The 112,665-nt window shown below is 73.8% G+C and carries 95 protein-coding genes and 4 pseudogenes (1 of these 99 only partly in view); 50 read left to right on the top strand and 49 right to left on the bottom strand.

The features are described from left to right. Window positions 1-270: the 3' portion of a pyridoxamine 5'-phosphate oxidase family protein gene (locus tag ACFVTF_RS22710; protein ID WP_387815967.1), read on the top strand. 108 nt of this gene lie to the left of the window's left edge; the window shows 270 of its 378 coding nt (coding positions 109-378); its start codon lies off the left edge, out of view; the stop codon is at window positions 268-270. Here ACFVTF_RS22710 and ACFVTF_RS22705 read toward each other — a convergent pair. Further along, a complete protein-coding gene (locus tag ACFVTF_RS22705; protein ID WP_387815965.1) occupies window positions 267-1,538 on the bottom strand; it encodes a hypothetical protein in 1,272 nt (423 codons plus the stop codon). The two genes, ACFVTF_RS22710 and ACFVTF_RS22705, sit on opposite strands and share 4 nt — an antisense overlap. A gap of 195 nt (window positions 1,539-1,733) precedes the next feature. Here ACFVTF_RS22705 and paaI point away from each other — a divergent pair, with 195 nt between their 5' ends. Next, window positions 1,734-2,144, top strand: a complete 411-nt coding sequence (paaI, locus tag ACFVTF_RS22700) for a hydroxyphenylacetyl-CoA thioesterase PaaI (RefSeq protein WP_371515760.1) — start codon at window positions 1,734-1,736, stop codon at window positions 2,142-2,144. A gap of 64 nt (window positions 2,145-2,208) precedes the next feature. Here the strand turns inward: paaI and ACFVTF_RS22695 are convergent, their stop codons facing one another. The 11 genes from ACFVTF_RS22695 to ACFVTF_RS22645 all read right to left on the bottom strand — a co-directional run bounded on the left by ACFVTF_RS22695 (window position 2,209) and on the right by ACFVTF_RS22645 (window position 16,677). Then, complete coding sequence (locus tag ACFVTF_RS22695; RefSeq protein ID WP_387815964.1) at window positions 2,209-3,468, bottom strand: phenylacetate--CoA ligase family protein; 1,260 nt, start codon at window positions 3,466-3,468, stop codon at window positions 2,209-2,211. A gap of 18 nt (window positions 3,469-3,486) precedes the next feature. Beyond that, window positions 3,487-4,509: an SDR family NAD(P)-dependent oxidoreductase gene (locus ACFVTF_RS22690; RefSeq protein WP_387815962.1), complete on the bottom strand. Its 1,023-nt coding sequence runs from the start codon at window positions 4,507-4,509 to the stop codon at window positions 3,487-3,489. After that, entirely contained in the window at window positions 4,506-5,900 is a 1,395-nt protein-coding gene (locus tag ACFVTF_RS22685; RefSeq protein ID WP_387815960.1) for an MFS transporter, read from the bottom strand. Before ACFVTF_RS22685 ends, ACFVTF_RS22690 begins: the two co-directional genes overlap by 4 nt. Then, entirely contained in the window at window positions 5,897-7,126 is a 1,230-nt protein-coding gene (locus ACFVTF_RS22680) for a phenylacetate--CoA ligase family protein (protein ID WP_387815958.1), read from the bottom strand. The genes ACFVTF_RS22685 and ACFVTF_RS22680 overlap by 4 nt, the downstream gene beginning before the upstream one ends. Then, entirely contained in the window at window positions 7,123-8,256 is a 1,134-nt protein-coding gene (locus ACFVTF_RS22675; protein WP_387815956.1) for a RimK family alpha-L-glutamate ligase, read from the bottom strand. Before ACFVTF_RS22675 ends, ACFVTF_RS22680 begins: the two co-directional genes overlap by 4 nt. Then, complete coding sequence (locus ACFVTF_RS22670) at window positions 8,253-9,638, bottom strand: KamA family radical SAM protein (RefSeq protein ID WP_387815954.1); 1,386 nt, start codon at window positions 9,636-9,638, stop codon at window positions 8,253-8,255. The genes ACFVTF_RS22675 and ACFVTF_RS22670 overlap by 4 nt, the downstream gene beginning before the upstream one ends. Window positions 9,639-9,644: 6 nt before the next feature. Then, a complete protein-coding gene (locus ACFVTF_RS22665; protein ID WP_387815952.1) occupies window positions 9,645-11,435 on the bottom strand; it encodes a class I adenylate-forming enzyme family protein in 1,791 nt (596 codons plus the stop codon). Between the two features lie 101 nt (window positions 11,436-11,536). Then, window positions 11,537-12,970, bottom strand: a complete 1,434-nt coding sequence (locus ACFVTF_RS22660; protein WP_387815949.1) for a flavin monoamine oxidase family protein — start codon at window positions 12,968-12,970, stop codon at window positions 11,537-11,539. Beyond that, entirely contained in the window at window positions 12,967-13,209 is a 243-nt protein-coding gene (locus ACFVTF_RS22655) for a phosphopantetheine-binding protein (RefSeq protein ID WP_063346173.1), read from the bottom strand. Before ACFVTF_RS22655 ends, ACFVTF_RS22660 begins: the two co-directional genes overlap by 4 nt. Next, a complete protein-coding gene (locus ACFVTF_RS22650) occupies window positions 13,199-14,767 on the bottom strand; it encodes an amino acid adenylation domain-containing protein (RefSeq protein WP_387815947.1) in 1,569 nt (522 codons plus the stop codon). Before ACFVTF_RS22650 ends, ACFVTF_RS22655 begins: the two co-directional genes overlap by 11 nt. Window positions 14,768-14,979: 212 nt before the next feature. After that, window positions 14,980-16,677: a GAF domain-containing protein gene (locus tag ACFVTF_RS22645; protein WP_371522544.1), complete on the bottom strand. Its 1,698-nt coding sequence runs from the start codon at window positions 16,675-16,677 to the stop codon at window positions 14,980-14,982. Window positions 16,678-17,016: 339 nt separating this feature from the next. Here ACFVTF_RS22645 and ACFVTF_RS22640 point away from each other — a divergent pair, with 339 nt between their 5' ends. Then, window positions 17,017-17,883 (top strand): universal stress protein, encoded by an 867-nt coding sequence (locus tag ACFVTF_RS22640; RefSeq protein ID WP_387815945.1) that lies wholly within the window; start codon window positions 17,017-17,019, stop codon window positions 17,881-17,883. A 301-nt stretch (window positions 17,884-18,184) separates the two neighbouring features. Here ACFVTF_RS22640 and ACFVTF_RS22635 read toward each other — a convergent pair whose 3' ends face one another. Continuing rightward, window positions 18,185-19,528, bottom strand: a complete 1,344-nt coding sequence (locus ACFVTF_RS22635; protein WP_387815943.1) for a tetratricopeptide repeat protein — start codon at window positions 19,526-19,528, stop codon at window positions 18,185-18,187. 216 nt (window positions 19,529-19,744) lie between these two features. Here ACFVTF_RS22635 and ACFVTF_RS22630 point away from each other — a divergent pair, with 216 nt between their 5' ends. From ACFVTF_RS22630 to ACFVTF_RS22620, 3 genes are read left to right on the top strand one after another with little or no spacing between them, the layout of a single operon-like run. Continuing rightward, window positions 19,745-20,281: an ATP-binding protein gene (locus ACFVTF_RS22630; RefSeq protein WP_387815941.1), complete on the top strand. Its 537-nt coding sequence runs from the start codon at window positions 19,745-19,747 to the stop codon at window positions 20,279-20,281. 53 nt (window positions 20,282-20,334) lie between these two features. After that, the gene (locus tag ACFVTF_RS22625; RefSeq protein ID WP_387815939.1) at window positions 20,335-21,018 is read left to right on the top strand and encodes a phytanoyl-CoA dioxygenase family protein; all 684 of its coding nucleotides are present in this window, start codon (window positions 20,335-20,337) and stop codon (window positions 21,016-21,018) included. A gap of 45 nt (window positions 21,019-21,063) precedes the next feature. Then, on the top strand, window positions 21,064-21,495 hold the full coding sequence (locus ACFVTF_RS22620) for a hypothetical protein (protein ID WP_387815937.1): 432 nt from the start codon (window positions 21,064-21,066) through the stop codon (window positions 21,493-21,495). A 61-nt stretch (window positions 21,496-21,556) separates the two neighbouring features. Here the strand turns inward: ACFVTF_RS22620 and ACFVTF_RS22615 are convergent, their stop codons facing one another. Beyond that, window positions 21,557-22,768: an MFS transporter gene (locus ACFVTF_RS22615; protein ID WP_387815935.1), complete on the bottom strand. Its 1,212-nt coding sequence runs from the start codon at window positions 22,766-22,768 to the stop codon at window positions 21,557-21,559. Between the two features lie 425 nt (window positions 22,769-23,193). On the opposite strand from ACFVTF_RS22615, the gene ACFVTF_RS22610 reads away from it, so the two are divergent. The 3 genes and pseudogenes from ACFVTF_RS22610 to ACFVTF_RS22600 all read left to right on the top strand — a co-directional run bounded on the left by ACFVTF_RS22610 (window position 23,194) and on the right by ACFVTF_RS22600 (window position 25,229). Then, the gene (locus ACFVTF_RS22610) at window positions 23,194-24,066 is read left to right on the top strand and encodes a DUF4231 domain-containing protein (RefSeq protein WP_387815933.1); all 873 of its coding nucleotides are present in this window, start codon (window positions 23,194-23,196) and stop codon (window positions 24,064-24,066) included. Window positions 24,067-24,674: 608 nt separating this feature from the next. Next, a complete protein-coding gene (locus ACFVTF_RS22605; protein WP_380491238.1) occupies window positions 24,675-24,833 on the top strand; it encodes a type II toxin-antitoxin system VapB family antitoxin in 159 nt (52 codons plus the stop codon). Continuing rightward, window positions 24,830-25,229: pseudogene (locus ACFVTF_RS22600) on the top strand (PIN domain nuclease). Before ACFVTF_RS22605 ends, ACFVTF_RS22600 begins: the two are co-directional and overlap by 4 nt. Before the next feature lie 153 nt (window positions 25,230-25,382). On the opposite strand, the gene ACFVTF_RS22595 reads toward ACFVTF_RS22600, so the two are convergent. Genes ACFVTF_RS22595 through ACFVTF_RS22585 form a run of 3 tightly spaced genes read right to left on the bottom strand, consistent with a single transcriptional unit; the run spans window position 25,383 to window position 28,362 of the window. Further along, a complete protein-coding gene (locus tag ACFVTF_RS22595) occupies window positions 25,383-25,889 on the bottom strand; it encodes a copper chaperone PCu(A)C (protein WP_387815931.1) in 507 nt (168 codons plus the stop codon). Beyond that, window positions 25,886-28,201, bottom strand: coding sequence for a heavy metal translocating P-type ATPase (locus ACFVTF_RS22590; protein WP_387815929.1), 2,316 nt, complete (start codon window positions 28,199-28,201; stop codon window positions 25,886-25,888). Before ACFVTF_RS22590 ends, ACFVTF_RS22595 begins: the two co-directional genes overlap by 4 nt. Beyond that, window positions 28,198-28,362, bottom strand: coding sequence for a hypothetical protein (locus ACFVTF_RS22585; protein ID WP_350879799.1), 165 nt, complete (start codon window positions 28,360-28,362; stop codon window positions 28,198-28,200). Before ACFVTF_RS22585 ends, ACFVTF_RS22590 begins: the two co-directional genes overlap by 4 nt. A gap of 498 nt (window positions 28,363-28,860) precedes the next feature. Here ACFVTF_RS22585 and ACFVTF_RS22580 point away from each other — a divergent pair, with 498 nt between their 5' ends. Continuing rightward, window positions 28,861-29,298 (top strand): hypothetical protein, encoded by a 438-nt coding sequence (locus ACFVTF_RS22580; protein WP_387815927.1) that lies wholly within the window; start codon window positions 28,861-28,863, stop codon window positions 29,296-29,298. A 93-nt stretch (window positions 29,299-29,391) separates the two neighbouring features. Here the strand turns inward: ACFVTF_RS22580 and ACFVTF_RS22575 are convergent, their stop codons facing one another. The 3 genes from ACFVTF_RS22575 to ACFVTF_RS22565 form a co-directional block, all read right to left on the bottom strand. Then, window positions 29,392-29,805, bottom strand: coding sequence for an NTP pyrophosphohydrolase (locus ACFVTF_RS22575; RefSeq protein WP_387815925.1), 414 nt, complete (start codon window positions 29,803-29,805; stop codon window positions 29,392-29,394). Between the two features lie 89 nt (window positions 29,806-29,894). Next, window positions 29,895-30,305: a PPOX class F420-dependent oxidoreductase gene (locus ACFVTF_RS22570; RefSeq protein ID WP_387815923.1), complete on the bottom strand. Its 411-nt coding sequence runs from the start codon at window positions 30,303-30,305 to the stop codon at window positions 29,895-29,897. Then, window positions 30,302-31,588, bottom strand: a complete 1,287-nt coding sequence (locus tag ACFVTF_RS22565; RefSeq protein ID WP_387816092.1) for a D-alanyl-D-alanine carboxypeptidase family protein — start codon at window positions 31,586-31,588, stop codon at window positions 30,302-30,304. Before ACFVTF_RS22565 ends, ACFVTF_RS22570 begins: the two co-directional genes overlap by 4 nt. A 215-nt stretch (window positions 31,589-31,803) precedes the next feature. Here ACFVTF_RS22565 and ACFVTF_RS22560 point away from each other — a divergent pair, with 215 nt between their 5' ends. Then, complete coding sequence (locus ACFVTF_RS22560; RefSeq protein WP_363373336.1) at window positions 31,804-32,001, top strand: hypothetical protein; 198 nt, start codon at window positions 31,804-31,806, stop codon at window positions 31,999-32,001. Window positions 32,002-32,009: 8 nt separating this feature from the next. Here the strand turns inward: ACFVTF_RS22560 and ACFVTF_RS22555 are convergent, their stop codons facing one another. Next, window positions 32,010-32,855 (bottom strand): TetR/AcrR family transcriptional regulator, encoded by an 846-nt coding sequence (locus ACFVTF_RS22555; protein ID WP_387815921.1) that lies wholly within the window; start codon window positions 32,853-32,855, stop codon window positions 32,010-32,012. Between the two features lie 82 nt (window positions 32,856-32,937). Here ACFVTF_RS22555 and ACFVTF_RS22550 point away from each other — a divergent pair. From ACFVTF_RS22550 to ACFVTF_RS22535, 4 genes and pseudogenes are all read left to right on the top strand, one after another. Further along, a pseudogene (locus ACFVTF_RS22550) lies at window positions 32,938-33,263 on the top strand (siderophore-interacting protein); the annotation flags it as partial. Window positions 33,264-33,305: 42 nt separating this feature from the next. After that, window positions 33,306-33,788 carry a siderophore-interacting protein gene (locus tag ACFVTF_RS22545; RefSeq protein WP_387816090.1) on the top strand — a complete coding sequence of 161 codons (483 nt, stop codon included), beginning with the start codon at window positions 33,306-33,308 and terminating at the stop codon, window positions 33,786-33,788. 495 nt (window positions 33,789-34,283) lie between these two features. Next, window positions 34,284-37,727 (top strand): S8 family serine peptidase, encoded by a 3,444-nt coding sequence (locus ACFVTF_RS22540; RefSeq protein WP_387815919.1) that lies wholly within the window; start codon window positions 34,284-34,286, stop codon window positions 37,725-37,727. Window positions 37,728-37,885: 158 nt separating this feature from the next. After that, window positions 37,886-38,854, top strand: coding sequence for an alpha/beta fold hydrolase (locus tag ACFVTF_RS22535; RefSeq protein ID WP_371515735.1), 969 nt, complete (start codon window positions 37,886-37,888; stop codon window positions 38,852-38,854). A gap of 63 nt (window positions 38,855-38,917) precedes the next feature. Here the strand turns inward: ACFVTF_RS22535 and ACFVTF_RS22530 are convergent, their stop codons facing one another. The 4 genes from ACFVTF_RS22530 to ACFVTF_RS22515 form a co-directional block, all read right to left on the bottom strand. Beyond that, on the bottom strand, window positions 38,918-39,118 hold the full coding sequence (locus ACFVTF_RS22530) for a hypothetical protein (protein WP_063346158.1): 201 nt from the start codon (window positions 39,116-39,118) through the stop codon (window positions 38,918-38,920). A gap of 118 nt (window positions 39,119-39,236) precedes the next feature. Next, entirely contained in the window at window positions 39,237-39,818 is a 582-nt protein-coding gene (locus ACFVTF_RS22525; RefSeq protein WP_387815914.1) for a TetR/AcrR family transcriptional regulator, read from the bottom strand. A 131-nt stretch (window positions 39,819-39,949) separates the two neighbouring features. After that, window positions 39,950-41,341, bottom strand: a complete 1,392-nt coding sequence (locus ACFVTF_RS22520; protein WP_387815912.1) for an amidase — start codon at window positions 41,339-41,341, stop codon at window positions 39,950-39,952. Further along, window positions 41,328-41,582 carry a hypothetical protein gene (locus ACFVTF_RS22515; RefSeq protein ID WP_387815909.1) on the bottom strand — a complete coding sequence of 85 codons (255 nt, stop codon included), beginning with the start codon at window positions 41,580-41,582 and terminating at the stop codon, window positions 41,328-41,330. Before ACFVTF_RS22515 ends, ACFVTF_RS22520 begins: the two co-directional genes overlap by 14 nt. Window positions 41,583-41,710: 128 nt before the next feature. Between ACFVTF_RS22515 and ACFVTF_RS22510 the strand changes: the two genes are divergently transcribed. Together ACFVTF_RS22510 and ACFVTF_RS22505 are read left to right on the top strand one after the other, a co-directional pair. Further along, window positions 41,711-42,619 carry an MBL fold metallo-hydrolase gene (locus tag ACFVTF_RS22510; protein WP_387815907.1) on the top strand — a complete coding sequence of 303 codons (909 nt, stop codon included), beginning with the start codon at window positions 41,711-41,713 and terminating at the stop codon, window positions 42,617-42,619. 309 nt (window positions 42,620-42,928) lie between these two features. Further along, window positions 42,929-43,741, top strand: a complete 813-nt coding sequence (locus ACFVTF_RS22505; RefSeq protein ID WP_387815905.1) for a DUF4328 domain-containing protein — start codon at window positions 42,929-42,931, stop codon at window positions 43,739-43,741. Window positions 43,742-43,770: 29 nt separating this feature from the next. On the opposite strand, the gene ACFVTF_RS22500 is transcribed toward ACFVTF_RS22505, so the two are convergent. The 3 genes from ACFVTF_RS22500 to ACFVTF_RS22490 all read right to left on the bottom strand — a co-directional run bounded on the left by ACFVTF_RS22500 (window position 43,771) and on the right by ACFVTF_RS22490 (window position 47,035). Then, window positions 43,771-45,201, bottom strand: a complete 1,431-nt coding sequence (locus ACFVTF_RS22500) for a VWA domain-containing protein (protein ID WP_387815903.1) — start codon at window positions 45,199-45,201, stop codon at window positions 43,771-43,773. Further along, entirely contained in the window at window positions 45,198-46,076 is an 879-nt protein-coding gene (locus ACFVTF_RS22495) for an AAA family ATPase (protein WP_387815901.1), read from the bottom strand. The genes ACFVTF_RS22500 and ACFVTF_RS22495 overlap by 4 nt, the downstream gene beginning before the upstream one ends. Before the next feature lie 287 nt (window positions 46,077-46,363). After that, on the bottom strand, window positions 46,364-47,035 hold the full coding sequence (locus ACFVTF_RS22490; RefSeq protein WP_371515727.1) for a Tat pathway signal sequence domain protein: 672 nt from the start codon (window positions 47,033-47,035) through the stop codon (window positions 46,364-46,366). Window positions 47,036-47,423: 388 nt separating this feature from the next. On the opposite strand from ACFVTF_RS22490, the gene ACFVTF_RS22485 reads away from it, so the two are divergent. The 3 genes from ACFVTF_RS22485 (at window position 47,424) to ACFVTF_RS22475 (ending at window position 49,508) form a co-directional block, all read left to right on the top strand. After that, window positions 47,424-48,176, top strand: a complete 753-nt coding sequence (locus tag ACFVTF_RS22485; RefSeq protein ID WP_371515726.1) for a TetR/AcrR family transcriptional regulator — start codon at window positions 47,424-47,426, stop codon at window positions 48,174-48,176. A 142-nt stretch (window positions 48,177-48,318) separates the two neighbouring features. Next, window positions 48,319-48,975, top strand: a complete 657-nt coding sequence (locus ACFVTF_RS22480) for a DUF6230 family protein (protein WP_387815899.1) — start codon at window positions 48,319-48,321, stop codon at window positions 48,973-48,975. A gap of 2 nt (window positions 48,976-48,977) precedes the next feature. Next, a complete protein-coding gene (locus ACFVTF_RS22475; protein ID WP_387815897.1) occupies window positions 48,978-49,508 on the top strand; it encodes a DUF6114 domain-containing protein in 531 nt (176 codons plus the stop codon). 132 nt (window positions 49,509-49,640) lie between these two features. Here the strand turns inward: ACFVTF_RS22475 and ACFVTF_RS22470 are convergent, their stop codons facing one another. Beyond that, on the bottom strand, window positions 49,641-50,735 hold the full coding sequence (locus tag ACFVTF_RS22470) for an NAD(P)-dependent alcohol dehydrogenase (RefSeq protein ID WP_387815895.1): 1,095 nt from the start codon (window positions 50,733-50,735) through the stop codon (window positions 49,641-49,643). Window positions 50,736-50,892: 157 nt separating this feature from the next. Here ACFVTF_RS22470 and ACFVTF_RS22465 point away from each other — a divergent pair, with 157 nt between their 5' ends. Next, window positions 50,893-51,780 carry a helix-turn-helix domain-containing protein gene (locus tag ACFVTF_RS22465; protein WP_387815894.1) on the top strand — a complete coding sequence of 296 codons (888 nt, stop codon included), beginning with the start codon at window positions 50,893-50,895 and terminating at the stop codon, window positions 51,778-51,780. 178 nt (window positions 51,781-51,958) lie between these two features. Further along, a complete protein-coding gene (locus ACFVTF_RS22460; RefSeq protein WP_387815892.1) occupies window positions 51,959-53,230 on the top strand; it encodes a globin domain-containing protein in 1,272 nt (423 codons plus the stop codon). 116 nt (window positions 53,231-53,346) lie between these two features. On the opposite strand, the gene ACFVTF_RS22455 is transcribed toward ACFVTF_RS22460, so the two are convergent. Next, complete coding sequence (locus tag ACFVTF_RS22455; RefSeq protein ID WP_387815890.1) at window positions 53,347-54,753, bottom strand: selenium-binding protein SBP56-related protein; 1,407 nt, start codon at window positions 54,751-54,753, stop codon at window positions 53,347-53,349. Between the two features lie 247 nt (window positions 54,754-55,000). Between ACFVTF_RS22455 and ACFVTF_RS22450 the strand changes: the two genes are divergently transcribed. From ACFVTF_RS22450 to ACFVTF_RS22425, 6 genes are all read left to right on the top strand, one after another. Next, on the top strand, window positions 55,001-56,002 hold the full coding sequence (locus tag ACFVTF_RS22450) for an alpha/beta hydrolase (protein WP_387815888.1): 1,002 nt from the start codon (window positions 55,001-55,003) through the stop codon (window positions 56,000-56,002). 98 nt (window positions 56,003-56,100) lie between these two features. Continuing rightward, window positions 56,101-56,895, top strand: a complete 795-nt coding sequence (locus tag ACFVTF_RS22445) for a spermidine synthase (protein ID WP_387816088.1) — start codon at window positions 56,101-56,103, stop codon at window positions 56,893-56,895. Between the two features lie 170 nt (window positions 56,896-57,065). Continuing rightward, window positions 57,066-57,878: a class I SAM-dependent methyltransferase gene (locus ACFVTF_RS22440; RefSeq protein ID WP_387815886.1), complete on the top strand. Its 813-nt coding sequence runs from the start codon at window positions 57,066-57,068 to the stop codon at window positions 57,876-57,878. Between the two features lie 202 nt (window positions 57,879-58,080). Further along, complete coding sequence (locus tag ACFVTF_RS22435; RefSeq protein ID WP_363373283.1) at window positions 58,081-58,746, top strand: DedA family protein; 666 nt, start codon at window positions 58,081-58,083, stop codon at window positions 58,744-58,746. A 104-nt stretch (window positions 58,747-58,850) separates the two neighbouring features. After that, window positions 58,851-59,519, top strand: a complete 669-nt coding sequence (locus tag ACFVTF_RS22430) for an O-methyltransferase (RefSeq protein WP_387815884.1) — start codon at window positions 58,851-58,853, stop codon at window positions 59,517-59,519. Between the two features lie 48 nt (window positions 59,520-59,567). Then, the gene (locus tag ACFVTF_RS22425; protein ID WP_387815882.1) at window positions 59,568-60,467 is read left to right on the top strand and encodes a Gfo/Idh/MocA family protein; all 900 of its coding nucleotides are present in this window, start codon (window positions 59,568-59,570) and stop codon (window positions 60,465-60,467) included. 16 nt (window positions 60,468-60,483) lie between these two features. Here ACFVTF_RS22425 and ACFVTF_RS22420 read toward each other — a convergent pair whose 3' ends face one another. From ACFVTF_RS22420 to ACFVTF_RS22410, 3 genes are all read right to left on the bottom strand, one after another. Further along, the gene (locus ACFVTF_RS22420) at window positions 60,484-61,593 is read right to left on the bottom strand and encodes a hypothetical protein (RefSeq protein WP_387815880.1); all 1,110 of its coding nucleotides are present in this window, start codon (window positions 61,591-61,593) and stop codon (window positions 60,484-60,486) included. A gap of 233 nt (window positions 61,594-61,826) precedes the next feature. Further along, window positions 61,827-63,425 carry an FG-GAP-like repeat-containing protein gene (locus ACFVTF_RS22415; RefSeq protein WP_387815878.1) on the bottom strand — a complete coding sequence of 533 codons (1,599 nt, stop codon included), beginning with the start codon at window positions 63,423-63,425 and terminating at the stop codon, window positions 61,827-61,829. 181 nt (window positions 63,426-63,606) lie between these two features. Next, on the bottom strand, window positions 63,607-65,571 hold the full coding sequence (locus tag ACFVTF_RS22410) for an FG-GAP-like repeat-containing protein (RefSeq protein WP_387815876.1): 1,965 nt from the start codon (window positions 65,569-65,571) through the stop codon (window positions 63,607-63,609). Window positions 65,572-66,011: 440 nt separating this feature from the next. On the opposite strand from ACFVTF_RS22410, the gene ACFVTF_RS22405 reads away from it, so the two are divergent. From ACFVTF_RS22405 to ACFVTF_RS22385, 5 genes are all read left to right on the top strand, one after another. Beyond that, complete coding sequence (locus tag ACFVTF_RS22405; RefSeq protein ID WP_387815874.1) at window positions 66,012-69,539, top strand: chemotaxis protein; 3,528 nt, start codon at window positions 66,012-66,014, stop codon at window positions 69,537-69,539. Window positions 69,540-69,817: 278 nt separating this feature from the next. Next, window positions 69,818-70,426 (top strand): hypothetical protein, encoded by a 609-nt coding sequence (locus ACFVTF_RS22400; RefSeq protein WP_387815871.1) that lies wholly within the window; start codon window positions 69,818-69,820, stop codon window positions 70,424-70,426. A 231-nt stretch (window positions 70,427-70,657) separates the two neighbouring features. Then, complete coding sequence (locus ACFVTF_RS22395) at window positions 70,658-71,686, top strand: phosphotransferase family protein (RefSeq protein ID WP_387815868.1); 1,029 nt, start codon at window positions 70,658-70,660, stop codon at window positions 71,684-71,686. 3 nt (window positions 71,687-71,689) lie between these two features. Then, window positions 71,690-72,901: an acyl-CoA dehydrogenase family protein gene (locus ACFVTF_RS22390; protein WP_387815866.1), complete on the top strand. Its 1,212-nt coding sequence runs from the start codon at window positions 71,690-71,692 to the stop codon at window positions 72,899-72,901. 160 nt (window positions 72,902-73,061) lie between these two features. Beyond that, window positions 73,062-74,351, top strand: coding sequence for an alpha/beta hydrolase family protein (locus ACFVTF_RS22385; RefSeq protein WP_387815865.1), 1,290 nt, complete (start codon window positions 73,062-73,064; stop codon window positions 74,349-74,351). Between the two features lie 46 nt (window positions 74,352-74,397). Here ACFVTF_RS22385 and ACFVTF_RS22380 read toward each other — a convergent pair whose 3' ends face one another. The 3 genes from ACFVTF_RS22380 to ACFVTF_RS22370 form a co-directional block, all read right to left on the bottom strand. Next, the gene (locus ACFVTF_RS22380; protein ID WP_387815863.1) at window positions 74,398-75,369 is read right to left on the bottom strand and encodes an NADPH:quinone oxidoreductase family protein; all 972 of its coding nucleotides are present in this window, start codon (window positions 75,367-75,369) and stop codon (window positions 74,398-74,400) included. After that, entirely contained in the window at window positions 75,366-76,124 is a 759-nt protein-coding gene (locus tag ACFVTF_RS22375; RefSeq protein ID WP_387816086.1) for an SDR family oxidoreductase, read from the bottom strand. The genes ACFVTF_RS22380 and ACFVTF_RS22375 overlap by 4 nt, the downstream gene beginning before the upstream one ends. A gap of 110 nt (window positions 76,125-76,234) precedes the next feature. Beyond that, complete coding sequence (locus tag ACFVTF_RS22370; RefSeq protein WP_387815861.1) at window positions 76,235-76,993, bottom strand: SDR family oxidoreductase; 759 nt, start codon at window positions 76,991-76,993, stop codon at window positions 76,235-76,237. A 207-nt stretch (window positions 76,994-77,200) separates the two neighbouring features. Here ACFVTF_RS22370 and ACFVTF_RS22365 point away from each other — a divergent pair, with 207 nt between their 5' ends. The 4 genes from ACFVTF_RS22365 to ACFVTF_RS22350 all read left to right on the top strand — a co-directional run bounded on the left by ACFVTF_RS22365 (window position 77,201) and on the right by ACFVTF_RS22350 (window position 83,032). Further along, a complete protein-coding gene (locus ACFVTF_RS22365) occupies window positions 77,201-77,830 on the top strand; it encodes a TetR/AcrR family transcriptional regulator (protein WP_387815858.1) in 630 nt (209 codons plus the stop codon). Window positions 77,831-78,141: 311 nt separating this feature from the next. Then, the gene (locus tag ACFVTF_RS22360) at window positions 78,142-78,732 is read left to right on the top strand and encodes a GNAT family N-acetyltransferase (protein ID WP_387815856.1); all 591 of its coding nucleotides are present in this window, start codon (window positions 78,142-78,144) and stop codon (window positions 78,730-78,732) included. Between the two features lie 199 nt (window positions 78,733-78,931). Next, window positions 78,932-80,659 carry a glycosyltransferase family 2 protein gene (locus tag ACFVTF_RS22355; RefSeq protein ID WP_371515701.1) on the top strand — a complete coding sequence of 576 codons (1,728 nt, stop codon included), beginning with the start codon at window positions 78,932-78,934 and terminating at the stop codon, window positions 80,657-80,659. A 225-nt stretch (window positions 80,660-80,884) separates the two neighbouring features. Next, on the top strand, window positions 80,885-83,032 hold the full coding sequence (locus ACFVTF_RS22350; protein ID WP_387815854.1) for an acyltransferase family protein: 2,148 nt from the start codon (window positions 80,885-80,887) through the stop codon (window positions 83,030-83,032). Between the two features lie 100 nt (window positions 83,033-83,132). On the opposite strand, the gene ACFVTF_RS22345 is transcribed toward ACFVTF_RS22350, so the two are convergent. Then, complete coding sequence (locus ACFVTF_RS22345; RefSeq protein ID WP_387815852.1) at window positions 83,133-83,627, bottom strand: hypothetical protein; 495 nt, start codon at window positions 83,625-83,627, stop codon at window positions 83,133-83,135. 271 nt (window positions 83,628-83,898) lie between these two features. On the opposite strand from ACFVTF_RS22345, the gene ACFVTF_RS22340 reads away from it, so the two are divergent. From ACFVTF_RS22340 to ACFVTF_RS22330, 3 genes are read left to right on the top strand one after another with little or no spacing between them, the layout of a single operon-like run. Then, on the top strand, window positions 83,899-84,129 hold the full coding sequence (locus ACFVTF_RS22340) for a hypothetical protein (protein WP_371515698.1): 231 nt from the start codon (window positions 83,899-83,901) through the stop codon (window positions 84,127-84,129). 25 nt (window positions 84,130-84,154) lie between these two features. Continuing rightward, a complete protein-coding gene (locus ACFVTF_RS22335; RefSeq protein WP_387815850.1) occupies window positions 84,155-84,661 on the top strand; it encodes a hypothetical protein in 507 nt (168 codons plus the stop codon). Then, window positions 84,658-85,308, top strand: a complete 651-nt coding sequence (locus tag ACFVTF_RS22330) for a class I SAM-dependent methyltransferase (protein WP_387815848.1) — start codon at window positions 84,658-84,660, stop codon at window positions 85,306-85,308. The genes ACFVTF_RS22335 and ACFVTF_RS22330 overlap by 4 nt, the downstream gene beginning before the upstream one ends. A gap of 61 nt (window positions 85,309-85,369) precedes the next feature. Here the strand turns inward: ACFVTF_RS22330 and ACFVTF_RS22325 are convergent, their stop codons facing one another. After that, a complete protein-coding gene (locus tag ACFVTF_RS22325; RefSeq protein WP_387815846.1) occupies window positions 85,370-85,843 on the bottom strand; it encodes a MarR family winged helix-turn-helix transcriptional regulator in 474 nt (157 codons plus the stop codon). Window positions 85,844-85,900: 57 nt separating this feature from the next. Here ACFVTF_RS22325 and ACFVTF_RS22320 point away from each other — a divergent pair, with 57 nt between their 5' ends. Further along, complete coding sequence (locus tag ACFVTF_RS22320) at window positions 85,901-86,731, top strand: alpha/beta fold hydrolase (protein ID WP_387815844.1); 831 nt, start codon at window positions 85,901-85,903, stop codon at window positions 86,729-86,731. An 82-nt stretch (window positions 86,732-86,813) separates the two neighbouring features. On the opposite strand, the gene ACFVTF_RS22315 is transcribed toward ACFVTF_RS22320, so the two are convergent. The 4 genes and pseudogenes from ACFVTF_RS22315 to ACFVTF_RS22300 all read right to left on the bottom strand — a co-directional run bounded on the left by ACFVTF_RS22315 (window position 86,814) and on the right by ACFVTF_RS22300 (window position 90,263). Then, a complete protein-coding gene (locus ACFVTF_RS22315) occupies window positions 86,814-87,926 on the bottom strand; it encodes an SDR family oxidoreductase (RefSeq protein WP_387815842.1) in 1,113 nt (370 codons plus the stop codon). 164 nt (window positions 87,927-88,090) lie between these two features. Further along, window positions 88,091-88,684, bottom strand: a complete 594-nt coding sequence (locus tag ACFVTF_RS22310; RefSeq protein WP_371515692.1) for a TetR/AcrR family transcriptional regulator — start codon at window positions 88,682-88,684, stop codon at window positions 88,091-88,093. Between the two features lie 83 nt (window positions 88,685-88,767). Further along, window positions 88,768-89,205: pseudogene (locus ACFVTF_RS22305) on the bottom strand (histidine phosphatase family protein); the annotation flags it as partial. Window positions 89,206-89,309: 104 nt separating this feature from the next. Next, the gene (locus ACFVTF_RS22300; protein ID WP_387815840.1) at window positions 89,310-90,263 is read right to left on the bottom strand and encodes an aldo/keto reductase; all 954 of its coding nucleotides are present in this window, start codon (window positions 90,261-90,263) and stop codon (window positions 89,310-89,312) included. 225 nt (window positions 90,264-90,488) lie between these two features. Between ACFVTF_RS22300 and ACFVTF_RS22295 the strand changes: the two genes are divergently transcribed. Then, on the top strand, window positions 90,489-91,211 hold the full coding sequence (locus ACFVTF_RS22295; RefSeq protein WP_387815838.1) for a rhomboid family intramembrane serine protease: 723 nt from the start codon (window positions 90,489-90,491) through the stop codon (window positions 91,209-91,211). Between the two features lie 82 nt (window positions 91,212-91,293). Further along, the gene (locus tag ACFVTF_RS22290) at window positions 91,294-92,262 is read left to right on the top strand and encodes a D-2-hydroxyacid dehydrogenase family protein (RefSeq protein WP_371515688.1); all 969 of its coding nucleotides are present in this window, start codon (window positions 91,294-91,296) and stop codon (window positions 92,260-92,262) included. Window positions 92,263-92,375: 113 nt separating this feature from the next. Here the strand turns inward: ACFVTF_RS22290 and ACFVTF_RS22285 are convergent, their stop codons facing one another. Then, window positions 92,376-93,971, bottom strand: a complete 1,596-nt coding sequence (locus tag ACFVTF_RS22285) for an L-lactate permease (protein WP_387815836.1) — start codon at window positions 93,969-93,971, stop codon at window positions 92,376-92,378. A 234-nt stretch (window positions 93,972-94,205) separates the two neighbouring features. Next, entirely contained in the window at window positions 94,206-94,952 is a 747-nt protein-coding gene (locus ACFVTF_RS22280) for an IclR family transcriptional regulator (protein ID WP_387815834.1), read from the bottom strand. Window positions 94,953-95,050: 98 nt separating this feature from the next. On the opposite strand from ACFVTF_RS22280, the gene ACFVTF_RS22275 reads away from it, so the two are divergent. Then, on the top strand, window positions 95,051-96,217 hold the full coding sequence (locus ACFVTF_RS22275; RefSeq protein ID WP_387815832.1) for a pyridoxal-phosphate-dependent aminotransferase family protein: 1,167 nt from the start codon (window positions 95,051-95,053) through the stop codon (window positions 96,215-96,217). Window positions 96,218-96,324: 107 nt separating this feature from the next. After that, window positions 96,325-99,393, top strand: coding sequence for an FAD-binding and (Fe-S)-binding domain-containing protein (locus tag ACFVTF_RS22270; RefSeq protein WP_387815830.1), 3,069 nt, complete (start codon window positions 96,325-96,327; stop codon window positions 99,391-99,393). 52 nt (window positions 99,394-99,445) lie between these two features. On the opposite strand, the gene ACFVTF_RS22265 is transcribed toward ACFVTF_RS22270, so the two are convergent. Further along, on the bottom strand, window positions 99,446-101,041 hold the full coding sequence (locus ACFVTF_RS22265; RefSeq protein WP_387815828.1) for a M4 family metallopeptidase: 1,596 nt from the start codon (window positions 101,039-101,041) through the stop codon (window positions 99,446-99,448). A gap of 209 nt (window positions 101,042-101,250) precedes the next feature. Between ACFVTF_RS22265 and ACFVTF_RS22260 the strand changes: the two genes are divergently transcribed. Continuing rightward, complete coding sequence (locus ACFVTF_RS22260) at window positions 101,251-102,579, top strand: hypothetical protein (protein ID WP_387815826.1); 1,329 nt, start codon at window positions 101,251-101,253, stop codon at window positions 102,577-102,579. 36 nt (window positions 102,580-102,615) lie between these two features. Here the strand turns inward: ACFVTF_RS22260 and ACFVTF_RS22255 are convergent, their stop codons facing one another. After that, window positions 102,616-104,757, bottom strand: coding sequence for an amino acid adenylation domain-containing protein (locus ACFVTF_RS22255; protein ID WP_387815824.1), 2,142 nt, complete (start codon window positions 104,755-104,757; stop codon window positions 102,616-102,618). A gap of 206 nt (window positions 104,758-104,963) precedes the next feature. Between ACFVTF_RS22255 and ACFVTF_RS22250 the strand changes: the two genes are divergently transcribed. The 4 genes from ACFVTF_RS22250 (at window position 104,964) to efeU (ending at window position 109,462) form a co-directional block, all read left to right on the top strand. Beyond that, window positions 104,964-105,788, top strand: coding sequence for an ATP-binding cassette domain-containing protein (locus tag ACFVTF_RS22250; protein WP_363589514.1), 825 nt, complete (start codon window positions 104,964-104,966; stop codon window positions 105,786-105,788). A 209-nt stretch (window positions 105,789-105,997) separates the two neighbouring features. Continuing rightward, a complete protein-coding gene (gene efeO, locus ACFVTF_RS22245; RefSeq protein ID WP_387815822.1) occupies window positions 105,998-107,146 on the top strand; it encodes an iron uptake system protein EfeO in 1,149 nt (382 codons plus the stop codon). A 106-nt stretch (window positions 107,147-107,252) separates the two neighbouring features. Next, a complete protein-coding gene (gene efeB / locus ACFVTF_RS22240; RefSeq protein ID WP_387815820.1) occupies window positions 107,253-108,593 on the top strand; it encodes an iron uptake transporter deferrochelatase/peroxidase subunit in 1,341 nt (446 codons plus the stop codon). A gap of 35 nt (window positions 108,594-108,628) precedes the next feature. Continuing rightward, the gene (efeU, locus tag ACFVTF_RS22235) at window positions 108,629-109,462 is read left to right on the top strand and encodes an iron uptake transporter permease EfeU (protein ID WP_363589520.1); all 834 of its coding nucleotides are present in this window, start codon (window positions 108,629-108,631) and stop codon (window positions 109,460-109,462) included. A 68-nt stretch (window positions 109,463-109,530) separates the two neighbouring features. Here the strand turns inward: efeU and ACFVTF_RS22230 are convergent, their stop codons facing one another. From ACFVTF_RS22230 to ACFVTF_RS22220, 3 genes and pseudogenes are all read right to left on the bottom strand, one after another. Then, window positions 109,531-109,803: a hypothetical protein gene (locus ACFVTF_RS22230; protein ID WP_387815817.1), complete on the bottom strand. Its 273-nt coding sequence runs from the start codon at window positions 109,801-109,803 to the stop codon at window positions 109,531-109,533. Window positions 109,804-109,948: 145 nt separating this feature from the next. Next, window positions 109,949-112,513: an ABC transporter permease gene (locus ACFVTF_RS22225; RefSeq protein ID WP_387815815.1), complete on the bottom strand. Its 2,565-nt coding sequence runs from the start codon at window positions 112,511-112,513 to the stop codon at window positions 109,949-109,951. A gap of 60 nt (window positions 112,514-112,573) precedes the next feature. Further along, window positions 112,574-112,665 (bottom strand): annotated as a pseudogene (locus ACFVTF_RS22220) (ABC transporter ATP-binding protein); the annotation flags it as partial.

The raw sequence follows: 112,665 nt of genomic DNA, 5'->3' as shown, positions 1-112,665 counted from the left end.
GTGCTGCCGGTGTCCTTCCGGCTCGACCTGTCGGACGGCGGCGGAGTGCTGCTCTCGGCCCCGGCCGGCTCCGAACTCGCCCGGGCCGTGGACGACGCCGTGATCGCCTTCGAGGCCGACGAGGTGGACGGCGTGGACGGCTCCGGCTGGTACGTGACCGTCCTCGGCCGCGCCCAGGTCGGCCCCGCCGCCGGCCGCGCCCCCGGGGCCGTACGGATCCGCATCCGCCCGGAACTCGTCGTCGGCCGGCGGCTGCCCCCCAGGACCTAGTGCGGATCGCCCTCGATGCGGCCCGCCAAGGCGCGGACGGTGGGCGGGAGTTGGCGCAGGCGCAGGGCGAGGACCGGGACGGCCAGGGCGAGGTAGACCCAGCTGAGCGCGACCCGGGCGGACTCGCCGGGAAGAGCGAACTGGACGGCGAACAGGGCGAACAGCAGCCCGGCCTTCCAGGGCAGGAACCGCAGGTCGAGCAGGAGCACCACGGCCAGGACGGTCTGCGCGGCGGTCAGCAGCACCTCGTCCACCTGGCGCTCGACCAGCGGGAGGGAGGCCGCGCCGCCGCCGGCCAGGTAGGCGAACGGGAGGCAGCCGATCAGCAGCGTCCACTGGTTGACCTTGCTGGAGAGCAGCGCGCCGAGGCCGTCGTCCCCGCGCAGCCGCCAGGCGAAGACGACCGCGACGATCAGCTCGGGCGCCTCGGAGGCGAGCGGGGCCAGCCACTGCACCAACAGGAAGCGGTCGATGCCGAGCGAGGCGCCGGCGTCGACCAGCGAGGTGGCGAAGGGCTCGGCGCAGGCGAAGATCACCCCGGCCGCGACCGCGAACACCAGGACGGTGGTCGCCCGGCGGCGCTGCCGCGGGAGGGCGGCCAACCGGGCCGGGACGCCGATGAGTTCCTCCTCGTCCTCCTCGCCGCAGCGGCTGACCCGGAAGAGGTAGTAGCCGTACCAGGCGATCAGGACGACCGCGAGCACCCAGGAGATCTGCCGGGTCAGCGGCATCACGAAGGCCACCAGGGCGGCGGCGCCGAGGAAGGCGGTGTCGATCCGGCGGTGCTCCCGCAGGGTGATCCCGGGGGCGGCGCCGCGCCGCCGGGCGGCGAAGTAGGAGGCGAGGGCGACCAGCGGCCAGCCGACGCCGACCAGCAGCCGGTTGGCGCCGGTCATGTTGGCGGCCGCGTAGGCGGCGTACTCGGGCCGGGTGCCGGCCGCGTACGCGAAGTAGAGGTCGACGGCGTACTCGGGCAGGACGGCGATGAACGCCAGCAGGGCCAGGGCGAGCGGGCCGGAGATGTCGGCCCGGGCGGTCTCCGCGGCCCACATCAGCAGGAGCGCCGCCGCCAGGACGCCGAGGCCGAAGACCACCATGCCCGGCACGGGCGCCAGGTGCACCCCGGCCAGCCGCAGCACCACGGAGGGCAGCGCGCCGGCCACGGCGGCCCCGATCCGCAGGGCCGTCACGGATCCGCTGGGCGGCTGCGCCGACGGGATCTCGGCGGGGCCCGGTGGGGTGGCGGTCGCGGGTGACTTCTGGGCCATCAGCCGTCCTTGCGCTCGGGGAACCTGAGCAGGCCAGGGCCTGTCCGGCGGATCTTGCCGGACAGACCCTAGGGTCGGCGGGCGGCGGGCTGGGCCGAACGGCGGGGCGGCGCGGCCGAGTTCCCCCGGACGGCGGCCGGGCGCCGTGCTCTAGGCTGGCCCGGGACGCCGTCGACGGAGGGAAATCAGGACGCCATGCTCGACCCCGGGACCGCCGCCCTCTACGCGCGGGACGAGACCTGCCGGCTGCTGGGCATCGCGCTGGACGAGGTGTCCGCCGGTCGCGCGGTGACGCGGATGACGGTGGCCGCGACGATGGTCAACGGCCACGGGACGGCGCACGGCGGCTTCCTGTTCCTGCTCGCCGACGCCGCGTTCGCGTTCGCCTGCAACAGCCACGGCCCGGTGACGGTCGCGCAGGCGGCGCAGGTCGTCTTCCTGGCCCCGGCGGCGGTCGGGGACGAACTGGTGGCGGAGGCGGTGGAGCGGTCGCGGGCCGGGCGCAGCGGGGTCTACGACGTGACGGTCCGGCGGGCGGACGGGAAGGTCATCGCCGAGTTCCGCGGGCAGAGCGTGGTGATCGGGGGCCGGCCGCAGACCGACTGAGCGCCCGGCCGCCCACCGCTGCCCGGCCCCTCAGCGCTGCCCGGCCCCCGCCGTCACCGCCCGGTCAGGACTGCGGACGCTCGTCCAGCACCTGCTGGAGCTTGCCGGTGCGCGGGTTGGTGACCAGTTCGGAGCGCGGCACCCACTCGACCGCGAGGTCGTGGATGCTGCCCAGCGCGACCTCGTCGGGGTAGAGCGGCCGGGCCGTGTACACGGCCTCGACGAGCCGGTCGGCGAGCTCGGGGGCCGGCCGCTGCCCGGTGTAGCCGAGGCGCAGGATCAGGCCGTCGCGCCCGGCCCAGCGGCGCTGCACGAGCTGCATGCCGGTGATGTGGCGCTCCGGGTCGGCGGCGAGCAGGACGGCCCGGATCTCCTCGGTGGGCATGGCGACGGTGCCGACCCGGGCGCCCTCGGTGGAGCGGCCGAGCAGGCGGAAGCGGCGGCAGCGGGCGTCGGTCCACTCGGCGCGGTCGCCGGTCGGGTAGCGCAGGATCGGCATCAGGGTGCGGAACAGGTTGGTGACGACGACCCGGCCGGGAGTGTGGGGCGTGGTGATCGTCCTGCCGGTGACGTCGTCGACGAGCTCCACCACCGTGCGGTGGGCGAAGGCCTCGTGCACCCGGACGTCGTCGCCGGGGACGGGCGAGCCGACCAGCCCGGCGTCGTTGGAGGCGTAGCCGACGGAGGCGACGGCGGCGTGGGGGAAGGCCCGGGCGAGGATCGGCCGCAGGTCGGCGAAGAGCAGGTCGCCGCCGAACAGCAGCAGTTCGACCCCGTCGGCCGTCTCCCCGCGCTGGACCAGGCACTCGGCGACGGCGCTGAGCTTCATCGGCTCGCCGGCCAGCACGTGGACGCCGAAGCCGGTGATGAGGTCGGCGATGTACGGGTCGGGGGCGGCGCCGCCGACGCCCAGGCGGACGTTGTCCACGGGGGCGTGGTGCAGGGCGCCCTCGATGTAGAGGAAGCCGCCGTAGAGTTCGCCGGCCGTGAACAGGTTGGCGACCCGGTGCCCGGGCCGCAGGCCGGCCCGGACGAGTCCGGCGCCGAAGGCGGTGACCGAGTCGGCGTGCTCGGTGCGGGTCCAGGGCGAGAACTTGGGGACGCCGGTGGTGCCGCCGGTCTTGTAGATGCCGGCGTCGCTCAGCGGGCCGGTCAGGACGCGGTTGTCGGGCCAGGTGTTGGCGGCCCAGAAGGCGGCCTGGTCGATGACGGGGAGCTGGTCGAGGCGGTCGGCGGCGGGGGGCAGGTCGCGGTACAGCTCGGCGTAGAACGGCGAGTTGGCGCGGGCGAAGGCGATCAGCTCGGCCAGGGGCTTGGCGGGCATGGTGGTCGGGTCCCTTGCTCAGGAGGAGGGTGCGGCGGGGAGTGCTTCGGTGGGTGCTTCGGGGGGTGCTTCGACTCGCGCGTCGGCGGGTGCTTCGGCTCGCGCTTCGAGGCGCGCTTCGGGCTGCCCGAGCCAGGACCGGGCGAGGGACTGGACGGCGGAGCCGTCCGGGTCGGCGAGCTTGGCGGCCAGGTAGTCGGCGGCCCACTGGTTGGCGGGCACCCGGAAGGGCGGCCGGTCGGCGAGCAGGGTCCGCACGACGACCTCGGCGACCTCCCGGGCGGGCTGGCCGGCCGACTCCCAGCCCTGGCCGCCGATCCAGTCCAGGTAGCCGGCGAAGGTGGGCGCGTACGGGCCGGAGGCGGCCTGGATGGTGCCGCGGTCGATGTCCGGGAAGACCCCGAACCGGGTGTCCGGGACGTAGCCGGGCACGACCACCGAGACCTGGACGCCGTGCGCCGCCGCGACCGGGGCGAGCGCCTCCAGGAACCCCTCGACGGCGAACTTGGCGGCGCAGTAGGCCTCGTTGAACGGCTGGCCGACCACGCCGTGCACGCTGCCGACGGCGACCAGGCGGCCTGCGGCGGCCCGCAGCAGCGGCAGCGCGGCCCGGCTGACCGCGGCCACCCCGAAGAAGTTGACCTCCAGGTTGGCCCGCAGCGCCGCGTCGGTGGACATCTCCAGGGTCGGGTCGGAGTTGGAGACGCCCGCGTTGTTGACCACGGCGTCCAGCCGCCCGTACGTCCGGGCCACGCCGTCCAGGCAGGCGGCGATCGAGCCGGGGTCGGTGACGTCGAGGCGGCGGACGTCCACGGTGACGCCGGCGGCCTCGGCGGCCCGCCGGAGCTCCCCGGCGCGGCCGGGTTCGCGCAGGGTGGCGACCGTGCGGTACCCGGCCCGGGCCGCCGCGACGGCGGTGGCGAGGCCGATGCCGGAGGACGTCCCGGTGATCAGCAGGACCTTGCCGTCGGCGCTCCCGGTCTTCGCGCCGCTCCCGCCACTCCCGCCACTCACGTCGCTCCCGGCCTTCGCGCCGCTCATGACGCGCTCTCCGCGAGTTCCCCGGGAGTGGCGGCCTCGCGCCCGGCGGCGTCCAGCAGCGGCTGGAGGCCGAGGGCGGGGAGGAAGGAGCAGGCGGCCAGCAGGGTGCCGCCCGCCATCACCGCCCGGGCCGCGTCCAGGATGCCCAGCGGGCCGGTGAGCAGGGTGACGGCCAGGCCGCCGACCAGCGCGGCGAGCGGGATCACGCCCCAGGTGACGGTCCGGAAGGCGGCGTGCATGACGCCCTGGTTGCGGGCGGTCATCCGGGCCTGCCGGGTGGGCGCGCTGCACACGTTGATGCACGACATGAAGAACCCGTAGCAGCCCATGGTCACCGCGATCACCGGTCCGGGCGGCAACGCGGGCGCGGCGAGCAGGCCGAGGCCGGCCAGGCAGTGCAGCAGCAGCGACCAGGCCATCGTCCGCCCCAGGCCGAACCGCCGGCTGAGCCGGGGGGCGACCAGGGCGCCGATCAGCGCGCCGAGCGCGGCCACCGACATGGCCGCGCCGAAGGCGCCGACCGTCACGCCCAGGCCCCGGTAGGCGAGGACGGGCAGGACGGTGACGAAGACCGGCCCGCCGCAGTTGAGCGTGACGGCTGCCAGCACCACCCGGCGCAGCACCGGGTCCGCCCAGTTGAGCCGGAAGCCGAGGGTCAGCCGCTCCCGGATCGAGCCGGGCTCGACCGTCCGCTCACCCCACGGGCTCATGTACCGGAAGCAGACGGCCGAGACCAGGTAGCTGGCCGCGTCGACCAGCAGGGCGGCCACCCCGAGCGCGCTGTACAGGGCGGCGGCGATGGAGGGGCCGGCGACCTCGGCGACCGAGCCGCTGCCCTCCAGCCGGGAGTACGCGCGGACCATGCCGTCCTCGGGCACCACGGCGGGGACGGCGACCAGGTAGCCGACGTTGAAGAAGATCGTCGCGCCGCTGATCACCGCCACGCAGCCGAACAGCAGCGGGGTGGACAGCACGTCGAGCCAGTACGCGAGCGGGATCGCCGCCACCGCCGCCAGCCGGACGAGGTCGCAGCCGAGCATGGTGCGGCGCTTGTCCCAGCGGTCGACCAGCACCCCGGCGACCGGCCCGAGCAGCGGGATGCCGAGGTACTGGGCCATCGCCACCACGCCGACCTGGAGGGCGGAGGCGTGCAGGACGAAGATCATCAGGGTAGGGACGACGAACACGGTGACCTTGTCGCCGACCAGGCTGACGGTCTGCCCGGCCCAGAACAGGTCGAAGCCCCGGCCCAGCGGCGCCGGCCGGACGGGCGCTGCCCCGTCTCCTGCTGGGTTGGAGGTCACGCCCTCGCCCTCGCCCGTCCGGTCGGAGGTCACGCCCTCGCCCGTCCGGTCGGACGCCACGTCCTCGTCCGCGCGGTCGGACTTCACGCACCCTCCCGCAGGACCAGCCCGGCGGTCTTGCCGGTGCGGCCGTTGCTGATCAGCTCCTCGACCGGCCGTACCCGGAAGGACTCCGGGTCGTGCTGGAAGGCGGTGCTGAGCGTGAAGGTGGCGGTGAACAGCTCCTTGCGCAGCCGCTCGGCGTCGGGCGCGGCGCCCGTCCCGCCGGTGAGCAGCAGGACCTCCACCCCGGTGGCCCGGCCGCGCTGTTCGGTCAGCACCACCTGCGCGCGGGCCACGCCCGGTTCGCGCTCGGCCCGGGCGATCAGCTCGGCCACGTCCAGTCCGAGGCCGCGGACCTGGACGACGCTGTCGCGCCGGCCCAGCACCCGCATCGCCGGGCCCGGGCGCCCGCACGGGCAGTCGGTCAACTCGCCCGCGTCGCCGGTGCGGTAGCGCAGCACCGGGTTGAGCATCTCGGGGTTGAGGGTGGTGAAGTCGAGCAGGCCGCCGGCGTCGGCGTGGACCAGCTGGTCGGGCAGCGGGTGGAAGGTGTCGGCCGGGCAGTCGGGGGTGTTGGTGGCCACCACCCAGGTCTCGGTGCTGCCGAACATGCCCCAGCGCCGCGCCTCGGGCGCCACCACGGCGAGGTCCTCGTCGAGTTGGGGCTGCCAGGCCTCGCCGAGCCACAACACCTTGCGCAGGGACGGGAGCCGGATGCCGGCGGCGCGGGCGTGTGCGAACCAGAGCCGCAGCACGCTGGGCGTCCCGCCGATGGCCGTCACCCGGCGCGCGGCCAGGAAGGCCAGCCAGTCGCCGTACTCCTCGGCGGCGACCGAGCCGAGCGCGATGATCCGGCAGCCGGAGAGGTCGGCGAGCGCGGCGGCGAGGAAGTGCGCGCCCCACATCCGGCCGGCGCCCCAGGCGTTGACGAAGACGTCCGTCCGGTCGAGCGGCTGCCAGTGGGCGTGCACGCCGGCCATGTAGAAGCCGGTGGGGGCGTAGCCGACCTGGGGGGCGCCGGTGCTGCCGCCGCTCTGGAACAGCCAGGTGGCGGCCTGGTCGGCGGCGGGCTCCAGGTGGGCGAGCGCGGTGTTGAGGTCGTCCTTCGCCAGGGGCGGCAGCGTGGCGAGCCGGTCGAGGGTGTGGACGTTGATGTGGCTGGCGTAGCGCGGGGCCAGGGCGGGGACGCTGCGCAGCCGCTCCAGGGTGCGCCGGGCCACGTGCAGGCGGGGCTCGGCGGCCTCGGGGGGCAGGGAGAAGGAGGCGGTCATCGGGAGTCCGTCCGGGGGTCGGGGGCTTGCCGGTGGGCGGGGTCGAGGGTGAGCGGGCGGGCGCCGTCCGCGAGCCACTTGGCGTGGCCGTCGCGGTAGGCGGCGAAGCGGGCGCGGGTGACGTCCCGTTGGAGGGTGCGGTCCGGGTCGGTGAGGTCGGGGGCGATCACGCCGTCCGGTTCCAGTTCGGAGAACCAGTACCGCTCGCCGTCGTACAGGAAGTCGACGCAGAAGAACGGGATCGGCAGCCGCTCGGCGAACCAGGCGGTGGCGGCGGCGAGTTCGGGCGGCACCGGTGGGAAATCCATGGCGCCGCCCCGGCTGGCGTTGGCGACCGGGGAGCCGGGCTCCGGGGTCCGCTTCATCACCGCGTACGGCTCGCCGTCGACGACGTACACCCGGTAGTCGATCGTGCCGTCGCCCAGGTAGGGCTGGACCACCAGCGTGGTGTCGCCGCCCTGGGCGAGGCTGGCCAGGCCCCGGACGTCCTCGGGGCCGCGGGCCAGGTTGATCCCGCCGCCGCCGCACCAGCCGGCGGGTTTGACGATCGCGGGGTAGGTCATGTTCCGCAGGCCCACCTCGTAGACGTGCTTGCTGATGTCCCGGCCGGTGCCGATCCGCACCGTCGGGATGGCCGGCACCGGGGAGCCGGCCAGGAACAGCAGGGTGGCCAGCTTGTCGTTGCCGATCAGCGAGACCTGCGGCGGGAACGGCAGGTAGAACCCGGCCTGTTCGAGCACCGCGTACAGCGCGTACTGGTTGAAGACGTCCATCGACTGGTACGGCAGCGAGTAGAGCGCGGTGATGAACAGGGTGTCCTCGGGGGTGACCGGCTCGTCGTCCACGTAGACCCGGGGGCGGCCGGGACCGGTGGCGTCCACCGTGACGGCCTCCGGGGCGTGCCTGGTCCAGCGCAGGCCGAGGTCGGCGGCGCTCTCGGCGTAGAGGTCCCAGAAGAAGCCGTGCCACATCGCGGCCATCCGGGAGGACTCCCGGTCGGGGAAGATCCAGCACAGGCGGCGCAGTTCGCCGTCCCGGGGAGGGCCGGGGCTCGGGTCGGGGCTCGGGGCTGGGCTCAGGTCGGGGCCCGGGGCTGGGCTCGGGCCGGGGCTCGGGTCGGGGGTGCTCATCGCGCTCCTCCTGCGGTGGACGGCTCGGACCACCAGCGGCGGCCGGTCTCCGGGAGGGTGTCCACCGGGTCGTAGTAGGGGTGGCGCCGGTCGAGCGGGGCGTCCTGGCCGCCGCCGCTCTCCAGGCCGGTGCGGTAGTTCTTGGTCCAGTACGAGATGCCGAGCTCGCGGTCGTAGGCCACCGCCTGGTGCACCCAGCGCTTGCCGACGTGCGGGACGTCGCAGACCAGGCGCGGGGTCGCGTAGCCGGGCAGGTAGCCCATGATCGCCTCCTGGAGGCGCTGCGCCTGGTGCAGCGGCGTCCGCCAGTGCTCGGCGCCCGGGATCACGTCGCAGAGGTAGAAGTAGTACGGCAGGATGTTCGCCTCGCCCTGGAGGGCGAAGCAGAGGTCGAGCAGGTCCTCGGGGGTGTCGTTGACGCCCCGCATCAGCACGCCCTGGTTGCGGACGTCCCGCACGCCCGCGTCCAGCAGGGCCCGGGCCGCCTCGGCGACCAGCGGGGTGATCGAGCGCACGTGGTTGGCGTGGGTGTGCACGGCCAGGTTGACCGCGCGGCGGGCGGCCAGTTCGGCGACCCGGGCCAGCCCGTCCAGCAGCCGCGGTTGCAGCCAGTGCTGGGGCAGGCCGACCACGGCCTTGCTGGCCAGCCGGATGTCCCGGACGGTGCCGAGGTCCAGCAGCCGCAGCAGGAAGGACTCCAGCCGGGGCCAGGGGACGTTGGCGAGGTCGCCGCCGGACAGCACCACGTCGCGCACGGCGGGGGTGCGCTTGAGGTAGTCGAGCATCTGCTCCTGCCGGTCGGCGGGGCGCAGCAGCAGCCGGGTCTTGGCCACCTGGGGCGTCGAGGTGCCGACCAGGTCCATCCGGGTGCACTGCCCGCAGTACTGCGGGCAGGTGGCGGTCAACTCGGCCAGCACCTTGGTGGGGTAACGGTGCGTCAGGCCCTCGACTGCCCACATGTCCGCCTCGTGCAGCGAGTCCCGCTCGGCCCGGGGGTGGCTGGGCCAGTGCGGGTGCCGGTCGGTGCGCACCGGCAGCATGTAGCGGCGCACCGGGTCGGCCAGGAACGCCTCGGTGAAGGCCTGCGGGTCGGCCGGGGCGTCCGGGGCCATGGTGTTCAGCAGCTGCGGCGGCAGCAGCATCGGCATGGTGGCGAACCCGGCCTGGTCGGCGGCGAGTTCGCGGTAGAAGTGGTCGGTGAGCCGGTCGCCGACGACGGCCCGCAGCTGCCGGGCGGTCTTCACCGAGTGGGCCCGCTGCCACTGGGCGTCGCGCCACTGCGCCTCGGTGACGCGGCGCCAGCCCGGCAGCCGCCGCCAGTCCGGCTCGACCAGTGCCGTCCGCGCGTACGTGTACGGCTGGCGGATCACGGGGTGGTCCATGGCCGGCTACTGGCCGGCAGAGGGGGCGGTGGAGGGGCCGGTGGAGGGGTCGGCTTGTGGGCCGGTTCGGAGCTCGGCCCGGGTGTCGGCTCGGGTGTCGGCGAAGAGCCCCGCGAAGCGGGTGCGCAGCTCGCGCTTGAGCACCTTGCCGGTCGGCCCGAGCGGGAAGTCCTGCGGTGTGCGGGCGATCCGGACGGCGGCGAGCGCGGCCAGCCCGGCCGCGGCCAGCGCCTTGTTCGCCGCGTCCTGCACCTCCTCGGCGCCGGCCCCGGCGGCCCCGGCCTGCAACCGGACGACGGCGACCGGCCGTTGGCCTTCGCCGGGCCCCCCGGGAACGCCGACCACCGAGCAGTCCTGCACCAGGTCGGCGCAGTCGGCGAGCAGCACCTCCTCGATCGGCAGGCTGTAGACCGGGCCGTCGGCGGTGTCGATGACGTCCACCGTGCGGTCGAGGTGGTAGAAGCGGCCGTCGGGTGAGCGGCGGGCGACGTCGCCGGTGAGCCAGTAGCCGGCCAGCTCGAAGCTCTCGGTGAGCCGCCGGTCGTGCCAGTAGCCCGGGGTCCGGGAGGGGCTGACCACGCCGAGCAACCCGACCGTGCCGTCCGGGAGTTCGGTGCCGTCCTGGTCGAGCACGGCGGCCTTCAGGACCACCTCCAGCGGCCTGCCGACGCAGCGGTCGTCGCGGGCGCTCTCCGGGGTGGTCACCTGGCCGAAGAGCGCCATGCCCATCTCGGAGGAGCCCAGGCCGTCGACGAACTGCGAACCGGGCAGCGCGGGTTGGTCGGCCCGGTCCTGCGGCAGCAGCCAGGGGCGGATCAGCCCGGCCGGCCGCTCGCCGAGCGTCACCAGACGGCGGATGTGCCCGTGGTGCGCGCTGTCGCCGGTGTTGAACCAGGAGTGCACCCGGGCCGCGCCGCGGACCGGGAGGTCGCCGGTGGCCAGCTCGACGAAGGTCCGGGGGAAGGAGGCGACCATGGTCGGCTGGAAGGCCTCCATCACCGGCTCGACGACGGCGCGCCGCCAGTCGGACATCACCACGGTGGGCAGGCCGAGCAGGGTCGCGGTGAGGAAGTAGCTGAGCCCGCCGGCGTGGGTGTGCGGCATCAGCGACATCAGCCGGTCGTACGGCTCGGCGGGGAAGCGCTCCATCCGCGGCTGCTTGCCGTCCCAGAACTGGCGGTGCGCCAGCATCGTCGACTTGGGGGTGCCGGTGGTGCCGGAGGAGTGGATCAGCGCCACCACGTCGTCCGGGGCGTGCCGGTACGGGTGGCCGGCGGGCAGTTCGACGGCGTCGGCGTCGAAGGCCTGCACCTCGGCGGCCAGGGCGAGGAAGCGCGGGCGGCGGCCCGGGTCCTCGCGGTAGGCGGCAGCGAGCCGGGTGGGGTCGTCGGCGACCACGCCGACCACGCCGACGTGGTCCAGGTAGCGGACCAGCACGTCGTGCCGCATCGCGTCGTTGACCAGCGCGGGGACGGCGCCCAGCGAGGTCAGCGCGAGGAAGTGCAGCAGCGGTTCCAGGCCCTCGCCGACCACGATGCCCACCGGCTCGCCGGGGCGCACCCCGTTGGCGTGGTACCAGGCGGCGTACCGGTCGCGCAGCGCGGCCAGGTCGAGCAGGCTGTGGCCGCGCAGCACCACCTCGCCGCGGTGGTCGGTGCGGTGGGTGAAGACGGACGGGACGGCACGGTGCGGGTTGGCCGCGAGGGCGTGGTCGAGGAAGTTGCCCGCGCCCAGGTCGGGTTCGGTCATCAGCTGCTGTCTGGCGGCGAGGGGCGCGATGGAACTGCGGTCGCTCATGGGGGTCTCCCGAAGGGGGGCCGGGCGCGGATTCTCGTGGAACCGGCACCGGTGAGGGGAAAGGCCGGGGAAGGACGGGGCGCGGGCGTCAGGCGCGGGTTTCAGACGCGGGCGAGGATGTCGGCGACGACCCGGTGGCCGGAGCGGATCGCGCCCTCCATCAGCCCGAAGTACGCGGTGCTGGTCTCGGTGCCGGCCCAGTGCACCCGGTGGTGCGGCGCGGTCAGCGCCGGGCCGAGCCGCGGCCAGTCGCCGGGCCCCAGCAGGGCGGCGTAACAGCCCTGGCTGTACGGGTCGTTGAGCCAGTCTGTGACATGGCAGGCGGTCGGCTCGGGGAGCATCGGGAAGAGCTGCGCGGCCTGCCCGACGGCCGCGGCGCGTTGCTGCTGCGGGGTGAGGGCGGCGAAGCGGTGCGCCTCGGCGCCGGTGACGAATCCGGTCAGGACGCCGATGCCGGCCTCGGCGGGGGAGTCGTCCACGGTGGAGAGCAGTGGCCCCCGGGCGTTGACCGACCAGCCGGACAGGCCGTGGTCGCGCCACAGCGGCGCCGGGTAGACCAGGTGGACCTTGACCGCGCAGCCGCGCGCGGTGCGCTCGCCGGCCCGGCGCACCGGCAGGCCGGGCCGGTAGTCGATCGCGTCGGCGAGCAGTGGCGGCAGCGCCATGACGGCGACGTCCGCGCGGTGTTCGCCGCGATCGGTGTGCACGGTGACGGCGTCGGCGTCCTGGTGGACGGTTCGGACCGGCTCGCCCAGCCGTACCCGGTCGCCCAGGCGCTCGGCCAGCCGCTCGCACACCTGGTGGGCGCCGCCGGAGATCCGGTCCTGCTGGGCACCGCCGGCGAAGGCGTTGAGGTAGCGCAGGCCGCCGCCGGAGCGCAGGTAGAAGGCGAGGTGGAGGACGGAGATGTCGGCCGGGTCGGCGGCCGTCATCTCGCCCAGGAACAGCGGGAAGAACAGCCGGGCGTCGGGGTGGGTGAGGTGCTGCTCGGCCCACTCGGCGGCGGTGAGGGCGTCCAGGCGTTCGGCGTCCGGGGTGAGCCAGGGCGCCTCCGGCCGTACGGCGGCGGTGAGTTCGGACAGCCGGTCGAACAGGTCGCCGAGCGCGACGCCGTCGAGCGGCGGGAACCGGCCGTCGCGGGTCGTGGCGCCGGCGCTGCTTTCGTTGCCGCTGCCGAGCGCGAAGCGGCTGGCGCCGGACATCGTGGTGGGGGTGGTCTTGAGCCCCAACTCATCCATCATGGAAAGGAGTTCGGTGTGCCGGTCGCCGAGGTAGGCGGCTCCGGCGTCGACCAGGACACCGGGGGCGGCCTCGATGCCGTGGGTGCGCCCGCCGACCCGGTCCCGGGCCTCCAGGACGGTCACGTCGAAGCCGTGCGCCGCCAGCCCGGTGGCGGTGGTGAGCCCGGCCAGTCCGGCGCCGACCACGACGGCGGTTCCTCCGGGCCGATGTGCGTCGAACTGCCGGCCGTCGAGCTGCCGGCCGTCGAGCTGCCGGCCGTTGAACGGGTGGTCGTTGAACGGGTGGTCGTTCATCTCGCGGCCGTGATTCTGCGCGCGAGCGCGGTGGGGGTGGGCGCGAGCAGGAACTCGTCGAAGGTGAGCTCGACGGCGTAGCCGCGCGCGACGGCGCTCAGCACCCGGGTGGCGATCAGCGAGTCGCCGCCGAGGTCGAAGAAGTCGGAGTCGGGCGCCACGTCGTCGCGTTCCAGCACGCGCCGGAAGACGGCCACCAGGTCCTGCGGGGTGGCGGGGGTGGTGAGGTCAGTGCTCAACGGAGGTCTCCTTCGACCTGTCGTGGGCGCCGTAGCGCAGGTGGCAGCCGGCCCGGTCGACCTTGCCGCTGGGGGTGTGCACGAGCCGGGGGACGACGGTGATCCGCCCGGGCACGAGGTGGCCGGGCACCCGGGCCCGCAGGTAGGACAGCAGGTCGCCGGCCAGGTCCGGCGGGGAGGTGTGCCGCCGCGCCACGACGTACGCGAGCAGCGCGGTGCGGCCGGCCAGGGCGGCGCCGGTGACGGCGGCGGCGCTCACCTCGGGGTGTCCGGTGAGGTGCGCCTCGACCTCCGCCGGGTCCACCCGGACGCCGCGCACCTTCAATTCGCCGTCCAGGCGGCCCCGGTGGGTGAGCAGGCCGTCCGGGCCGCGGCTCACCCGGTCGCCGGTGCGGAAGTACCGCTCGCCGTCGACGGTGGTGAACCGGGCCGCCGTGGCCTCGGGCAGGCCGGGGTAGCCGAGCGCGAGGCCCGGCCCGCCGATCAGCAACTCGCCCTGTTCGCCGAGGCGTTCGACGACGTGCGGCAGGGCGTGGCCGATCGGTGCGCGGGCGGCCGGTGTGCGGTCGGCGCCGGGCCCGACCGGTTCGCGGGCGAGCGGTCCGGACAGGTCGACGGCGTGGGTGATCTGGGTGGTCTCGGTGCAGCCGTAGGTGTTCAACAGCCGGATCCGCCCGGTGTCCAGCCGGGCCCAGTCGTCCAGCCGGGCCGGTTGGACGGCCTCCCCGCCGATCACCAGCAGCCTGACGCAGGGCGGCAGTTCGGCCCGGTCGTCGACCAGGTGGTGGACGAGTTCGTGCCAGAAGGCGGTCGGCAGGTCCAGGACGGTGATCCGCTCGCGCTCGACCATCCGCAGGAAGCGCGGGAACGACCCGCAGTGCGCGTCGGGGTCGAGGACGAGGGTGGCGCCCGCGGTGAGTGCCGGGAGGATCTCCTCGAAGCAGGTGTCCCAGTTGAGCGAGGCGAACTGGAGCACCCGGTCCTGGGGGGTGAGGTGGAAGAGGTCGCGCAGTGCGTGGGCCGTGGCCGCGACGGCCCGGCGGGGAGTGGCGACGGGTTTCGGCTGCCCGGTCGAACCCGACGTGAAGAGAATGTAGGCCGGATGTTCCGGGCCGCTTGCGGCGCGGTCCGCCGGAAGGGTTCCGGGCGGTTCTCCGGGGAATTCCGAGAGGTCTGGTAACTCCACTAATCGAGCGTCGAGTTGGTGGTCCGCGACGGCTTCGCCGAGTATCGCCGTGCGGCAGTTCGCGGCCGTCGCCATGGCGTGTCGACGGGCCGCCGGGAATGCCGGATCGATCGGGCAGTACACGCCCCCGGCGGTCAGCACGCCGAGAAGTGCGACCACCGTTTCGGCCGTGTGGACGGCCGGCACGCAGACCGTGCCGGGGTCCGGTCCCAGGCGCCTGGCCAGGGTGTTCGCCAGCTCTGCGAGCCGGCCGTAGTCGAGGGTGCGCCCCCGCCGGACGATCGCGGGGTGCCGGGGATTGCGGCGTGCCATTTCCGTGAACGCGTGGATCAGGTCGGGAACGACCTGGAGGGTGTCCTGATTAATTGACATGGCCGCCCCAAATGATGCTGTCGAATGCTCATCCGTGCTCGGCGAACGGCGACTCTACCGTCGAACATGCGTGGCGACAATGGATGTTGAGAGCGTTCTTCGAGGGGGGCGTGCTCGACCTGTGAACCCGCCCGAGCACGTTCGGTCGTTCGAGTAGGGACGGCGTGTGCAAGGGCGCGGAGCGGCGTGGGCGAAGGCCCGGTGACGGCACGTCAGGAGCTGAGCGGGGCCTCCCAGGAGAGCCGGGCGCCGCCGCCCTCGGCGGGCCCCACCGTGAAGGCGCCGCCCACCCGCTCGGCCCGCTCGGCGAGGTTGCGCAGCCCGCTGCGCCGGCCGCCCTCGGGCACGCCCACCCCGTCGTCGGCCACCACCAGGGCCACCCGCCCGGCGAGCGCCCGCAGCGTCACCTCCACCCGGCCCGCCCGCGCGTGCCGGGCGGCGTTGCTGAGCGCCTCGCCGAGGACGGCCACCACGTGGTCGGCCAGTTCCTGCGGCACGTCGGTGTCCAGCAGGCCCTCCATGCTCAGCCGGGGCGCGAAGCCGAGCGTCCCCTGCGCCTCGGCGACGACGCGGGTGGCCCGGGCACGCAGGCCCCGGTCGGGCTCGCTGTGGGCGCGCAGCCCGAAGATCGTCGACCGGATGATCTTGATGGTCTCGTCCAGGTCCGCCACCGCGCGGGCGACCCGGTCGGCGGCGGCCGGGCTGTCGATCAGCCGGCCCGCGCTCTGCAACGTCATCCCGGTCGCGAACAGCCGCTGGATCGCCAGGTCGTGCAGGTCCCGGGCGATCCGGTCGCGGTCCTCCAGCAGCGTCAGCTGCTCGGCGTCGCGCCGCCGCTCGGCCAGCTCCAGGGCCAGCGCCGCCTGGTCCGCGAAGCCCAGCAGCGGCCCGGTCTCGTCCGGCCCGAAGGCCGGCTGCCCGGCCGCGCGGGCCAGCAGCAGCACGCCCCGCCCGTACCCCGCCCCGGTGCCCAGCGGCACCGCGACCGCCGGGCCCAGCCCGTCGAAGCGCCCCGCCGGGCCCGCCGGATAGCGGGCGTCGCAGGCCAGGTCGTCGCTGGTCACCGGCGAACCGGAGGCGTACGCGGCGCCCGACAGCGTGCCGTCCACCGGCACCGTCACCCCCAGCCGCGCGGCCGGCGCGCCGCCCAGCGCGACCTCCACCGTCAGCTCCTCCGCCCGCTCCTGCGGACCGTCCAGCGCCACCGAGACGTCGGCCAGCTCCGCGCCGGCGATCTCCCCGGCCCGGCGGGCGATCAGCTCCACCACCTCCAGCCGGGGCGCGCCCGACAGCAGGCTGCGGCTGATCTCCGCGCTGGCCCGCAGCCAACGCTGGCGCAGCTGCGCCTCCTCGTACAGCCGGGCGTTGTCGATCGCCACCCCGGCCGCGACCGCCAGGGTGGAGATCACCGCCTCGTCGTCGGTGTCGAAGTCCAGCCCGCCGCGCTTGTCGGTGAGGTACAGGTTCCCGAACACCTCGCCGTGCACCCGCACCGGCACCCCGAGGAAGGTGTGCATCGGCGGATGGTTCGGCGGGAAGCCCGCCGAGGCCGGGTGCTCGGACAGCACCGGGCAGCGCAGCGGCTGCGGGTCGCGGATCAACTCGCCGAGGATGCCCCGGCCGGACGGCGGCGGGCCGATCTCGGCGATCTCCTCCTCGGACAGGCCCACCGTCAGGAACTGCGACAGCGAGTGCCCGTCCGGGCCGATCACTCCGAGCGCGGCGTAGCGGGCGTCCACCAGGTCGGCGGCGGCCTCGACGATCCGGTGCAGCGCCTGGGCGAGGTCCAGCTCCCGGCCGACCGCGAGCACCGCCTCCAGCAGGTTGTGCACCCGGTTCTGGGTGCCGCGCGCCGCGTCGATCCGCCACTGGAGCTCCTCCAGCAGCTCGTCCAGGCGCAGCCGGGGCATCCGCGCGCCGCCGACCGCCGCGCTGCCGTCCGCTCCGCCCACCGCTGTCCTCCTCGTACTCGCCCTGGCCCGTCCTCCACCCGCCGCCGGAGGGCGCCAGGTGCCGCCCGATCAGGGCGATTGCCGGATTCACGGTAGTGCCCGGGTGTCGGCACCCCGCACGCCGGGGTGCGCCGTACGCTCCCACGGGCGGGCCTTTCGTCCCGTCGCCGAGGGGCCTGCGGCCTCTGTCGCGAGGCCCTGGCGGACCGCCAGGGTGGGGGAGGAGCGGACGGGCCGTCAGTGCGCGCACCGTCCCCGCGCCGCCCCGCCAAGCGCCGACACAGTGGAGGAACCCTCATGACGCCATCCGTCCTGGCCGGGGTCGACGGCTCGCCGGAGAGCACCACCGCCGCCCTCTGGGCCGCCGACGAGGCGGTGCTCCGGGATGCCCCGCTGCGCCTGGTGCACGCCTGGCCGTGGCTGACCGACGGCGTGGCCACCTTCGCCGAGCCCGACGACCTGCCGGCCGCCGCGCAGCGGGTCCTGGCCTCGGCCGCCGACGCGATCCGCGAGCGCCACCCCGACCTGGTGGTGCACACCGACGCCGTCCTGGACGCGCCGGTGGACGGCCTGGTCGCCGCGGCCGAGGACGCCGCCCTCCTGGTGCTCGGCTCGCGCGGCCTCGGCGGCTTCACCGGGCTGCTGCTCGGCTCGGTCGGCATGGCCGCGGCCGCCCGCAGCACGGTGCCGGTGGTCGTGGTGCGCGAGCCGGGCTCGCCCGACGGGGCCGGCGACGACGGGCCCGAGGTGCTGGTCGGCGTCGACGCGCACGCCCCGGAGGAGGAGGTGCTCGCCTTCGCCTTCCAGGAGGCCGCCCTGCGCGGCGCCCGGGTGCGGGCCGTGCACGGCTGGGACCTCCCGCCGGTCTTCGGCTACGCCGGCGGGGCCGTGCCGCCCACCGAGATCGCCCAACTGGAGGCGCTGGAGGCCAAGCTGCTCACCCTCGCCCTGGCCGGCCAGCGCGAGCGGCACCCGGACACCGTGGTGATCGAGGACGTCCGGCTCGGCGCCGCCCGCGGCCTGGTCGAAGCCTCCGCCGGCGCCGCCCTCCTGGTCGTCGGCCGCCGCCACCGCTCCCTCGACTTCGGCCCCCGCCTCGGCCGCGTCGCCCACGCGGCCCTGCACCACGCCCAGTCCCCGGTCGCCGTCATCCCCCACCCCTGATCAACGGAACGATCGCGAAGGCGCGTACACCGTCACCGTGACTGGTTTTCACACGCGCGCCGCCTCCCGGAGGGGGCGCGCGTGCGTCCAATCGTGGGGTAAAGCGCCAACGTGCCCCGACCCGTTCCTAATCGGAGCACGTTGGCGCCTATGACGGCCCTGCCGCCCGCTGCACGCACCTGCTCTCGCTCAGGAGCGCGAGGGCAGGCACAAGCCAGGCCCTGGCGGGGACGTCACTGAGGTGTCGTGATGCCAGCTCCAACCACAGCCAGGACGACGACCGTGAGGTCTTCTTCGGGGATCAAGTCCGGTGGGGGATGATCGGTCGGGCGCGTTCGAGAAGATCGCGGACGTGGGGGTTGCGCCGGTGCGGTTGGGTTGCGGAGAGCATGGTGCGGATGCGGTCGTCGGCTCGGCCGGACTGGACGTGGGGGAAGTCGTCCAGGGCGAGGTTCCAGTTCTGGACGGCTTCCTCCAGTCGGCCGGCTCCGAGCTGCCATTCGGCGAGCATTGCGCGGTGACGGACACGGGCCCGGCGGTACACGGCGGGTCGGACCTTCTCGGAGTGCTGGAGTGCGCGGATTGCGCCTTCGCGGTCACCGAGTTCGTAGTTGACCTGGGCGACGTGGTACGAGAGGGAGGCCGGGTCGTAGGAGCCGTGGGCTTTGGCCTTGGACTCGGCCTGTTCCATGGCGACTTCGGCCGAACGGAGCATGGCGACCGCACCAGCACGGTCACCGGCCTGGGCGAGGGCGTGGGCCTGCTGTCCGGCGAGGAAGGCGCGCATCCGTGGTCCGGCCTCGGGTGATGCGGCAGCGGCGGCGTTCGCGTACCGCAACGCGGTTGCTCCGTGGCCGAGTTCGACCGCTTGGACGCTCATTCCGCGCAGGGTGGTGCAGTAGGTGAGGTGGTCACCGGCGGCGAGGGCGAGCTCCAGCGCTTTGGTGTAGTAGGCCTGGCCGAGCAGGTCGAGGCGTTCGTCCACGGCCATGTAGCCGGTCAGGTAGAGGTGGTCGGCGGCGGCGGACAGCATCGCCTTGCGGGCCTCGTCGTCGGCGGTGGCCTTGAGGTGTGGGGCGATGTTGTTGACCATGAACGCGGCGGCCATCGGGCGGGCGGTCCGGCCGCCGAACTGGTCGTCCAGCTCACTGATGCGCTCGGTCATGGCGATCACGGCCTCGACCTCGGCCATGCCGATCCGGGTGTGTGGATCCGCCTTCAGCCGCTCGAATCGCCCGATGACGTCCGGCCAGCCTGGAATGGTGAGGGCGACCGAGTACAGGCCCGCCCCGAGTACGCCCCTGCGCGATGGGTCCATGTCCATGCTCCCGAGGTCGATCAGTCCCGCCACCGTATCCCCGGACTGGGTCTGAACGTCAGGTCGATCGGCGAAGCCCGCCTCGAATGCGGTGACCGGCCGCCCCAGGCGGCGGGCCAGGGCCTCCAGGACCACTTTCTGGTACTTGGCCATGGGACGGGTGCCCGAGAGCCAGTGCGAGACGGCCGACTCGTCGTACCTCAGCTTGTAACCGGCCTCGGTTCCGGCCCGGTTGACCGCTCGGGCGAACTCGCCGTTGCTCGCCCACCGACATTCTGCGACCAGTGTCGCGAGCTTGCCGTTGGGTGTCCGTTCGCGTGCTGCCATTGCCGCCCCCGGGCCGGGTTTCAAGGGTTTCAGGCATCCGGGGTGTCTCTACCGTGTTCACGCCGAGCGCACACCTGTTGACTTATTGTCAGGCCAAGCGAGAGCCCCACGAACCGGGGCTGCTTCGGCTCCACGATCGGCGGCACCGCCCACCTGCTCGTCCATTCCCAGGTGGCCGGTACCGCTCTCCAGGCCAGTGCCGAAGGGTGCCCCACCGTGGTCGTGCACTCCCATGTCTTCTTCCTGACCAGAGATCCGGTCTCCGCGCCCGTCGCCCGTCGCAAGGTGAGGAGCCGCGTCGCCAGCTGGGGCGTCCTGCTCGACGAGGACACCCGGCTCGCGTTGGACACGGTCACCTCCGAGCTGGTGACCAACGCCGTCCGGCATTCCGACCGACCGATGCTCGCTGTCGCCGTCTACGTGAGCGTCCCGCTGCGGCGGGCCCTGGTCGAGGTCTACGACGGCTCGATCACACTTCCCCGGCGACGCCAGGCCGGCACGGACGCGGAGAGCGGCCGGGGGCTGGAACTGGTCGAGTGCCTGGCCCTGGCGCACGGCGCGGAGCGGACCGAACAGGGCAAACGCGTCTGGGCGGAGTTGGCCCTGCCCGAACAGCCGATGACCAGGCGACAGCTCCTCGCCGGGCCGCGACGAGCGGTCCAGGCAGCCTTGAACGCGCTTCCGCGTCCCGGGCGGTCCCCGATGCGGCCGCCGTTCGCGCCCGGCAGTACCCGCCCTCGCACCGCCGACTGAACCGGCCCCGTCCGCACCGCCCAGGGAAACCCGCTCCGAAGGGGTCAGATCTGATGACCAGTACAGGCGGGATCCTCGGCCCCCGGGGATTCCGCACCGGCATCGAGTGGTCCGCCCCCTCGGCCGCCCGCGCACGCGCCGCCCAGCTCGTCGCCGAACACCGCACCCGCCGCCAGGAGATCATCCGCAACCCCCATCTGGACACCGAGTGGGCCCGCGCGGCCGTCCGGGCCCCACAGCTGCTGGCCGCCGTCCGGGAAGCCATCGGCCAGGACATCGCGGTGGAGAACACGTTCCTCGTGGTGAAGTGGCCCGGCCGCGCATTCGAGATCCCCTGGCACCAGGACGGCATCGATGCCCGCCTCGAACTGGACCCCGACCGGTCCGTCTCCGCCTGGCTGGCCATCAGCGACGCCGCCCTCGACAACGGCTGCCTGCACGCCGTGGTCGGCTCGCACCAGTTCGGCTACCTGCCGTTCTCCTCCGAGGCCGAGCACGGTGCCGAACGCGGCCGTGCCGACCAGGCGACCGGCTTCACCGCCGACGCCTCGACCGTATTGCCCCTGCCTGCCGGGTCCGCCCTGCTCATGGACAGCCGCCTGCTGCACCGCTCCGGCACCAACACCAGCAACGGCGCCCGCGTCGGCCTGAACGTCCGCTACGCCGCCCCCGGCGGCATCCGCCGCCGCGACCCCCAGAGCCCCAGCCCCGACCCGATCAGCGGGACGGGCTGGTAGCCACCGCCCAAGGGAGCAACACCCCACCGAGAGGAGCACAACGCCGTGACCATCCTCGAAGAGATCGCCACCCGCGAGGACCTGGTGACCCGGGTCCGCGTCCTGACCGGGGAGGACGTCGACGCGGCCCGCCGTGCCGACAAGACCTCGATCGCCAAGTCCGACTGCACCTACTACTGCCCCGACGCGGCCACCGCCGAGCGGTGCATCCAGTCCCTGCGCGAGTCCGACGAGCGCCTGCGCAACCGCCCCGAGGAGCTCATGCTCTGGGACTGGCAGTGCACCTACTGGGAGGCCGAGCCCGGCAACCCCAACGGCGGCGGCACCGTCCTCCTCGGCGTCGCCTGGTACGACCGGGCGTTCTTCGACGACCGGCGCGACGCCTGGTTCGGCGCCATGCACCAGCGGATCTACAAGGACCTCGGCATCCCGCTGGAGGACATCACCGTCACCCACTGGCAGCTGATCACCAGCTGACCCGAGCACCACCAGCACACCGGCCGGGCCCCGCACCGCAGGGCCCGGCCCACGCCTGGACTCAGTCGCGGGCCGCCAACTCCGGCACCGGCTCGACCTCCGGCACCGGCCGACGCCCCCGTGCCAGGCCCAGCACCAGCACGGCACCCGCCACACCGACCACCACCACCGCCAGACCGCCCACCAGGAACGCGGCCCTCGGACCGCTGGCGGCAAGCCCGGGGACGAACAGCATCGAGACCGTCCCGCAGGTGCGGATCACGGTCAGGTCCACCGTCAGCAGCCGCCTGCGAGCGGCCGGAGGGAACAGCGCGAAGTGCGTCGACAACGCAATCTGCAAGAACGGCGACACCGCCCCGGAAAGCACGGACAGCGCCAGCAGCACCGGCAGCGACCCGGCCAGCCCGGTGGCCGCCAGCACCAGCCCCGACACCGCCCACACCCCGCAGTACACCGCCGTCAGTGGCGCCGGCAGCCGCACGTTCCCGGCCACCAGATTCCCGGCCAGGGCCCCGGCGCCGGTGCAGGCCAGCACCGCCGCGTAGGCTGAGGCCCCGGCGCCGAGTCGGGCTGCCAGCAGGGCGGGCATCGCCAGCGACACCGCCCCGGCGAAGATCCCGATCCCGTGCACCGCCAGCACCACCCCGGTATCCGGATGGGTCCGCACCAACGACCAGATCCCCGGCTGCACCCCGGCCGCCTGCGGCCCGGCCTGCGGGTCGGCCCCGGTCGGCCGGACGCGGCCGCCCAGCAGCACCAGGGCGAGCGCCGAGACGGCGAACGTCGCCGCGTCCACCCAGAACAGCCCGGCCAGCGGCATCACCGCCAGCAGCAGCCCAGCCGCCCCGGGACCGGCGATCCGGGCGATCCGACCGGTCAGGTCCATCAGCCCGCTGACGGCCTGGACCTCGCCCAGCCTCACCAGGTCCGGCACCATCGCGCCGAGGTTCGGATCGAACAGGGCCCCCCCGACACCCAGCAGTGCGGCCGAGGCGATCAACCCCACGGCTCCGAACTCGGCCCACGCCCAGGGCAGCGCGGCCACCAGGACCAGCCGTACGGCGTCCACCACCGCGAGCGCTCGCAGTGATGCGAACCGGTCCATCACCCGGCGGCCCACCGTGCCCAGCACGATGTACGGCAACGACTCGGCGACAGCCACCAGCCCCATCGCCCCGGCACCCGCGTGCTCCCACGCCATCCACATCACGGCCATCGCGTACAGCCGGTCACCGAACACCGACGCCGTCTGCGCCCCCCACAGCAGATGCACAGGCCCACGACGCAGCAACCGCACGTACCGCATGATCCACTCCGCCCCAGGAAGCACGAAGTCCCGGCAGCGAACCGCTACCGGGAACTCCCCACACCCTAGGGCAACTTGAGGTCCACCCGGAGCAGGCACCCCGAGCGCGGCACCCCGACACCGGCGGCCATATCCCTCGCTCGGCCCCGACTCCGGCAGGCTGTCCGGCGCACCGGCCCCGCTGATCGGGCTAGCCATGCCTAAAGAATATTTTTACCTGCCAGGGCCTCATTTAATTCACATCGAATCGAACATGTCAGCGACCCCCGCAGTTGATTTCGATATATTCTCTTGAAGTTTACCGCCCATGAATCCACTCTTGTTTGTCAATGATCCGTGCCCTATCCTTCAGTGGATCCAGTGAGGCAAGATAGGGGTCTATGGTGGCGAGTGTGGGCGCTCCCAGGGATGGGCAAGATTTGCTCGAATATCGGCCGAGTTTGACGCCAGAGCAGGAGTGTCGCGCTCAGGAGGACTACCGGAGGACGGTCAAGGAGTTCGACCAGCTAGAGGTCGATATTCGGGAGGCTCGCACCTTTCAGCGGATCTTCTGGCTGAGCATGCTCGGCGCGATGGCGTTGACCTTCCTGCTGGGCTACACCGTGATCATCGGACTCTGGAATACGCAGCTACTGTTCGTGCGATATGTGGGACTGGCGATCGTAAGCGCCCTGTGGGTCGCTATGGGCCGGCTCCTGCGGACCAACCGTCAGAAGATCGCCACCAAGTCCGGCGATCTGCGTAATGCGCTGCAGGATCGCCAGACCGCCGCAGCCCAGCTTCCACTGGATTCCCCTTCTGCCCTGCGAATCTACCGCGAAGCGTCGCTGGAGATCATCGATCAGTACCGGAAGGGCGCTAACAAGAACCGCCGGGTCCACAACTTCTTTCAGGTGATCATCATCACCGGGTCAATCGTGACGTCATCCCTCGCTGCAATGAACGACGGAAGCAGTGTCACGTTGAGGTTCGGAACTGCCTTCCTTAGCGGCTTTGTGGGAATTTCGGCAGGTGTGACCGGGTACTTCAAGTTCCGGGAGCGCGGCTACAACCTGCAGTCGACTGCTGACGAGATCGAGAAGCACTACAACGCTTCACAGTTCATGCTCGATGAATATGCCGGAAGCGACCCGAGCAACCCTCTCCCCGAGGGTGATCGACTGCGAATGTTTGCTCGATTTGTCGAGCGCCTGAAAGAGGAGCAGCGGAAACGGGAGCTGCAGCTTGAGCAATCCAGCTCCGCGAGCGAGGAGCACGCCAGCTGATGAGATCAAGGTGCACAGTGGGATGGCAGGAATTACGTCTCCTGCTCTCGCCGATCCAACACTGGCGCACCCGCCGGTTAATGAGGGCCCATGGCTCAATTTCGTACACGACTGCCTGGTGCGTGGTGGAGCTGGCTCGATCCCCCTCTGAGCTTCCGTACGTCCACGATGTCGCCGCCCGGATGAAGGCACTGGGCATGCCGACGCCAGGAATCACTCTAGAACCTTGGGGCTGCTTAGACCCGGTCGAGCAGCGCCGCCGCCTCGCGTGGTTGGAGCGTCATGGGGCGACCCCACTTGCTGCTATGGGAGTGACGCGCGGGGCAGTGGAACAGGCAAAACTTCATGTTGTGGAATGGGGCCTGCCCGCCGGACACGGAGCCGCTGCGGTCACGGCCAGCCGGAGCGCAGAGCGTGGGGACGGCGAGCGGCCGCAGAGATAAAGGAGGGGCCAAGCAGTACTGCCGAAGCCGGTTCTGAGTGCGCACTTTTCCTCTCCTCCACTGTCAAAAGCGGTACCACCCTTGTCGGACCCCCCGTAGAAATTGGAACGCCAAGTGCCCGGACGCCAGCCGAAGTCGAACAGTGTCGGCTCCGCCAGGTGCGGTATGAGCACCAGCACCAAGAAGGAGACGGTCAACACCGCTCTACGCGAGGTGCTGGAGAACAGGCGGCGAGCGCTCGCCCTCACGCGGCTGCGTGCCGCGGCCGATGCGGGGTCCTTCGATCTGGAGATCTTCGAGGACAAGAGGAACTACCGTCGGTGAACGCGGCGCAATTCCTGATCGACACCAGCGCGCTCGCGCGCTTCATGTGCGGCGACGCCGAGCAGTAGGGCTGGGAGCAGGCCGCAGCGGCGGGCTTGGTCGTAACCTGCCCCATCACCGAGCTTGAGTTCTTCTACAGCGCGCGGACAGCAGCCGACCGCAGGCAGGGGATCGAAGACATGTGGCTGGGTACCGGTCGATGACCGCGCCTGGTACGTCCAGGGCATGCTGACCAAACGAGGTCAGCACCGTAGCGCCGGAGCCGTGGACCTGGTCGTCGCGGCCACAGCGGAACTGCAAGGCCTGACCCTTCTGCACCGGGACCGCGACTTCGAGTGCATCGCGAGCGTCACCGGACAGGCCCTCCAGTGGTACGGGCCGGAGGCCGGCAAATGAATCCGGTCCGTTCCGGTCCAGGACTGGGAGCCGGAAGAGCGGCCTGATCCCGTTCGAACCGCAATCTCGTGTTCTCTGCCTCCGCCCGACGGGCCATCGGCCGGGCCGGATCACGCCTCGGCGGGGGGCGGGGCGTGATCCGGCCGGGGAGTGTCAGGGGGTCGGGGGTTCGGTTGGCTGGGGGCGGGTGCCCGGGGGGAGGACTTGGGCCTTGAGGTGGAGGTCCGGGCTGTGGCGGAAGCCGAGGGTGAAGTCCACCCACTGGCCGGCCCGTAGGGGTGGGGGGTCGGCGATCATCAGGTCGGCGTCCTCCGGGGCCATCGCCAGCTCGCCGCGGCCCGGGATCGGGAGGGCGGCCACCGGCTCCCAGCGGCCTGCGGCGCCCTGGTGGAGGTGCCGCTTGATCGTGATCCTGCCGCCGAACTCCCAGCTCGCGGACGTCAGTTCGTCCGGTACGTCCCCGGGGTTGCGGATCGTGAAGAAGGCCGCCGTGGCCGGGGCCGCGCCTGCCGTCGGCAGCAGCAGCCAGCCCGGGCCGGCCTCCACCGGCCGGGGCCGCCCGGCCCCGCCGAACGCCGTCCACCCGGTCAGCAGCACCAGCGTCAGCGCTGCCGCGCCCACCGGCGGGCCGACCACCCGCAGCCGTCCGATCGCGCTCATCGCCGAGCCCCCTTCCGGGCCGCCGAGGTGCCCCGCCCGGGCTGCCAGGTGCGCAGCCGCAGGCTGTTGCCGACCACCAGCAGCGAGCTGAGCGACATCGCCACCGCCGCCAGCATCGGGTTGAGCAGGCCGACGGCCGCCAGCGGGATCAGCACCACGTTGTAGCCGAAGGCCCACAGCAGGTTGGCCCGGATCGTGCCGAGGGTGCGTCGGGCCAGCCGGACGGCGTCCACCACGGCCTCGATGTCGCCGCGCACCAGGGTCAGTCCGGCCGCGCCGATGGCGGCGTCGCTGCCCGAGGCCAGTGCCACCCCGAGGTCGGCCGAGGCCAGTGCCACCGCGTCGTTGACGCCGTCGCCGACCACCGCGACCGTCCGCCCGGCGCCCCGCAGCTCGGCCACCACGGCGGCCTTGCCCTCCGGCGAGGCCGCGGCGTGTACCCGTTCGATGCCCAGCTCGCGCGCCACCGCCCGGGCCGCGCCCGGGCCGTCGCCGGTCAGCAGGACGGTCTCCAAGCCCAGCCCGCGCAGCCGGTGGAGCGCCCGCCAGCTGCCCGAGCGCAGCGTGTCGCCGACGGCGAGCACGGCCGCGGCCCGCCCGTCCAGCTCGACCACCACGGCCGTGCGGCCGGTGTCCGAGGCGGCGGTGACGGCGTCCGCGAGGTCGTCTGGGAGCGGCTGCGCCGTGCCGTCCGGGCGGACCACCCGTATGCTCCGGCCCTCGACCACCCCGGACACCCCGACCCCGGTGGCGGCCGCGAAGCCGTCCACCGCGGGCAGCGGACCGCAGCGCTCCCGCGCGGCCGCCGCCACGGCCCGCCCGATCGGGTGCTCCGAGTGGTGTTCCACCGCGCCGGCCAGCCGCAGCACCGCACCCTCGTCGAGCCCCTCGCCGAGACCTTCGCCGAGACCTTCGTCTGGCGTCGCGTCGAAGCCCTGGGCGACCGTCACCGCCGCCAGTTCCATCCGCCCGGTGGTCAGCGTCCCGGTCTTGTCCAGCACCACGGTGTCGACCCGGCGCAGGCTCTCCAGCACCTCCGGGCCGCGCACCAGCACGCCCAGCTCCGCGCCCCGCCCGGTCGCCGCCAGCAGCGCCGTCGGGGTGGCCAGGCCCAGGGCGCACGGGCAGGCGACCACCAGCACGGCGACCGCCGCCGTCACCGCCGCCTGCGGGGCCGCGCCCGCGCCGAGCCAGAAGCCCAGCACGCACACCGCGCCCGCCAGCACGCACGGCACGAACACCCCGGCCACCGCGTCGGCGAGGCGCTGCGCCCGGGCCTTGCCGGCCTGGGCGTCCGCCACCAGCGCGGTGATCCGGGCGAGTTGGGTGTCGGCGCCGACGGCCGTCGCCCGCACCACCAGCGCGCCGCCGACGTTGACGGTCGCCCCGGCCACCGCGTCCCCGGGGCCGACCTCCACCGGCACGCTCTCGCCGGTCAGCAGGCTCAGGTCGAGCGCCGAACCGCCCTCGACCACCACCCCGTCGGTGGCCACCCGTTCGCCCGGCCGCACCACGAACTCCTGCCCGGGCAGCAGCAGTTCGATCGGCACCAGGTGTTCCTCGCCGGTCCCGCCGTCCCGGACGCACACCTGCTTCGCGCCCAGTTCGGCCAGCGCCCGCAGCGCGGAACCGCTGCGCCGCCGCACCCGGCCCTCCAGCAGCCGCCCGGCCAGCACGAACAGCGGCACCCCGACCGCCGCCTCCAGGTAGACGTGCGCCGCGCCGCCGCCGTCCGCGGTCAGCGAGAACGGCATCCGCATGCCGACCTCCCCGGCGCCGCCGAACACCAGCGCGTACGCGGACCAGCCGAAGGACGCCACCACCCCGAGGCTGACCAGGGTGTCCATGGTGGCCGCCGCGTGCCGCAGCCCCTGCCAGGCCCGGCGGTGGAACCCGGCCGACCCCCAGGTCACCACCGGGACGGCCAGCGCGAAGCAGACCCACTGCCAGGCGGGGAACTGCAGTGACGGCACCATCGACAGCACCACCACCGGGACGGCCAGCAGCGTCGTCACCAGCAGCCGCCAGCGCTCCGCCGGCTCCTCGTCCGGCAGCCCGACGCCCGTCCCGGTGGGCGCCAACTCGGCGGTGTAGCCAGCCCGTTCGACGGCTGCCACCAGCTCTGCGACCGGCACCGCGGCCGGGTGCAGCACCCGCGCCCGACCGGTCGCCAGGTTCACCCCGGCCGTCACTCCGTCGATCCGGGCCAGCCGCTTCTCCACCCGGCCCACGCAGGCCGCGCAGGTCATGCCGCCGACCGCGAGATCGGTGCTCACCAGGGCCCCGGCGTCGGCCCCCGCGACCGGGCTCATCGCATCCCGCCCATGTCGTGCCCGCCCATCCCGGGCGCCCCGGGCGACGCGCCGCCCCCGGGCGTCAGCCCCGGGGACACCGGGCCCGCCTGCCGTCCCACCGCATACGCCACCACGAACACCACCACCAGCAGCAGGGCGAACCCCGCCAGCACACTCAAGGGCCGGACACCCGGCGACTTCGCACTCACCCCCCAGCAGTCGGACGGCGGGCGCGGTTGGTTCCCGTACGGTCCGAACCGGTGGGGGCCATGGCGCCGCGGGCCCGGCGAGACCCGTACGGCGGGCCCCGGGCCCGGATTAATTCGGATGACGCACCCGATGTGACCAGGTAGCGTCCGGGACGGCGCCTCCCGATGCGCTGGGCCCCGGCTACTACCCGTCAACTAGGTGCCGGTGCCCGTGGTCGGGTTCCGGGAGGCGCCCATACGCGTTCGGCCCCGGGGCCGCTTCAGCCCGGGGGCCGGGGGCCGGGGTTCGTGGGCCGGGGGCCTGGGGCCGGGGTTCGTGGGCCGGGGGCCTGGGGCCGGGGTCGGGCGAACCCGCCCTCTGCGGAATCTGATCGTCATAAGATCCCTTCGTGTGCCGAAGATCGGCACCCGGCCCGGCCGCGCGCGCTCGTGCGGCCGGACGGATGGTCAACGCAGCGGGGAGTAGCGATGACACGTACGGGGAAGCGGATGCTGGCCGCAAGCGCGGCCGCGCTGGCGGCGGTACTGGCGGTCGCCGGAACGGCCGCGGCGCAGCCGGGCCCGACCGCGGTCCAGAGCGGTATGGGGACGGGGGAGATCCTGCCGCACCCGGGGGAGACGGGCCTGATCTGGATCCCGGACTGGATCGGCGACGGCGGCGCGGTGACGGCCTCCGTCAACCCCTCGCAGCCCTTCACCGTCACGGTGGGCTGCCAGGGCGGCGGCTCGGTCCAGGTCCACGTCGCCGGCCTGGCGCCGGCCGATTTCACGGTCCAGTGCCCGGTCGGCGCGACCGGCATCGGCTCGGTGGAGATCCCCGCCCGGCCCGGCCGGGACCTCCTGTTCACGGTGACCGCCTCCGACCAGGCGATCCACTGGGGCATGTACGCCACCCAGGCGGACTGACCCCGCCGCGCGTCCCGGAACGGGTCCCGTTCATCCCTGCCGCGCGCGCGACAGCGCTGAACAGGACTGAACGGGACCGACGGGCCGGGCCCCCTAACGCCGCACGCTGCGCGGCCCGGTGACCGCCGCGCCCAGCGCGCCGACCCGGGCCCGCAGTTCGCGGTCGGCGGTGACGACCAGGCAGTCCCGGTCCGGCTGTTCGGCCCTGGCCGCCCGGACCAGCTCGACGATCCGGTCGTCACCGCTGCCGGCCGCCGCGACCACCCGCACCTCGGGCACTCCGTCCACACCCCGGGCCGCGCCCTCCACGACCAGCACCACCTCCAGCGGCCCGGGCCGCTCCGGCAGGCCCTGCCCGGCGACGGCGACCAGCGCGTCCCGCAGCCGCTCGGCGGCGCCCCGGCGGTCCCGCCACCACCCGTCGGGCACCGACCCGACCACATTGGCCGCGTCCACCACCAGCAGCGGCAGCCCGCCCCGGGCCCCGTCCGCGTCCCTGTTCTCCATGGCCTCTCCCACGCCCTTCCTCGTCACGCCTTTCCCCGGGCCGGCCCGGCGAATGACCGGGGCCCCGCCGGCCGGGTGGCGCGTCAGCGTCAGGTGAGGGTGATCCGGATGCCGACGGTGCCGCGCTCGCCGCGGCGCAGCCGGCTGCCGAGCAGGGTGAGCACGCCGAGCAGGCCGTACTTCTGGCGCAGCAGGGTGCGGTAGGCGGCGGTGCGTTCGGGGCCGAGGATCTCGGCGGTGGCGGGGTACTGCTCGCCGGTCGGCCGGCCCTTGACGTCGCAGGGGCCCACCAGGACGTCCGCGCGGTTGCGGATCCGCTTGACCTTCCAGGAGTCGGCGACGGTCCAGACGCCGAGCGCCTCGCCGTCGCGCACCACCCACACCGGGGTCGGCACGGTGGTGCCGTCCTTCTTGTAGGTGGTGACGAGCAGGTAGCTCCCGGAGGAGAGGCTGACGATCCGGGCGAGCCGGTCCGTAGCGGAGTGGTCGGGCGTGGTCATGGCCGGAAGTCTAGGGCGTGCCTGACCAGGGCCCGGGCCCGGCGGGCCAGCCCGCGGTGGCGCTGCCCGCCGAGGGCGGTGGCGCCCGGGTCGGGGAGCGCGGCCGGGTCGTCGGCGACTGCGGCGTGGCGGCGGGCCGCGGTGCGCCCGGCGGCCCACAGGGCGAGGACGGCGCCGAGGGCGATGGCCGTCCAGGCGGCCGGGGCGAGGCCGGGGTCGGTGCCCCGGACGGCCTGCGGGCGCGCCTGGCCGGCGGTGGCGGCGGTGGCGGCGGATGCGGTGCTGCCCCGGCCGGTGAGGCCGGCCGGGCGGGCGGCGGCGGTGTCCTCCACCAGTTGCCCGACCGGCTGGACCTTGTCGGCCGCCGCGAAGCCCCAGTCGAGCAGCGCGGACGCCTCGTCGTAGACCCGGGTCTGGGTGTCGGGGTGCATCACCGTCACCAGCAGGGTGCGGCCGCCGCGCTGGGCGGCGCCGGTGAAGGTGGCGCCCGCGTTGGTGGTGTAGCCGTTCTTGACGCCGATCAGGCCCTGGTACTTTCCGAGCAGCCGGTCGGTGTTGGCGATGTCGAAGCTGGTGCGCTGCCCGGTGAGCTTGTCGAGTCCGCCGGGGAAGTGCGCGGTGCGGGTGGAGCAGTAGGAGCGGAAGTCGGCGTTGCGCAGCCCGGCGCGGGCGAACAGGGTGAGGTCGTAGGCGGAGGAGACCTGGCCGTCCATGTCGTAGCCGTCGGGGGAGACCACCTTGGTGTCGCGGGCTTGCAGGGCCTGGGCGCGGGCCTGCATCTCGGCGACGGTCTGCTGGAGGCCGCCGTTCATGTGCGCGAGGACGTGGACGGCGTCGTTGCCGGAGCTGAGGAAGACGCCCCGCCAGAGGTCCTCGACGCGGTACGGCAGGTCCTCCTTGACGCCGACGAGGCTGCTGCCGGCGCCGACGTTGGCCAGTTCGGCCGTGGTGACCTTGTGCTCCGTCATGCGGTCGAACTTGGGCAGCACGGTGTCCGCGAAGAGCATCTTCAGGGTGCTGGCCGGGGGGAGCTGGAGGTGGGCGTTGTGGGCCGCGAGGACCTCGCCGGTGTCGGCGTCGGCGACCAGCCAGGACCGCCCGGTCAACGTGGTCGGCAGCGCGGGCGCCCCGGCCAGCGGAGCGACCTGGACGGTGGACTGGCCGAGCCGTTCGCCGCCGACCGCACCCGCGGCGTCCTGCCCGGGGGCGGTCGGGGCGCCGACGGCGAGCATCAGGGTGGACACCGCGGCGGCCGCCGCCACTCTGCTGACATGCTGTGGCATCTGCTGCACACGGCGAACGTACCCGGGGCGCCGCCGGGCCGCCGCGCCTGCTGCTCCGTCCGGATCCCGGGCGGTCCGGCGGTCCGGATCCCGGGCGGCACGGTGCCGGGGCAGCCGGGGGAAGGCCGGGGGAGGACGCCGGGACGACTTTGGTCATCCCCGGGTCGCGCCGAAAGTCGGATTCCCGGGCGCCGGGAGCTGCCTAGGCTCGGGGTATGAAGACGCTGCTCGGCTATCTCGGTTTCGTGCTGATCCTCGGCGGCGGGTCCGGCCTGGCGGCGGACTGGCTGGGGGGCTTCCGGCTGTTCGGCTTCGTCCGTTTCCTGGTCCCGGACGGCCATGAGACCGCCGGGTACGCCACCCTGCTGGTGCTCGGCATCCTGCTGGCGATCCCGGCGGCCCGCCGGGGCTGATCAGCGGCTCAGCCCGAGCCCTGATCCGCGCCCTGACCGGCCCCTCGACCGGCGCCCCGCCCGGCACTCTGATCAGCCCCCGCTCCCACCCCCGCCCCCGCCCCCGAGGCCGCCACGCCGTCGAGCAGGACGGCGAGCCCGGTGCGGAAGGCCGCCCGGTCGCGGTCCTGCGGCGTGCCGACGCCGGCGCCCTGGAGGGCGGTCAGCAGGGGGAAGCGCTCGGTGAAGTCCGGTGCCAGTTCGGCGAGTCGGGCGGACCGGGCGGTCCACCAGTCCTCGTCGGCGATGCCGGTCGCGGCGGCGGCGCCGCGCGATTCGGCGGCCACGGCGGCCGTGCCCCGGACGAACTGCCAGAGCGCCGCGACGACGCCGTGCAGCCGCGCGGGTGCGAGGGCGGCCGGTTGCAGGGCGCGCAACAGGCTTTCCATGGCGGCGAGTTCGGCCGGTCCGAGCACCGGTCGGGCCTGCGAGACCTGGAGGATCCAGGGGTGGCGCAGGTAGCAGGCGTACAGTTCCTCGGCCCAGGCGGTGACGGCGGGGCGCCAGCCGTCCAACTCCGCGACGTCCAGCCGTAGTTCGCCGAGTGCCCGGTCGTGCATCAGGTCGAGGAGTTCGGCCTTGCCCGGGACGTAGGTGTAGAGGGCCATGGCGGTGCGGCCGAGCCGTTCGCCGACGGCGCGCATAGAGAGCGCGGCCATGCCGTCCGCGTCGGCGACCGCGATGCCGGCGGAGACGATCGCGTCGACGCTGAGGCCCGGTTTGGGGCCGCTGCGCCCGGTGCGCGGTTGCGGTGGTGTGCCCCAGAGCAGGGACAGGGACCGGTGGGCGTCGCCCTGTCCGGCGTAGACGACCATGCAGCAACTCCTTATGGCGTAAATTATCTTCGGCCGCGACAACTCTTTATGCCGTAAGATTATCAACCGAAGGGGTTTTGCGATGACACTGCCCGCCACCTTCGTCGAGGTCGTCGAGGTCCGCCGGATCACGCCGCGCACCGCCCGGGTCACCTTCGAGGCCGAGGCCCTGGCGGACTCCGTGGGCGCGGAGCCCGACCAGCAGGTGAAGCTGCGCTTCCCCGTCCCGGCCAGGCGGTGCCCGAGCTGCCCGCGCAGAGCGACGACCCGATGAGCTGGTACCAGGCCTACCTGGCGATCCCCGAGGCCGGGCGTCCGCTGCTGCGCAGCTTCACCCTCCGGCGCCGGCGGCCCGGCACCCGCCTGGTCGAGATCGACTTCGTGCTGCACGGCGACACCGGGCCGGCCGCCGCCTGGGCGGAGCGCGCGGAGCCGGGGCAGCGGCTCGGGATGGTCGGACCCTCGGCGCTGTACGCCCCGCCGGTCCCGTTCGCCGAGGCCGCCGCCGCTGCCGACTGGGTGCTGCTGGCGGGGGACGAGTCGGCGCTGCCGGCGATCGCGACGCTGGTCGAGGCGCTGCCCGCCGGGGTGCGGGCCCTCGCGTTCGTCGAGGTCGCGGACGAGGCCGAGCGGCAGCCGCTGGAGAGCCGCGCCGAGTTGGCCGTGCACTGGCTGGTCCGGGGCGGGGCGGCCCCAGGGGTCGTGCTGGCCGAGGCCGTGCGGTCCGCCGCGCTGCCGGCCGGTGCGCCGTTCGCCTGGCTCGCGGGGGAGGCGGGCGCGGTGCGGGCGCTGCGCCGCCACCTGGTGGCGGAGCGCGGCGTGCCGAAGCGGTCGATCGACTTCACCGGGTACTGGCGCCACCGGCTGACCCAGGACGACGCGCCCACCGCCGAGGATCTGGCGGACGCCCAGGAGCGAATGGCCGCGGGCTGATCGGGTGCTGATCGCCCGGTGGCCGGGGGATTCCGGCCACCGGGCGCCGGTGTGGCCGCGCGCCCGTTCTGTCATGTCCGGTTTCAGAGTGGGTCCGGGGGGAAGGGTGTGTGGCGGTGCTGACGGTGTGTCCCAGGTGGCGGTGGTCCGCCACTGTCCAGAGTTCGCCACCGATTTTTTCCGACCGGGATCGGACAGATCCGACCGGGTCTGGTCAGCGAAAAGGGGCGGACATGGCCCGATTTCTGCCGTGAATTTTACTTTCTGATGGTCTTTTTTACTTTCTAATGGGGATTTCCCCCCTTGTCGTGGTCGTGTCGGATGCGCTGGAATGCGACCGCTGTCGGGACGCGCGGTCCGGAGCAACCACGCGTCCGACCTGGATTCGCGTACGCTGGGCCGCGCAACCTGACGTCTCATCAGACGAAAGGATGTCCATTGATCGGCTGGCGGAAATCCCAGCTAGCAGCTGCCGTCACGGTCACCGCCGCGTCCATGGTCCTGACCTTCGGGTCCAGCGCCAACGCGGCTCCGCTCCCGGACCCGCAGAACGCCCCCGTGGCGTCCGCGGACGGGACCCCGGTGCCGGTGATCGTGATTCTCAAGGACCAGATAGCGGACGCCCCGGCCGACAACGGCCACCTCGGCGCCCGTAAGCAGAAGGCCGCGAACGCCCAGGCGCCGCTGCTGGACAGGGTCAAGGCCAACGGCGGCACCAACATCAAGAGCTTCGTGGTCGGGAACGCGTTCTCGGCCACGGTGAGCCCCGCGCTGCGTGCCGCACTGCTGGCCGACCCGGCCGTCGCCTCGGTCGTCGCGGACGAGCAGGTCACCGTCACGCCGCCCGCCGCCGGCAAGGCCGCGGCCGCGAAGGACGCCGCGGACACCAAGGCCGGCGCCAAGTCGGCCAAGGCCGCCGCCCCGCAGGCCGTTTCGGGCAGCAACGGCCAGGGCGCCGAGCAGAACGCGACCAACACGATCTGCCCGTCCGACCCGTCCCAGCCGCTGCTGGAGCCGGAGGGCCTCTACTCGACGCACGCCGTCGGTGCCGACGGCAAGCCCGGCGCGGCCGACCTGGCCACCGGCAAGGGCGTCAAGGTCGCCTACATCGCGGACGGCCTCGACCCGAAGAACCCGGACTTCATCCGGGCCGACGGGTCGAGCGCGGTCGTCGACTACCAGGACTTCGCGGGCGACGGCGTGGACGCGCCGACCGGTGGCGCGGAGGCCTTCGGCGACGCCTCGGCGGTCATCGCCCAGGGCCGCCAGGTCTACGACGTCTCGAAGTTCGTGAACGCCTCGCGCGGTCTGCCGGCCGGCTGCAACATCCGCATCCGCGGCCTCGCCCCGGACGCCTCGCTGGTCGCCCTGCGGGCCGGCGGCGAGATCATGTCGAACTCGTCGATCCTGCAGTCCATCGACTACGCGGTCTCGGTCGCCAAGGTCGACGTGCTGAACGAGTCCTTCGGCGGCAACGTCACCCCGGACAGCGGCGCGCACGACACCATCTCGCTGTTCAACGACCAGGCCGTCAAGGCCGGTGTCACCGTCTCCGTCTCCACCGGCGACGCGGGCATCAGCGGCACCATCGGCACCCCGGCCACCGACCCGAACGTGATCGCGGTCGGTGCCTCGACGGACAACCAGAACTACCAGCAGACCGGCTACGCGGCCGCCCAGTTCTCCAACAAGACCTGGAGCAACAACCGCATCTCCGCGCTCTCCTCGGGCGGCTTCACCCAGGCCGGCCGCACGGTCGACCTGGTCGCGCCGGGCGAGTCGGACTGGGCGCTCTGCTCGCCCGACACCAGCAAGTACACCGACTGCACCGGCTACAGCGGCCAGGGTTCGCCGATCCAGTCGTTCGGCGGCACCAGCCAGGCCGCGCCGTTCGTCACCGGCGCCGCGGCCCTGGTCATCCAGGCCTACCGCGACACCCACGACGGTCAGTCGCCCGCCCCGGCGCTGGTGAAGAAGTTCATCACCGGCACCGCCCAGGACCTCGGCGTCCCGGCCGAGGAGCAGGGCGCCGGCCTGCTGAACGTCCGCGCCGCCGTCGAGGCCGCCCGCGGCTACCACGCCGGCTCCGGCGCGTCGGACAGCAAGACCGTCGTCGTCACCACCGGTCAGGTCGACATCGCCGGCAACCCCGGCTCGACCCACACCGCCGACGTGACCGTCACCAACACCAGCTCCGCCCCGCAGACGGTCAGCGGCGCGACCCGCACCTTCGTGCCGCAGTCGAGCAACCAGCAGACCGTCCAGCTGGACACGGCCTCCACCGACACCTTCAAGTACGCCACCAACGGCGCCACCTGGGTGCAGAAGCAGGTCAAGTTCACCGTCCCGGCCGGCGCCGACCGCCTCGCGGCGTCGATCGCCTGGCAGGGTGCGGCCAGCCCGGTCACCAACGGCTCCGTGGTCCGCATGACGCTGCTCGACCCGTCGGGCCGCTTCGAGACCAACACCCGTCCGCAGGGCGGCGCCACCCCGGCCGACTTCGGCCTGGTGGACGTCCCGCACCCGGCGGCCGGCGAGTGGACCGCCGTCCTGTACACCCCGGCGGGCAAGGCCGGCTACAACGGCGCCGTCCAGCTGGGCACCGCCACCCAGCGCGCGGTGCCGGCCGGCGCCGTCAGCCCGAGCGTCGCGGACCTGAAGCCGGGTGAGACCAAGACCCTCAAGGTCCAGCTCACCACCCCGGGCACCAGTGGCGACTCCAGCCAGGCGATCACCGTCGCCAGCTCCAACGGCACCGCCACCAGCGTTCCGGTCGTGCTGCGCAGCCTCGTCCCGGTCAACCAGGGCAAGGGCACCTTCACCGGCACCATCACCGGTGGCAACGGCCGCAACGCCTCGCCGACGCAGAGCTTCGCGTACGCCTTCGACGTCCCGAAGGGCCAGAAGGACCTGCGGGTCGGCGTCACCGTCGCCAAGGACCCGAAGCTGCTCATGCAGGGCGCGCTGATCAGCCCGAACGGCACCCCGATCGACATCGAGGGCAACGGCCTGCTCGACGCGCAGGGCAACCTGACCGGCACCACCGCCGGCGTCTCGGCCACCACCGTCAACCCGGCCGCCGGCCGCTGGCGGTTCGTCCTGAACGTGCTCGGCCCGGTCAGCGGCCAGGAGCTCGCGCAGGACTTCACCGGCACCGTCGCGTTCAACCAGAACGTCGCCACCGCCGCCGGCCTGCCGAACGACCCGCACGCCAAGCTGGCCGCGGGCAAGCCGGTCACCGTCCAGGTGAACTACACCAACAACACCGTCGCCACCCAGAAGATCTCGGCCGACGGCCGCCTGGACCGCCGCACCGACCTCCCGCTGGTGCCGCAGGGCGCCTCCGCGACGGTCACCCTGCCGCTGAGCCTCACCTCCGCGGTGCCGTCCTTCCTCGTCCCGCCGGGCACCGACCAGCTGAAGGCGGTGGCGGCCTCCTCGACGCCGGCCCACCTGGAGCTGTCCGGCACCACCGGCTCGCCGGACCTCTTCGGCGACCTGAAGAAGGCCCAGGACGGTTCGACCATCTCGGTCGTGACCGACAACGGCAGCGCGTCGCAGCCGGTCGTCCCCGGCGTGTGGGGCACCTTCCTGCAGCAGGTCGGCCCGTTCGGCACCGCCGGCGCCCCGGCCGGCACCGCCACCATCACCGCGACCGCGCACACCCAGGCGTTCGACCCGGCGCTGACCTCCAGCACCGGTGACCCGTACGCCCTGGCGGTCAACGCCTCGGCCCCGGCCGCCAACCCGGTGACCGTCCCGTCGGGCGGCAAGGGCTCGCTCCAGGTGACCGTCACTCCGACCGGTCCGAAGGGCAGCACCGTCCACGGCGTGCTGTACCTGGTGTCCGCCCCCAGCTCGGTGGCGACCGCCAACAACAGCCTGGGCACCACCGGTTCGGTGCTCGCGGCGATCCCGTACAGCTACACGGTGAACTGACCTTCCCTCATCAAGCCGAGGCCGTCCCGGAGTTCCGGGGCGGCCTCGGTCGTCTTCCCGGGGCCGGTGGGAATGCCCCGTGCTCCGGCGGTGTTGCGCCGGGTAGGACCGGGGGCGAAGCGGATGCCCCGGCCCTTCCACCGGACCGGGAGCGGGACTTGAACGACGCGATCAAGCACAGCCACGTCGAGGTGAACGGTGTCCGTCTGCACGTCGCGGAACAGGGCGAGGGCCCGCTGGTCCTGCTGCTGCACGGCTTCCCGGAGAGCTGGTACTCCTGGCGCCACCAGTTCGCCCCGCTCGCCGCGGCCGGCTACCGGGTCGTCGCCCCCGACCAGCGTGGCTACGCCCGCAGCGAGCAGCCCGAGCGGGTGGACGCGTACTCCCTGCTGCACCTGGTCGGCGACGTCACGGCGCTGATCCGCGCGCTCGGCGAGGAGCGGGCCGTCGTGGTCGGGCACGACTGGGGCGCGCCGGTCGCCTGGGCCACCGCCGCACTGCGGCCGGACCTGGTGCGCGGGGTCGCCGGGCTGAGCGTGCCGCCGCTGCCCGGCGGGCCGCGGCCGCTGCGGGAGGCCCGGGCGAACTTCGGCGAGGGCTTCTACCAGATCTACTTCCAGGAGCCGGGCCGCGCCGACGCCGAACTCGCGGCCGACGTGAAGTCGAGCTTCCGCCGCATCCTGGGCGGGGGCCTGCTCCGCGAGGGGAAGCCGCAGCCGTGGGTCGTCCCCGAGGGCAAGGTCCTGCTGGACACCATCCCGGAGCCGGCGCAGCTGCCGGCCTGGCTCACCGAGGCGGACATCGACGCCCTCGCGGCCGACTACGCCCTGCACGGCGAGCACGCCTTCACCGGCGGCCTCAACTGGTACCGGAACATCGACCGCAACGCCGAACTGATGGCCGCCTTCGACGGCGTGACGGTCGACGTGCCGGCGCTGTACGTGGCCGGCGAACAGGACATGGTGAACGCGCTCGTCCCGCCGGAGGTGCTGGCCCACCTGCTGAGCCGGGTGCCCAAGCTGCACCGCCACGTCCGGCTGCCGGACACCGGGCACTGGACGCAGCAGGAGCGCCCGGCGGAGGTCAACGAGGCGCTGCTCGACTTCCTCAAGCACCTGGACGCCTGACGCCCGCCCGGCTCCGGCCCGGACGCCGGGTCGGAGCCGGGGCGCGGAGGTCCGGCGGCGCGATCAGTGGTGGTGGTGGCTGCCCATGGGGTGGTCGCAGGCGCGGCACCTCCGGATGAACAGGAGGCTCAGGCCGACGGTGACCACCGCGCCGAGCGCCACCCCGGTGCCCCGCACCGTCTTGCGGGCCGCGTTGCCGCCGATCGAGCCGGTGCACCGCGAGCAGTTCTGGCATCCGGTCCGGACCGGGATCTTCTTCCCCACGACGCTTCCTCCCAGGCGAGGTCCCGACCAGCGGCCGGGCTCGTGAACGTCCCGCAGAAGCTTATAACTCGAGCTGCCCGTTCATCACTTGAGCTGCCCGTCCTCGCCCGGCGAACGATCATCCGCCCGAAGGGCCGGCCCCGTACGGGTCGAGGAGTTCGGCCACGAGCCGGCGCGCGTACGCGGGGTCGAGGCCGGCCGGGCGGAAGAGGATGCGGTACATCAGGGGGGCGACGACGCCGTCCATGACCGCCTCGACGCCGGGGGTGTCCTCCCCGCGGCCGCCCGCCCGGCCCAGCACGGCGCCGACCTGTTCGGCCGCGTAGTCCGAGCACTGGCCGGCGTTGCCGCCGTCCGGGTCGCCGAGCAGGGCGTCGCGGATGTAGGCGCGGCCCGAGGGGGAGGCCATCTCGTCGAGGAACTGTTCGGCCCAGGCCGTCAGGTCGGACCGCAGGTCGCCCAGGTCCTCCGGCGCCGTGTCGGGCCGCAGGCGCTCCACCGCGACGTCGGACAGCAGCTCCTGGAGATCGCCCCAGCGGCGGTAGACCGTCGACGGGGTGACGCCCGCGCGCTGGGCGACCAGCGGTACCGTCAGCGCGTCGCGGCCCACCTCGGCGAGGAGTTCACGCACAGCGGTGTGCACCGATGCCTGGACCCGGGCGCTGCGCCCGCCGGGGCGCACCATCTGTTTGCGACTCATGATAAACACCTTAAAGCACAATTCTTGCGTTTATGGGGTGCCGGGGTTTCGGGGTTTCGGGGTGCCCGCCTCGGAGCCGGACGGCGGGCCGGTCCGGGCCGGCGCCGTCCGGTCCGGCCCGCCCGCTGTTCTCAGACCGCCGGCGCGAGCGCCCGGGCGGGCTGCGTCCGCTCGTAGGCGTGGCCGACCCGCAGCAGCGTGCGCTCCCCGAGCGGCCGGCCGAGCAACTGCATGCCGATCGGCAGGCCCGCCGCGTCCCGGCCGACCGGGACGGACAGGGCGGGCACCCCGGTGATGTTGGCGGGGGCGGACAGGCGCACGTAGGCGTCGGGGACGCCCTCGACCGTGCCGTCGGGCCAGGTGACGGCCTCCTGGTCGGTCCGTACCGCGGTGACCGGGACGGTCGGGGCGGCGATCACGTCGACCTCCTCCAGCATCCGGGCCCACTCCTGCCGCATGAGCGTCCGGGAGCGCTGGGCGCGCAGGTAGTCCCCGGCGGTCATCAGCTCGCCCGCCTCCAGAAGGGCGCGGACGTCCGCCTGGTACAGCTCGGGCACCGCCCGCAGGGAGTGCTCGTGGTAGGCGGTGGCCTCCGGTGCCACCAGCCCCCACAGCGTCGCCTGGAGGTAGCGGGTCATCGGGATGTCGACGTCGACGAGCCGTGCGCCGAGCGCCTCCAGGTGCTCGACGGCGCGCCGGACGGCGGCCTCCACCTCCACGTCGACGCGGTCGAAGTAGTAGTTGCGCGGCACGCCGACGCGCAGCCCCGCCAGGTCCGTGTCCGCGCCCGGCCGGTGGTCGACGGCGGGGGTGGCCAGCGAGGCGGGGTCGCGCGGGTCGTGCCCGGCGAGGGCGTCCAGGACGAGGGCCGCGTCCTCGACGGTCCGGGCGATCGGGCCGACGTGGTCCAGCGACCAGGACAGGGACGCGACGCCGTGGCGGGGGACGAGGCCGTAGGTCGGCTTGAGGCCGACGACCCCGTTGAGCGCGGCGGGCACCCGGATCGAGCCACCGGTGTCGGTGCCCAGCGCGAAGGTCGCGGCGCCCGCGGCGACGGCGACGGCGGATCCGCCGCTGGAGCCGCCGGCGACCCGGCCGCGGTCCCAGGCGTTGCCGGTCTGCGGGGTGGTCAGGCCGTAGGCGAACTCGTGGGTGTGCGTCTTGCCGACCAGGATCGCGCCGGCCGCGGCGAGGCGGGCGGCGACCGTGCTGTCGGCCTGCGCGCGGTGGTCGGCGCGGACCCGGGAACTGGCCGTGGTGGCCAGCCCGGCGACGTCGATCAGGTCCTTGAGCCCCATCGGGACGCCGTGCAGCGGCCCCCGGTGCAGGCCGCGCGCCGCTTCCTGCTCGGCCTCGCGGGCCGCCCGGCGCGCCCGCTCCGCGGTGACCGCGACGTAGGCGCCGAGGTGCGGCTCGACCAGCTCGATCCGGTCGAGGACCGAGTCCACCAGTTCGACGGGGGACAGCCGCCGGGCCCGGATCTCCTCCGCGGCGGCGGCGAGGGAGAGCTCATACGGCTGCATCGTGCTGCTCCTCTTCCGTGGAGTGGGTGCTTTCCGCGCGGTAGGCGCTCGCGGGCGGGGTGTCCCCGAAGTCCAGCTCCCGCAGGACCGCGACGACGGAGAGCAACTGGTTGGCGGTGGCCGCGACCGAGTCGTGGCGGTCGGCGGGCAGGGGGAGCCCGGCCCGGGCGGCCCAGCGGGCGGCCTCGGGCGGCGTGAGGTCGGTGGTGGGCGGGCCGGTGGGCGGTTCGGCGGAGGACATGGGTGTTCTCTCCTGATCGAGGCTGGGGTGCGATGGCACTCGCACCAAAAGCTAACCGTTTGCGTTAGCCAGACTGTAAGTCCTACGATGGCTTAACGCAAACAGATTGCGTTTACGGGAGGAGCCCCATGCTCAGCGCCACGTCCGAAGCCCCCGCCCCCATCCCCGCCTGGGCGGTGGGCGACGTCACCGTCCACCGCGTCGACGAGACCCTCCTGCCGCCCGCGACCGGGCCGTGGCTGCTGCCCGAGGCCACCCCCGAGGTGGTGACCGGCCACGACTGGCTGCACCCCCACTTCGCCGACCACGAGGGCGTCCTGCACCTCGACAGCCACAGCTTCGCGTTCGCCGTGGGCGGCCTGCGCGTCCTCGTCGACACCGGCATAGGCAACGGCAAGGAGCGGGCCAACCCGGCCTGGCACCACCTGCGGACCGACTACCTGGAACGCCTCACCGCCGCCGGCTTCCCCCCGGACTCCGTCGACCTGGTGGTCCTCACCCACCTGCACGCCGACCACGTCGGCTGGAACACCCGGGAGGTGAACGGCGAGTGGGTCCCCACCTTCCCCAACGCCCGCTACCTCACCTCCCGCGCCGAGCGGGAGTTCTGGGCCGGGTACGACATGGAGGAGGCGCGCAGGCAGATGTTCCTCGACTCCGTGGTCCCGGTCGAGCGGGCCGGGTTGCTGGACCTCGTCGACGTCCCGGCCGAGGGCGTCGAGATCGCCCCGGGCCTGCGCCTGATCCCCACCCCCGGCCACACCCCCGGCCACGTCGCCGTCGAACTGACCAGCCGGGGCGAGGCGGCGCTGATCACCGGCGACTGCATCCACCACCCGGTCCAGCTCGCCCACCCCGCCATCGGCGCCTGCGTCGACATCGACCCGCGGCAGTCCGAGGCCTCGCGCCGCGAGCTCCTCGGCTCCCTCGCCGGCACGGACACCCTGCTGCTCGGCACCCACTTCGCGCCGCCCACCGCCGGCCGCGTACTCACGGACGGGGACGCCTACCGGCTGCTGCCCGTGCCCTCGGCCTGACGCCGCGTCTCGACCTCCCCGGGACGCTCGCACCCCTTCACCAGTCCTGCGCCCGAGGTCCGTCGACCGCACACCCGGATCGAGCGGGACGGGCGCGCCTGGTCGGGGTGGTGAGCCGGAGTCGACTCCCGGGGGCTCGATTCCCGCGCGATCTGTCGTTTATCTGGCGATACCGCCGCTGAGCTGCGAAATCTCGCTGGCAGCGGACGTCGATGATCCCCTAGAGTCGGCGCGCCCGCCCCGGTCGGGGCGCTGGCGGCACCGGCGTGCGAGTCCGAGCACGCGGCGATTCCAGGAGTTGACGATCTGATGGTGTGTGTGGCGTGCGGGGCGCGTCCCGCGGGGACCGAGAGCCGACGCTGCTTCGGCTGCGCGGAGGCGGCCCCGGGCTGGGCGGCGGCGCTCCGACCGGCGAACGGCCTTGCCGTCGCGGTCTACGTCCTGCTGGGGGTGAACGCGATGCTGGCGGCGGCGGCCGTCGTGGCCGGCCTCTGGTCCGATGCCCTGCTGGGCCGGTTGGCGGACGGGTCGGCTGACCTCGACGACTTCGATGCCGTGGACTCCCTGGTGGACGGGCTGAACGGGGTCTTCCTTCCGTTGGCACTGGTCACCGCCGTGGTGTTCATCATCTGGTTCTACCGCATCCGCCAGAATGCCGACCTGCTGCTGCCGCACGGGCACCGCCGCGGACGCGGCTGGACCATCGGGGCCTGGGTCACCCCGTTCGTCCTGCTCTGGTTCCCCTGGCAGCTGATGGTGGACTGCTGGCGGGCGAGCGCTCCGCTGGACGCGGAGGGACGGCGCCGCGCGGTGTCGGAGAAGGTCCTGGTCCTGTGGTGGTCCACCTGGATCGGCGCGCTGGTCGTCAACCGGATCGCCAGCTCGATGATGAAGCACGTGGACCTGACGGTGCTCGCCAGCCTGGAGGACCTGCGCGAGACCATCCGGGTGGAGACCGCCGGCTCGGCGCTGCGCCTGGTCGCGGCCGTTGCGGCGATCGTGGTGGTCCAGCGGCTGACGGCCATGCAGGCGGCGCGCCGGGCCGACATCAACCCGATCGCCGCCAGGGCCGCGCAGCTGGCGGCTGAGCAGGCCCGGGTGCAGGCGCAGGCCCAGGCTTAGGCCGCCGCGGCGGCGGACTCGGACACTTCCTAGAGCGGCAGCAGGCGGGCGATCAGTTCGCCGAGGCGGCGGGCGTTGCGGCAGGAGTGCATCTGCACGACGCCCGCGTAGTCGGCTGCGGCGGAGTCGCCGGTCGGCCAGAGGGCGGGCTGCTCGGGGTTGAGCCAGTGGACCCGCCGGGCCCGGCCGGCGATCCGGCGCAGCGCGTCCAGGTTCGGGTCGCGGTGGTTGTTGCGGGCGTCGCCGAGGATCAGCACGCTGGTGCGCGGGCCGACGGCGTCCAGGTGCCGTTCGGCGAACTCGCCCAGGGCGGAGCCGTAGTCGCTGTTGCCGTGGTGGCCCATCACCTTGGCCTCGGTGAGGATCCGGGCGGCGAGCCGGGCCGGGTCGGCGTCGCCGCGGGCCAGCAGGGCGGTGACCTCGGCGGTGCGGTTCACGAAGGCGAACACCCGTACCTTGCTGAACTGTTCGCGCATCGCCTGCACCAGCAGCATGGTGAAGTCGGCGAATCCGGCCACCGAGCCGGACACGTCGCACAGCAGCACCAGTTCCGGCCGGGCCGGGCGGCGCAGCCGGTAGGCCGGGCGCAGCGGAACCCCGCCGGTGGACAGCGAGCGGCGCAGGGTGCGGCGCAGGTCGATCCGTCCGCGTGCGGCGCGGCGGCGCCGGGCGGCCAGCCGGGTGGCCAGCTTGCGGGCCAACGGGTGGACGGTGCGGCGTAGTTCGGCGAGTTGGTCGCGGCCGGCGGCGAGGAAGTCGATCCGGTCGGCGGTGGGTGCGACGGCGCGTTCGGCGATCCGCTCGGCGCCGCGCAGTTCGGCGACCCGGCGGCGGGCCTCGGTGGCGACCAGGGCGCGGAAGTCCTGGATGCGGCGGCGGATCTCGTCGGCGAGGACGCGGTCGGACAGGTCCGGGGCGGTGGCCCGCTCGCGCAGGGCGGCGAGGATCCGGGCGAGCAGGGTCTCGGGGGCGAGCCGACCGAGCGCCTGGTGGGCCGACCAGCCGTCCGAGGCCGGTGTGGCACCGGCGCCGTACCGGCCGAAGGCCTCCACCACCTCGCCGGCCAACCGGGCCTGGGTGGCCCGGTCGTCGGCGGCCAGGGCGGCGGCGAGGCGCTCGCGCAGGTCGTCGCGCAGCGGGTCGGGCCGGCCGGGGCGCGGTGGCCGGGGGTCGTCCGGGAGTGCGGGCGGGTCGGCGCGGACGGCCTCGGGGGTGCCGACGCCGAGCGGGAAGAACAGGTCGAACGTGGCGTCGAAGACGGCCCGTTGGGTGTCCGAGCGCAGCAGCGCGGCGGCCAGGCCGGCTCGCATCTGCTCGCGGTCGGCGAGCCCGAGGACGTCGAGGACGGCGGCCGCGTCGACCGTCTCGGCGGGGCCGATCCGCAGGCCGTGCCCGCGCAGCGCGCGGACCAGGCCGGTGAGCCGGGCGGCGGTGTCGGCCGGGGGCGGGGCGGTGGTCATGCGGGGGTGAGCTTCTGCGCGGCCTTCCGGATGTCGTCCTGGTGCTTGAGGATCACCCCGAGGGTGTCCTGGACGACCGCCTCGTCGAGGGTGTCCGCGCCGAGCGCCAGCAGGGTGCGGGCCCAGTCGATGGTCTCGGCGACGGACGGCGCCTTGCGCAGGTCCATCGCGCGCAGCGCGCCGACCACCCGGACCAGTGAGGCGGCCAGCGTGTCGTCCAGGCCGGGCACCTTGAGCCGGACGATCTGCCGCTCCAACTCGGCGTCCGGGTAGTCGAGGTGGAGGAAGAGGCAGCGTCGGCGCAGCGCCTCGGACAGTTCACGGGTGGCGTTGGAGGTGAGCAGCACGAAGGGGCGGCGGCTCGCGGCGATGGTGCCGAGTTCGGGCACGGTGACCTGGAAGTCGCTGAGCACCTCCAGCAGCAGCGCCTCCACCTCGACGTCGGCCTTGTCCATCTCGTCGATCAGCAGCACGGTGGGCTCGTCGCCGCGGATGGCGGTGAGCAGCGGGCGGGTGAGCAGGAACTCCTCGCCGAAGATGTCGGTGCGGGCCTGGTCCCAGCCCTCGTCGCGGCCGGCGGTGATCCGCAGCAGCTGCTTGGCGTGGTTCCACTCGTAGAGCGCGCGGGCCTCGTCGATGCCCTCGTAGCACTGGAGCCGGACCAGCCGGGCCCGGCCGATCGCGGCCACCGCCTTGGCGAGTTCGGTCTTGCCGACCCCGGCCGGGCCCTCGACCAGCAGCGGCTTGCCGAGCCGGTCGGCGAGGAAGACGGTGGTGGCCACGGCGGTGGAGGCCAGGTAGCCGGTGGCGGCCAGCTGCTCGGCGGTGTCCGCCACCGATGCGAAGAACCCCGTGCCGTCGCCGCTGCCGCTCATCTGCCCGCCCTGTTCCTGTCGGCCGTGTCCGTGCGGCAGCACCCTACCGGCCGGTCACTTCGCTGTCTCGGGGGGTTCGGCGGGGTGACGGGGGTTGAGCCGGGCCGGGGCCGTGGCGTGCTTCTGGATCACCTGGCGGGCGTGCGGGCGCGCGGGCGGAATGCGGGCGCGCCGGAGCGGCGTACGGTGACCACGGTCGCCGTACGCCGCCCGGCTGTTCCCGCCGGCCCCGTCCGTCAGTCGACGAGGTCCGACCGGACGTCAGTCGGTGAAGGCCCCTCGGGTCGTCAGTTGACGAAGATGAGCGGGCTGCCCGCCACCGAGGTGTCGGTGACCGGGCCGTAGGTGGCGCTGAACCAGCCGGTCGAGAAGCACAGGCCCGAGCCGGAGACCAGGTTGAACGGCTGGGAGGAGAAGCCGATGGTGTTGCCGGTGTTCGAGGTGGTGCCGTTGATCCCGGTGGTGGTCTGGTAGACGCAGTTGATGCTGCCGAGGATGGTGTTGAGCACCACCGTGGTCTTCATCGCGCCGGCCGCGCCGGGGGTGAGGGCGACCGGGTTGCCGGGGCCGTCGCCGACGGTGTTGGTGAACGGCAGGTTGTTGACGGTGATGCTCTTGACGCCGGTGACGCCGAGGACGTTGGAGGAGCAGGAGCCGAAGGTCTGGGTGTTGAGCTGCTCGACCGCGCTGCCGGGGGCGGCCGGGTTGGCCGTCACGGTGGCGGAGAAGGCCGAGTTGGCACAGCTGATGCCGCTGGTTCCGCTGGCGCTGCTGTAGAAGGTGGCGGTGGTGCCCGAGACCAGACTGGCGGTGAGGACGTCGCCGACGGCGACGTCCGGGCCGCTGCTGCTGCCGGTGGTCAGCACCGCGGAGCCGTCGGCCTGGGCGGGTGCGACGGCGGCGCAGGTGAAGGCGAGGGCGGCGAGGGCCGCGGTACCGAGCGTGCGGCGAAAGCGCATGAGGGTGACCTCTCTCCGTACGGAGACGGGTGGGGGTGGCCCGCCGGTGCGGGTGTGGTGGCGTGCACGGCGGGGGAGGTGCGTGGGCGTGGCGTGCCGGGGGCTTCGCGGGGCCGTGGTGCGGCGGGCCCGGCGCCACGGGCCCGCTCGTACGGCACAGCGGTGTGAAGGTGCGGACGTGCGCTGCGAGTGCAGGAGTGCACGTCGGCGGCTGCCACCGCCGCGGGCCTGCGTCCGCTCGTGGTCCCGTGGCCCGGGCTGCTCGCCCGGGGCCGCCGGAGCCCCTGGAGGTCGTCCGGTGGTGACAGGGTCGCCCACCGGTTGGAAACCTGTCAGTGTTGTAAACCCGATGTTGCGTCAATGTCAATACGGGTAACAGGAGTTGGTGATGGAACGGAAACACCTCCGAAGTGCCGACGTGATCCTGCTGCCGGGCGCGCGGGCCGGTCGTGATCCGGCCCGGTCCATCAAGCGCGGCCCGAGCCGGCTGCCCCCGGGCGTGGTGGCCGCGACCCAGCGCGAGCGGCTGCTCGACGGGCTGGTCCAGACGGTGGCCGCGCGCGGCTACCAGCACGCCACGGTCAGCGACATCTGCCGCGCGGCCGGGGTGACCAGGCCGGTCTTCTACGAGCTGTTCAGCGGCAAGGAGGACGCCTTCCTGGCCGCGCACCGGCACGGCACCGGGGTGGTGGTCCGGCGGATGGCGGCGGCCTTCGCGGCGGAGTCCGACTGGTGCGCCGGGATCCGGCAGGCGCTCGGCGCGATGCTCCATCTGCTGGCGGGGACACCGGCCTTCGCGACCATGGCGGTGATCGAGATCGAGGCGGTCGGACCGGCCGGCCGCCGAGAGCGGGACCAACTCCTCACCCGGTTCCGGGCGTTCTTCGCCGAGGTGCCCCAACCACTGGGCGGCGTGCGGGTCGTGGAGCTGGTGGATGCCGTGGTGGGCGGGGTCTACAGCGCGCTCCACCGGTGGATCGACTCCGGCCGGACTGTTCAACTTCCGGAACTCCTGCCGGTGTTGAGCATGTTCTGTCTCGCACCCTTCCTCGGCCCGGCGCAGGCGGCCGTGCGGCTCGGGTTGCCGATCGGTGAAGATCCTTCGTGCACCTGTATTGACCCGGCCACTACCGGGCAGTAGCTTCCCAGTTACTCAAAGCGCGGCCTGACCGTGCCCGCCCCGCTGCCGAGGGGCGGGCGGCCCGGTCGGGCCGTGGAACGCTGTCCGCGCCAGGGCACCGTGCCAGTGCCTGCACATCCCACCCACCCAACAGGGAGCACACATGGCCATGTCCGAGGACGCCGCCGCCGCGGCCGAGACCCCGGAGACGCCGACCGGCACCAGGAGAGGGCGGGTACGGCTCAAGCGCAGCGCCTGGATGGCCGTTCCGGCCGTCGCGGCGGGCGCCGTCCTGATGGCCCTCACCGCCCAGGGCGTACTCGCCGCCCAGTTCTCCATCAGCGGCATGCCGTTCACGATCACCGCGGACAAACTCGACGGCAAGGGCTTCGCCCAGTTCGGCAGCCTGGACTCGATGATCCCCGACAGCCCCAACCAGGGCTCCACCGGAGGTCAGGTGCTGGTCGCGGTCTCGGCGATCAAGAAGGCCGAGATCACCAACCTGTGCCAGAGCGTGGACCTCGGTGGCGTCAACCTGGTGATCCACGCCGGCGACGCCGGCACCCCCGTCTCCGCCACCGACCTCACCACCGACTCGGACATGCTGTCCGGTGACGCGGCGTTCACCAACATCGAGATCGGCGGCGACGCCAGCACGTACACCAAGGCCGGCAACGCGGGCAAGGGCAACCCGGGCGTCTTCGGGCAGCAGGCCGACACCGTCGTGCTGACGAACCTCAAGCAGCACAACTACGCGAGCACCGCCGTCGGGTTCAAACTGCCCAACCTGCGGCTGAGCTTCAGCTCCCAGGGCTGCTGACCATGACGGAGTCCGTACCGGAGCCGGCCGGTTCCGGCGAGGGCGTCGCGGAGGGGGCCGTGGGGACGGCTCCCGCCCCCGCTCCCGCCACCACCCGACCGGTCAAACGCGACTGGCGGGGCCAGCGGCCGTTCTGGGGCGGGCTGCTGGTGCTGCTCGGCGGCGCCGAGATCCTGTTCACCCTGCGTGCCCCGCTGCCCGTCGTCCTGCACATCGGGATGCAGGGGCTGGCGGGCTACCTGGTGCCGGCGGTGATGGTGCTGTGCGGCCTGCTGATCCTGTTCAACCCGGCCCAGCGGCTGTTCTACTCCATCCTCGCCGTGCTCGCCGCGCTGGCGAGCTGGCTCACCTCCAACCTGGGCGGCTTCGTGATCGGGATGCTGCTCGGACTGGTGGGCGCCTGCCTCACCTTCGGCTGGCTGCCCGATCAGCCGCTGCGCCGGGGGCGGCAGCGGCGGGAGGACCGGCGCCAGGAACGCCGGTCGTCCCGAGCGGGCACGGCCGGCGCCGGGGCCGACCCGGCCGGGGTCTGACCCGCGACGCCCCGCGCCCCGACGGCGCCCGCCCCCTGGTGATGGGAGAGCACCAGAGGGCGGGGCGTCGGGGTACGGGGGAGTGCGGGGTCAGGCCGTGACGCCCGGATCGTGCCGGTCGGGCCGTGACGGTCAGATCGTCGCGGCGTCGATCACGAAGCGGAACCGGACGTCGCCGGCCAGCACCCGCTGGTAGGCCTCGTTGACCTGCTCGGCACGGATCAGCTCGATCTCCGCGGTGATGCCGTGCTCGCCGCAGAAGTCCAGCATCTCCTGGGTGGCCGGCAGCCCGCCGATCATCGAACCGGCCAGCGAACGGCGGCCGGAGAGCAGCGCGTGCGCGTTCACCGTGACCGGCTTCTCCGGCGCGCCGACCTGCACCATGGTGCCGTCGGTGCGCAGCAGGCCGAGGTAGGCGCTCAGGTCGAGGTCGGCGGAGACCGTGTTGACGATCAGGTCGAAGGTGCCCGCGAGCTCGGTGAAGGTGGCCGGGTCGGAGGTGGCCCGGTAGTGGTCGGCGCCGAGCTTCAGCCCGTCCTCGCGCTTGCGCAGCGACTGGCTGAGCACGGTGACCTCCGCGCCCATGGCGTGGGCGAGCTTCACGCCCATGTGGCCGAGCCCGCCGAGGCCCACGATCGCGACCTTCTTGCCCGGCCCGGCACCCCAGTGCGCGAGCGGCGAGTACAGCGTGATGCCGGCGCACAGCAGCGGCGCGGCGGCGTCCAGCGGCAGGTTGTCGGGGATGCGCAGCGCGTACGCCTCGTCGACGACCAGCTTCGAGGAGTAGCCGCCGTAGGTCGGTCGGCCGTCGTGGCCGACGCTGTTGTAGGTGAAGACGGTGCCGCCCTCGCCGGTGCAGTACTGCTCGAGGCCGGCCCGGCAGTTGTCGCACTCCCGGCAGGAGTCGACGATGCAGCCGACGCCGACCCGGTCGCCGGCCCGCCAGCGGGTGACGCCCGGGCCGACCTCGGTGACCACGCCGGCGATCTCGTGGCCCGGGACCATCGGGAAGATGCCGGTGCCCCAGTCCTCGCCGACCTGGTGGATGTCGGAGTGGCAGATGCCGCAGAACTTGATGTCGATCACGATGTCGTGCTCGCCCACCGCCCTGCGGGTGACGGTGGTCTTCTCCAGCGGGGAGTCGGGCCGCGCCGCGGCGTAGGCGGCGACCGTGCGGGTGGTGCCCTCGGTGGTGCTCGTCGTCGTTGCGTTCGTCGAGTTCGTCATGCTTCCAGCCTGCTCCGGTGCGGCGCGACCAGCCAGACCAGAGCTCTTCGTACGTACGGCACGCGTAGGGACCCCGGACGTACGACCACGGAACGTACGCACGGCAGTATCACCCTGCCCCCCGCCCCCGCCGCCCGGATCCCCGCATACTGCAGACATGGACCAGCGCACCGAACTCAGCGAGTTCCTCCGATCCCGCCGCGCCCGGTTGCGCCCCGAGGACGTGGGCCTGCCGGACAGCACCACCCGGCGGCGGGTGCCCGGCCTGCGCCGCGAGGAGCTGGCCCTGCTCGCCGGAGTCAGCACCGCCTACTACACCCGGCTCGAACAGGGCCACGGCGAGAGCGTCTCCGCCGCCGTCCTGGACGCCATCGCCCGCGTGCTGCGGCTCAGCCCCGCCGAGCGCGAGCACCTCGGCCGGCTCACCAGGCCCGCCCGCCGCCGCCCCGGCCGGGCCGCCGCCCGCCCGCAGCGGGTCCGGCCCGCGCTCCAGCAGCTCCTGGACGCGATGGAGTGCGTGCCCGCGTACGTCCTCGGCCGGCGCCTGGACATCATCGGCTGGAACCGGCTCGGCACCGCCCTGCTCGGCGACTTCGCCGCGATGCCGCCCGAGCAGCGCAACATGGCCTGGCAGCTCTTCCTCGACCCGGCCTCCCAGGAGCTCTACGAGGACTGGGACGGCAAGGCGACCGACGTCGTCGGCATGCTGCGGCTGGACGCCGGACGGGATCCGGACGACCCCAGGCTCGCCTCGCTGATCGGCGAACTCTCCCTCAAGAGCGCCGACTTCCGCCGCCTCTGGGCCGCCCACAGCATCCAGGACAAGGGCCACGGCACCAAGCGGCTGCACCACCCGGTGGTCGGCCGGCTCGACCTCCAGTACGAGACGCTGCGCCCGGCCGGGGACGTCGACCAGATGCTCGTCACCTACCATGCCGAGCCCGGCTCCAGCTCCGCCGAATCCCTGCGCCTGCTGGCCAGTTGGGCGGCCACCGAGTTCCACCCCGAGCCCGCCGAGGCGACCCCGGCCGATCCCGCCCGGTAGCGGCCCGGGGCCTCCCTGCCCGGCTTCCCGCCGGGCCGTTCCGTCGGGCCCTTCCGCCAGGCCGTTCCCGCCGGGCCCTTCCGTCGGGCCCTTCCGTCAAGGGGTCGATGGTCCCGGGTCCGATCGGGGCCATCGGCCCTTCTCGCCGGTAACCGGGCGGCGATTGACTGGGCGGGTCATGGACACCACCACCAGCGGAATCACCACCAGCGGCACCACCGCCGAGTACGACCGGCTGATCGCCCGCCACCACGCGATGCGGCTCCGCCGCCAACTCCTCACCCCCGCCTCGCCGTTCGCGCCCGATCCGGCCAGCTCCGGCGGGTACGCCGGCACCGGCGGGCCGGGCGACCACGACGGCTACGACGGCGCCGCCGACCAACGGCTGATCCGGCGCGACCTCGACCTGCTCGAACCGCTCTCCGAACTGATCGACCACCTCTACGCGGTGATGTTCCGCCGCCGCCCCTACCTGCGTCCGCTCTTCCCCGCCTCGATGGAGTTCCAGCAGGCCCACCTGGAGCGGATCCTCCGCCACCTGGTGGACCACCTCCACCACCCGGCCGAACTGGCCTCGACCCTGCGCCAACTCGGGCGCGACCACCGCAAACTGGGCGTCCGGCCGGTCCACTACGAGGCCTTCGAGGAAGCCCTGTGCGCGGCGATCCGGCACCGGGCGGCCGCCCGGTGGACCGAGGAGACGGAAGCGGCCTGGGTCCGGATGCTGCGCTTCGCCGTCGCGGCGATGACGGCCGGCGCCGACTCCGCGCTCACCGAACCCCCGTACTGGCACGCCGTGGTGACCGGCCACGAGCGCCGCCGTCCCGACCTCGCCGTCCTGCGGGTGCGCACCGGCGAGCCCTACCCGTACCGGGCCGGACAGTACGGCACGGTCGAGCACCCGGCGCTCCCGCACACCTGGCGGCAGTACTCGATGGGCTGCGCGCCGCGCACCGACAACGAGTTGGAGTTCCACGTCCGGCGCACCGGGCCGGACGGGGTCAGCGCGGCCCTCGTCGAACACACCGCCGTCGGCGAACGGCTGCGCCTCGGCCCGCCGCGCGGCGGCCTGCTGCCCGAGGACGACACCCGTGACCTGCTGCTGGTCGCCGGCGGCACCGGCCTGGCCCCGATGAAGGCCATCGTCGAGCAGCAGGCCGCCCAGCGCCCGCGCGGCCGCCGCGTCCACCTGTTCGTGGGCGCCCGGGACCGCAGCGACCTCTACGACTGGTCCGCGCTCTCCGAACTCGGCCTGCACAAGCCCTGGTTGGCGCTCACCCCGGTCACCGCAGGCCGGCTCGCCGACGCCGTCGCGGGCGCCGGGGACTGGCGCGAGCACCTCGCCTGCGTCAGCGGCCCGGCCGGCATGGTCGCCTCCGTCCGCTCCGAACTGCTCGCCGCCGGGCTGCCCCTGGCCCAGGTCCGCTACGATCAGGCGCTCGCCCGCTAGCCGTACGTCCTGCCGGTAGCCGTACGGCCTACCGGTAGTCGCAAGTCCTGCCGGTAGTCGGACGTCCTGCCGGCAGTCGTACGGCCTGCCGCTGGACGCCCCCGCCGCCGGACGTTTTACCGGTAGCAGTAGGAGTCCGAGGAGGCGTCGCCGCCGGCGAGGTGGGTCTGGTGCACCCGCAGGCCCCGGAAGTCGGCGCCGTGCGGGAAGAAGCGCTCGTCGACGCTCAGCCCGCCCGCCTCGGTGTCGGCGTCCAGCTTGATGATCCACGGATCGATGCCGTCCGGGTAGAACTGGTCGTCCCAGGCGCCGTAGAGGGAGTTGGTGAGGTAGAGCCGGCGCCCGTCCCGGCTGATCTCGACCATCTGCGGGGCGCCGCTCAGCGGGCGCCCCGGCGCGGCCGGGTGCGGGGTGCGGGCGACGACCCCGCCCAGCCGCACCGAGTCGGCGAGCCGGGGGTGGAACGGGTCCGACACGTCGTACTGGAACAGCTCGCCGGTGCCCCACGCGGACACGTACAGCCAGCGGTCGTCCACCGACAGGTTGATGTCCGTGATCAGCGGCGGCACCGCGCCGAACGGTTGCAGCGCGGGCGGCAGGTCCTCCGGCTTGGCGGGCTCGGCGGGGATCTCGATCACCTTGCGCGCGGTGAACGCCGGGCCCTCCCGGTACCAGAGCCAGACCGAGGCGGACAGGTCCTCGACGTTGGTCACCACCCCGGCGAAGCCCCACTCGGCCTGCGGATCGTGCGCCGGGCGCAGCTCCAGCACCATCTGGTACTGGTCGCCGAGGTCGACCCGTTGCAGGTGGCGCCCCGAGTCCAGCTCCCAGAAGTGCAGCGCGTGCCCGTACTTGCGGCCCAGCAGCAGCTCCGGGACGACCCCGCCCTCCACCATCCAGGGCGTGCCCCACTCGCTGGTCACCCCGACGTTCGTCCCCAGGTGCCACCAGACGTCGTACGCGAAGTGCTGCGGCCCGCGCTCCGTCTCCCAGGCGCGCAGCACCTCGAAGGTGGTGTGGTCCAGCAGCGCCACCCCGCCGGGCCCGTCGTTCCCGTCCCCGCTGCCCAGGCAGGACAGGAACACCCCGTCCGGCCCGCAGTGCAGGGTGTGCGGGCGGGAGTAGCCGGCCTTGGCGGCGAGTTCCGCCGCCTCGACGGTCTTGACCAGGCGCGGCCGCACCGGGTCGGGCCGGGTGTCCATCACGTGCAGCCGCGAGGAGCGCAGGCCCGGGAGGAGGAGGTAGCGCCGCTCGGGGTTCTCGTGGCAGGCGTGCGCCAGCGCGCTGGAGCAGGCGTTCCAGCCGAAGTGGTGCAACTCGTCGCCCAGCGTCGGCAGTTCGGCGAAGTTGAGGACCTTCCCGTAGCTCGCCGACGCCGGATCGGTGTCCACGGTGAGCAGCGCGTCCGGCCGCTCCCCGGCCCGGTCGAACCCGGCGACGTACGCCAGCGTCTCCGGTGGCGCGGCGATCGCCTCGGCGGCCGAACGGTACAGCGACGGATCGGTGTGGCCGGCCTGCGGCATGTGTTCTCCTCAACTCGCCTGCGTGACAACCGGAGTTGGATCTGTCCGGGTAGCGTTCCACATGACCACCGGCGCACAGCAGGCGCACGGGGAGCGATCAGGAGGCGCGGACGGCCGGGTCACACCGGTGCCCGGCAGAGCGGTGCCCGACGGGCGGCCCCGGGCTACCGGCCGGTATTGTCGGGGTCCTGGATCAAGAGCACCTGCGACGGACGGCAGGTCGAGCACGAGGACGGGTGCGGCGCAGATGGAGTTTCGGGAAGACATCCTGGGTGCCCCCTACGAGACGGCCGAGCTGACGCTGCGGCCGGACGCCGAGGGGGAGGTCTGCGCGACGCTGGTGCGCCGTCTGGTGCCGGGGGCGGAGCGGGCCGTGCTGTACATCCACGGGTACAACGACTACTTCTTCCAGACCAACCTCGCCGACCACTTCGCCGCGCTCGGGTTCTCCTTCTACGCCCTGGACCTGCGCAAGTACGGCCGCTCCCTGCGCCCGCACCAGTCGCCGAACTTCGTGCGCGACCTCGCCGAGTACGACGAGGAGATCGACGAGGCGGTGCGGATCGTCCGCGAGGTGGACGGGCACCGGCGGCTGCTGCTGAACGGGCACTCCACCGGCGGGCTGATCGGCGCGCTGTGGGCCGGGCGGCGCTCGGGGCGCGGCCTGGTGGAGGGGCTGTTCCTGAACAGCCCCTTCCTGTCGATGCCGGCCGCGCCCGCCGTGCGGACCGTCGGTGGCCCGGCCGTCACCGCGATCGGCCGGCTGGCGCCCACCCGCGTGCTGCCGTCGACGCTCAACCCGCACTACACGCACAGCCTGCACAAGGACCACGAGGGCGAGTGGGACTTCGACCTCACCCTCAAGCGCCCCGAGGGCTTCCCGCTGTACGCGGGCTGGCTGTCCGCCATCCACCAGGGCCACCGGCAGCTGCGGCACGGGCTCGGGATCGACGTGCCGGTACTGCTGATGGCGTCGACCAGGTCGATCACGACCACCAAGTGGCACAACGCGCTGCACCACGCGGACGCCGTGCTGCGCGCCGACGACATCGCCGGCCAGGGCCCGCGGCTGGGCCGGCACGTCACCATCGTCCGGATCGAGGGCGGCATGCACGACCTGGTGCTCTCGGGCGAGGCCGCCCGCACCCGGGCCTTCGCCGAACTGGACCGCTGGCTCGCCGCCTACCTCGACGTCCGACCGGGGGACGTCCGTCCGGTGGACGCCCAGGCCGTGGGGGAGAGCGCGTGACGGACGAGCCGGTGCCGGACGATTCGGCGACGGACGAGCCGGTGACCGACGAACCGGTGCCGGTCGGGCGCCACACCGACCTCGGCTTCGCCAAGCTCATGCCGGACCTCGACCGGGACGGCGGCTGGCTGCTCACCCTGGACGGCACCCCGCAGTCCTACGTCGACCTCGCCGACCCGACCCACCTGGAGTTCGAGTACACCCGGCGGCTCGGCCACCTCGCCGACGCCCTCGCCCCCGCCGGGCAGCCGCTGGACGTGCTGCACCTCGGCGGCGGCGCGCTCACCCTGCCCCGCTACCTCGCCGCCACCCGCCCCGGCTCGCGCCAGCGGGTGGTCGAGGTGGACGGGCCGCTGCTCGACCTGGTCGCCGAGCACCTGCCCTGGCAGGGGCCCGGCGCGGACATCAGCGCGACCGTCGGCGACGCCCGCGCCGCCCTCGCCGAGACCCCGCCCGGCAGCCTGGACCTGGTGATCGCGGACGTCTTCCACGGCTCGCGCACCCCCGCCCACCTCACCTCGGTGGAGTTCCTGCGGCTGGCCGCCGCCGCCCTGCGCCCCGGCGGCTGCTACGCCGCCAACCTGGCCGACGGCCCGCCGCTGGCCTTCGCCCGGGCCCAGGCCGCGACGGTCGGCGCGGTGTTCCCGTACACCTGCCTGGTCGCCGAGGCCCCGGTGCTGCGCGGCCGCCGGTACGGCAACATCCTGCTCGCCGGTTCGACGGCCCCGCTCCCGGCCGCCGAGCTCACCCGGCTGCTGGCCGGCGACATCTTCCCGGCCCGCCTCACCGACGGCGCCGACCTGGCCGCCCTGGTCGGCCGCACCGCCCCGGTCACGGACGCCGACGCCACCGACTCCCCGCCCCCGCCGGACGGCGCGTTCAGCATCGGCTGAGCGGCGCGGCGGCCCGAGCGTCCCCGCGTCCGGGGTGTCAGAATCGGCGGGTTCGGGCCGGAGCGTGGAGCACCTCGATCGTGGAGCACGTCGAGCGTGGGGCACGCCGAGCGCGGAACACGTCCGGCGCGGAGCAGGTCCGGCGCGGAGCACATCCGAAGGAGTGAGCGATGAGCGGCGGGGAGCGGCCGGAGTTGGCGCAGGTGCCGGAGACGGCGTTGTGGACGCTGTGGCACCGCGCGGTGGAGGCGCGTCGGCCGGACACGGTGCTGGAGGACCCGAAGGCGGTCGAACTGGTCGACCGGATCGACTTCCCGTTCGCGGAACGCTTCGGGGAGGGCGCGCTGGTCAGCCAGTTGCAGGCGCTGCGGGCGGCCTGCTTCGACCGTGAGGTGGCGGACTTCCTGACCCGCTGCCCGCGCGGCACCGTGGTCGGCCTCGGGGACGGCCTGGAGACCCAGGCGTGGCGGGTCGACAACGGCCGGGCGGACTGGCTGGCGGTGGACCTGCCGGAGACGGCCGCGCTGCGGGAGCGGCTGCTGCCGCCGGACGAGCGGCGCCGGATCCTCGCCTGCCCGGTCACCGACCCGCGCTGGATGGACGAGGTGGACCCGGCCCGCGGGGTGATGATCTGCGCCGAGGGCCTGCTGATGTACCTGCGGCCGGAGGAGGTGCGGGCACTGATCGCGGCCTGCGCCGAGCGGTTCCCCGGCGGGTCGATGGTGCTGGACGCGGTGCCGCGCTGGGTCAGCGCCCGGACCGTCCAGGGCAAGCTGCGGACCCGGCACTACCAGGCCCCGCCGATGCCGTTCGGCATGGACGCGGACGAGCGCCGCAAGCTGGCCACCGCGCACCCGGCGGTGACCGACGTGCGCGAGGTGTACCCGGAGGGCGGGCGGGGCCTGCTCCGCGCCCTGCTGCCGCTCGTGCGCCGGGTGAACGCGCGGCCCTCCGTGGTCGCACTTCGCTTTGCCGGATCTTGAAGAACGGCTGGTCAAGCGGGAACCATGGGGCACCACCGCACGTCGTAACCACGGGTGATCGGCCGGGGGGACAGGCCGCCCGGCACGTTAGGCTGCCCTTATGGGGAAGCGGCCGCGTTGCCGCCATCGGACAACCGCCGGAACCGGCGCGCGGCACCGCTGAGGGCCGCGCCGGTTCCGACCTGCCACGGAGGTACTGGCCTTGCACATCGACGCCTGGATCGAGAGCGTCCCACCGACAGCGGTGTACGCCCTGGTCGGCCTGATCATCGGACTGGAGTCGCTGGGCATCCCGCTGCCCGGCGAGATCGCGCTGGTCACGGCCACCCTGATGGCGGTCAAGGGTGTGGTGAGCCCGGAGTGGATCGCGGTGGTCGCCATCCTCGGGGCCATCATCGGCGACTCGATCGGCTACTCGATCGGCCGCAAGGGCGGCAAGCCGCTGTTCGAGAAGCTCGGACGGAAGTTCCCCAAGCACTTCGGGCCGTCCCACCTGGCCACCGCCGAACGCTCCTTCCAGAAGTGGGGCATGTGGGCGGTCTTCTTCGGCCGCTTCATCGCCCTGCTGCGCATCTTCGCCGGGCCGCTCGCCGGCGCGCTGAAGATGCCGTACTGGAAGTTCCTGATCGCCAACGTGCTCGGCGGCATCGTCTGGGCCGGCGGCACGACGCTGCTGGTCTACAAGGTCGGCAAGAGCATCGAGCCCTGGCTGTCCCGCTTCTCCTGGGCGGGCCTGGCCGCGGCGGTGCTGGTCGGCGGCGCCTCGGCCTGGTTCATGAAGCGCCGGGCCGCCAAGACCCACGCCAAGATCGAGGCGGAGGAGGCGGCCGCCGCGGCGACCGCCGCCAAGGCGCCCGTCGCGGAGTAAGCAGAGCGGAGCGACGAGGCGTCCGCACTGAGTACGGAGGGGCAGTCGGGCCCCCGGAGTAGCATCGGCGGGTACCTGCCGATCATGCACAACTGGAGGGCCCGATGACCCAGTCGACGTGGGATGCCGTGGACGCGTACTTCTCCGAGCAGCTGGTGGGGCACGACCCGGCGCTGGAGGCCGCGGCCGCCGCCGCCGACGCGGCCGGGCTGCCGAAGATCGCCGTCGCCCCCAACCAGGGCAAGCTGCTGCACCTGCTGGCGCTGACCCAGGGCGCGCGGCGGATCCTGGAGGTCGGCACGCTCGGCGGGTACAGCGCGATCTGGCTCGCCCGGGCGCTGCCCGCGGACGGCACCCTGATCACCCTGGAGATCGACCCGAAGCACGCCGAGGTCGCCCAGGGGAACATCGCGCGCGCAGGGCTGGAGAAGGTCGCCGAGGTGCGGCTCGGCCGGGCCGCCGACTCGCTGGCCGCGCTGGTGGAGCAGGGCGTGGAGCCCTTCGACCTGGTCTTCATCGACGCGGACAAGCCCAGCAACCCCGAGTACTTCCGGCGGGCGCTCCAGCTGACCAGGCCCGGCTCGCTGATCATCGTCGACAACGTGGTGCGCGGCGGCGCCGTCGCCGACGCGGACAGCACCGACCCGGGGGTGGTCGGCACCCGGGCCCTGCACGACCTGATCGCCGCCGAGCCGAGGGTCACCGCGACGTCGGTGCAGACGGTCGGCAGCAAGGGCTACGACGGCTTCACGCTGGCCCGCGTGCAGAGCTGAACCTTTTTCACGTACCACTTTCACGCACCACAGAGGAACGGAGACATCGTGCGGATCGGACTGCTGGGCGCCGGCCCCTGGGCGGAGCGGGTGCACGCACCCGTCCTCGCCGAGCACCCCGGGCTGGAGTTCACCGGCGTCTGGGCCCGTCGGCCGGAGGCGGCCACGGCCCTCGGCGGGGCGTACGGCGTCCCCGGCTACGCGGACCTCGACCAGCTGCTCGCCGAGGTGGACGCGGTCTCGATCGCGCTGCCGCCGACCGTCCAGGCGGGCCTCGCGGTACGGGCCGCCCAGGCCGGCTGCCACCTGCTGCTGGACAAGCCGGTCGCGCTGACCGTGCCGGACGCGCAGGCCGTGGCCGAGGCCGTCCGGGCCCACGAGGTCGCCTCCGTGGTCTTCTTCACCGTCCGCTTCGGCGGGGAGCAGATCCCGTGGATCGAGCAGCAGGCGGGCCTGGGCGGCTGGTTCACCGGCCGCTCGGACTGGCTCGGCTCGGTGTTCGCCCCCGGCAGCACCAGCCCGTACGCGGCCTCGCCGTGGCGCGAGGAGAAGGGCGCGCTGTGGGACGTCGGCCCGCACGCGCTGTCGGTGCTGCTGCCGGTGCTCGGCGACGCGACGCAGGTCACGGCGGTGGCCGGCCCGCTGGACACCGTCCACCTGGTACTGCGGCACGCCGACGGCGCCTCCAGCACCCTGGCACTGAGCCTCACCGCGCCGGTCGGCGCCGGTGGTGTCGGCCTGGAACTGCGCGGCGAGCACGGCGTCGCCCACCTGCCCGAGCGCGGCGAGGGCCCGACCGCCGCCCTGCACCGCGCCCTGGACGCCCTCCAGGCCTCGGCCGCCACCGGCCAACCACACCCCTGCGACGCGCAGTTCGGCCTGCGCGTGGTCGAAATCCTGGCCGGCGCCGAACACTCCCTGACCACGGGCACACCGGTCGCGGTCTGACGACCGTCCACGGAGCTCAGACCGGCGGCGGTGCGGGCTGCGTCGGGCCCGGGCGGCGGTCGGTGGGGCGGGCCGGGGGGATGACGGGGGCGTGGAAGTCGCGCGGGCCGGTCCACAGGGCGGGGACGGCGTCGCCGCGGCGGGCGAGTTCGTAGGCCAGCGCCTCGTAGTTGACGCGCCAGCCGTGGAAGTGCTGCCAGGCCTCGTCGACCGGGCGCTCGTGGGGGAAACCGGCGGACGTGATCATGGCGACGGCGCCGATGTACTCGGTGTAGGTCAGGCGGATCGGGACGTCCGGGTCAGGGTCCGGGTCGAAGTCGATCCGCACGGAGCGGCCGATGTCGCGCAGCGCGGTGAAGCCCGCGCGCAGCACCAGGCGGGCCTCGGGCGGGGCCGAGCGCGGGCAGAGCGCCAGGTGGAGGGCGGCCGCGTCGAGCACCGCGATCAGGCCGACCACCCAGCTGCGGTTCGGCTGCGGGGAGCGGAAGGACAGCAGCACCGGGTAGTTGGAGTGGCTCTCGCCGATGTCGGCGGCGAGCCGCTCCCAGTCCCGGTAGAGCTGGGGGAGGGCGGTCTCGGTGTCGACGAGGGACTGCCGGGCCAGCAGTTCCGGGCCCCAGGCGGGCTCGCCGGCCCGGGACTGGAGCAGGGTCACCTCGGTCTCCCGCCGCTGGTAGGCGGCGTAGAGGGTGGGCAGGTAGGCGATCTGGAGGGCGATCACCAGCGGCCCGCTGGCGGCGGCCATGAAGTCGATCGCCGAGAGTTGCAGGCGCTCGCCGCTGGCGTAGCCGAGGGTGAAGAGGCTGGATCCGGCCTCCCGGATGGCCACCGACCAGCTGAGCTCGGACGTGCCGTGCAGCAGCAGGGTGTAGGCGAGCAGCATGCCGCTGAGCCACATCCCGAGCATGCCGAGCAGGATCAGCGGTGCCAGCCAGGTCAGTGCCCGGTCCTGCGCGTGGTAGCCGCGGAACGGCGTCGCGTAGAGCCGGAGCACGGTCCGCAGCACCCGCCAGAGCCGGCTGACCAGCGCCGAGTAGAGCCCGCGCGGGACGACCAGCGTGCGCAGGATGCTGCCGACGATGAGCAGGAGCAGCAGGGCGCCGGCCAGGGTGTGGATCATCCTCATGGCGCCATTGTGGCGGTCCGCCGGAGCGGCTGCGGCGCGGGGCACGGCCCTACGGGACGACGGCGGGCAGGGGGAAGCCGCAGGGCGGGGTCGGGCGGCCAAGCGCGTTCCTTGCGCAGCAGCGCATCCTCGGGCTGCTGCGCCCAGGGCAGCCGGACGGCGAGGTCGTGGCCACGGCCGGCACAGGGGTGCCGGGGCCTGCGGCGGAGGCGTTCCCGCAGGCCCCGGACCGGTCAGGCGCCGCCGGCGATCTGGCCGAGGCCGGCCCACCCGCCGGCTCCGGCGCTGTCGCCCCCTCGGTAGGCGTAGGCCGTGACGGCTCCACCGGTTTCCGTCCGGAGGTAGTCGGCATGGGTGTCACCGTCGAAGTCCACGAAGGTGACCAGCTCCTGACGATCAGTCACGCCGGTGGCGATCCGGCCGATGGGGAGCCAGCCGCCGTGGCGGTCGCCGCCGCGGTTGAGCCAGGCGTTGACGGAGCCGTCGGGGTTGATCAGGAGGTAGTCGGCCTTGCCGTCGCCGTCGAGGTCGGCGAGCCGGACCCGGGTGCGGTCGTTGGTGACGCCGGTGGCGATCTGGCCGATGCCGTACCAGCCGTCGGCGCCGGCCTGGTCGCCGCCGCGGTTCAGCCAGACCTTGACCGTGCCGTTGTCCTCGATGACCAGGTAGTCGCTGCGGCCGTCGCCGTCGAAGTCGGCGAAGCGGACCTGCTCCTGTCGGTTGGTGACGCCCGCGGCGACCTGACCGATGCCCTGCCAACCGCCGGCCTGGTCGCCGCCGCGGTTGAGCCAGACGTTGACGGAGCCGTCGGGGTTGATCACGATGTAGTCGGCCTTGCCGTCGCCGTCGAAGTCGGCGAAGCGGACCCGGGTGCGGTCGTTGGTGACGCCGGTGGCGATCTGGCCGACGCTCTGCCAGCCGCCGGCGCCGGCCTGGTCGCCGCCGCGGTTCAGCCAGACCTTGACGGCGCCGCTGTCCTCGACCGTCAGGTAGTCGGGCTTGCCGTCGCCGTCGAAGTCGGCCCAGCGCACGCGCCCGCTGCCGCCCGCCTCGGTACCGGCACGGGGGGCTGTGGGGCGGGACGCCCAGCCGTCGGCGACGACCTGGTCGAGGGCCCGGTGGAAGACCTCCGCCATCTTGCGGTACCCGTTGTCGTTGGGGTGCAACTGGTCCGGGAGGTCGGTCGCGGCGTCGAGGTTCGCGGGGTCCACGTACCGGAGGTGCCGTCCGGCGGGCCCGCCGGCCGTGCTCTGGCCCTGCTCCTGGAGGGCGGCGAACTCGCGGTTGAACCGGGCGGTCCGCTGCTCCAGGCCGGGGGTCGCGGTCAGCAGGCCCTGCACGACGACGGTCACGCCCGGCTTGTCGGCGAAGATGCGGTCGACCAGCTCGGACAGCTGGTGGGCGGACTGCACCGGGTCGGCGGCCGGATCCCACTTCAGGTCGTTGATGCCGAGGTGCAGGAGAACGACGTCGGGGTCGGCGGCGGACAGCCAGCGGTCGATGTCCGCGCGGACCTGGGCGATCCGGTAGCCGCTGTGTCCCTCGTGGTCGGGGTCCGCGACGGAGCCCGAGCTGTTGGTGCCGACCAGGTCGACGGTGTAGGAGGACTGCTGGGCGGTCAGGTCCCACAGGGGCGCGCGGTAGCCGGCTCCGCTGGTGCTGCCGGCCCCGTCGGTGATCGAGTCGCCGAGCGGCATGACCTTGATGGGGGGAGCCGTCGGCGCCGGAGCCGAGGCCGCCGCCTGGGGCGCGGCCGCTGCGGGAACGACGGCGGGGCCGGAGGTCAGGGCTGTGGCGAGGGCCGCCAGGGTGATCAGGGAGGCACGTTTCACGGGGTGTCCAGTTCTGGGGAGATCAGGGGAACGCGGGCCGGGCCTGAGCGGCCGCTGCTCGTGGCGGTCGAGCGGGCCCGGCCGCGCGGATGGTGAATCCGCTGCCGTCAAGCCCCGGGCCGTTTCGCCCGGCACCGCGCGGCGGTGGGGGCGGAACGGCCCGGGGAGGTGGGGCGCGGGCTCAGGCGCCGCTGGCGATCCGGCTGAGGAACTCCCAGCCGCCGCGGCCGTCGCCGCCCTTGTTGGCGTACGCGTTGGTGGTGCCGTCGCCGGGGTTCCAGAGGTAGTCGGCGCGGCCGTCACCGGTGAAGTCCGTGAGGAAGACGGAGTTGTTGTCCGTCGTCAGACCGGTGGCGACGCGGCCGAGGAAGTCCCAGCCGGTGCTGCCGGCCTGGTCGCCGCCGCGGTTGAGATAGACGTTGACGGAGCCGTCGGGGTTGATCACGATGTAGTCGGCCTTGCCGTCGCCGTCGAAGTCGGCGAAGCGGGCCCGGGCACGGTCGTTGGTGGCGCCGGTGGCGATCTGGCCGATGCCCTGCCAACCGCCGGCCTGGTCGCCGCCGCGGTTCAGCCAGACCTTGATGGCGCCGCTGTCGTCGATGACCAGGTAGTCGCTGCGGCCGTCGCCGTCGAAGTCGGCGAAGCGGACCTGGTCCTGTCGGTTGGTGACGCCCGCGGCGACCCGCCCGATCGGCTGCCAACCGCCGGCCTGGTCGCCGCCGCGGTTGAGCCAGACGTTGACGGAGCCGTCGGGGTTGATCACGATGTAGTCGGCCTTGCCGTCGCCGTCGAAGTCGGCGAAGCGGACCCGGGTGCGGTCGTTGGTGACGCCGATGGCGACCTGACCGATGCCCTGCCAACCGCCGGCCTGGTCGCCGCCGCGGTTCAGCCAGACCTTGACCGCGCCGCTGTCCTCGACCGTCAGGTAGTCGGGCTTGCCGTCCCCGTCGAAGTCCGCGAAGCGCAGACGGCCGGTGCCGGCCTCGTAGGCGGCGGCGGAACGCCGGCCCTGCAACGCCGTGATCCACGGTCCGAGGTCGTCCACCCGCGTCTCGTAGGCGCCGGTGCGCGGCTCGGTGGCGGTGAGGCAACCGCCCTGCCAGGAGCGGCTGGTGACGGCGACGACCTCGGCCTTGCCGCCCACCTCGCGGACGGCCGGCCCGCCGGCGTCGCCCAGGCAGACAGTGGCGTCGACCGGAGCCTTGGCCGTCACGTCGATGCCGGTGGCCTCGACGGCGCCGACGCTGAAGGCCGCCGTGTGGGGCGCAGCCGGAACCCACTCCGTCCGGGTGCGGCCGTAGCCGGTGACCTTCAGCTCCTCGCCCTGGACCGGGGCGGTGGAGGCCACGGCAACCGGGGTGATGCCGTAGGCGGGGAGGTCCAGGCGGGCCATCACCAGGTCGCGGTCGGTGCGCGGCACCAGCTCGACGATGTCGGTGGTGTGGCCGCCGGTGCCGTTGAGGTCCCCGCGGCCGATCGTCGCGGTGGTCTTCTTCTTCGGGGCGCCCGCCGGGATGGTGAGGGACTGGGCGGGGTTGTCGGCGAAGCAGCTCGCGGTGGTGAGCACCCAGCGCGGGTCGACCAGCGTGCCGGTGCAGCCGCGGCCTCCGATGTCGAGCTTGGCCACGTAGGGGCGGTCCGACGGCCCCGAGTTGGCCGGGCCCGGCCCGGTGGCGGTGATGTCCAGCAGGGTGTGGGGGCGGCTCTGGGGGTCGGCGGCCTCGCCGACCGCTGTCCACAGGTTCTTGTCGACCTTGAACGACGTGGTCGCGCCGTCGACGGACATCGAGACGGACACGTCGCGCACGCCGTCGCTCTGGATGCCGTGTACCCGCGGCACCTCGAGGCTGAGGCGGCCGACCGCGCCGGTCATCCGGAAGCAGATGTCGTCCCGGGTGCGCGCCATGATCCGCAGGAGGCCGGCGCCGGACGAGCAGGTGGTGAGAGTGATGTTGCCGTTGCCGGACTTCAGGCGGATGCCCGAATCGGCCAGTATTCGGTCCGCGCCCGGATACGAGTAGTCCTCGACGGTGAACGGTGCGGTACCGGTGGTCGACGCGTTCGCGACCGGGACGCCGGTGGTGCCGGCGAGAAGCGTGAGACCGGCCGTCGCGGCGGCGGCCAGGATTCGAGAAGAGGCCCTCATTTCGGGCTCCTCACCCCCCATGGATGCGGTTTTTCTGTCTGGGTGTCCTGCCGGGGCGAAGGCCCGAGCGGACCCCGGACAAAGGCCGCGTACGGACGCGTGCGATCCAGGACCTGCCATGCTCTCCCCCACCGAACTGACGGGGACATTGATATCACTACCGCGGGCCGGCCGACGAGGGGGCGTCCGCGATGTGACCGATCGCGAACCATGATCCGAAAATATCTATTTGATCCACGATCAGCCAAGGAAGTGTCAAGGATCGGTATCCAAAATTTTCGTCGGACGTGTCATCATGTGCGGTCGGGCGGGCCTGACTGCCCGACCGGTCTGTTTCCGAACTGACTTGTTTTCGAGGGGATATGACACAGCAGATACCTGGGGGGCGCTGGAAGGCATCCCCCTCGCCGCGACCACGCAACGGACTGACGCTCCGTCTTGTGACGGTCGCCACCGCGATCGCGCTCACCACCGGGTCGCTCTCCGGCGTCGCCGCCGCGACGGACACGGCACCCGGTGCGACCCCGCTGAGCCCGCGGGCCCAGGCCGTCGCCGAATGGAAGTCGGGCGGCGACTCCGTCCGCGCCGCCGCCGAGCTCGCCCTGGTCGGTACCGACGCCGACATCGACGCCTTCCTGACGACCGGACGCAAGGTCGCCACCGAGGCGGACGAGAGGCTCGCCGTCCTCCAACTGCTGAACGTCAGCGGGCTCGGTGTGCGTGAGGCCGCGCAGACCGCGCTGGCCGGAACGCCGCAGGACGTGCACGCCTTCCTGGCCTCGGGCTGGACCAAGCCGCTGGCCGACGACCGGAGGGTCAGCGTGCTGCGCGCGATGAACACCGGCGGCGTCGCGGTGCAGGAGGCCGGGCAGAAGGCGCTCAACGACGGCTCTCCCGAGGCCATCGCTCAGTTCCTCGCCGTCGACCTCCAGAAGGCGCAGGAGGAGGAGGACCGGGTCCAGACCCTGCGGCTGATGAACCTCGGCGGCCCGCAGCTGAAGAGCGCGGGCAGCGCGGCCCTGAGCGCCGGAGCCCCCGCCGTCCGGGCCTTCCTGCGGGAGGGGCAGTACGCGGCCCGCGCCCAGGACCAGGAGTCCATGACGGTCGGCCAGCTCGTCGAGACCGCCCGTCAGGCCGGTCAGGAGGCCGGCAAGGAGACCGCCGCGGCGAAGGAGGCCTCTGGCCGTGCGGTGGACGCCGCGCGCCTGGCCAAGGAGGCGGCCCAGAAGGCCGCCTCCGAGACCGCCGCCGCCCAGGGCTCCGCCCAGCGGGCGACCGCCGCCGCCCACCGCGCCGCCGACGCCGCCGAGAGCGCGGCGAACGCCGCCCGCACCGCGATCGACGCTGCCAACGCGGCCAGCAGCGCGGCCCGGACCGCCTCGGCCGCGGCCTCCGCCGCCGCGTCCGCCGCAGCCGCGGCGGGACGGGCGGCTGCCCGTGCCTACCAGTCCGCGTCCGCCGCGGCGAAGGACGAGTCGCAGGCCGCTGCCGCCCGGGACGCGGCGAAGACCGCCCGGGACGCCGCGCAGGGCGCCACCACGGCCGCCGAGTCCGTGTTCCGGGCCGTCGGCGCCCTGACGGACGCCCTCACCTCGGTCGGCGAGGCCGTCAGCGCCGGCGTCCACGCCGCCGCCGCAGCCCAAGCCGCCGCCGACGCGGGCGGCAACAGCGCGGTCGCCCGGGCCGAGGCCCAGCGGGCGAACGCGGCCGCCGCCAAGGCCCGCCGCCTGTCCGCCACGGCCGCCAGCGCCGCCGGCACCGCGAGGACGATGGCGACCCAGGCCCTGGCAGCCGCCCAGGAGGCGCGTTCCGCTGCCACCGAATCCGCCGGACATGCCACCGCCGCCGCGCAGGCGGCGGAGGACGCGGCGAACCATGCCGGCCAGGCCGGCAACTGGGCCAACCTCGCCACCGAGCACGCGAACGCCGCCATCAAGGCGGCGGAGCGGGCCACTGGCGCCGCCAACCAGGCGGACCAGGTGGAGAAGACCGCCAGGGAGGCCGAGAAGGTCGCCCTGGAGACCAACCGCGACCTCGCCATCGAGGCCGCGGGCGAGCTCAAACAGCGGTACACCGAGCAGCAGTCCGTCCAGGTGACGGAGCGCGCCGAGGCGTTGCGCCAGGACGAGGAGACCAAACAGCTCCTGGCCGAGGCCACCGCGCCCGGCACCACGCCCGCGACCGTGCTCGACAAGGCCCGCAAGGCGGCCGTGCACCTGATGGCGACCGGCTCGCCGTGGACGGAGCGCGCCGCCGAGGCGGCCCTGTCCGGCACCGAGGCCGACGTCCGGCAGTGGCTCGGCACCGGGCGGCAGGAGGCGGCGTCCCAGGACGACTACACGAAGGTCGCCAACCTGGCCGTGACGGGTACCCCCGCGCTGAGGACGGCCGCCCTCGCCGCGCTCAACACCTCCTCGGACCAGCAGGCGGTGTTCCTGGAGACGGGCCAGCACGCCGTGCTGAAGGACGACTACCGGGTCCAGGTCCTCGCCCTGATGAACGCGGGTGGCAAGGCGGTCAAGGAGGCCGGCTCGGCCGCACTCGGCACCAACACCACCGAGGCACTGCGCGAGTTCGTCGCCACCGGTCAGCACCGGGCGCGCGAGGAGGACGACAAGGTCGAAGCGCTCCGGCTCACCGCCGAGGGCGGGCCGCGGGTGCGCGCAGCGGCCCAGGTCGCCCTCTCGGGCCCCGCCCCGCTGCTGCGCGACTTCGTCGCCGTCACCCAGTACGTGGCGGCCCAGCGCGACCAGACCGACGCCGTCCACGTCGCCAGCGTCCAGCGCATGGTCGCCGAGGGCAAGGCGATCGCCGCGACCGCCACCCAGGACGCGACCCAGGCCGCCGCCGCGGCGGCCACCGCGCGCGGTGCCGCCACCGAGGCCGCGGGCTACGCCCAGCAGGCGAGCGCCTCGGCTGCCGCCGCCAACGTCGCCGCCGGCCAGGCCTCGGCCGCGGCGAACGCCGCCGACGCCTCGGCCCGTCGGGCCGCTGCCTCGGCCACGACGGCGAAGAACGCGGCCACCGCGGCCGGCAAGTCGGCCGCCCAGGCGACCCAGTCGGCCCACCGCGCCGCCAACTCCGCAACCGCAGCGGCTGCTTCGGCCCGTTCCGCGTACGCCTCGGCCGACCAGGCGTACGCCTCGGCGGTGGCTGCGGGCAAGAGTGCCACCGAGGCGCTCACCGCCGCGGGCGAGGCGCTGTCCCACGCCATGGAGCTCGCCCGGCAGGAGGCCCAGGCGAACGCCACCGCCCCGACCGAGCCTGGCGATCCGGGCGGTGCGGACGACGGGTACGAGCCGGAGCACCCGGACGAGGACCTCGTCATGGAGGGCGGCATCTCCCTGGCCGAGGCCACCACCCTCGCGCTGGACATCGCCGGGATCTTCGACCCCACGCCGATCAGCGACGGGGCCTCGGGCGTCATCAGCCTCTTCCGCGGCGACTTCACCGGTGCGGGCCTGTCCGTGGTCGGCTTCATCCCCTACGCGGGTGACGCCCTCAGCAAGCCGGCGAAGATCGCCAAGCTGCTGGCCAAGAACGAGAAGATCGCCAAGCGGGCGACCGACATGAAGTGGGTGGAGTGGGCCGCCCAGAGCCTGAAGCACATGTCGGTGACCAAACTCAGCGACGGTGTTGCCACGCTCAACTCGCTGGCCCGCGACGCCGAGAAGGCATACAAGTCGAACACCAAGCTCCGGGCCGCGGCGATCAAGCACAACCTGCCGACCGACCTCGAAGGCCCCGTCCCGTTCGTCCCGCCGAAGGGCTGGATGGGAAAGCCGGAAAGGGGAGGCGGTTTCAAGGATGCCTACGGCAACCTCTGGAAGAAGGCGACGGACGGCAAGGACGAATGGGACGTCCAGGTGAAGAAGGGAACGAAGTTCTCCATCTTCTCCAGCGGCAAGAACCAGGGGAAGGACATGGAGCACGCCAACATCGCTCCGGACGGATACGTGACGCACTGAGCACGGCGAACCGCCCCGAGTGGTAACGCCTTTCGGCCCCGGTCCCGATGGAGGAACGCGACGACATCGGGGCCGGGGCCCTTCCCCTCCGTTCCGTGATCCGCGGATTCCGCGGATTCCGCGGATTCCGCGGATTCCGCGGATTCCACGGATACGATCCATGGACGGGGCGGCCCCCGTCGGCGCCTCCCCTTCCTCCGTATTTCCGCTCGACACCTCCGCACCGCCCGTGATGTGTCCGGCACCACCGACCGCGCCACCCCGGAGGCGACTGCACCATGGCCCTGGCCCCCCACCGCCTCGTCTGGATGAGCCTCTGGCTGGAGGCACCCGTCGAGCAGGACGCCGCGCTCACCCGCGAAGTCGCCGTCGCCCTGGCCCCGTTCGGCCGCGTGACGGTCACCTCCCGGGGCCCCTACCGGCGCACCCCGGAGCTGCTCTCCTTCGACGTCGAGCTCGTGCCCTCGTCGTCCACCACCGACTGCCTCCTCGCCCTGGGCCTGAGCCCCGACGAGGACGGCGACTGGCCGGTCTGGGAACGCACCGGCGGCGGCGTCTTCCTGCACCCCGCCGTCCGCGGCGCCCAGGTCGGCGAGGAGGAGGCTGCGACGCCACCGCCGTTCGAGAACGGCGACGTGGTGACGGTCCTCGACAGCCCGACCGCCCGTGAGGAGGGCCTGGTGGGCGTGGAAGCCGTCGTCCACAGTTCCTTCTACCTCCCGGACGAGCCCGACCCGCTGCTCCGCCGGTGGCGCCACCAGGTGATGCCCGAGGGCCGGGAGATGCTGGAGCCCTTCGAGAGCGCCGAGCTGCGCCCCACCGGCCGTCGCGAGGTCGTCGCGGACGTACCCGATCCCGTGTACATCGCGCACGCCGGGCCGGTCTGAACCGGCCCCGGTCGGACGCAGGGCGGTCGCCGACGCGGTGCTGCGTCGGCGCATCTCGGATGGTGCCGACCGGTGCCGTCCGACCCGATTCCTCGTAGCGAGCCCCCGGACCAAGAGGTCCGGGGGCTCGTCGCGTGCGGGGTGGCATTGACAGCGGGCGGCGTCCGGCTGAATGCTAAGCAAGCGCTTAGTCAACGAGGCCACACCCCGAGGACCCCGAGGAGCCGCCCGATGCCCGAGACCCCCGCCGAGCCGCCCGGGCTGGACCTGGCCCGCCTCCGCGCCCACCTGGACCGGGAGCTGCCCGGCCTCGTCCGGGGCCCGCTGCGGGCCGACCTCATCGAGGGGGGCCGTTCCAACCTCACGTACGTCCTCGCCGACGGCACCGGCCGCTGGGTGCTGCGCCGCCCGCCGCTCGGGCACGTCCTGGCCACCGCGCACGACATGGGCCGCGAGTACCGCGTCATGACCGCCCTGCGCGACACCGACGTGCCCGTCCCGCGCACCCTGCTGCTCGATCCCGGCGCGGAGGTGCTCGGCGCCCCCTGGTACCTGATGGAGTTCGTCCCCGGCGTCGCGCACCGGGCCCTCGCCCCGGTCGCCGCCCTCGGCGAGCAGCGCGTCCACGCGCTCGGGCGGCGGCTGGTCGACACCCTCGCCGCCCTGCACCGGATCGACCCGGCCGACGTCGGCCTCGCGGACTTCGGCCGCCCCGACGGCTACCTGGAGCGCCAACTGAGGCGCTGGTCCACCCAGTTGGCGAACTCCCGCAGTCGCGAACTGCCCGACGTGGAGCGGCTGCACGCGCTGCTCGCCGAGCGCCGGCCGATCTCCCCGGCGCCCGCCCTGGTGCACGGCGACTACCGGCTGGACAACGTGCTGGTCGGCGACGACGACGCGATCACCGCCGTGCTGGACTGGGAGATGTCCACCCTCGGCGACCCGCTCACCGATGTCGGCCTGCTGGTGATGTACACCGAGGTCGCCGGCGTCGGCGGCGGCATCATCCCCTCCGCCGCGACCGCCCCCGGCTTCCCGAAGCCGAACGAACTGGTCGCGTACTACGCCGAGTTGACCGGCCGGCAGGCCGCCGACCTGGACTGGTACGTCGCCTTCGCCTCCTTCAAGCTCGCCGTCGTCGCCGAGGGCATCCACTACCGCTACCAGCAGGGCCGCACCCTCGGAGCGGGCTTCGAGCGGGCCGGCGAGATGGCCCCGATCCTCGCCCGGTACGGCCTGAGCACCCTCAAGGAGCACTGACCGATGGACTTCGCCTACGACGCCCGCACCGACGAACTCCGCGCGCAGCTGCTGGCCTTCATGGACCAGCACGTGTACCCGGCGGAGGCGGCTCTCGCGCAGCAGCTCGCCGACCCGGCCCGCGAGGCCTGGAGCATCCCGCCCGTGGTCGCCGAACTCCAGGCCGAGGCACGCAAGCAGGGCCTGTGGAACCTCTTCCTCCCCGGGGAGGGCGGCGCCGGCCTGACCAACCTCCAGTACGCCCCGCTCGCCGAGATCACCGGCCGCAGCCCGCACCTGGCCCCGCCCGCGCTCAACTGCGCGGCCCCCGACACCGGCAACATGGAACTGCTCGCCCAGTTCGGCACCGCCGAGCAGCGCGAGCGCTGGCTGCGCCCGCTGCTGGACGCCGAGATCCGCTCCGCCTTCGCGATGACCGAGCCCGAGGTCGCCTCCTCGGACGCCACCAACATCGCCACCCGGATCGAGCGCGACGGCGACGAGTACGTCGTCAACGGCCGCAAGTGGTACATCACCGGGGCGATGAACCCGCAGTGCCGGATCCTCATCGTGATGGGCAAGACCGACCCGGCCGCCGAACCGCACCGCCAGCAGAGCATGGTGCTCGTCCCGCGCGACACCCCCGGCGTCACCGTCAGGCGCGGCATGACGGTCTTCGGCTACGACGACGCGGACCACGGCGGCCACGCCGAGGTGCTGTTCGAGGACGTCCGCGTCCCGGTCGGGAACCTGATCGGGGAGGAGGGCGCGGGCTTCGCCATCGCGCAGGCCCGGCTCGGCCCAGGCCGGATCCACCACTGCATGCGCGCGATCGGCATCGCCGAGCGCGCCCTGGAGCTGATGTGCCGCCGGGTGAACGGGCGGGTCGCCTTCGGCCGGCCGCTCGCCGAGCAGGGCGTGGTGCAGGACTGGATCGCCGAATCCCGGGTCAGGATCGAGCAGTTGCGGCTGCTGGTGCTCAAGACCGCCTGGCTGATGGACACCGTCGGCAACCGGGGCGCGCACACCGAGATCCAGGCGATCAAGATCGCCACCCCGCGCACCGTCGAGTGGATCCTCGACAAGGCCGTCCAGGCGCACGGCGCCGCGGGCGTCAGCCAGGACACCCCGCTCGCGCAGCTCTGGGCCGGCAACCGCACCCTGCGGCTGGCCGACGGCCCGGACGAGGTGCACAAGCGCTCGCTGGCCCGGCGGGAGCTGCGGCGGCACCCGTAGGGGTGTCATACCGGAGTACTCAGGGGCGGGTTGGCTCCTGGGTATGACGGCTGCGGACCGCCCCCGCCCGTACTGTCCTGATCAGCGGGCCGGCAAGTCAGCCGGCCGGCAGGCCAGGAGGCCAACAGGCCGACAGGTCAACGGGGCGAGGAGAGACATCATGGGCGGGCGGGGACGGGCCGCGGCGGCGGTACTGCTGGCGGCGACGGCGGTGCTCGGAGCGGCCGGCGCACCCGGGGCGGTGGCGGCAGCACCGGCGCCCGGGGCGGACGGCGGCGGCGAGCGGCAGGCCCGGGCCTGGCTGCCGGAGCCCACCGGGCCGTACCCGATCGGCACCACCACGCTGCACCTGACCGACACCGGTCGGGAGGACCCCTGGAAGCCCGGGCAGCGCCGCGAGCTGATGATCAGCCTCTGGTACCCGACCGCCCGCCCGGCCACCGGCGCCGACCGCGCCCGGTACATGGCGCCCGCCGCCGGCGAACACTTCGGCACCGAGGGCAGCACCGGCCAGGCGAACTACGGCGCCACGCCCGGCCGCACCGACTGGGCGGGCATCCGCACCCACGCCCGGCCCGACGCCCCCGCCCTGCCCGGCGGCCCGCGCCCGGTGGTGCTGTACTCGGCCGGCCTCGGCGACCCGCGCACCTGGGGCACCGGGCTGGTCGAGGACCTGGCCTCGCGCGGCTACGTCGTGGTCACGCTGGACCACACCTACGAGGCCTCCGAAGTCGCCTTCCCCGGAGGCGAGCTGGCCACCTCCGTGTTCCCCGCGCTGGTCGGACAGCCCGGCCTGGACATCGGCGCGGTGCTGCGCAAGTCGATGCGGACCAGGGTCGACGACACCCGCTTCGTCCTGGACGAACTCGGCGGCCTGCGCCTGGACCCACGGCTGCCCGCCGGCCTCGCCGCCTCGCTGGACCTCGACCGGATCGGCATGGTCGGCCACTCGGCGGGCGGCTTCACCGCCCTCCAGACCATGCACGACGACCCGCGCATCGCCGCCGGCGTCAACCTGGACGGCCAACTGCACTTCCCCGGGCCCGACGGCCACACCGGGGTGTACCTGCCCAGCGTCGCCCAGGACGGCCTGGACCGCCCGTTCCTGCTGATGGGCACCCGCAACGAGGATTCCGGGGACCACCACCGCCAGCCAGGCTGGGACGCCCTCTGGCAGCACAGCACCGGCTGGCACGCCGACGTCACGCTGAACGGCTCCCGGCACGGCTCCTACACCGACGCGCAGTCCCTGCTGCCCCAGCTCGCCAGGCAGGGCGCGATCACCCCGGAGCGGCTGGGCGAGGACGTGGGCGACATCCGCCCCGACCGGGCGGTGCTCGCCACCCGCTCCTACGTCGCGTCCTTCCTCGACCGCTGGCTGCGCGGACACGACGACCACCTGCTGGACGGGCCCTCCGCGCGCTTCCCGGAGATGGAGTACGCGCGGTAGGGCAACACCCGCCGGCCACCGCACCGCGCTCCCGTCGAGCCCGCCGTCAGTCCCCGAGGACGGCGATCCGGCCGGTGCTGCGCCCGTCGGCGACGAGCTGGACGGCGTCGGCGGCCCCGGCGAGCGGCACCCGGGCGCTCACCAGCGGGCGGACCACGCCCCGGTCGGCGAGCCGGGTCAGCTCGTCGTGGGCGGCGCGGACGGCCTGCGGGTCATGGGTGTTGTAGAGGCCCCAGTGCAGGCCGAGGATGGCGTAGTTCTTCACCAGCGCGTGGTTGAGCGCCGGCGCCGGGATCCGGCCGGCGGCGAAGCCGACCACCACGATCCGGCCCTCGAAGGCGACGCACCTGGTGGAGCCGGTGTAGGCGTCCCCGCCGACCGGGTCGAAGACCACGTCCGCGCCGCGCCCGCCGGTGAACTCCTTGACGGCGGCGACGAAGTCCCCGGCCGTCCGGTCCACCACCAGGTCGGCGCCGAGCGCCCGGGCCGCCTGCGCCTTGGCGGGGCCGCCGACCACGGCGACCACCCGGGCCCCGGCGGCCCGGCCCAGCTGGACCGCCGCGCTGCCCACGCCGCCCGCCGCCGCGTGCACCAGCAGCGTCTCGCCGGCCGCCAGCCGGGCCCGGCGGTGCAGGGCGAACCACGCGGTCTGGTAGCCGATGTGCAGCGCGGCCGCCTCGGCGTCGTCCAGCGCCCCGGGCGCGGGGAAGGCGGCGGCCGCGTCCAGCAGCGCGTACTCGGCGAAGGCGCCGTGCGGCAGCACCGGGTTGCCGATCAGCCGCTCGCCCCGCCGCGCGCCGTCCGCCACCTCGCCGCACAGCTCCACGCCGGGCGTGAACGGCAGCGGCGGGCGGACCTGGTACTGGCCGCGCACCATCAGCGCGTCCGGGAAGTTGACCGCCGCGGCCCGCACCCGGACCAGCAGCTGCCCCGGCCCGGCCACCGGCCGCGGCACCTCCTCGGCCAGCCGCATCACCTCGCCCGGCTCGCCGAGCTGCCCCACCTGCCAGGCCCTCACAGCGCCTCGCTCCTCTCCAGCCCCTGCTGGAGCCGGTTCATCCCGTTGATCCAGCGGTCCGGTTCGGTGGCCCGGACCCGGTAGTACTCGGCGACCTCGGGGTGCGGCAGGATCAGGAAGCGGCCCTCGCGCAGTCCGGCCAGCGCCGCCTCGGCGACGTCCTCCGGGTCCAGCGCGGTGGGCGCGAGCAGCGCCTCGCCGACGGCGCCGGTCGAGGCGAGCATGTCGGTGCGCACGCCCTGGGGGCAGAGCGCGTGCACCCGGACGCCGCGGTGGCGGTACGTCGCGGAGAGCCACTCGGCGAAGGCGAGCGCGCCGTGCTTCGTGACGGCGTAAGGGGCCGAGCCCAACATGGTGAGCAGCCCGGCGGCGGAGACCGTGGCGAGGAAACGGCCGCCGCCGCGCTCCAGCCAGCGGGGGAGCAGCAGGTCGGCGGCCCGGACGTGGGCGAGGACGTTGACCTCCCAGGCGCCGGCCCAGGCCGCGGCGGGCGCGTCGGCCCCGCCGACCGGGGCGACGCCCGCGTTGGCGCACCACACGTCGATCTCGCCGAGCGCGGCCCGGGCCTGCCCGACCAGGGCGGCCAGGCCCTCGGGGGAGGCGGCGTCCCCGGGGGCGGCGGTGCCGCCGCAGTCCTCGGCGACGGCGCGGGCGGCGTCGGCGTCCAGGTCGTTGACCACCACCCGGGCACCGGCCGCGGCGAAGGCCCGGGCCAGGGCGGCGCCGATGCCGCGCCCGCCGCCGGTCACCACCACGCCCTGGCCGGCGAAGTCGGCCGCAGGGGCCTCCTGGGCCGCTGGATCCGTCGCCCGTGCCTCGGCGTCCGCTGCGTCCGTCGCCCGTGCCTCCGCGTCCGCCGCGCCGTTCACAGGCCGCCGCCGAGGGTGACGCCGCCGTCGACGACCAGGGTCTGGCCGGTGATCCAGGCGGCGTCCGCGGAGAGCAGGAAGGCGACCGCGCCCGCGACGTCCTCGGGCACGCCGAGCCGGCCGAGCGGGTACGCGGCGGCGACCTGCTCCTCCCGGCCCTCGTACAGGGCCTCGGCGAACCTGGTCTTGACCACGGCGGGGGCGACGGCGTTGACCCGGATGCCCTGGCCGCCCAGTTCGGCGGCGAGTTCGGTGGTGAGCCGGATCAGCGCGGCCTTGCTGACCCCGTACATGCCGATCCCGAGCGAGGAGCGGATGCCCGCGACGGAGGCCACGTTGACCACCGAGCCGCCGTGCTCGCCCATCCAGGCGGCGTGCGCGCGGCGGGTCCAGGCCAGCGGGGCCAGCACGTTGACGGCGAGGATCTTGGCGGCGGCGGCCTCGTCGGTGTCGAGGACCGGGCCGTAGAGGGGGTTGATGCCGGTGTTGTTGACCAGGTGGTCGAGCCGGCCGAAGGCCTCCAGGGTGCGGGCGACGGCCTCCTCCTGGTGGGCCGGGTCGTCGGTCTTTCCGGCGACGGCGATGGCGTTCTCCGGTCCGCCCAGGTCGTGGACGGCCTCGGCGAGCGGCTCGGGGTTGCGGGCGGTCAGGCAGACCTTGGCGCCGCGGGCGACCAGCTCGCGTGCGATGCCGAGGCCGATGCCCCGGCTCGATCCGGTGACGACGGCCACCCGGCCCTTGAAGGAGTACGCCACGGAGGGTCCTGCCTTTCGCACGGAACGTTCGACGGGGGTGCCGGGTGGACGCAGACGCCGGTTCGGCGGGGGTGCCTGGTCGGCGGGTGTGCCGGTCCGTCGGCTGACTAAGCGCTTGCTCAGCATGGTGTCGGTGCGGGAGCCTGTCAACAGCCCGCCGACCGGCCGGCGGGAATGTGTGTACGAGTTCTCTGGGAGGATGGCGCCATGACCAGCACGCCCATCGCCGACCTCTGGCGCACCCTGCCCGGCGGCGCCGACTCCCGTCCCGAGGCGGCGTACCGGCTGCTCCAGGCGGCCGTCGAATCCTTCGCGGAGCGCGGTTTCCACGCCACCACCACCCGGGACATCGCCACCGCCGCCGGGATGAGCCCGGCGGCGCTGTACATCCACTACCAGTCCAAGGCGGCGCTGCTGGCGGAGATCAGCCAGGCCGGGCACGCGGCCACGCTGGAGCTGGTCCGGGCGGCGGCGGCCGGCGAGGGCGGCCCGGTGGACCGGATGCGCCGGCTGGTCGAGGAGTTCACCGCCTGGCACGCCCGGGCCCGTACGGTCGGCCGGGTGGTCAACTACGAGCTGCACGCACTGCCCGAGGACGCCTACGCGGTGGTCGCGGCGCTGCGGCTGGACATCGAGCGCGAGGTCAGCGCGCTGATCGAGGAGGGTGTGAGGGCAGGCGCCTTCCAGGTGTCCGAGGTCCGGACGGCGGCCCGCGCGGTCACCTCGCTGGGCATCGACGTCTCCCGCTGGTTCACCGACCGCTCCACCGAGACGCCGGATGAACTCGGCCGTCGCTACGGCGAGTTGGTGCTGCGGATGCTCGGCGCCCGGGTCTGATCCGCCGGTCCGCCCGGCCTTCGTCGAGGCGGCGGCCGGTCGCGGGGCCGCGGCGGTCCTGCCCGTCCTCCGCCGACGTCAGGGCGCGGCGCGCAGGACACGAAGGCGGCGCTGTGCTCGGGGTGGACGGCGGCCGGGCCCGCGCCCCCGCCGGCCGGGCCCGCGGGGGCCGTCGCCGCAGGTCCCCGGGTCTCGGGGCCGGTTCGCGGGCTGTGGCACGATGCCCGCAGGCCGGTCACCAGGGACGGCCCGCGCCACGCCGCAGGCACGAGCGGCGGGCGGTTCCACCGCACGCAGAATGAGGGCCCGCCATGTCCGAGACCATCCCCAGCCACGCCCGGCCCACCGGGCAGCCCGCCTTCCGCCCCGCCACCCTCGCCGACGTACCGGCGCTGGTCGAGCTGGTCGAGTCCGCCTACCGCGGCGACGCCAGCCGGGCCGGCTGGACCACCGAGGCGGACCTGCTGGAGGGCCAGCGCACCGACGCCGAGGGCGTCGCCGAGGTCATCGGCCGCTCCGACGGTGTGCTGCTGGTCGCCGAGCGGGACGGCCAACTGGTCGCCTGCTGCCAGCTGGAGCACCGCGGGGACCGTGCGTACTTCGGCATGTTCTCGGTACGCCCCGGGCTCCAGGGCGGCGGCCTCGGCCGGGCCGTGCTCGCCGAGGCCGAGCGGCTGGCCGGCGAGGAGTGGGGCGTGGGCGAGCTGGAGATGACCGTGATCGAGCAGCGCGCCGACCTGATCGCGTGGTACGAGCGGCGCGGCTTCCGCCGGACCGGGGTCTTCACCCCGTTCCCCTACGGCGACGAGCGTTTCGGCGTCCCGCTGCGCCCTGATCTGCGGTTCGAGAAGCTGACGAAGGAGCTGACGAAGGCGCTGGAGGGGTCGCTGGAGGAGGCCTGACCGACGGGGCGCGGGCCGGCGGTGCTCGGGGCCGAATCCATGATCGCTTGACGGTCCGTCGGCACATGATGCCATGTCAAGTCACTGACCAGGGGCGATGCGGAGATGTCATACCTCGTTCATGATTGGTCTAGGCCAATGTGAGAGGCTGAGGGCGAACGGCCACGTTCCGTCCCATGCCCAGGGGGGCCACTTCCGCATGCCCGTACTCCATGGCACCGCCATGCCCGCGCCCGACGCCGGCCCGCGCCGGATCCCCGCGGACCCCGACCTCCGCCTGCCCAGCCCACCCGACGACGAGGAGCTCTACTGGTACTTCGGCCCGCAGCGCCGCTGGGTGCTGCTCTGCGCCACCCTCTCCTACGCGGGAGCCACCGCCACCCTCGGCCTGTTCGCCCTCAGCCGGCCGCTGCTCTGGCCCTTCCTGGTGCTCACCGTGCTCAACGCGGCCACCTGGCTGCTCTCGCTCACCGACGGCCAGCGCGCCCGCCGCTACACCCGCGACTCGCACGACCTGCTGATGCGCGCCTGGCAGCCCGCCCGCCACCCGAGCGTCGACCTGCTGCTGCCGACCGCCGGCGAGCCGCTCGCCGTCCTGGAGAATGCCTACCGCCACACCGCCGCCGTCCAGTGGGCCGGCGCACTGACCGTCATCGTCCTCGACGACGCCGCCCGCCCCGAGGTGCGCGAACTCGCCGAGTCCTACGGCTTCCAGTACCGGGCCCGCCCCGACCGCGGCCGGTTCAAGAAGGCCGGCAACCTCAACCACGGCCTGGCCGAGGGCAACGGCGAGATCGTCGCCGTCCTGGACGCCGACTTCTGCCCGCGCCCCGACTTCCTGCACCACCTGGTGCCCTACCTCGACAACCCCGAGGTCGGCATCGTGCAGAGCCCGCAGTGCTTCGACACGGACGCCGACATGTCCTGGCTCGAACGCGCCGCGGGAGCCACCCAGGAGATCTTCTACCGCTGGATCCAGCCCTCCCGGGACGCGCAGGACGGCACCGTCTGCTGCGGCACCAACGCCCTCTACCGGCGCGCCGCACTCATGCGCGTCGGCGGCTTCGCCGAGATCGACCACAGCGAGGACCTCTACACCGGCCTCTCGCTCGCCCGCGCCGGGTGGACCACCCGGTACGTGCCCGCCCTGGTCGCCAAGGGCATGTCGCCCACCGGCCTGCCCGCCTTCATCAGCCAGCAGTACCGCTGGTGCCTCGGCTCCCTGGCGCTCGTCCGCGACCCGGACTTCCGCCGCGGACCGCTCCCTCGCTCCGCCCGGCTCTGCTTCTGGAACGGCATCCTCGGCTACGTCACCAGCGCGGTGAACGTCTTCGCCGTCCCGCTGCCCGCCCTGATCATGCTGTTCTTCGCCCCCGGTGAGATCCAGCCGTGGCAGGTCCTGCCGTTCCTGCCGCCGATCTGGGTCTCGCTCGTCCTGCTGCCCGCGATGTCCCGCACCCGCTGGCGCTTCGAGGTCACCCGGGTCCAACTTCTCGGCGGACTCTGCCACGTGGTCGCCATCGCGCACGCGCTGCGCCGCCGCAGTGCCGACTGGGTGCCCACCGGCGCCGTGTCGGGCGGCAGTTCGCTGGCCAAGGCGGTCGCCCGGATCGGCGTCGGCTGGCTGGGGTTCGTCGTCCTCGCGGGCATCGCCGGACTCGTCCGCGCGGCCGTGCTGTACGGCTGGCAGCCCTTCTGGGCGCTCACCGCGCTGCTCGCGCTCACCGCGTACACCATGATCCCGCTGATCCGGTCCCTGTGGCCGCTCCTGCGCGGTGGCAACGGGGCCGCCGTCGGAGAGGTCGCCGCGCCCGTGCGGCGCCGGTCCGACCTGGGATTCGGCCACGCGGAGGCCGTCGCCGTCACCGCCGTGCTGCTGCTCTGCGGGCTGCTGGCCTCCGGCTGGGCCGATCCGCTGATCTTCTGACGCCGCGTCAATTCGGCTCTGCCGACTCCGCTTCACCAACTCGGCTCCATCGAATTCGCTCCACCAGTTCCTGGCGTCAAAGTCGATGTCTGACGACCCATCAACTTCGTTCGGATCCACCGCGTTTCCAGCGCGTCGCCCCACCGGCGCGGATGCGCCGCCCGGCCGCCCCATCGGCCCGGCGGTCCCGACCACCCGCTGCCTGCCCCTGCGAGGAGCACCGCCGTGTCAACGGCCGTACCACCACCGTCGTCGTCCCCTTCCTCCCCTGCCGACACCGCCTCGGCCGAACTGCTGCCCGGCGTCGTCCGAATGGACCGGCAGGCCGCGCCCGAGCGGCGCCCCTCCGCGGAAGCCGTCGCACCGCCGCAGGCCCAGCGGCGCACCGGCTTCCGCCCCGACATCGAGGGCCTGCGCGGCGTCGCCGTCCTCTCCGTCCTGGCCTACCACGCCGCCGTTCCCGGCTTCGCCGGCGGCTACGTCGGCGTCGACGTCTTCTTCGTCATCTCCGGCTTCCTCATCACCGGACTGCTGCTCGGCCGCCCGATCGGCCTGTGGGACTTCGCCGCCCGCCGCGCCCGCCGCATCCTGCCCGCCGCCGCCACCGTCCTGGTCGCCACCGCCGTCGCCGGCGGCGCGCTGCTCGACCCGCTGCGCGGCACCGACCTCGCCCGCGACCTGATCGCCTCCGCCGGACAGGTCGTCAACTGGCGCTTCGTCGGCCAGCAGACCGACTACCTGGCCGCCGAACACGCCCCGAGCCCGCTCCAGCACTTCTGGTCGCTCGGCGTGGAGAACCAGTTCTACCTGCTGTGGGGCGTTCTGCTGCTCGGCCTCGCCCGCTTCCTGCACGGCCGCCGCCGCACCGTCGTGATCACCCTGGCCACCACGGCCATCGGCGCGGTCTCGCTGCTGCTGTGCGTCCGCTGGACGGCGACCTCGGCGCCGCTCGCCTACTTCTCCACCGGCAGCCGGCTCTGGGAGTTCGCGGCCGGTGCCTGCGCGGCGCTGCTCGGCGGCGCGCTGGCCGGCCGCACGCAGCGGCGCGGGACGGCCTGGACGCTGCGACTGCTCGGCTGGGCCGGCGCCGCCGCCGTCCTCGCGTCGATCCTGCTCTACGACCGGAACACCCCCTTCCCCGGCACCGCCGCGCTGGTGCCCGTCCTCGGCGCCGCCGCCGTCCTGCTCGCCGGCCCCGCCCACCGCGCGCTCGGCGCCACCGACGCCGGACGCCTCCTCGACAACCGGCCGCTGCGCGCCGCCGGTCGCCTGTCGTACGCCTGGTACCTCTGGCACTGGCCGGTGCTGACCATCGCCCAGGCCCGCTTCGGCGCCCTGCCCTGGACCACCCTGGCCGCCCTCGCCGCGGCCAGCGCGCTGCCCGCCTGGCTCACCATGCGGCTCGTCGAGCAGCCGCTGCGGTACGGCAGCAGCCCGGCGCCGCGCCGGGGCCTCGCCGTCGGCGCCAGCGCCCTCGTCATCCCGCTGATCGCCGCCCTCACCCTCGGCGGCGGCACGGTCCGCGCCCTCGGCGGCGCCGCCGACACCCCCGCCGCCGCCCCGGCCGGGGCCCCGACCGGCCCCACCCTGCTCGCTCCCGGCGCGCGGGTGCTCGGCCTGACCCCCTCGCTGGCCCGGGCCCGGGAGGACTTCCCGCCCGGCAAGGGCTGCGAGATCCCGCTGAACGCCGACAGCAGCCCGCGCTGCCTGTTCGGCGCCGAGGACAGCCCCGACCGGATCGTGCTGCTCGGCGACTCGCACGCCGGCCAGTGGATATCCTCCGCACTCGCGATGGCCGAGCAGCGGCACTGGGCCCTGGAGGTCCTGGTCAAGCCCGGCTGCCCGCTCGCGACCCTCACCGTGCGCAACAACGTCCTCGGCCGCACCTTCGAGGAGTGCGACCGCTGGCGCGAGAACACCCTCACCCGGCTCACCTCCGGGCCCCGGCCGCGCCTCGTCCTGATGGCCGGCCTCAACCGCTACGGCAGCCAGGAGGAACGCACCCAGGGCTGGACCCGCACCCTGGACCGCCTCGCCGCCGTCGGCGCCCCGCTCGCCTACCTCGGCGACACCCCGATGCCCGGCAAGGACATCCCGACCTGCCTCGCCGCCTCCGACGGCCGCTCGGACGCCTGCTTCTTCCCGCGCGACACCGCCTTCGAGCCGGACCCGATGCTCGACGGCGGCCTCGCCGCCCGCTACGGCGTCCGCACCCTCGACCTGGGCCCGCTGCTGTGCCCCGGCAGCGGACCGGACTGCCCGGCGGTGCTGGAGGGCGTGGTGCTGTACCGCGACACCGGCCACATCACCGACACCCTGGCCCGCGTCCTGGCGCCGCGCCTGGACAAGGGAATCCTGGAGGCGGCCGGGTAGCTCGGCTCCACCGCCTGGGGCGCCCCGCCGGATCGGTCCGGCGGGGCGCCCTCGTCGTGCGGGTGCGGGTGCCGCAGGTGGTTCAGCCGCTTCAGCGGTCTCAGCCGTAGATGCTGTGGCAGAGGCGGGCCTGCTCCGAGCCCGCGGGCCAGCGGCCGACGCGTTCGGCCTGGTCGCAGATGCTGCCCGGGCCGAGGGAGGGGAGCGCCGCGCCGGGGGCCGGAGCCGCCGGCGCGGCGCCGGCCGGGGCCGTGCCGTGGGCCGACGGCGAGGGGTGCGGGGTGCGGCCGGGCTTCGGGTGCGCGGTCGCCGCGTGCTGCGGGTCGGCCGGCTCGTCCTCGTGCGGCGCGGCCGCCGCCGTGGCCGTGGCCACGGCCGGTGCGGCGCCCTGCGGCGTGGGCGGCGGCAGCGGGGACGGCGCGGGCGTGGTGGGGAGCGGGGAGAACGCGGGCGGGTCCGGCGCCGCCGGGTCGGACGCGGAGGGGGAGGAGTGCGGCAGGGCCACCACGTCCAGGTCGTCTCCCGACCCCGGCCCGCACATCGCCAGGACGGCGGCGAGGACGGCGACGGTCCCGACGGTCGCGGCGGCCCACACCTTCCGCGACCGCCGCGGCGCCGGTGCGGGCGGCCGAACGGGGGGCGGCGCGAACGCGGTGGGTACCGGGGGTGGCTGCCATGCGTCCTGCGGCCACTGCCACTGTCCTCCGGTGGGCTGCCCAGTCATCTTGTCGTCCTTCCAGCGCCGAACCCCCGCCGAATCCCCCGCTATGCCTTCCCCGTGCTCAACGAGCGCGCCGACGCCGGGACATGACCCGGAAGAGGGGTCTAGAGGGGCGCCGATTGCCGCCGCGCCACATGCTGGGGGCATGGAGACCAACAGCACGTCCCAGTACCTGGTCGAGGTGGCCGACTTCCGGACCGACAGCCGCTACCGCCTGGTCCACTTCGAGGGCCACGGCTGGGAGCCGCTCGCCCCCGAGGAGTTCGAACCCCGGATCCACCAGCTCTTCCCGGACCTCGACCCGCGCGATCCGGTCCGCGTCCACTGGGCGGATCGCCCCTGGGAATGGCCCCTGTGGCACCCCGGCGAGGCGTGAGCCGCGCTTTCGTTACGCTGTCCGGGTGAGCGTGGATCATTTCTGGCGCCGCCTGCCCGGCCAGGAGGTCGACACCTGCTCGCCGACGGAACTCGGCGAGCTCGTCCCCGACCGGCAGGACGTCCGCTACGACCAGCTGGCCTCCGCCGGACTCCTCCTCGGCGTGCGGAGCACCGCCCGGCTGATGGAGCTAGCCCTCACCGAGAACGGCCTGCACCCCGACCCGGCCGCCCGCCTGCCCGTGTACGGCGGTGAGCGCCGCGAACCCGACGCCGCGCAGACCGATCCGCTGGTGCTGAGCCCCGCGCAGGTCGCGGCCGCCTTCACCTTCCTGCGCGAATCGGCGCTCGGCGAACTCGTGCGCCAGCAGGACACCGTGCTGGCCCGGACGGTCGCGCGCCTCGGGTACCCGACGCCGTGGTCCGAGACCTGGGCGTCCCGGGTGGTCGCCGACCTGCGGGAGCTGCGGGACTTCTTCGCCGACGCGGCGGCGGCCGGTGACGCGGTGGTCGTCCGGGACCGGAAGGCGTGATCGGGGTGGGCGAGTTGGGCGGGGTGGACGGGGTGGAGGACGTGAAGGGGATGGACGGGCTTTCGAGCACCGCCGGTTACGCCGAGGCGGCCGAGGAACTCGCCGTCCAGTACGAGAGCGTGACCTTCGCCGAGGTCCACGCGGACCTGCTGCACAGCTACCCGCCCCCGCCCGCCGCCGTCCTCGACGTGGGCGCCGGCACCGGGCGGGACGCGGCCGCCCTCGCCGCCCTCGGCCATCCGGTGGTGGCCGTCGAGCCGACCGCCGAACTCCGTTCCGTCGCCGAGCGGTTGCACGCGGGCTCCGGAGTGCGCTGGGTCGCCGACGAACTGCCCGAGCTGCCGCAGCTGAGCGCCGGCGCCGAACGCTTCGACCTCGTCCTGCTGACCGCCGTCTGGATGCACCTCGCCCCCGCCGAGCGGCCGTTGGCGATGGCCGCCCTCGGCCGGCTGCTCGCCCCGGGCGGGCGCCTCGCCCTGACCCTGCGCCACGGCCCCGTCCCGCCGGGCCGCAGGATGTTCGACGTCCCGCCCGAGGGGACCGTCGCGCTCGCCGCCGCCCGGGGCCTGCGGCTGCTCCACCGCGCCGAACGCGGCGACCTGCACGGCCGGTCCGGCGTCCGCTGGACGAGCCTGGTCTTCGGGTAGACGGCCCTCCCGGTGTCCGGGCCGCGCTCGCGCGGTGCGTGCGGAGGTCGGTTTGCGGGGGTCAGTTCACGTCGACGTTGTCGAAGAGTTCGAGCATCTGCGTGAGGACGTGCACGCAGGCGGTCAGGTCGGCGTCGGTCAGCTCGCCGCCGACCCGGCTGAGCAGGGCGTGCTCGCGGGCGCTCACCGCGGCGACGGCGGCCCTGCCGTGGTCGGTCAGCCGGATCAGCGAGGACCGCTGGTGGGCGGGGTTCGGGGTGATCTCGACCAGGTCCAGGGCCACCGCGTCGTTGACCATGCGTTGCACGAACTGTCTGCTCAGCGCTTGTGCGCGGCCCATCTGAGGGACGGTCATGGGCCCCTGCTCCGCGAGCAGGAGCAGCACGGCGCGCACGCCGACGGACAGCCCCTCGACGGGAGCCGCGAGTTCCACCTTGCGCAGCACCCGCCGGTACAGCGGGCCGACCAGGTCGAACACGTCCATCAGCCGGTGGGCGAGGACGTCGGGCGGGAGCGGGGCATCGGTATCGGTCACCCCGCCATCATGACACCTGGGTTGCCAATCCCCGCAGGGGATGGCAACTTGGTTGTCATGACTGACGCATCTGACGTGTTCTCATTCGACGACGGCCTCAGCCACCTCGCCTACCGTGACACCGGGTCCGGCCGACCGCTGGTGCTGCTGCACGGTGGACTGCTCGACCACCGCATGTGGAGCGACCAGATCGCCGCCTTCGCGGGCGACTACCGGGTGATCGCGCCGGACGCCCGCGGCCACGGCGAATCCTCCAACGCGACCGGCCCGTTCCGGCCCACCGACGACCTCGCGGCCCTGCTGCGCCACCTCGGCACCGGCCCCGCGATCCTCGTCGGGCTGTCGATGGGCGGCGCCATCGCCGTCGATACCGCACTCGAACACCCGGACGTGGTCGAGGCGTTGGTCGTCAGCGGTGTCGGCACCAGCGAACCCGAGTTCAAGGACCCGTGGCTCGGCGAGATCGAGGCCGAGGAGGCCCGCGCCATGGCCGCGGGCGACCTCGAAGGCTGGATCACGGCGTTCACCCGGCTCGCGGCCGGCCCGCACCGCACCCTCGACGACGTCGACCCGGACATCGTGCGCACGTTGAAGGACATGACCCGGCGAACCCTCGCCAAGCACACCCCCACCGAACCCGACCACCGGGTGCCCGTCACCGACACCTGGGCTCGGGCGGCGAAGATCCGCGTCCCGGTGCTGGCCATCAACGGCGGCATCGACTCCGACGACCACCTCGGCATGGCCGAACGCCTCGTCCGCAGCGTCGCCGACGGCCGTACGACGACGGTCGACGGCACCGGCCACTACCCCAACATGGAACGCCCGGACGCCTTCAACGAGCTCCTCGACGACTTCCTCCGGACCCTGCCCGCCCACGGGGGCTGACAGCGGCAGTCCGCCACCGGCCAACCAGCCGGCCGGCCGGGCCGTTTCGCGCTCGACGTAGACCTGCACGGCGCGCCGTGGTTCACCGGGGCGGGGCGCCGAAGTCCTCGGCGACCAGCCGGTCGGCCCAGTGCCGGAGGGCCGGGGCGAGGGGCGGGTGGACGAGGCCGGCGGCGGTGGCGAGGCGGTCGGCGGAGCTGGTGTCGTAGCGGTCCTCGGAGAGGAAGCCGAAGGTCTCCGGGTCGGCGCCGGTGAGGGCGCGGGGGAGGCGGCGGACCACGGCGACGGGGACCAGGCCGCGGGGCGGGCGGACGCCGAGGTGGGCGGCGACCAGCGCGATCAGGTCCGGGAGTACGGGGGTGGCGGGGTCGAGGACGGTGTGGGCCACCACGGCGGAGCCGTCGGGCGTGGGGGTGGCGGGGCCGTCGGGCGTGGGGGTGGTGGCGCTGTCGTGCGCGGGGACGGCGGCGAGGAAGCGGGCCAGGTGGTCGACGGTGACCACGGGCAGGAAGGTGCGGCGGGTGCCCGGCAGCAGCGGCAGGCGGCCGCGGTGCAACTGGCGGACGAGCTGGGCCAGGCCGAGGTACTGGCCGGCCTCGCCGGTCCGCGAGTGGCCGATGACGCTGCTGGGGTTGACGGTGGTGAGCGGGACGCCGAGTCGGAGCGCGGTGACCCGGACGGCGGCGTCGCCGAGCAGCTTGGAGGCCTCGTACGCGCCGAGGCGTGCGTAGGCGGCGGTGGTGGTGCGGGGGCTGGGCGGGTACTGCGGCTGCGGGTCGCGGCCGACGCGGTAGCCGGAGAGGTGGACCAGGCGGCGCAGCCGGGGCCGGGTGGCGGACCAGTGGAGGGCGTGCAGGGCGCCGTGGACGTTGGCGGGTTCGGCCTGGGCGCGGGTGAGGCCGAACTCGTAGCGGGCGGCGAGGTTGTGGACGTCGCGGACCTCGGCGAGCCGGGCGTCGTCCTCGGGGGAGAGGCCGAGGCCGGGGCGGGTGAGGTCGGCGGCGACCGTGGTCAGCGCGGTGTCGTCGGCGCCGTGGGCGCGCAGCCAGCGGCGTAGTTCGGTGTCGCGGCCGACGCCGCGTACGGCGGCGGCCACGGGCTCGCCGCAGGTGAGGAGTTCGAGGACGAGCCAGCGGCCGAGGAAGCCGGTGGCGCCGAGGACGAGGGTGCGGGGCGGTGGCGGGAGGGGCGGCATGGGGCAACTCCTGGGGCTGGAATCTGTAGACCGGTCTGCATATTTTTCGGGCATGGGGAAGCCTCGGGCACGGGACATTCGGGCACAAGGAATCGGGAGGGCCGGAAGGGGCGGAAGGGGCGGAGCCGCGCACCGGCCGGCGGCGGCTCCGCTACCGCGAAGCCCTATGCGGTGCGGGCGGTCGGCTTGGCGCCGAGCAGGTGCCGGACGGCGTGCTGCGCGTGGTCCAGTGGCTCGCGGCTGCGCCGGACCGACGCGAGCAGGACCGCGCCCTCCAGCAGCGCCAGTGCCTGCCCGGCCGCCGTCGCGGCCTCGGCGGGCTGGAAGCCCTCGGCCTCCAGCCGGTCGGCCAGCACGCGCTGCCAGCTCTCGTACACCTCCGCGCAGACGGCGCGCAGCGGCTCGTTGGTACCGGCGACCTCCAGGGCGACGGTCGCGATCGGGCAGCCCTTGGTGTAGTCGGAGCCCGCCAGTCGCTCGGCGAAGACCTCGGTGAGCCGCTCGGTGAGCGCTCCGCTGTCGCCGCCCTCGGCGGCCAGCGCGGCGAGCAGGTCCTCGACCTCCTGCCCGGCCTGGACGAGGGAGGCGGCGACCAGTTGGTCCTTGCCCTCGGGGAAGTGGAAGTAGAGCGAGCCGCGCGGTGCGCCCGTCGCGGCCACGATCTGGTTGAGGCCGGTCCCGAAGTAGCCCTGTGCCTCGATCAGCGTCCGGGTGCCGGCGATCAGCCGGGCCCGGGTTTCCTCACCCTTGACTCCCATGCGGAAAACAATAGACCGGTCTGCATATTCCTGTCGACGGGCCTCCGTGCCGGACCTCAGCGCCGGTCGTCGACGCCGGGCCTCAGCAGCGGGCCTCGGGCGAGCTCCTCCGCCGTGGACTGTGCGAGGAAGTCCAGCAGGTGGTCGGCGCTGTCGGCGGGCAGTTCGTGCCGCTCCGGGACGTACGGCACGTAGTCGCCGGCCTCCTCGCAGACCGTCGGGACCGCGCCGGCCTGCCGCCCGCCGCCCAACTGCCCGCCGCTCAAATGCCCGCCGCTCAAATGCCCACTGCCCACCTGCTCGTTGCCCGGCCGCCCGCCGCCCAACTGCTCGGCGATCAGCCGGGCGCTCTGCGCGGCCCGGGGAAGCGGCCCGTGGTGCACGGCGGCGATGGGGCGATCCGCCAGCCGCCGTCCGAGCAGGACGGCCTGTCGGCGTCCGTCGGCCGTCAGCCCGCTGCCGTCCGGCGCGGCCTCGCCGTGGCGGGTCAGGTAGAGGTAGCGGGTGGCGGACTCGGCCATGCTCCGGGACTCCTTCGTTCGTGTCGGCGTGCGTGCTCTCGGGCTCGCCGGTGATCCTGAGCTCGTCCCGGAGCGACGCCGTCGCGGCCCTGCCCGGTTCCGGATCAGCCCGCGTGCGCCTCCTGGAGCAGCGCCAGCTCCTCCGGGGAGAGGCGCAGCGCCCCGGCCGCGATGTTGTCCTCCAGGTGTGCCAGGTCGCCGGTGCCGGGGATGGCCAGGACGTGCGGGCCCTGGTGGAGCGTCCAGGCGAGGCGGACCTGGGCCGGTCCGACCCCGCGCGCCTGCGCCACCGCCCGGACCTGGGCCGGTTCGGCGGTGCCCGTGCCGGACTCCCGCCCGCCTCCGGCGATCGCGTAGAACGGGACGAAGGCGATGCCCTGCTCGCCGCAGAGCCGCAGCACGGCGTCCTGTTCGGGCGAGGCGCCGATGCCGTACGGGTTCTGCACGCACACGACGGGAGCGACGGCCTGTGCCTCGGCGAGCTGGTGCGGGTGGATGTTGGAGAGGCCGAGGTGGCGGATCAGCCCGGCCTGCTGCAACTCGGCGAGGGCGCCGAAGCGTTCGGCGACCGAGTCGGTGCCGCTGATCCGAAGGTTCACCAGGTCGAGGTGGTCGCGGCCGAGTTGGCGCAGGTTCTCCTCGACCTGGCCGCGCAGCCGCTCCGGGGTGCGGGCGTGCTCCACCCACTCGCCGTCGAGCCCACGGCCCGGGCCGACCTTGGTGGCGATCACCAGGTCGTCGGCGTACGGCGCGAGCGCCCGGTTGATCAGCTCGTTGGCGGAGCGCAGCGGGGAGAAGTAGAAGGCGGCGGTGTCCAGGTGGTTGACGCCCAGTTCGACGGCGCGCCGCAGCACCCGGACGGCCTGCTCGCGGTCGCGCGGTACGGCGTCGGGGACGAGTGCCCGGCCGGTCTGCGGCAGCCGCATGGTGCCGAAGCCGATCCGGTGGACGGTGCGGTCGCCGAGCGTCCAACTGCCGGAGGCGGCAGCGGTGGCGGTGGCGGTGGCGGTGACGGAGGCGGCGGCAGGGGCGGAGGCGGGGGTGGTATCAGAGGCCATGCCGTCATGATCGCCACTGCACCGCCCCGACCGCCAGCGATTTGGGAATGGACGGATCCCCGCAGGATCCGCAGGGGCGGAGGTGACGCCGGAGCAGTCCGGACTGTGACAACCGTCATGCCGTTTCCATGATCACCTGCCCTGGTCCGGGGCCCCGCCCGGCCGGAATGATGGGGCGCGTCGACGGGCGGGAGCGCCCGAGGTCGGGTGAACGGGGGGTCGGCGATGTCGCCGCACGAGATCGGGTTGTACGCGAGCGCGGCCGTGGTGGTCGGCGTGGGACTGCAAGCGCTGGTGCTGGCCGGCTCCGCCGCCGGTCGGGGAGCAGGAGCTCCGGCGGGCGCCGGGCCGGGCGAGGCGCTCGCCGTGGTCCGGGCCACCCTGGCGCGGCGGCCCCGGGCCACCCTCGCGCTGTTCGCGCTGATGGCGGTGATGGCCGTGCTCCAGTACGCCGTGCCCACCCTGGTCGACGATCTGATGCGGCAGCCGGGAGCGCTGTCCGACGGGCAGTGGTGGCGGGCCGGGACGGCCCTGCTGGTGCAGTCCTCCGGGATCGCGCAGATCGCGATGAACCTGCCGGCCCTGCTCGTGGTCGGCGCCGTCGCGGAGTCGGTCCTCGGATGGTGGCGGACCCTGGCCGTCTTCCTCGCCAGCGGCGTCCTCGCCCACGTGGTGAGCCTGGCCGGCTGGTCGCCGCGCGGCGGCGGCGACTCCGTGGCCGTCTGCGGCCTGCTCGGAGCCCTGGCCGTCACCTGCCTGCTGCGCGGGAGCGCCCGGGGCCTCGCCTTCAAGGGCACCTGGTACCTGCTGCTCATCCCCGCGGCCGGTCTGTTCCTGTGTGCGCTGCGGAACAACCACGGCGCCGGCCTGGTGGCGGGCTGCCTGCTCGGGCTGGCGCTCGCCACCGGGACGGGGACCAGGCCGACCGGGCAGCCCGCCGTGGCGTGACCGGGGGCCGATCTCGCGGACCCGCGGCTCGGACCGGGGCCTGGCACGCCGGGCGCAGGTCGGCGTCTGGGAGAGTGCGGGCATGACACTTCGGACCCTTCGCTGCGCCGTCCTCGACGACTTCCAGGGCGTCGCCACCAGCATCGTCGACTGGTCCCCGGTCTCCGACCGGGTGGCGGTGACCGCCTTCTCCGAGCACTTCGGGTCGGAGGACGAACTCGCCGCCGCCCTGGCCGACTTCGACGTCGTCGTGACCCTGCGCGAGCGGGTGCCGTTCCCGGCCTCGCTGTTCGCCCGGCTGCCGAGGCTCAGGCTGCTGGTCGCCTCGGGCATGCGGAACTCGGTGATCGACTACGCGGCCGCCGAGGCGCACGGCGTGACGGTCTGCGGGACGGCCAGCTCCTCCACCCCGCCGGTCGAGCTGACCTGGGCGCTGCTGCTCGGCCTGGCCCGCGGCATCGTGCCGGAGAGCACGGCGCTGCGCGAGGGCGGTCCCTGGCAGAGCACCGTGGGCGCCGACCTGCACGGGCGGGTGCTCGGGCTGCTGGGCCTGGGGAAGATCGGCGGCCTGGTCGCCCGGGTCGGACTGGCCTTCGGCATGGACGTGCTGGCCTGGAGCCAGAACCTCACGGACGAGCGGGCCGCCGAGGTCGGCGTGCGCCGGGCCGCCGGCAAGGAGGAGCTGTTGAGCGGCGCCGACTTCGTCTCGATCCACCTCGCCCTGGGCGAGCGCACCCGGGGGCTGCTCGGCGAGGCCGAACTCGCGCTGATGAAGCCCGAGGCGTACCTGGTGAACACCTCCCGGGCGGCGATCGTCGACCAGGACGCGCTGCTGGCCGCGCTCACCGGGGGCCGGATCGCGGGCGCCGCCGTGGACGTCTTCGACGTCGAGCCGCTTCCCGCCGACCACCCGCTGCGCACCGCGCCCAGGCTGCTGGCCACCCCGCACCTGGGGTACGTGTCGCGCGACAACTACCGCCGCTACTACGGCGAGGCGGTCGAGGACATCGCGGCCTACCTGGCCGGCGAGCCGATCCGCCGCCTGGGCTGACGCCGGTCCGTCGAACAAGGCCGCAGCACTGAACAGGCCGCCCCACCGAACGGGCCGCCGCGCCGAACAGGGCCGCCGCACCGAACGGGCCGACCGGCGCGGCGGCCACTCGTTCACGGCACCATCCAGCCGAGGACCGGGGTGGACTGGAGCCAGGCGAGGAGGCAGAGGACGGCCAGGACGGCCAGGCTCCAGCCGATGATCCTGCGCAGGACCTCGCCCTCCCGCCCGTACGTCCCGACCGCGCTGGCGGCGATGACCAGGTTCTGCATCGCGACGGCCTTGCCCTGGACGCCGCCGGTGCTGGTGGTCGCGGCGGCCAGGAGGGGCGAGAGCCCGATGCGCTGGGCGGCGGAGACCTGCATCGCGCCGAAGAGCGCGTTGGAGGAGGTGTCGGATCCGGTGAGGGCCACGCCGAACCAGCCGGTGAAGCCGGAGAACAGGGCGAAGGCGCCGCCGAGGCCCGCCAGCCAGGTGCCGATGGAGACGGCCATCCCGGAGAGGTTCATCAGGTAGGAGAGGGCGAGGACGCAGGCGATGGTCAGGGCCGCCCAGCGGATCTGGTGCAGCGCGTCCAGGTAGCAGCGCAGTGCCCGCCGTACCGGCACCCGCAGGATGAGCGCGGTCAGGACGCCGGTGGCGAGGAGCAGGGTCCCGGCCGCGCCGAGCCAGCCGAAGTCGAAGGTGGTGACCGCCACGGGCCGGCCGCTCGCGCTGGTCACGTGGAGGCCGGGCCAGGGGAAGGAGACGTCCTGGTCCTTCACGAAGCGGGCGAGGGGCCCGCCGTAGGACACCAGGGTGAACAGCGCCGTGATGATCGCGTACGGGAGGAAGGCCAGCACGGTGTCCCGCCGGGGGAGGCGCGCCGCGCGGGGTTCCGCTTCGGCGGCGCGGCCGTGCCGCCGCGCCCGGATCCTGAGCAGCACGACGACCGAGGTGAGCGAGGTGAGTGAGGCCACCAGGTCGGTGAGTTGGTAGGTGAGGTAGTTCGAGCAGAGGAACTGGCCGACGGCGAAGCCGGTTCCGGCGGCCAGGGCCACCGGCCACACCTCCCGGAGCCCTCGGCGTCCGTCGAGGAGGAGGAGCAGGACGAACGGCACCAGGGCCGCGATGACGGCGGACTGGCGGCCGACCATGGCGCCGAGGTCGGCGCCGGGGAGGGAGGTGACCTTGGCCAGGGTCTGGATCGGGTTGCCCACCGAGCCGAAGGCCGCCGGTGCCGTGTTGGCGAAGGCCGCGACGGCGGCGGCCTTCAGGGGGTCCAGCCCCAGGCCGAGCAGGATGAGCGAGGTGACCGCGATGGGGGTGCCGAATCCCGAGAGGGACTCGATCATCGCCCCGAAGCAGAAGGCGATCAGCACGGCCTGGATCCGGACGTCGCCGGAGAGGGACGAGAAGGTCCTTCCGATGACGTCGAAGTGTCCGGAGGCGCGTTGGAGGCGGTTGATCCACACCGCGCCGAGGATGATCCACACGATCGGGAACAGCCCGAAGGCGGCTCCCTCCAGTGCGCCGTCGGCGGCCTGGCCGAGCGGCATGCCGTAGCCGGCGGTGGCGATCAGGAAGGCGGTGGCGAGCCCGGCGAGGGCGGCCCAGTGCGACTTCAAGCGCACCAGGCCGAGCAGGGCCAGGAGGACGAGGAGGGGGGTCGCCGCGAGCAGGGCGGCGAGAGCGGGGTGTCCGAGCGGGTCCGGGACTTGGCGATACACGGGTGGGTCTCGCTTTCTCCAGTCGGCGATGACCGCGACGGCGAGAACGCTCGATCCATCCGGGTGCGGACGATCGGCGCACGCTCGTTTTCGCATCATGGAACCCGAGTTCCATCAGGCGCCAAGCATGGGATGCGCCGATACCGCCGTCAAGGGGTCGGGGCGCGGGCTCCGGATCGGGAGCACAGGCCCTGACGCACCGTCAGAGAGGCTTCGGGCAAGCTGAGTTCGCCGTCATCCGCGCGCTCCGAGCACGACGCCGAGCCGCTTCGCCGCCGCGCTGACCAGGGCTCCGTGCTCCGTCCGCGACGCGTCGGTGGCCCGGCTGGCGGGGACGTTGACGCTGATGCTCGCGACCGGCAGCCCGAGGCCCCCGATGACCGCCGAGGCGACCGCCGAGACGTCGGAGCGCCACTCGCCGCTGTTGGTCGCGTAGCCCCGGCGCCGGACCTCCGCCAACTCGTCCAGCAGCCGCCGCGGTTCGACGATCGTCGTGTCGGTGTACCGGGCCAGCCCCTCGGCGAGGTAGCTCTCCAGCGCCTCGGCGGGGCTCGCGGCGAGCACCGCCTTGCCGTTCGCGGAGGCGTGGGCGGGCAGGTCCTGCCCGAGCGGAAGGACGATCCGCACCGGCTGGCTGGTCTCCAACCGCTCCACCAGGATCACCCGGCCGCCCTCGGGCACGGCCAGGTGCACCGTTTCGCCGGTCTGCCGGCGCAGTTCCTCCATCACCGGCACGGCGGCGTCGCGCAGGCCCAGTTCGCCGGTGGCCTGCCGGCCGACCTGGAGCGCCTTGGCGGTGACCAGCCACCGGGTGGGTGCCCCGGCGGCCTGGCGCAGCCACCCCGCCGTGTGCAGCGTGAGCAGCGCCCGCTGCACGGAGCTCTTCGGCAGGTCCATGGCCCGCGCCAGCTCCGCGACACCGATCGGCTGGCGCGCGGCGACCTCCTCCAGTACCCGCAGTGCGTTGAGCACGTTCTGCATCCTTGACCCCCTTCGAAGGTGGCGTCTACGCTCCACTGTGCCGCTTCACGATACGACGTGCCGTCACACGGCACAACCCTTAAGGGGGTTCGACGCGTATGTCCTTCCGTACCGGCCGCCACTTCCTCCAGATCCCGGGCCCCACCAACGTCCCCGACTCCGTGCTGCAGGCGATGGCGGCTCCCACGACCGACCACCGGGGGCCCGAGTTCGCGACACTGACGCTCCGTCTGCTCAAGTCGATCGGTCCGGTGTTCGGCACCTCGGGCCCGGTCGTGATCTACCCCGCCTCGGGGACCGGCGCCTGGGAGGCCGCGCTGGTCAACACCCTCAGCCCCGGCGACCGGGTGCTCTGCTTCGAGACCGGGCAGTTCGCCACGCTCTGGCAGGAGATGGCCCAGGCCCTCGGTCTGCGGGTGGACCTGGTCCCCGGCGACTGGCGCCACGGCGCCGATCCCGAGGTGCTCGCGCGGCGACTCGCCGAGGACACCGACCGGACGATCAAGGCGGTGTGCGTCGTCCACAACGAGACCTCCACCGGAGTGACCAGCCGGATCGCGGAACTGCGCCGGGCCCTGGACGAGGCGGGCCACCCGGCGCTGCTGCTGGTCGACGCGGTGTCCTCGCTCGGCTGCCTCGACTACCGCCACGACGAGTGGGGCGTGGACGTCACGGTGTCCGGCTCGCAGAAGGGCCTGATGCTGCCGCCCGGGCTGGGGTTCAACGCGGTCAGCCGCAAGGCGCTGGTCGCCTCGCGCACCGCCGGGCTGCCCAGGTCGTTCTGGAGCTGGGCGCCGGTCATCGAGGCGAACAGGAACGGCTCCTTCCCCTACACCCCCGCCATCAACCTGCTCTACGGCCTGGACGCGGCCCTGCGGATCCTCGACGCCGAGGGGCACGCCAACGTCCACGCCCGGCACGCCCGGCACGCCGCCGCCACCCGGGCCGCCGTCCACGGCTGGGGCCTGGAGGTCCTGTGCGCGGACGAACGCGAGTACTCCGGCTCGCTCACCGCCGTCCTGCTGCCCGAGGGCCACGACGCGGACCGGTTCCGCGAACTCGCCCTGGAGCGCTTCGACATGTCGCTCGGCGCCGGTCTGGGCAGGCTCGCCGGCCGGGTCTTCCGGATCGGCCACCTCGGCCACCTCAACGACCTGACCCTCATCGGCACCCTCGCCGGGGTGCAGCTGGGCCTGGAGCTCGCCGGGGTGCCGATCGACCCGGCCGGCCTCGGCGCGGCGCTCGACGTGCTCCGCCGGCCGTGAACGCCTCGGCACCCCCAGGCACTCGGCACCCCCCCAGGCACTCGGCACTCCCAGACACTCGGTACCCCCAGACACTCGGCACCTGCGGACAGAGGAGCCAACCGGACATGACAGCGAGCAGTTCCGACGCCTCGACGGCCGGCCGCGGCCCCGAGCGCGCCGGCCGACCCGAGAACGGCAGCCACGACGGCGACACCCGCGCACTGGAGCACCGGCTCCGCCGCGACCTCGACGGCGAGGTCCGCTTCGACGACTACACCCGGCACCTGTACTCCCGGGACGCGAGCATGTACGCGATCACCCCGGTCGGCGTGGTCCTGCCCCGGCACGCCGACGACGTCCAGGCCGCGGTCGCCGCGGCGGCCGAACACGGCGTACCGCTGGTGCCGCGCGGCGCGGGCACCAGCCTCGCGGGGCAGACCGTGGGGCCCGGGCTCGTCCTGGACCTGTCCCGCCATCTGAACCGCATCGTGGAACTGGACCCCGAGGCCCGTACCGCCCTGGTGGAACCCGGTGTCGTCCAGGCCCAACTGAACCGCGCGGCAGCGCCGTCGGGCCTGGTGTTCGGCCCCGACACCTCCACCGCCAACCGGGCCACCATCGGCGGCATGATCGGCAACAACTCGGGCGGCAGCGGATCGCTGCGCCACGGGATGACCATCGACCACGTCCGGGAGCTCGACGTCGTGCTCTCCGACGCCAGCCGGGCCCACCTCGCCCCGGTCGACGCGGCGGAGCACCGCCGCCGGGCCGCCCTGCCGACCCTCGAAGGCGCCGTCTACCGTGAACTCCCGCGGATCGTCCGGGCCAACGCCCGGGCCATCGCCGAGGGCACGCCGGAGTTCTGGCGCCGCTCCGGCGGGTACCGCCTGGAACGGCTCCTCCGCGAGGCCGCGGTGGGCGCCATGGGCGCCATGGGCGCCGTGGACGCCGTGGACGCCGAGGGCGTCGAGGGCGTCGAGGAGGCCCCCTTCGACCTCGCCAAGTTCGTCGTCGGCTCGGAGGGCACCCTGGTCATCGCCACCAGGGCGCTGGTCGACCTGGTGCCCAGGCCCGCGCACACGGTCATCGCCGTCGGCCACTTCACCTCCGTCGCCGGGGCCGTCGACGCGACCGAGGACGCCCTCGCCTGCGAACCCGCCGCGGTGGAGCTCCTGGACCGGACGATCCTCGAACTCTCCCGGCGGAAGATCGAGTACGCCCCGCTCGGCGGCATCCTGGAGGGCGATCCCGGGGCGCTGCTGTTCGTCAGCTTCAGCGGGGACGACGAGGGCGAACTGCGCGGCCGGCTCCAGCGGCTGACCGCCCGGTGGGCCCGGCACGGCCACGGCTACCACACCCTGCACGCGGTGACCGCGAAGCAGCAGGAGGCCCTGCTCAAGGTCCGCTCGGCCGGCCTCGGCCTGCTGATGGCCGCCGGCGAGGGCACCCGCCGCCCGCTCGCCTTCGTCGAGGACACCGCCGTCGACCCGGTCCACCTCGCCGACTACACCCGCCGCTTCCAGGAGGTGCTGGACCGGCACGGCCTGGCGGCCGGCTTCTACGGGCACTGCTCGGTCGGCTGCCTGCACATCCGCCCCTTCGTGGACCTGACCGATCCCGCCCAGGTGACGACCATGCGGGCGGTCGCGGAGGAGATCCGGGACCTGGTCACCGAGTACGGCGGCGTCAACTCCAGCGAGCACGGCGACGGCCTGGCCCGCAGCGAGTTCAACCCGCTGCTCTTCGGGCGGGACCTCTACGAGGCGATGCGCGGGACGAAGCGGCTCTTCGACCCCCGGAACCTCCTCAATCCCGGCAAGATCGTCGACGCCCCCGCCATGACGGACCACCTGCGGGACCCGGCCCTGCCGCCCGCGCCCGAACTGCGCACCCGGCTCTCCTTCGAGGTGCTCGGCGGCATGCGGGGGGCGGCCGACCGGTGCATGAACATCGGGCTGTGCCGCAAGAGCGCCACCGGCACGATGTGCCCCTCCTACATGGCCACCCGGGAGGAGGAGCACTCCACCCGCGGCCGCGCCAACGCCCTGGTGAAGGCGCTCTCCGAGCCGGACCCCCGGCAGGCGCTGGGGGACGAGCGCCTGCACGGGATCCTCGACCTCTGCCTGATGTGCAAGGCGTGCAAGAGCGAGTGCCCGCTCGGCGTCGACATGGCCACGCTCAAGGCCGAGACCCTCTCCCACCACCACGACCTGCACGGGGTGCCGCTCAGGTCCCGGGTGTTCGGCGCGATCCGTCTGCTCAACCGGCTCGGCTCGGCCACCGCGCCGCTCTCCAACCTCCCGGGGCGCAGCCGCCTCGTCCGCCGACTGCTGGAACGGAGGCTGGGCATCACCGGTGCCAGGCCGCTGCCGGCCTTCGCGCGGAACAACCTGCTGCGGTGGTTCCGGCAGCACGAGGGCGCGGCCCCGTCGGCCCCCCTCGGCGAGGTGACCTTCCTGGCCGACTCCTTCACCACCTACACCGAGCCGGCCATCGGCCGCGCCGCCGTCGAACTGCTGGAACTGGCCGGCTGGCGGGTCCGGTTGGCGGCGCAGGGCTGCTGCGGTCGCGCGAGCCTGTCCAAGGGGCTGCTGGACGACGCCAAGCGGCAGTCGGCCGACTTCGCCCGGGCCATCGCCGCGACGGCCGCCCCGGACTCACCGGTCACCGGCTGCGAGCCGTCCTGCCTGATGACCCTGCGGGACGAACACCTGGCCCTGCACCCGGACGACCCGGTGGTCAGGGACCTCGCGGGCCGGGTCCGGCAGGTGGAGGAACTGCTCACCGAGGCGATCGACGCCGGACGCCTGCGCCTGAGCCCCGAGGCCTGGCCGGCCGGTCGCCGACTGCTCTACCACGGCCACTGCCACCAGAAGGCCGAGGTCGGTACGGCCGCCACCGTGGCCCTGCTCAACCGCATCCCCGGCGTCGAGGTGGTCGAACTGGACGCCGGCTGCTGCGGGATGGCGGGCTCCTTCGGCTTCGAGAGCGAGCACTACGAGGTGTCCATGACCGTGGGGAACGACCGGCTCTTCCCCGCCGTCGACGCCGAACCGGCGGACACCGTGATCGTCGCCACCGGTGCGTCCTGTCGCCAGCAGATCCTCCACGGGACGGAGCGCCACGCCTGGCACCCCGTCCAGCTCGTCCGCGAGGCCCTGTTGACCGGCACCGCAGCCGCCCCGTCCGGCTGAGCGGGAGCGCGGCGGCCCGGGTCAACCGGGCCGCCGCGCCGGACCGCGCGCGTCAGTTGACGTTGACGCCGCTCCAGGCCGCCGCGACGGCCTTGTACTCGGTGCTGTTGAGGCCGTACAGGTCCTTGGCCGCGCTCAGGGAGGCGGTGCGGGCGCCCTTGTAGGTGGTGGTGGAGGTCATGTAGACGGTCAGCGCGCGGTACCAGATCTTGGCGACCTTCTGGTTGCCGATGCCGGCCACCGTGGAGTTGTTGCAGGTGGGGCTGTTGTAGGTGTAGCCGTTGATGGTCTTGCTGCCGCTGCCCTCACTGGCCAGGTAGAACCAGTGGTTGCCGACGCCCGAGGAGTTGTGCACGTCGAGCTTGCCGACCGAGCTGCTCCAGCAGTCCGCCGACCGGCCGTCGAGCGAGGGCTTGTCGAAGCGGCGCAGCCACGGCGGGGTGGACTGGTCGCTGAACAGGTAGTCGGGGGTGTCCACCTTGTTGTTGGCGTACCACTCCACCATGGTGCCGAAGATGTCGCTGGTGGATTCGTTGAGGCCGCCGGACTCGCCGCTGTAGCGCAGGTTGGCGGTGGCGCTGGTGACGCCGTGGGTCATCTCGTGGCCCATGGTGTCGAGGTCGACCTGCTCGGGGTCGGTGCTGCCGTCGCCGTCGCCGGTCATCATGCAGAAGCAGCTGTCGGACCACTGGGCGTTGTCCCAGTTGGTGCCGACGTGGACGAAGACGGTGGCGCCCTTGCCGTCGTTCTTGATGCCGTTCCGGCCGAAGGTGTTCTTGTAGTAGTCGTACGTCCAGGCGGTGTTGGCGTGGGCGTCGACGGCGGCGGTGGAGCGGTCGGTGGAGAACTTCTTCCCGTCGCCCCAGACGTTGGTGGCGCTGGTGAACGCGGTGCCGGAACCGGCCTTGAGCGCGCTCGCCGCGACGTTGTTGGCGTCCTTGGTGACGTGGCCGCGGACCGAGTCCTTGAGGGTGTAGCCGCCGCCGCTCTGGGCGGTGGTGTCGATCGTGATGTCGCCGGTGTACTCGGAGTGGCCGGTGCCGGAGGCCTGGTGCTCGGCGTCGTAGGTCTCGATCTGCTCGCCGGTGGTGGCGTCGGTGACGACCACCTTGCCGGCCGGCTGGCCGTGCTCGCCGGTGCCCTCGACGGTGGTGCGCCAGGCGAGCCGGGGCGTGCCGTCGGCGGCCCAGACGACCAGTTCGGGCGTGCTGGTGGCGTCCTGGACGCCGGGCGCGGCCGCGAGCGCGCCGGCGGCGCCGGCCTGCGCGGGCACCTTCGGGACGGTGGACCCGACGGCGGCGTCGTGGGCGGCCGCGCGGGAGGAGTCCTTGAGCCGGCCGCGGGCGTCCTGGTGGACGACCAGGTCACCGCCGACCACCGGCAGGCCCTGGTAGGTGCGGTCGAAGCGGACGTGCTGGGTGCCGTCGGCGTCGAGGACGACGTCCTTGACCACGAGGTCCTGGCCGGCGCCGAAGCCGAACACCCCCGCGTTGTGGGTGACGTTGGCGCGGGCCTGGGATATCGCGGCCTCCCTCGTGCCGGTGGCGGCGGAGGCCGTGCCGGTGGGGACGGCGACGGCGACGAGGGCGGCGACGACCGCGATGGCTCCGGCCGCGAGGGGGCGGCGGGAGGAGGAGGTGGGGCTCACTCTGACTCCAGTCGGGGTAGCTGCAGGGAAAAGAGCTGCGACCGACATTGACGGCGATCAGTCAGATAGAGCTAGAGGAATGGTCATATCTTTGCCAAGTTGTGTCCTGTTCAAATCAAAAGTGAGCAGAAATCAACACCCGTGCCGCATATGGCCGATCGCGTTCCGACGCATGACGCACGACCCGACGAGGCCCTAGGCTCGCCCCCATGGACGGATGGGTGGGGGCCTGGACCGGCGGTCGGGCGGCGGTCCACGTGGGCAACGTCGCGGACTTCAACGAGCAGTTCTTCGCCCCGGGCATGGACGCCCCCCAGCGAGCCCGACGGCTGCGGCAGGCCCACCACTACGCCTGCCTGGCCACCTGCTACAGCCCCGAACCCGCGCTGCTGGTGCTGCCCGCCGAGCTCGGCCCGGAGTGGACCGACTGGCTGGCCCGGGAGCTGGAGTGGGGCCCGGTGGAGGTGCACGGCGGCGTCGCGCCCGAGCGGACGGTCGCCCGGGCGCTCGCCGAACGGCCGGCCCTGGCCGCGCGGATCGCCGCTCTCGGCCGGCCGGTGGTCGCCTGGGGCCGCACCGCCGCCCAGGGCGAGGGCCCCGAACTGGCCGCGGTGCACCGCTACGAGTCCAAGGCGGCGGCCCACGACCTGTTCGCCGAACTCGCCCCCGACCACCCGGGCGTCGTCGTCCCCCGGCAGGAACGCCCGGCCGGCCGGGGCCGGGCGGCCCGTCGGCTGACCGCCCGCGCCGCCCGGGGGCTGACCACCGTGCTGAAGAGCCCGCACGGCGTCGGCGGCTACGGCACCGTCGTGGTGGAGCCGGCCGACCTGTTCGCCGCCGGCGGCGGCCGGGCCCTGCTGCGGCGCCTGGTCCGCTCCGAACTCCTGCCCGCCCAGGGCGGCCTGCTGCTGGAGGAGCACGTCGACCCGGGCCCGGCCGCCCGGCTTCGCGACCTCACCTACGACGCGCTGGTCGGCCCGGACGGAGCCGTCCACCCGGTGGGCGCCGGCGACATGCACGTCGCCGGCACCCGCTACCAGGGCGTCACCGTCGGCCCCGACGCGGTGCCCCGGGGCGCCGCCGGGACGGCCCGCCGGTTCGCCCTCGCGGTGGGGGAGCGGCTGGCCGCGGAGGGCTACCGAGGCTGGTACGACGTGGACTTCGTCACCGACCGGCAGCGCCGGCTCGCCCCCACCGAGATCAACCTGCGGCTCACCGGCCCGGCCGTGGCCTTCATGCTGCGGGCCCGCCTCGACCAGGTGCGGGGCCCGGGCCACCTCGTCCGCACCCTGGACGCGATGCCGCTCGGCGCCCGGCTCGCCCCGGGCGCGCTGCACGACCACCTCGACCGGCTGCGGCCGCGCTGCGCCCGGCTCGACGTCACCCTCCTGCCGTTGATCCCGACGGCGGGCCACGACCCGGAGCCCGCCGTCGGCCTCGCCCTCGCCGGGCCGAGCACCGAGGCGCTGGACGCCGCGCAGGCGCTGCTCACGGCCGCGCACCACGGGCTGGCCGGGATGTTCGAGGCGCTGCGCTGACCGGCCCCCACCCCGACCGCTGCCGCCGAGCAGGCGTCACCGCCGGGCGGTCGGCCGCCGGATCAGGAAGACCAGCACCACCAGCGCGGCCACCATCAGCGGCACGTTGAAGGTGAACACCATCGCCGTCTCGCGCGGCCAGTCGGTCGCGTCGGTGAGCCGGTACAGGTTGTCCTGCGGCCACCAGGAGGCCAGCAGCCACACCACCGAGAGGTAGGTGAGCAGGGAGAGCCGGTACGACCGCCCCTGCCGCAGCACCGCCGGGAAGCCGAAGAAGAGGAAGGCCACCCCGGCGCCGAAGGCGAGGTTCTCGCACAGGTAGAGCAGCTCGAACCAGAAGTGGTACGCGTCGGGCACCGCCCCGAGCTGCGTCGCGCCGGGGAAGAAGAGGTCGGTGCTGACCCAGGCCATGAGCGAGAAGAACACCGCGCAGCCGAACACCAGACAGCCCGGCACGTCCGACGTGCCGCCGCGCCCGCCCCCGGCCTTGCCGCCGCCGCCCTTCCCCGCGCGCGACCCCGCCTTCGCCGATCCGGCGGCGGTGTGCTTCGGCGGGGCCGGCAGCGGCAGCGCGGCGCGGTCCAGCTTGCCGGCCCGGGTGCGCGGCAGCTCCGGCACCGGGACGACGGCCTCGGGCGCGCCGCCGACGGGCAGTTCGGCCGCCAGGTACTGGGAGAGCGACCAGCCGTCCGCCCCGTCCGCGTCCGGCGCGGTCACCGCGTACCCGACCAGGCTGCGCCGACCCGGCCGCAGCTCCAGCTCCACCACGACCGCCTCCCGGACCGCCGGGTGGGCGCGCAGCCGGCCCTCGGCCCGGGCCGCCGCCACGACCCGGGAGACCACCGCGGCCTTGCGGGCGAAGGGGACCGGCCCGACCACGTGCGCGGCCCGGCCGAGGAACTCCAGGACGCCGTCGTCCCGGAGCCGGCCGATGTCCCCGGTCAGCAGCACCCGGCCGTCCGGGTCGAAGTCCGCCCGGACGAACCGGTGGCGGGTGTCGTCGGCCTGGTTGAGGTAGCCCCGGCCGAGGCCGCCGCCCGCGACCGCGATCTCGCCGGCCTGCCCCGGCGGCACCGGGGTGCCGTTCAGGCCGACCACGTACACCCGGGTGCCGGGGAACGGCCGGCCGATCAGGGAGACCCGCTCGCCGTCCTCGGTGGCCGCCGTGCCCCGCGCGTCGAAGTAGGTGCTGTCCACGCCGGCCTCGGCGAGGCCGTACACGTTGAGCACCCTGGTCCCGTCGCCGAGCAGCCGTTGGAGGCCCAACTGCTCGTCCAGGTACCACTTCTCGGCGCCGACGGTGAGCAGCCGCACGCCGGGCAGCGGCGTACCGGCCAGGGGTTGGCCTGCCCGTGGCGCGCCGCTCCGGGCGAGGTGGGCGGCCAGCCGGCGCGCGAGGCGGGCGTTCAGCTCCAGGACGGTGATCCCCTCGGCGGCCACCAGGGCGGGCAGGCCGGCGAGGTCGGCGGTGCGGTCCAGGGTGAGGTTGCGCGGGGCGACCACCAGGGTGGCACCGGAGCCCAGCGCCCGGACCCAGTCGGCGGTGAAGACGTCGAACTCCAGGCTCGACGTCTGCAGGATCCGGTCCGCCGGGGACAGCCCGTACACCTCGCGCCAACCCCGGTACGCGGACAGCAGGTTGCGGTGCTCGACCAGGGCGCCGGTGGGCAGGCCGGTGGAGCCCGAGGTGTAGAGGACGCAGGCGAGGTCCGCCGGGCCGGTGGGCGCCCCCGGCGGGTCGGACGGTGCTTCGGTGAGGTCGGCCGTGTCCAGGCAGACGATCTTCGCCGGGCCCGCGTCGGTGAGCCGCACCCGGTGGTTCTCCTCGGTCACCACCAGGTCCGGGGCGGCGTCGGCCAGGACGTGCCGCAGCAGCGCGTCCGGCGCGCTCGGCTCCAGCGGCACGTACGCGGCGCCCGCCTTCAGCACCGCGAGCAGTGCGACGTACACCTGCGTGCCGCGGCCCAGGGCCACCGCCGCCCGGCCGCCCGGGGCCAGGCCGCGCGCCGCCAGGTGGCGGGCCAGCTCGTCGGCCCGCGCGTCCAGTTCCCCGTACGTCAGCTCGGCGTCCCCGCAGCGGACGGCCACCGCCTGCGGTGCCCGCCGGGCCCGCAGTTCGACCAGCCCGTGCAGCGTGTCAGCCGTCCGGCCCTCGGCCGCTTCCCCGTCGGTCGGCATCGGTGCTCCCCTCGTTCGCTCCGAATGCCCAGATCATCCTCCCAACTCCCTTCGGGCGACAGGGTTCTGGAGCGTCCACTCCTCGGACGGCCCGGACCCGCGCGCGGCGACGGTTGTACTCTGCACGCAGACGGTCGGCGCCGGCCCGTCCGGTACGGCGCCTCGCCCGCGCCCTGTCCGGCGCCGCACCTCGGAGGTCCGCCCCCATGAGCTCGTCCGTCCCGTCCTTCGACGGCCCGCTGCTGCGCACCCAGGACGTGGACGTCGTACGCGACGGCCGCCACCTGCTGCGCGGGATCACCCTCGCCATCGAGCCGGGCGAGCACTGGGCGCTGCTCGGCCCCAACGGCGCCGGGAAGTCGACCCTGCTCGCCCTGCTCGGCGCGGTCTCCCACCCCACCCGGGGCGAGGTGGACGTGCTCGGCCGCCGGCTCGGCCGGGTGGACATCCGCGAGCTGCGCGCCCACCTCGGGCACGTCAACCCCCGGCACCCGCTGCGCTCGCCGCTGAGCGTGCGCGAGGTGGTGCTCACCGGGCACACCAACACCATCGAGCCGGAGTTGCACCGCAAGCCCGGCCCCGAGGTGCTGGAGCGGGCCGAGCAGCTGATCGAGACGCTCGGCATGGGCGCGATCGCCGAGTCGGCGTGGACCACCCTGTCCCAGGGCGAGCGCGGCCGGGCCCTGATCGCCCGCGCGCTGATGCCGAGCCCCCGCCTGCTGCTGCTCGACGAGCCCGCCACCGGGCTGGACCTGACCGCCCGCGAGCTGCTGCTGGACAGCCTGGACCTGCTGCGCCACCAGCACCCGGAACTGGCCAGCGTGCTGGTCACCCACCACCTGGAGGAGCTGCCGGAGAGCACCACCCACGCCCTGCTGCTGCGGGACGGGGAGTGCGTGGCGGCCGGGCCGGTGGACGAGGTGATGACCACCGAGCTGATCAGTGTGACCTTCGGCCACCCGATCCGGATCAGCCGGCACGAGGGCCGGTGGACGGCCCGGGCGGCCGCGCGCCGTACGCCGGGGCGCTGACTGGTCCCGGTCGGGGTATGGCCGGGGCGGGCAGGGGGGGCGGGCCGGGCGGTCGGTCCGCTTCCGGCGGGGGGCGGGTATGGACGTAAAAAAGTTTTTACGTAAGGTATGCCTTAGCTAAGGCGGGGTTGTCGCTGGTTCGGCGCCCCCACCGGCGCTCAGCCCTGCCCCGCCCTGGCACACCCATGCCCTTTTCCGTTGGAGCCCGCATGTCCGCCCGTCGCCGTTCCACCGCAGCCGCGCTGCTCACCCTCGCCGTGGCGACCGCCACCCTGGCGGGCTGTGCGACGAAGAAGGACGACAAGGCGGGCGGCGCGGACGCGATCAAGATCAACGCGACCGACACCGCCTGCGAGGTCTCCAAGACCAGCTTCCCGGCCGGCCACGTCGTCCTGGACATCAGCAACAAGGGCGGCAAGACCACCGAGGTCTACGTCTACGGCGCCGGCGACAAGATCATCACCGAGCGCGAGAACATCGGCCCCGGCACCAAGGCCACCATCAACGCCGAGATCAAGGCCGGCTCCTACGAGATCGCCTGCAAGCCCGGCATGGTCGGCGACGGCATCCGCCAGAAGATCACCGTGACCGGCGAGGGCGCCGGTGCGGCCGCCGCCGACCCGCGCCTGACCGCCGCCGTCGACGCGTACCGCACGTACGCCCAGCAGCAGGCCGACGCCACCATCCCGGCCGTCGAGGCCTTCGCCGCCGCGATCAAGGCCGGCGACGTGGAGAAGGCCAAGTCGCTGTACGCGCCGTCGCGCACCGGCTGGGAGCGCACCGAGCCGGTCGCCGAGAGCTTCGGCGACGTCGACCCCAAGACCGACACCCGCGAGGACAAGCTGGAGGCCGGCCAGGAGTGGACCGGCTGGCACAAGCTGGAGAAGTCGCTCTGGGCCGACGCCAGGATCGGCGACGACGAGAAGAAGCTCGCCGACCAGCTGGTCAACGACCTCAAGGACTGGCAGAAGAAGATCCCCGAGGCCGAGATCACCGCGACCAGCATGGCCAACGGTGCCAAGGAACTGCTGGACGAGGTCGCCACCAACAAGATCACCGGCGAGGAGGACCGCTACAGCCACACCGACCTGGCCGACTTCCAGGCCAACGTCGAGGGCGCGCAGAAGGCCTACGAGCTGCTGAAGCCGGTCGCCGCCGAGAAGGACCCGGAGCTGTCCAAGACCCTGGACTCCGAGTTCACCGCGATCCAGGCCCTGCTCGCCAAGTACAAGCAGGCCGACGGCACCTTCACCTCCTACGACAAGGTCACCGAGGCCGAGCGCAAGACCTTCTCCGACGCGGTCAACTCGCTGGGCGAGCCGCTGTCGAAGCTGGCCGCCGCCGTGGTCGTCAAGTAACGACCGCAGCCCACCCGAGCACCGTCCCCACCCCACCGACGCCGTGGCGGCCCGAAGCGGCCGCCACGGCATCGGCGAGTCAGCACAGAGAAGGATCCGCCCGCCGATGGACGCCGAGAACGCCAAGGGCACCGAGAACCCTGAGAACCCCGAGAACCCCGAGGGCACCGCGAACGCCCCGGCCGCTGCCGCCGGTGGTGCCGGGGGCGCCGTCAGCCGACGGGCCGTGATCGGCTGGGCCGGCGCGGGCGTCGCGCTCGGCGCCGCCGCCGTCGGCTCGGTCGCCGCCGCCACCCGGCAGGACGACCCCGCCCCGGCCCCGGCCGCCCAGACCGGCGCCGAGGTGCCCTTCTACGGCGAGAACCAGTCCGGCATCGCCACCCCGGTCCAGGACCGCCTGCACTTCGCCGCCTTCGACGTCTCCGAGAAGGCGACCCGCGAGTCGCTGGTCAAGATGCTCAAGGAGTGGACCAAGGCGGCCGCCGCGATGACCGGCGGCCGCGAGGTCGGCACCGGCGCCGCCGACGGCCTGCCCGAGGCACCGCCGGACGACACCGGCGAGGCCCTCGGCCTGCCCGCCTCCCGGCTCACCCTCACCATCGGCTTCGGCCCCACCCTGTTCGACCGGGACGGCGTCGACCGCTTCGGCCTCGGCGCCAAGCGCCCCGAGGCCCTGATCGACCTGCCGAACTTCAAGGGCGACAAGCTCGACCCGCTGCGCAGCGGCGGCGACCTCTGCGTCCAGGCCTGCGCCGACGACCCCCAGGTCGCCGTGCACGCGATCCGCAACCTGGCCCGGATCGGCATGGGCACCGTCAACATCCGCTGGTCCCAGCTCGGCTTCGGCAAGACCTCCTCCACCACCCCGGACGCCCAGACCCCGCGCAACCTGCTCGGCTTCAAGGACGGCACCCACAACATCGCGGGCACCGACGGCGCCGGGCTGGCCGAGCACGTCTGGGCCGCCCCCGGCGACGGCCCCGAGTGGATGACCGGCGGCTCCTACCTGGTCGCCCGCCGGATCCGGATGCACATCGAGACCTGGGACCGCGCCTCGCTCAAGGACCAGGAGGACACCTTCGGCCGCACCAAGGGCGAGGGCGCCCCCTACGGCAAGGCCAAGGAGCACGACGCGCCGGACCTCAAGGCGATGCCCGCCGGCTCGCACGTCGCCCTGGCCCACCCGGACGCCAACAACGGCCTGATGATCCTGCGCCGCGGCTTCTCCTTCACCGACGGCACCGACGGCCTCGGCCGCCTGGACGCCGGCCTGTTCTTCCTCGCCTACCAGCGCGACACCCGCAAGGCCTTCGTGCCGCTCCAGCAGCGGCTCGCGGCGAGCGACAAGCTCAACGAGTACATCCAGCACGTCGGTTCCGCCCACTTCGCCTGCCCGGCGGGCGTCCGCAAGCCCGGGGAGTGGTGGGGCCAAGCGCTCTTCGGCTGATCCCCCGACCCGTTCAACCCCCCGAGGAGAGTGCCGTGTTCGGCAACTACCTGATCGGCCTGCGCGAAGGCCTCGAAGCCAGCCTGGTCGTCTGCATCCTGATCGCCTACCTGGTCAAGACCGGCCGCAGGGACAAGCTGCCGCCGGTGTGGATCGGCGTCGCCTCCGCCGTGGTGCTCAGCATGGCCTTCGGCGCCGTGCTGCAGTTCGGCTCGTCGCAGCTCACCTTCGAGGCCCAGGAGGCGCTGGGCGGCTCGCTGTCGATCATCTCGGTCGGGCTGGTCACCTGGATGGTGTTCTGGATGCGCCGCACCGCCCGGCACCTGAAGACCGAACTGCACGGCAAGCTGGACGCGGCCATCGCCATGGGCACCACGGCCCTGGTCGTCACCTGCTTCCTGGCGGTCGGCCGCGAGGGCCTGGAAACCGCGCTGTTCATCTGGTCGGCGGTGCAGGCCACCAACGACGGCTACAACCCGCTGATCGGAGCCGCGCTCGGCCTGCTCACCTCGGTGGTGCTCGGCTGGCTGTTCTACCGCGGCGCGCTGAAGATCAACCTGGCCAAGTTCTTCACCTGGACCGGCGCGATGCTGGTGGTCGTCGCGGCCGGCGTGCTCGCCTACGGCGTGCACGACCTCCAGGAGGCCGGCTGGCTGCCCGGCCTGCACAGCGTGGCCTTCGACATCAGCAGCACCATCCCCAAGGACAGCTGGTACGGCACCCTGCTCAAGGGCGTGTTCAACTTCCAGCCGGACCCGACGGTGCTGCAGCTCGTGGTCTGGCTGCTCTACCTGGTGCCGACCCTCGCCGTGTTCTTCGGCCTGTTCGGCGGCAAGGCGAAGCCCGTCGCCGCCAAGCCGGCCGCCTGACCCCTTCGTCCGGCGAACCGCCCCGCCCCGTCCGGCACCCGCCGGGCGGGGCGGTGTCGTGTGCGGCGCTACCCCCCGTACAGGCAGAGGAAGACGATGAAGGCGACCAGCCCGACGGCCGCGGCGATCCACGGGCCCGGCGCGAACTCCTGCCGGACGTACCCGGCGTCGTGCGTCTGCGACAGGTGCTCGGAGGCCTTCGCCTGCGCGTCGAACGTCGCCGATCTGCGGTAGCCGCAGCTCTCGCAGACCACGCGCCGGGTGTTGTTCCGCCTTGAGACGACCTTCACCGCGTGCTGGTGCCCGTGCGGGTCCTCGCCCGTGAACCGGCTGGTCTCCATGCCTTGGCCCCCCTCGCCTCGCCCCTGTGCGCGCGAGCATCCTTGCACGCACCACCGACAGCCGTACCCCGGTGGGACCGGGATACGCCGGAGCCCCGGACGGTCGAGGACCGTTCCGGGGCTCCGGCGCGCTTGCGGGGGGCGTCTACTCGCTCTTGATCGCGCCCAGGATGTCCATCCGGGCGGCCCGGTGGGCCGGCCAGAGGGCGGCCAGCAGGCCGATCACCGCGGCCGCGACCAGGAAGCCGACGATCTGCAGCGGCGGCACCACGGTGGTCATGTTCTTGAACGAGTCCGCCATCGTGCGGGTGCCCGCCCAGGCCACCAGGATCCCGAGCCCGATCCCGACCGCGCCGCCGAACAGCGCGATCAGCAGCGACTCCAGCCGGACCATCCGGCGGATGCCGATCCGGTCCAGGCCGATCGCCCGCAGCATGCCGATCTCCCGGCGCCGCTCGAACACCGACATCGCCATGGTGTTGACCACGCCGAGCACCGCGATCACCACGGACATCCCGAGCAGCCCGTACATCATGTTCAGCATGTCGGTGACCAGCTTGCGGCTCTCCGCCTTGATGTCCTTCTCGCCCTTGACCGCGATCAGCGGGTTGCCGCCGGTCGCGTCGCGCAGCGCCTGCTTCAGCTTCTCGTCCGCACCGTGGACGCCCTTCACCAGGACCTTGTCCGGGCCGGCGCCGGGCAGCGCGTGCGGGCCCACCACGTTGTCCGGGGCGACGATGCCGGCCAGCGCGGTGTTGGCCTCCAGCACGGCGCCGATGGTGAGCGAGCCCTTGGTCTTGTCCGGGTAGGTGACCGCGAGGGTGTCGCCGACCTTGTAGTGGTTGCGCTCGGCGGTGCCCGAGCTGACCATCAGCCGGCCCTGCTTGAGGGCGTCCGCCGAACCGTCCTTGACCTTGACGGTGGCCAGCTGGTCGATGGTCGCGGCGTCGACGGCCGTCAGCCACTCGCGGTCGGAATCGTCCTGGCCGGTCTCCACCGGGACGCTGCGCGTCACGCTCATCGCGCTGACGCCGGGCGCCTTGGCGATCTGGCCGGCGACGTCGGGGGAGAGCATCGAGCCGTTCTGCATGGCGACCGTGAAGTCGGCCTTGAGGTCGTCCGCGGTCGCCGCGTCGACGGCCTTGTTCACCGAGGCGCCGACCACGGTCAGCGCGGTGATCAGGGTGACGCCGATGGTCAGCGCCGAGGCGGTGGCCGCCGTCCGGCGCGGGTTGCGGATCGCGTTCTCCTGGGCCAGCTTGCCCGGCGTGCCGTAGACCTTGCGCAGCAGCGGGGCGAACAGCGCGATCAGCGGCCGGGCCAGCAGCGGGGTCAGCACGAACACGCCGATCAGCAGGGCGCCCGCGCCGAGGCCGACCAGCTTGACCTCCTTGCCGCTCGCACCGGCGGCCAGCGCGCCCGCGCCGGCCAGCGTGAACAGCAGGCCGATCGTGTTGCGGATCCGCAGGCTCTTCTGGGTGGCGGGCTGCTCGACCGAGCTCATCGCGGCCACCGGCGCGATCCGGGAGGCCCGGCGGGCGGGCAGCCAGGCCGCCAGCACGGTCACCAGGACGCCGACGCCGATCGAGGCGATCACCGTGGAGGGGCTGACCACCAGCGGGCCGTCCGGGAGGTTGGCGTCCACCGGGCCGTTCAGCAGCGCCTGCAGTCCGGCGGCGATGCCGACGCCGGCGAGCAGACCGGCCACCGAGGCGGTCAGGCCGACGAGCAGCGCCTCGACCAGCACCGAGCGGGTGATCTGCTTGCGGCTGGCACCGACGGCGCGCAGCAGGGCGAGCTCCTTGGTGCGCTGGGCGACCAGCATGGTGAAGGTGTTGGCGATGATGAAGATCCCGACGAACAGCGCGATGGCCGCGAAGCCCATCAGGAAGGTGCTCAGGACCTTGGTGCCCTGGGCGATCATCCGGTCCTGCTCCTCGGCGAGCGAGCGTCCGGTCTTGGCCACGATCGAGTCGTCCTGCGGGACGGCCTGCTTGACGGCGGCGAGGAGTGCGGTGTCGTCCGCGCCCGGCTTGCCCTTGACGTCGAGCTCGGCGTAGCGGCCCGGGTTGAGGTAGAGCTGCTGGGCGGTGGCGGTGTCGAAGGCGGCGAGCGAGCCGCCGGCCAGCACGCGCGGGTCGTTGGTGTGCAGGGTGCCGGTGAGCTTGAGCTCCATCACCGGGCCGTTGACGGCCACCCGGACGGTGTCGCCGACCTTGTAGCCGCCCTTCTCGGCGGTCTTGGCGTCCAGCGCGATCTCACCCGAGGTGCGCGGGCCGCGCCCGTCGACCAGCGGGTAGCGCGGGTCGGTGCCGTCGGCGCCCGGCACGTAGTTGGTGCCGGTGGTGGAGAAGCCGTCGCCGATCAGCGCGCCCTTCTTGTCGGCGATGCCGGCGAAGCCGCTGACCACGCCGCGCGCCTCGGCGGCGCCGGGCAGCGCCGCGACGGCCTTGCGGGTGTCCTCGGTGAGGGCCGCGCCGGAGGAGGTCCGGCCGGTGTGGTCGTAGCCCCGGCCGACGGCGTCGCGGTCGCTGACCGTGACGGCGATGTCGGTGTAGCTCTTGGAGCTCTGGGTCCTGAGCGCGTTGCCGAGGGTGTCGGTGAAGACGAGCGCGCCGGAGACGAAGGCGGTGCCGAGCAGCACGGCGAGCATCGTCATGAGGAGTCGGCCCTTGTGGGCCAGCACGTTGCGCAAAGCGGTGCGGTACATGAGGGGGTGTCAGTCCTGGGGGTTCTCGAAGGTCGGGGTCGCCGGGGCCAGCGGGGCGCTCTAGCTGGTGCGGCCCTTGGCGTCGAAGCGGCGCATGCGGTCCAGGACGGTGTCGGCGGTGGGGTGGTGGAGTTCGTCGACGATGCGGCCGT

It is taken from the genome of Kitasatospora sp. NPDC057940, from assembly GCF_042887425.1.
Lineage (GTDB): Bacteria > Actinomycetota > Actinomycetes > Streptomycetales > Streptomycetaceae > Kitasatospora.
The sequence above is the reverse complement of the archived record's forward strand: the minus strand, read 5'-3'. Positions and strand labels throughout refer to the sequence as shown.

Bases quoted from the DNA above. Each gene is read 5' to 3' on its own strand.
- ACFVTF_RS22705 (WP_387815965.1), bottom strand. From the start codon at position 1,538: ATGGCCCAGAAGTCACCCGCGACCGCCACCCCACCGGGCCCCGCCGAG.
- paaI (WP_371515760.1), top strand. From the start codon at position 1,734: ATGCTCGACCCCGGGACCGCCGCCCTCTACGCGCGGGACGAGACCTGC.
- ACFVTF_RS22695 (WP_387815964.1), bottom strand. From the start codon at position 3,468: ATGCCCGCCAAGCCCCTGGCCGAGCTGATCGCCTTCGCCCGCGCCAAC.
- ACFVTF_RS22690 (WP_387815962.1), bottom strand. From the start codon at position 4,509: ATGAGCGGCGCGAAGGCCGGGAGCGACGTGAGTGGCGGGAGTGGCGGG.
- ACFVTF_RS22680 (WP_387815958.1), bottom strand. From the start codon at position 7,126: ATGACCGCCTCCTTCTCCCTGCCCCCCGAGGCCGCCGAGCCCCGCCTG.
- ACFVTF_RS22675 (WP_387815956.1), bottom strand. From the start codon at position 8,256: ATGAGCACCCCCGACCCGAGCCCCGGCCCGAGCCCAGCCCCGGGCCCC.
- ACFVTF_RS22670 (WP_387815954.1), bottom strand. From the start codon at position 9,638: ATGGACCACCCCGTGATCCGCCAGCCGTACACGTACGCGCGGACGGCA.
- ACFVTF_RS22665 (WP_387815952.1), bottom strand. From the start codon at position 11,435: ATGAGCGACCGCAGTTCCATCGCGCCCCTCGCCGCCAGACAGCAGCTG.
- ACFVTF_RS22660 (WP_387815949.1), bottom strand. From the start codon at position 12,970: ATGAACGACCACCCGTTCAACGACCACCCGTTCAACGGCCGGCAGCTC.
- ACFVTF_RS22650 (WP_387815947.1), bottom strand. From the start codon at position 14,767: ATGTCAATTAATCAGGACACCCTCCAGGTCGTTCCCGACCTGATCCAC.
- ACFVTF_RS22645 (WP_371522544.1), bottom strand. From the start codon at position 16,677: ATGCCCCGGCTGCGCCTGGACGAGCTGCTGGAGGAGCTCCAGTGGCGG.
- ACFVTF_RS22640 (WP_387815945.1), top strand. From the start codon at position 17,017: ATGACGCCATCCGTCCTGGCCGGGGTCGACGGCTCGCCGGAGAGCACC.
- ACFVTF_RS22635 (WP_387815943.1), bottom strand. From the start codon at position 19,528: ATGGCAGCACGCGAACGGACACCCAACGGCAAGCTCGCGACACTGGTC.
- ACFVTF_RS22625 (WP_387815939.1), top strand. From the start codon at position 20,335: ATGACCAGTACAGGCGGGATCCTCGGCCCCCGGGGATTCCGCACCGGC.
- ACFVTF_RS22605 (WP_380491238.1), top strand. From the start codon at position 24,675: ATGAGCACCAGCACCAAGAAGGAGACGGTCAACACCGCTCTACGCGAG.
- ACFVTF_RS22595 (WP_387815931.1), bottom strand. From the start codon at position 25,889: ATGAGCGCGATCGGACGGCTGCGGGTGGTCGGCCCGCCGGTGGGCGCG.
- ACFVTF_RS22590 (WP_387815929.1), bottom strand. From the start codon at position 28,201: ATGAGCCCGGTCGCGGGGGCCGACGCCGGGGCCCTGGTGAGCACCGAT.
- ACFVTF_RS22580 (WP_387815927.1), top strand. From the start codon at position 28,861: ATGACACGTACGGGGAAGCGGATGCTGGCCGCAAGCGCGGCCGCGCTG.
- ACFVTF_RS22575 (WP_387815925.1), bottom strand. From the start codon at position 29,805: ATGGAGAACAGGGACGCGGACGGGGCCCGGGGCGGGCTGCCGCTGCTG.
- ACFVTF_RS22570 (WP_387815923.1), bottom strand. From the start codon at position 30,305: ATGACCACGCCCGACCACTCCGCTACGGACCGGCTCGCCCGGATCGTC.
- ACFVTF_RS22565 (WP_387816092.1), bottom strand. From the start codon at position 31,588: ATGCCACAGCATGTCAGCAGAGTGGCGGCGGCCGCCGCGGTGTCCACC.
- ACFVTF_RS22560 (WP_363373336.1), top strand. From the start codon at position 31,804: ATGAAGACGCTGCTCGGCTATCTCGGTTTCGTGCTGATCCTCGGCGGC.
- ACFVTF_RS22555 (WP_387815921.1), bottom strand. From the start codon at position 32,855: ATGGTCGTCTACGCCGGACAGGGCGACGCCCACCGGTCCCTGTCCCTG.
- ACFVTF_RS22545 (WP_387816090.1), top strand. From the start codon at position 33,306: ATGGTCGGACCCTCGGCGCTGTACGCCCCGCCGGTCCCGTTCGCCGAG.
- ACFVTF_RS22540 (WP_387815919.1), top strand. From the start codon at position 34,284: ATGGTCCTGACCTTCGGGTCCAGCGCCAACGCGGCTCCGCTCCCGGAC.
- ACFVTF_RS22525 (WP_387815914.1), bottom strand. From the start codon at position 39,818: ATGAGTCGCAAACAGATGGTGCGCCCCGGCGGGCGCAGCGCCCGGGTC.
- ACFVTF_RS22520 (WP_387815912.1), bottom strand. From the start codon at position 41,341: ATGCAGCCGTATGAGCTCTCCCTCGCCGCCGCCGCGGAGGAGATCCGG.
- ACFVTF_RS22515 (WP_387815909.1), bottom strand. From the start codon at position 41,582: ATGTCCTCCGCCGAACCGCCCACCGGCCCGCCCACCACCGACCTCACG.
- ACFVTF_RS22510 (WP_387815907.1), top strand. From the start codon at position 41,711: ATGCTCAGCGCCACGTCCGAAGCCCCCGCCCCCATCCCCGCCTGGGCG.
- ACFVTF_RS22505 (WP_387815905.1), top strand. From the start codon at position 42,929: ATGGTGTGTGTGGCGTGCGGGGCGCGTCCCGCGGGGACCGAGAGCCGA.
- ACFVTF_RS22500 (WP_387815903.1), bottom strand. From the start codon at position 45,201: ATGACCACCGCCCCGCCCCCGGCCGACACCGCCGCCCGGCTCACCGGC.
- ACFVTF_RS22495 (WP_387815901.1), bottom strand. From the start codon at position 46,076: ATGAGCGGCAGCGGCGACGGCACGGGGTTCTTCGCATCGGTGGCGGAC.
- ACFVTF_RS22490 (WP_371515727.1), bottom strand. From the start codon at position 47,035: ATGCGCTTTCGCCGCACGCTCGGTACCGCGGCCCTCGCCGCCCTCGCC.
- ACFVTF_RS22485 (WP_371515726.1), top strand. From the start codon at position 47,424: ATGGAACGGAAACACCTCCGAAGTGCCGACGTGATCCTGCTGCCGGGC.
- ACFVTF_RS22480 (WP_387815899.1), top strand. From the start codon at position 48,319: ATGGCCATGTCCGAGGACGCCGCCGCCGCGGCCGAGACCCCGGAGACG.
- ACFVTF_RS22475 (WP_387815897.1), top strand. From the start codon at position 48,978: ATGACGGAGTCCGTACCGGAGCCGGCCGGTTCCGGCGAGGGCGTCGCG.
- ACFVTF_RS22470 (WP_387815895.1), bottom strand. From the start codon at position 50,735: ATGACGAACTCGACGAACGCAACGACGACGAGCACCACCGAGGGCACC.
- ACFVTF_RS22465 (WP_387815894.1), top strand. From the start codon at position 50,893: ATGGACCAGCGCACCGAACTCAGCGAGTTCCTCCGATCCCGCCGCGCC.
- ACFVTF_RS22460 (WP_387815892.1), top strand. From the start codon at position 51,959: ATGGACACCACCACCAGCGGAATCACCACCAGCGGCACCACCGCCGAG.
- ACFVTF_RS22455 (WP_387815890.1), bottom strand. From the start codon at position 54,753: ATGCCGCAGGCCGGCCACACCGATCCGTCGCTGTACCGTTCGGCCGCC.
- ACFVTF_RS22450 (WP_387815888.1), top strand. From the start codon at position 55,001: ATGGAGTTTCGGGAAGACATCCTGGGTGCCCCCTACGAGACGGCCGAG.
- ACFVTF_RS22445 (WP_387816088.1), top strand. From the start codon at position 56,101: ATGCCGGACCTCGACCGGGACGGCGGCTGGCTGCTCACCCTGGACGGC.
- ACFVTF_RS22440 (WP_387815886.1), top strand. From the start codon at position 57,066: ATGAGCGGCGGGGAGCGGCCGGAGTTGGCGCAGGTGCCGGAGACGGCG.
- ACFVTF_RS22430 (WP_387815884.1), top strand. From the start codon at position 58,851: ATGACCCAGTCGACGTGGGATGCCGTGGACGCGTACTTCTCCGAGCAG.
- ACFVTF_RS22420 (WP_387815880.1), bottom strand. From the start codon at position 61,593: ATGAGGATGATCCACACCCTGGCCGGCGCCCTGCTGCTCCTGCTCATC.
- ACFVTF_RS22410 (WP_387815876.1), bottom strand. From the start codon at position 65,571: ATGAGGGCCTCTTCTCGAATCCTGGCCGCCGCCGCGACGGCCGGTCTC.
- ACFVTF_RS22400 (WP_387815871.1), top strand. From the start codon at position 69,818: ATGGCCCTGGCCCCCCACCGCCTCGTCTGGATGAGCCTCTGGCTGGAG.
- ACFVTF_RS22395 (WP_387815868.1), top strand. From the start codon at position 70,658: ATGCCCGAGACCCCCGCCGAGCCGCCCGGGCTGGACCTGGCCCGCCTC.
- ACFVTF_RS22390 (WP_387815866.1), top strand. From the start codon at position 71,690: ATGGACTTCGCCTACGACGCCCGCACCGACGAACTCCGCGCGCAGCTG.
- ACFVTF_RS22385 (WP_387815865.1), top strand. From the start codon at position 73,062: ATGGGCGGGCGGGGACGGGCCGCGGCGGCGGTACTGCTGGCGGCGACG.
- ACFVTF_RS22365 (WP_387815858.1), top strand. From the start codon at position 77,201: ATGACCAGCACGCCCATCGCCGACCTCTGGCGCACCCTGCCCGGCGGC.
- ACFVTF_RS22360 (WP_387815856.1), top strand. From the start codon at position 78,142: ATGTCCGAGACCATCCCCAGCCACGCCCGGCCCACCGGGCAGCCCGCC.
- ACFVTF_RS22355 (WP_371515701.1), top strand. From the start codon at position 78,932: ATGCCCGTACTCCATGGCACCGCCATGCCCGCGCCCGACGCCGGCCCG.
- ACFVTF_RS22340 (WP_371515698.1), top strand. From the start codon at position 83,899: ATGGAGACCAACAGCACGTCCCAGTACCTGGTCGAGGTGGCCGACTTC.
- ACFVTF_RS22320 (WP_387815844.1), top strand. From the start codon at position 85,901: ATGACTGACGCATCTGACGTGTTCTCATTCGACGACGGCCTCAGCCAC.
- ACFVTF_RS22315 (WP_387815842.1), bottom strand. From the start codon at position 87,926: ATGCCGCCCCTCCCGCCACCGCCCCGCACCCTCGTCCTCGGCGCCACC.
- ACFVTF_RS22310 (WP_371515692.1), bottom strand. From the start codon at position 88,684: ATGGGAGTCAAGGGTGAGGAAACCCGGGCCCGGCTGATCGCCGGCACC.
- ACFVTF_RS22300 (WP_387815840.1), bottom strand. From the start codon at position 90,263: ATGGCCTCTGATACCACCCCCGCCTCCGCCCCTGCCGCCGCCTCCGTC.
- ACFVTF_RS22295 (WP_387815838.1), top strand. From the start codon at position 90,489: ATGTCGCCGCACGAGATCGGGTTGTACGCGAGCGCGGCCGTGGTGGTC.
- ACFVTF_RS22290 (WP_371515688.1), top strand. From the start codon at position 91,294: ATGACACTTCGGACCCTTCGCTGCGCCGTCCTCGACGACTTCCAGGGC.
- ACFVTF_RS22280 (WP_387815834.1), bottom strand. From the start codon at position 94,952: ATGCAGAACGTGCTCAACGCACTGCGGGTACTGGAGGAGGTCGCCGCG.
- ACFVTF_RS22275 (WP_387815832.1), top strand. From the start codon at position 95,051: ATGTCCTTCCGTACCGGCCGCCACTTCCTCCAGATCCCGGGCCCCACC.
- ACFVTF_RS22270 (WP_387815830.1), top strand. From the start codon at position 96,325: ATGACAGCGAGCAGTTCCGACGCCTCGACGGCCGGCCGCGGCCCCGAG.
- ACFVTF_RS22260 (WP_387815826.1), top strand. From the start codon at position 101,251: ATGGACGGATGGGTGGGGGCCTGGACCGGCGGTCGGGCGGCGGTCCAC.
- ACFVTF_RS22255 (WP_387815824.1), bottom strand. From the start codon at position 104,757: ATGCCGACCGACGGGGAAGCGGCCGAGGGCCGGACGGCTGACACGCTG.
- ACFVTF_RS22250 (WP_363589514.1), top strand. From the start codon at position 104,964: ATGAGCTCGTCCGTCCCGTCCTTCGACGGCCCGCTGCTGCGCACCCAG.
- efeO (WP_387815822.1), top strand. From the start codon at position 105,998: ATGTCCGCCCGTCGCCGTTCCACCGCAGCCGCGCTGCTCACCCTCGCC.
- efeB (WP_387815820.1), top strand. From the start codon at position 107,253: ATGGACGCCGAGAACGCCAAGGGCACCGAGAACCCTGAGAACCCCGAG.
- ACFVTF_RS22230 (WP_387815817.1), bottom strand. From the start codon at position 109,803: ATGGAGACCAGCCGGTTCACGGGCGAGGACCCGCACGGGCACCAGCAC.
- ACFVTF_RS22225 (WP_387815815.1), bottom strand. From the start codon at position 112,513: ATGTACCGCACCGCTTTGCGCAACGTGCTGGCCCACAAGGGCCGACTC.